Genomic DNA, 115343 nt, shown 5'->3' on the forward strand with positions numbered 1-115343 from the left:
GGAATTTCATATCCCATAACAGCATTTCCCAGTACAATGCCCATCCTTCTATCCAGAAAGGTGTTTCAAAATGACGGTATGTTTTGTACCTGTTTGTCATGAATTCCTGTAAAGCATGTCCTGCCAGCAGTTCATGGTGAACAGTTGCCCTTGAAAAGTGAGGATTGTTTCCCCGCATGCTCATCATTTTGTCGGCTTCCTCCATATCATTTGTTGGATATGAAATACTGAATTCCTCTCCACCGGTAAAGAATGGGTTCACCAGTTGTCTTTCCGGCGTCATCATGATCATGCGCCAGGTTTCTTCCGCCAGCGGGGGCAGTGTTACCAGCTTGTTTGTTTTAAGGAAACTCACTGATTCGTTATAGAGTTTCATCATTGCTTCCGGCTGATCTCCAGCAGGCACATAACTGTTCTTCACTTTTTCCATTGCTTTTTGCCAATCCTTACCAAAGCCCATTTCTTCAGAAGCCTTCAACATTTCAGCATCACAGAAAGCAAATTCTTTATTGGCAATATCTATCAGTTCTTCAGGAGAGTAAGGGATCATTTCATTCTGCAACTGCCGGACTAACTCTTCCCTACCAATAGGATGCCCCACGATGCCACTACCATCATCCTTACTTCCCGGTGCTGTCTTTATTTTCTGTTCCCATACAGCAGTATAACTTTTAAGTGTACTGTCCAGCTGTTTATAAGGAGCAGGTACCCACCAGGTATACAAGGGGTCGTATCCGTTATAGAAAGTATGTATGCTATGCAATGCTTCTGTCAGTCCTTTGGCAATAGCAGCCCCCCTGCGCAAAAGATATATATTCAGATCTGTGGTAGTGGTTAGCTGCGTTCCTTTTTCCTGCAGTGCCAGAGCCATTTCCCTGAATGTGGTTGCCAGCGCCTGTGCATCTTGTTTTGTTCCTCTTCTTCTTTCTTTTTCTGACGCATAGATTTTATCGGAGAGTGGGAACCAGGTAGTAAGTTGTCCATACTGTACGGTTTCTTCATCCAGTGTACGCAGTTGTTCCTGCAAATCGCGACGGAGTAAAACATAGTCCACCCGGGCACCTGCGGATAATGCATCGAAGTTAACGGCAGACAACTGCTGGAGGTAATCCTTATTAAACACTTTCAGCCGTTCCCGTTTTTCAGGGGAATTATCGATAGAATAAAAACGGTTCAGGCTTCCTTTGTCGGCCTCATAGTGGATTAATAAGTCTGTCATTTGTTGCGCTCCTGCCTGTCCGATGATCATTATACATAGAAGCTGTAATATCGTTCTTTTCATACCTGATATTTTTAGTCAAATCTTTCCACAAGGAAAGGTTTGAGGTCCATAGACGGTTTTATATTCTCCACCAGTTCACTCACTAGTTTACCGGTACCGGCTCCCAGGCTGATGCCAAGCATGGAGTGTCCTGTAGCGATTGTCACATTCGGATAACGCTGCATATTTCCGATATGTGGTAATCCGTCTGCACTGCAGGGGCGGTAGCCGTACCACACCTTATCTGCAGAGGGCAACGGAATATCATAAGCCGGGAAATAACGTTTTACAGATTCCAGGATCCCCTGTACCCGCTGCATACGAGGAGGTGTATTTACAGGAGTGATCTCCATTGTACCCCCAAAACGGATCTTATTACCATTCATTGACGAAATGGCTACCCTTGCTTCACTTAAAATAACAGAATGCCGTACTTTGTAGGGCGAATTTTCCAATGTAACGGAATAGCCACGGCCACCCACCATAGGAATGTTCAGTTGCAGCAGCTTTGCCAGTTCCCCGCTCCACACACCACCTGCCACCACAATGTGATCAGCTTCCAGGGTCTGGGTATCTGTCTTTATACCAGTTACTTTATTTCCTGCGATAATGAAATCCTTTACTTCCTGTTTTGTTTCAAACTGCACACCTTTAGCCTTTAAATAAGTCAGCAGGTTATTCATCAGTTGATTGGGATACAGCTGTGCATCACCGGGAAAGTAAATAGCACCCAATGCATTGATGGGTGTGTCCGGTTCCATTTTTGCCAGGGTAGTCTTATCAATAAGGCGGGCTTCTATACCCAGTGCTTTGGCATCCTTTATACTAGCCTCCGCATGATGTGCATTAGCTTCCGTATTGAACAGTTCAAGCATTCCCTGCGGATCGTAGGAAAAGTCAAACTCTTTAGTCCAGTTTTCATACAACTGCTTACTCAGCAGGGAGATATCCCGTAATGGAACGGCAGAGCGTTCCACATGTCCTTTGGTGGCACTTTTTACAAACTGCCATCCCCAGTTAATAAGGGAGCGGTTCAGTGAGGGGTGAACATAGAAGGGACTCTTTGCATTGAGCATCCATTTTAGTCCCTGCTTAACAATACCGGGAGTAGCCAGTGGCACAAAATGACTTGGACAGATGTACCCCGCATTACCGTAGGAACATCCATCTTTCAGATCTGTTCTGTCAACAACTGTTACTTCATATCCTGCTTGCCGGAGGTAAAAAGCACTGCTTAATCCAATGATACCTCCTCCAATAATAACTACTTTCATATATTCATTTAAATCACCTGTAATCCGTATGCATATGGATCGTCTTCCGGATCGATCGTAATTGTATTATAACCATAGATTCTTGCCCAGCCTTCAATGCCCGGACGAATAGCTGGTTGACCACCTACAGTGGTTTCTTCCTCTATAGTACCAATGAACTTAGACCCGATGATACTTTCATGGATAAAGGCATCACCTTTTTTCAGCTTTCCTTTGGCATACCATTGAGCCATCCGTGCAGAAGTACCGGTACCACAAGGAGAACGGTCTATCGCCTTATCACCGTAAAAAACAGCATTGCGGGCGGTAGATGAAGGGTCCATTACAGCACCAGTCCACAGCACATGGGAGCAGCCATTGATATGTGGATTATCGGGGTGTACAAATGAGTGTTTTTCATTAATACGTTTACGAATTTCCCTTGCCCAGCCAATCAATTGGGAAGCAGTATAGTGTTCCAGTCCGGGGAAGTTTTCCTGTACATCCACGATGGCATAGTAATTCCCGCCATAGGAGACATCTACGGTCAATGGCCCCAGGTCCGGGCATTCCACAATAATATCAGTTGCTGCCAGGTAGGATGCCACGTTGGTCAGTTTAACGCTTTTTACCTTTTTGCCTTCCTGTTTGTATTCGATGAGTACCAGGCCTGCGGGAGCTTCCATTCGTACGATACCAGGTACCTTGGGAGTGATAAGCCCTTCCTCTATAGCGATAGTAATGGTACCTATGGTACCATGTCCGCACATGGGCAAACATCCGCTGGTTTCTATGAATAATACGGCAACATCGTTGGCAGGGTCATGTGGGGCGTACAGGATACTGCCGCTCATCATATCATGACCACGAGGTTCAAACATCAGTCCGGTTCTGATCCAGTCATATTCCTTCAGGAAATGATTCCGTTTTTCGCTCATGTTATTTCCCACTAATACGGGGCCTCCACCGGCCACTAATCTAACAGGATTACCACAGGTATGTGCATCTATGCAAAAAAAAGTCTTCTTCATTGAAATTGGTTGCTATCTCCAAAAATACTTGTAAGCAGTGAATATAATAGTGCAGGTATTGATCAATGGTATGCAAAAATTAACATAAAAAAGTAATTTTACGGGGTAAACCCGGTTAAATTATGAACAGTACCTCAAGATTTACAGATAGAGTAGAAGATTACGTACGTTACCGTCCGCATTACCCCTCACAGGAGATTCTAAATTATCTGCAAGACAGAATTGCTTTCAACCCTTCATGGGTAGTGGCAGATATTGGTTCTGGTACCGGAATCTCTACTGAGTTATTTCTGAAGAACGGGAATAAGGTTTATGGTGTAGAACCCAATGAGGCTATGCGGCAAAAGGCAGAACAATTATTAAAGGGATATCCTGCATTTATCAGTGTTAACGGGACTGCTGAGCAAACCCAGCTGGCCACTGAAAGTGCAGATCTTGTAGTAGCCGGACAAGCTTTTCACTGGTTTAATCCACCACAGGCAAAAACAGAATTTGGCCGTATCACAAAAACAAATGGATATATTGTATTAATCTGGAATATCAGAGAAGTGAATACACCCTTTGAAAAGGATTATGAAGTGCTTTTACAGGAATTTGGGACTGATTACAAAGAAGTAGGACATAAGGATATTGCCACTGACGAAAAGTTAACTGCATTCTTTGCACCCGCAGCACTTGAAAAAGCTACTTTCGCCAATAACCAGGTGTTGGATTATGAAGGAGTAAAAGGGCGTTTGTTGTCAAGTTCTTATATACCAGCCCCGGGGGCTCCTAATTATCAGCCCATGTTGGATGTATTAGAAAAAATCTTTAATAAACATGCTGCAGATGAAAAAGTTGTATTCGGATATACGACTAAAGTTTATATGGGCAAGGCAAAATAAGCTCCACCTCACATAGCAGGAATGGAGTTTGTAGATCTGACACAGTTACCGGCATTGCATACATTAGTATAAATACGAACCTGCAAGAACAAAATGAACAAGCACAATTTTTCTTTTTGAGAATGAACAAAATGAACAACCTTATTTATTCAAAAAAATATAATCTTTGCTCCCGTTAAAAACAACACATTGTTAACCTGACTTATTTACAATGTTTGTTTAATCCATCAACTAAAATCAGTTATCCCATGCAACTATACCTACCAGGGAATTTGCAGATGAACCGTGTATTTAAAATCTATGGAATGTTACGCCCACAACCTCCTCCATGGCGGCACATTACAATATTTTAAGTACTCTTCTTTTCTCATCTTAAATTAAGTAATATCTATGGAATTTGTAAGCCATTTACAACAGGTAAACCGATTGTTTCAAAAAGACGATCGTATAGATCTTGAACACATAAGTTTATACAACACTCTTTTTACCTGGTGGTATCATCACAGTACCGGGGAAAAAGTAGCGATATCCCACAAAAAAATTATGCGGGATAGTGGTATCAAATCAAAAGTTATATATGATCATGTTTTGAAAGAGCTTGATCAATTTGGCTATATTATGTTATTCCTTCCCACTGAAAAGGAACAATCATGTTTCGTAAGGATGGTAATATTGCCGAATGAAAACGGGATGGCAGATTCATCACCTAAAAAGGAAGAGCGCATTTATATCGGAAAGTTCCGGCTTCCTGGTATTGAGGATCTGCACAAGGCAGTTAATAATGCTCCTCTTAAAAAAGTAGTGAATAATGATCCTAAACAGGATGATCTGAAAGCAGTACTGCTAAAACTTGTCAAAGAAATTTATGACAGAGTCGTATTGATGAAGGTTTATTTAGAGAAAGAAATAAAAGAGGGATAAAGAATACCGTCCCGCTTTGGGTGACTAAAGCGGGGCGGTTGTAAAGACTAACTTGTTTCATGGACAGCATCAGCGTATGCGCATCTATGCTGATGTTGTTCTGTGAAAATTGATTTCTTTGCCGGCATATAATAATCTATACTTATGTAGTTCTGATTTGACAAGTTAAGATTTGAAAAAAAGATAGTTGCCCTATCATTTTTATCCTCCCCTGCTAAAACTTGAGGTACTTATTTATTAATCATTTATTCAATTAAATGAAAGAAGAAGTTATTGACCAAAAGCAAGGTAATGGGTATGATAAGGTCATACGAGAGAATATGGATGATGCATTACCTGATATTATAAAAGATGTACTGCATTTAGATGTTGCTACCAGCGAAGCAATTCCTGATAGTATTCAGTACACAAAAGAAAGAAGACCGGATGTGCTAAAAAAAATCACAGACCGGAATAATAATGAGTATGTGCTACATCTGGAATGGCAGTCTCAAAATGATAAAAACATGGTGTATCGCATGGCAGAATATGCGGTGATGTTACATCGTAAATACCGCATACCAGTGGAACAATACGTTATTTTCATAGGTAAGGGAGGCGCTAAAATGAGCTGTGAGCTTAAACACAAAAATCTGCAGTTCAGGTATGAAATTATTGACTTTAAAAATTTTGATTACAAAGTTTTTTTGTGTTCAGAAAGTCCCGCAATAAAAGTATTTGCAATTTTAGCTAACTTCGAAGAAGATGGTGAAGATAACGCTATAGAAAATATTTATAAAGAAATCATAGCTGCTGACAAGAAGGGTTCTACGGGAAATAAGTATCTTAATCAGCTGCGTGTCTTAATGAATTTACTGACTACAAATATTAAACTTAAATTTAAAAAAATGATATCAACTAACACATTTTACACGAAAGAAACAGATGTATTTTATTTGGTAGGGAAAGATGAAGGAAAGGAAGAAGGGAGGGAAGAAGGGAGAGCAGATACACAAAAAGAAATTGCTGCAAATATGAAAAACCTCGGAATTGATATTGTATTAATATCTCAAGCCGCAGGTATGTCTATTGAAGAAATAGAGCAACTTAATTAATTAGAATTAGAGCGTAATTAACTTCGAAGAAGATGGTGAAGATAAAGTTATAGAAAATATTTGTAAAGAAATCATAGCTGCTGACAAGAAGGGTTCTACGGGAAATAAGTATCTTAATCAGCTGCGTGTCTTAATGAATTTACTGACTACAAATATTAAACTTAAATTTAAAAAAATGATATCAGCTAACACATTTTACACAAGAGAAACAGATGTATTTTATTTGGTAGGGAAAGATGAAGGAAGGGTAGAAGGAAAGGAAGAAGGGAGGGAAGAAGGGAGGGAAGAAGGGAGAGCAGATACACAAAAAGAAATTGCTGCAAATATGAAAAACCTGGGAATTGATATTGCATTAATATCTCAAGCCGCAGGTATGTCTATTGAAGAAATAGAGCAACTTAATTAATTAGAATTAGAGCGTAATTATCAAAAAAAATAAACCAATTATTCCTACTTTGCCATGTTAGGAAGAGCCCTTCTTAAGCTTCTCCAATCCTCTTTGTTCATACCTTTTCGGAGCCCTATTTTAACATGGCAAAGTAGAAGTAGTTATTTGCAATCTTATTTCTTTGTTGACATCAACATTCCGGGATATACAATTCCCTCTGCCTGTTTCAACTCTATACCCAATAATTTTGCTACAAGCGGTGCTATATCTTCCAGTCCTATTTCAGGAAATACAGTACCCATATTTAGACCGGCACCAGTTGCTACAAAACCGGTACGAATCTCTTTAAAATCCGGAAAATACCCATGTGCACCACCTTTGGCAGGCTTTAATATTGGACCATCTGCATTATTATTAAAGGAAATTCCCTGCACACCCGTTAATGCCAGTGCAGCTTCAGGATCACTGCCCATCTTATCCATCACAGAACGATCAATTATACGGAATAGTTTCTGCTGTGAATAGGGCAACTCACTCAGCATCTTCTTCACCTGCTGTAATGTTTTTTCATCCTTTGGATCTTTAAGGTGCAGAAATGCAGAACCACCGGAAGAATGAAAAGCTGCTTTCCAGTTTCCACGATCGGGAGTTACCCCTATCAATCCCTGTTGCGCCAGCCATACATTGGGAGCAAGACTGGAATGTGTATCTACAAAACCGTGATCTCCGGTAATAATAAGTGCAGTACTATCTTTGATCCCTGCTTTCAGCAGGGCTTCCATGATGTCTCCAATGGCTCTGTCGGCAGATGCAACTGCACGTCTTACCCCTTCCCCTTCACGACCTTCCATATGCTCAAATTCATCGGTACAAGGCAGATGTACTGTTACCAGGTTCGGCTTATACTTCAGGATGAGATAAGCAGTCATTCTACCCAGGTTTTCATTCATACTGAGGTAGTGCAGGTCCAGGTCATTCGCCTGCAGATGACCTGTCGCATTTTCCTGTACTTCCTCAAAGAGCCCTTTGGGAGTAGCATCCTGACTGGTGGCACCGCGACGGTCGCCCGGGGTGGTCTCTGACCATGTTTCAGGAATGTTGTAATCAATCTGGGCACCTACAGTTACCGGCCACGAAACCGACGCCGTTTTTAACCCCGCCTGGTGTGCCGCTTCCCATAATGTCTGCACCTTAATTTCTTTTGCATCTTTCACCCAACGGCCTGACAACCCTTTCATATCAAAAGGTGTATTATACACAATCCCGTGCCGGGCAGGCATAGCCCCTGTAATAATCGTAGTGTGTGATGGATATGTCACGGTAGGGAAAATGCCTCTTACCCCTTCGGCATATACTCCCCGGTCCATCATCTGCTGCATATTCGGTGCCGGCCAGGATTTATCCATGTAGAAATCCGGTCTGAATCCATCCACACTTACTATCACAACATACTTAGCCGTTTGCGCCATCAGGCCAGTAAAATAAAAGCACGTAATCAGTGCTAGTAAAAATATTTTCTTCATACCTGCTTAATTAATAAATGGGAAAATTTCTTTCGATTGCTTATTAGTCACCAACACTTTATTCATATCGTATTTCATCGTTACCACACCATTGGCTACATCATAAGTAAAGTCGTCCATTCCACGGTTCAGTGGAATAAAAGAAGGAATCTGCGCTTTGATGTCTGCATCCTTCACATTCTTATTATTCAGTTGCTCTGTCTGAGATACCGGGAATTTGATTCCCAGGTCCGTCATACGGCGGCCTTCTGCCATGAAGATTTCCTGACGCATGCGGTACAACAGGTATAACAACTGATCCTGTGTGGTAGCAGCATCAAGCTCTGTCGCTGTTACTTTAGTACCGGAAACAGTGTAAGCCTTGATTGTACCGGCCTTCCTATTGAGTACATAGTTACTGCGTGTACTATCCGCAGCATCAAATTTTACGTTCACGGCCGTGAGAGGATAGTCCGTACGATTACCACCGTTGCGTGTTTCTTTACTATCATCGAGCTGCACAACAGGGCGCAATAATACCACCTGGGATAATAAGTCTTTTAAAGTTTGACGGCCTGCATCGAGCGTATTGGCGGAGATTTCTGCTTCTGCAAGGATCAGCCAGGATTCTTCTGCTTTTACAATAGTAACGGGCTTCTGATCGGCAGCAGCTAACCCGGTATGATAATACTTGGGATCAAGGAAGTCCAGACGGGGAAGCGGCGCAAATTCATTATTGGTTGCAGAAAACAGGTACGTCTGCATATCGTTGGTCACGCTATTCGTACCATCATATTTCACCTGCCGCAAGAGGCTATTCGTAGCCTTTGCGATAGTGGCATATTTAACGGCATTGGTCACATCGCCCAAACTGTAATAAGCGCGTGCTTTCAGCAGGATATAAGCCGTTTGCTCATCGGTACCGTTTGCCAGTAATGAAATTGCCTTATCCAGATTGGTAATAGCCAGGTTCAGGTGTTCTGTGGGGGTTAATACTGCACCCCCATTGCTGCCTGGTAAGCCAACAAACAGTTCCCCACTCAGGATGTGGGCATACGCAAGACTGAAATATACTTCTGCAGAATCAGCCGCTTTTGTAGTCGCGTCTCCTGGTAATACTATATTCAAACCATATTCCGCCTTTTCACGCAGCGCCTGTATCTGGATCTGAAGATTATTCACGTCAAGGTCGTAATAATCGATCTGCGGAATATCAAATACCTTACTGCTTTCTGTACGGTTATTGTAATAATTATCAGAAACCAGTTCCGTGCTTACAACTACCTGGTTCATGGTAAGTGCCAGTTGACGGCGTAGTCCATTTACCCAGCTGGAGGTTGCTCCTGGGTTACCAATATATACATCGTCTGTAATATTCGGATTTAATACATTACAGGCGCTTGTACCCAGCAATACAGTGATGATACTATATAAAAAGATGTTCTTCATTGTTTCAGCATTTAAAAGTTTAACCTTAATGAACCCAGCCACTGGCGTGGCGATGAATAAGTGGCATATGAAATACCACCGGTAGTAGCACCACCCTGTCCCTGTGCAGCTCCACTGATAGTGGCTTCCGGATCAAAGCTGGAAGCTGCGAAGTTCAATGGATTCACGGCCATAAATCCTACTGTCATAGATTTTACCATGTTGTTTAAAATAACTCCTTTCAGGGTGTAAGAGCACCCGATTGTCCTTACTTTAAGGAAGTCTGTTTTCTCAGTAAACATATTGGTAAAGTTCAGCCAGTTGGTACGTTTGTTCTTATCGATTTCAGCCTGTGGAATACCTTCATTACCTGCGCCATAGTTGAAGCGGAACTGCCTGTCGAACGAGTTCGCATATGCTCCTTTCTGGTAATCGCCATTCGCATACAGCTCAAAGTTCTTATAGCGGAAATTGAGGCCGAAACTACCGAAGAGGTTCGGGATGGTAGTCCCCAGATTCTGTTGCGCGGTAGTGGAGGCCAACGTTCCATCAGCACCAAATACACCTTTGTTCCCTCTCAGGTAACCAATTGAATATCCTTCCTGTACCACCGTCTGAATAGTACGTGCACTAAAACCGTTGATGTTAAACGGCGCTACACCACCGGAACTGAGCACTTTATTATAGAGTGTATTAACAGAAGCATTCAGGCGAAGTGTTACATTCTTTGTTTGAATGGGTAATACAACGAAGTTGAATTCAAGTCCGCGATTGAGAATCTTACCTACATTATATAATTGTGATTGCGACTGACCGCTGGAAGGTGTGGGAGGCACATAGAATAGTGCATTGTTAGTAACAGCATGGTAATATCCCGCAGATAATAAAATCCGGTCATGCAGAAAGCCGAGGTCCAGGCCTCCTTCTGCTGTTTGTGTTTTCTCCGGTTTCAGATTGACATTACCCGGCTGACCGAAATAAGCCGCCTGCGCACTCTGGTAACCACTGAAAGCGATTGTTCGCTGGTTAGCAAAAGCAGTTGGCAAGTTACCAGCCACACCAAAGCCACCTCTGATTTTAGCAGATGATATAACATGAGCAACTGCATCGAACCACGGCTCTGCACTCGGCACATAAGAGATCCCAACTTTAGGATAATACTGGACGCCGATGTTCTTACCAAAAGCAGGGTTGCCATCTCCCCTTACTCCCATATCCAGGAACAGCTTATTTTTAAAGCCGATATTTTCCTGCAGGTACATACCATAGTTTACTACCTGGAGATAGTATTCATCACTGGTTTTAGTTGCCGCATTAGAAATGATTCTTGATCCATCCCTGATATTACTACCTACGTACAAAATTTGCTGGTCCTCATTACGGAACAGCTGTCCGCCAGCAGTAGTAACGAATGAAAAGTTGCCCACCTTTGCTTCATACTGACCGTTTAGTTCCAGCGTAATGCCGAGGTACTTGCGATCTGCATTGCTTACACTTCCCTGATCAGTAATGTTTGTATTACTGGTGAATGAAAGATATTGATTGGTAGTAATTACCTGGTTCCGCAGCACACGATAATCGATCCCTCCGGTAGCTTTAAATACCAGATTTTTTAAGGGTGTATATTTAAATACCTGTGAGGTTTGAAATCTGTTTACTGTAATGCTGTTATCCTGTAAACGCTCTGCCTGGGATACATAGGCTTTCATTTTCGCAAATGATGCGGCGGATAAAGTATCTATAACAGGACTGAACTTAGGACCTGTAATTGAAGAGGCACCACTTTCAGCAAACCATAAACCGGTATAACCGCCCTGATTACCATTACGGTTACGTTTGTAGTTATTATTCACATACGTGAAAGAGCTTTCATATACTACTTTCTTTCCAAGAGCAGCACGAAAACCGCTGGTGAAATCAATACGGCGGTTGCTGTTTTGGTCATAGATCTGTACACCCCGGCTATTCGCGTAATTGCCGGAGAAACTGTATCCGAAATTATCCTTACCGCCGTTCAATGCAAGGTGTTGTTTCTGATAGAAACCGTTTTGGAATAGAAGTTCTTTTGTACGTTTGAAATGCAGAAAATCTGCCGTAGGCGTTTCTATTCCCATTTGTGTTTCAAGGGTGATATCAGTTCTGTCGGAACCGCCCTTTTTAGTAAAGATCTGGATCACACCATTAGCTGCATCGGAGCCATACATGGTTGTAGCGGCACCACCATTGATATATTCTATTCTTTCAATGTTATCCATCGGAATATCTGCAATAGCGCTCACCGCAGCCCCCTGGGTACTACCACCTCCCAGTTTGGACGCAGTGTTCAGGTTATCCATTCTCACCCCATCCACATAAATGATAGGTGTTGAATTTACAAAAGCAGAATTCACACCTCTTGCACGGATAATAGAAGTAGCCCCTGCCTGTCCGCCGGTAAGGCGGATCTGGGCATTCGGCAGTTTGCCCTGGAGCATCTGGTCTAATCTGCCGGAGGGGGCCTGATCCAGTTCTTTAGTACCTATGCTCACTACATTCGTAGATAATCTTCTTTTGCTGATATCCAGTCCCTGACCGGTTACCACAACTTCATCCAGTCCCATACGGTCTACCAGCAAGCCTACGTTCAATGGAGTGGAAGCAGCCGCCTTTTGTATGTTGATTTCCTGTTTTTTATATCCCAGGAAGTATACCACCAGGGTCACTTCTTCTTTATCCTGTGGAAAGCGAAGGGAGAATTTACCATCCACATCTGTAGCCGTACCAGAAGAAGTCCCTTTGATACTGATGCTAACACCCGGTAATGCTTCTCCGGAAGTTTTATCGGTTACTTTACCGGTCAGGATTACCTGCTGCTGCAATAACCATTTTTCGGCATAGGTTACCTTATTGATCAGGATGTACTTATCATTCACCTGTTTAATTACTACGGGATAGATGCCTAAAAGGTCGTTTAATACCTTTTCGACAGATTTATGTTCTGCCGAATAGCTGATTCTGCTGCTATCCGGGATATTATCCTGGTTATAGCCGATAATGAAAGCCGATTGCTGCTCAATGAGGCTTAATACCTCTTTTAACGGTCTGTCCTTCACATGCAGACTCACTTTAATTTCATTCATTGATTGTCCGGCGCTGGTAGCGGCAAAGGACAAAACAGAAGAAAATAATAACAGGAAGCTGGTAATTCTCATCTTTAGCGAAAAAAGCTTTTTAAACAGGTTATAGTAACCTGAGAAAATTTTGTGCATCTTTGACATGTTTTTAATGTGTTTTGAATCCGTTAAAAATGCTGCACACTGTTATCAGTGTGCAACCCAGCCGGAAGTGCCGCAAACACTTCTGGCTTTTTTATTATCCTTTTTTGTGAATGATTACTGCATCTTTATTGATTGTATATGTAATACCTGTTAATCCGGCTAATACTTTCAACACTTTCGCCAGGGGTTCGCGTGAGAAGCTGATCTTATAATGACCATTATCTTTTCCCGTTACGATTACTGATATATTATACTGCCGTTGTAGTTCCTCCCCTATTTCAGCGAGCGTGCTATTATTAAAGTAGAAGATATTGTTACGCCATGCGCCGGTTATATTTGCCGGTAAATCATTGATGGTTGTGATATTTGTAGCAAGGTTGTATGATAATGCTTTATTGGCGATAAGTCCATCCGATAATAGTTGCCTGGATACAGTATCTGCCACTTTTACTTTTCCTGTGGCAACGGCAATCTGCCATTCTTCCTGTCCTTTATAAGCCCTGATATTAAATGAAGTACCTAGTACGGTTGTATTGACATTTCCGGTATTGATAATAAAAGGATGCCGCGGATCTGTAGCCACTTCAAAAAACGCTTCTCCCGATAAGATTAACCGTCTTTCTTTTACGCCATAATCGCCCGGGATCGTTAACTGAGTACCCGCATTCAGGTGAATTACAGAACCATCAGAGAGGGTGATTACTTTCCTGCTGCCGGGAGCGGTTGAAACTTCTTTTGCAGCTAATAACACAGGTGGCTTATGGTTATCTTTATTCATAAAAAGAAATCCTGTAGCCGTAATACAAGCAGCTGCAGCAGCTACTTTCCACCATTTGCCAGTTTTGCGATGTGTTACCGGAATCTGCTCCATAATACCAGACACAATTTGCCGGCGTAGTTCTTCCCTTTCAGCAGGATGATATGGTATTTCTTCTTCTTTGAAAGTAGCATACCATTGTTCTACCTGCTGCACTTCTTCCGGAGTAGCAATACCCTGGATATATTTGTTTAAAACAACCTTCAGGGCTGTTGATGAAAGACGTTCTTTGTCCATAACATCATCTATATCTCCTGAAGAAGAAGGTAGTACCGCTAAAGTATGTTAAGGAATTATGAAGGAAAATATGAATAGCATGCCAGTAACACCATTCTGTTCATTCATGTGGGTTCTTAAATAACGTAACGTGATGGAAATATTATTCTTTACCGTTTGTTCCGACAACGATAATCTGGTGGCTATTTCTTTATTTGTCAGATGTTGATAGCGACTTAACCGGTAAGGGAGCTGCAATCTTTCCGGCATACGGTTTAATGCCTCATGGACCTGCTGTTCCATCTCCTTTGTTTCTAATAACTCGTGAGCAGAAGCACCTGCCTGTAGCAACTCACTTAACAGTTCTTCGTTATAAATAGTAGTGTGAGAACGCCCAAAATGATCTATGATACAATAACGGGCAGCCTGAAACAGATAACCACCCATATTCCCTTTGGCGTCTATTGTAATTGTTTCCCTGTTTTTCCATACAGTGATGAAAATCTCCTGTAAGATATCTTTGGCATCTTCTTCATGGCGCAGCCTGGCGTACACGTGTTTATACATGTCTTCCCAGTATCGGTTTACCAATGCAGTAAATGCGTGATTGTTTCCCCCCTTTATCAGCTCCATCAGCCGGTTGTCTGAAAGCTTTTCCATTATAGCACAAACTTACTCTCCAGATGTAAACTCAATATTAACTTTTGAGGGGCCTACCTGAAAAAACCACTTACAGATAAAATAACATGACATTAAATGATTATTCTGGAGCATTAATGGCTTTATTTCTAATTGGCAGTCACCGGGAAGACTTCGGGGAAACTTGAGAGTAAGTTGCTAGAGTCTCCCAGGATTGGTAGATGATTGGTCGGTGGTTGATCGGTGGTTGATTGGTCATGACCGACCAACCACCGATCAACCACCGACCAAACACCTATCAATCACCTATCAAAGGTGCTACTTACTAGCAACTCTCCCCGGAGACACTCCGAAGACTCTATGAACTTAATAGCACAACACTAGAACCACTCTTCCTTTTCAATAAGAAATTATATTACTAATTGTTATTTACTATAAAGATTTACATTCCTGACTGTTATTTACGATATGTAATTTCGATGTAGCGGATAATGAAAAAAGTAGCTCATTAATCCCGGCTGATTATGCCCTGGATATATCTGCATATCCGTTCCAGCAGGCAAACAAACAATCTCCGTTACTAGGCGACAGAGATGCATTTAAATTTTTCTCTTACATCCACAGTAAAGACAAAACATACATCCTTACAAATGATATAGATGAGAATGCTGAAAGAGCCCTGAAAGGAGACCTTACTACCATTAAAGGTGTGGGAGAATGTGAGAATTTCTATTACGATATCACAGATGATAACGTACTACCCGTCCGGAAGTCTTTTTTTGGAAGGACTGAAGATGACAAGTTTTACAACATGAATCTGTCAAATGCTGCAGATTATAATGCGGAAACGAATTCGTATGTAACACTCAAATTATATATGAAAGGAAGAGATAAGCATTACAATTTAGTGTGGATGCAGCTGTAATAATAGAATTAAAAAAGGCTGACCGGAAGATATATCCAGTCAGCCTTTTTTTTATTTTGTCACTACCAGTTTCTTTGTAAAGGTTTTAGTTTTACCTGTTACCTTCAACACAAATACACCCGGTGTCAGTCCTTCAGCAGCAGTATCAATTGTCAAACTACGAGTAGCTTTTACACTTTTACGCAGGACTTCTTTTCCGTCACTGTTATAGAGGGACAATACCGCACTTTCATCAGGAAGGCTAACATTAAATGCACCTGCAGCAGGATTAGGGTATATCACCACATCCTTCTCCACATCGATGACATGCACAGCACTAAGTGCGGCAGCAGTAGTACATGCCACTGTACCACTAAACGCCATCTGTGTATCTGTAAACTGGGTATAAGTCGAATTTACATCTACATTAGAAGCATCAGTAGCTCCTTTACCATCACATTCAGCACGGCCATTATTAGAATGAGGAAATTGCAGGTATGTACCATTGGTACTGCAACTACCTATTTCAGCATCACCTCCTACTACCACACTATTGCCGAAAGTAACTCCCCATTCCATGGCATTACCTTTTACTATGGCACTGCCGGATACAGTACAATTATTCAGAATAGCATTGTCCAGGATCTGTGCATTACCGGAGTAACTACCATTCCATACGTTTGCATTTCCTTTGATAACAACATTATTTGATACAGTAGCATTTTCTACCCATGCAGTACCTTCTATACGTGCAGTACCGGAGATGTTGGATGATCCCCGTACAATTGCGGAAGGGCCAACATATGCCGTAGAAGCAACGGTTGCAGTATTCGAAACCCATCCCCCACCATTTGAATGTACGTGTCCGTTAGTCTTGTAGGTTGACCTGAAAGTACTCTGATAACCTTCGGGTACGGCATTCGCAATACGGAGTTCATAAGGATACCTTTTGATCTTTGGCCATCCTGGCTCCCATACATAGGAAGTATGGGTAGTAGGTGCGCCCATTACCACCAGGTAAAGTTTCGTTTCATTGGTGTTCATCTGGAAACTGATCTGGCTTTCGTTTGCACTGTTTAAAGCGCCATAACGGGAGATTGTTCCATCTGCATTTTCTGCTACGAAACCATACCGCCAGCCGGCAGTGGCATTCACTTCTGTGTGTCCTTTAAATTTCACAATTACATTCCGGGAACTGCAGGTGGTGTATAACGGTATGATGTTGTAGCCATAGTCCTGCGGGGCGAAAGCATCCGGCACTACATAACGGCCGGTTGTAGCGCTGATCTGAGTGAGCACGGTATGCATCCGCCAGATGTAATGAGGTTCCTGTGTTTTGAGACGGTCTCTTTCCGCACGCATGATACCGCCAAAACCATTAACGGGATAATCGTAGGTAGCTTCCCGTTTGGCATATTCATAGGCGAAATCATCCAGTTGTGCTTGTGTCCATCCTTTCAGGCGACGATAAGTGATCAGCGGATGTTCATTTGCCAGTGACTCTTTCCACAGGCGGTTTACCATGCCTATACCTTCCAACTGCTGGATGGTATACAAGAGTTTAAATGTACCATAGTGGTGACGGGTAGAACTGAAGTGAAACATTTCGGTACCAAACCAGCGGGGCAGATCATCTCCTGCAAAGCGGGGATACATTTGTGTACGCATGTAATTAGCATGTGCTTCCCAGAAAAATCCTGCGGGTTCATAGTTGATATAACCACCGCCGACGGTATTTTCCTGGATTGAGATCATACCCTGCAGGGAATGTGTGAGCTCATGACTGATTACGCCTCCGTCCCTTGTTGCATTGGGATGTACCCACATAGCACCGATGGTATTGCCGTAGGTACCACCAAAAGCCCAGCCGGAAGGTCCGTTTGTTCCCCAGGTATCGTTCATTACAATAATGATCTTATACTTACCGAGATTTTTAGTCGCAGTATCTGAACAGAATTTTATTTCTTTTACAAACTTTGTATAGATCTTTTCCAGGGTATCACAAACAGATTGTGGGTTAAACCGCAGATTCGCATCTGAATAATTGGCAGGATCAGTACCTACTATATTTCCCCAGAATACAATAAAGTTGGCCGACTGGTAAGACTTACTGTAAGACCAGGTGTTTAATGGTGCCGAGGAAAATTCCGACGGAATGAATACCGTTTTCTGCGCGGTAATACTACCCGTTAGTAACAGGCATAGCAATAGCTGTAAACATGTTTTCATAAGAGTGTGTTTTTTTTAAAGGTTTATTTTGAGATACAATAAAGGAATCGGGGAATACACGGGTTCTCACAATAAATGGTTCGCATATCTAAATTAGGTTAAAGCATTACTTAGTTAATGACAGATATTAACGGGTTTGGGCAGGATTTTAACCCGCCAGTTAAGCAGATACATTAAAATATAATACATACGTCAGATATAATACAATAACCGTATGTTAACTCTTTCTGCTAATCGTTTTATACTATTTTAACACGATTTATATCCAAAAACTTCTAATTATCATGGTAAAACATTAAATTGTCCAAGTTGCCAAAATCATTCCCTAACTTATTTAAAAAAGAAGCTTATGGACAGGCTTAAATTATTAGATCAATACAACAGTGCAGCTGATATATGGGATGAAATGTATGATAAGCAACAGATACGGGATCATTACAGCAAAGTTTTCACCTCGCTGGAGCAGTTTGATGTATCTGCCTTACAGCAGAAGGACCGCCTGGCAGGAGAACTGTTCATGAACCAGGGGATCACCTTTACCGTATACAGTGACGATGCGGGTATTGAACGCATCTTCCCTTTCGACATTATTCCCCGTATTATTACCAGTAAGGAATGGGAACATATTGAACTGGGTATCAAACAGCGGCTGAAGGCTCTGAACATGTTCCTCAAGGATATCTACAATGAACAGCAGATCCTGAAAGACAAGGTAGTTCCTGCATCACTGATAGCTTCCTGTCCGCATTACACCAGGGATGTATTCGGTATTAAAGTACCGCATGATATTTATGTGCACATTTCCGGAATAGACCTGATCCGTGGGGAAGACGGGGAATTCTATGTACTGGAAGATAACCTGCGCACCCCTTCGGGCGTGAGTTATATGCTGGAGAACAGGGAGGTGACTAAACGCATTTTCCCGGAGCTGCTGGCAGCCAATCACGTAAGAAGGGTCAGCAACTATCCGCTGCTGCTGCATGAAATACTACTGCAGATGGCCCCTACCCAGTTGTCTAACCCCACGGTGGTATTACTTACCCCGGGTATTTATAACTCTGCTTATTACGAACATACCTTCCTGGCCCGGCAAATGGGGATTACCCTGGTAGAAGGACGTGACCTTGTGGTAGACCATCATAAAGTATATATGAAAACTACTGATGGTTTGGAACAGGTACATGTTATTTACAGGCGTATAGATGATGAATTCCTGGATCCCCTGCAGTTCCGTCCGGACAGTGCATTGGGTGTACCCGGATTAATGAGTGCTTACCGCAAAGGAAATGTGGCCATAGTAAATGCAATGGGCAATGGTGTGGCAGATGATAAAGCCGTATATGCGTATGTACCGGCCATGATTAAATATTACCTGAATGAAGAACCGATCCTTCCCAATGTACCCACTTACGAACTGAATGAACCGGAAGTAAGGAAGTATGTATTTGATAATATTCAGAAGATGGTTATCAAGCAAACGAATCAATCCGGGGGATATGGGATGATTATGGGAAATAAGGTGAGTACGGAAGATTGGGAAAAGGCTAAAGTTGCGATTGAAGCAGATCCTCGCAGTTTTATTGCCCAGCCAATCATCAAATTATCGACCGTACCTTGTTTTATTGATGGAACTTTCCAGGCCCGGCATGTAGATTTACGTCCATATGCGCTCTGTGGCCCTCAAGGGGTACAGATTGTTCCGGGCGGGCTAACCCGTGTTGCCTTACGGAAAGATTCACTTATTGTTAATTCATCACAGGGTGGTGGCAGCAAAGACACCTGGGTAATAGATTGATCAACCAAACAGACACTTTTCATGCTAAGTAGGATTGCTGATTCACTTTTCTGGCTGGCCCGCTATATGGAACGGGCAGAAGGATTACTAAGAGTAACTTCCACACATTATATACTATCTCTGGATAAAGACGTTAACGGTCCCCTTACATGGAAACCGGTGCTGGAAACATTTACCAGCTGTACAGATCCAGAGATGGACGCTATTGCACACAGTACCGGGGATGCACTTAAAAAGCTGCTCACGGACAGCTCCAACAGCAACTCTTTAAAGGTGATCATCACCAAAGCCAGGGAAAATGCCCGTGGTATCCAGGATTATATTACCAAAGAAGTATGGGAGGAAGTGAATTCCTTCTATCACCTGATTCATCAGCCATCACTGGATAAACGCCTCTCTAATTATGAAGCGGCGGATATCCTGGACCTCTTTACCCGGCATAGTGTATTATATACCGGGATCACTGATATCACAATGGCAAGAGGGATTGGCTGGGGATTTATGAACCTGGGTAAATATATAGAGCGTTGCCTGGAAACAATTGTACTTACTAATAAACAATACCAGCGGATAAATTACAGGATGGATGAGATCAAGGATATCATGCTGTGGCGTCATCTCCTGATGTCTTTATCCGGTTATGAACTGCATTTAAAGACTTACCGCTCTTCTCTTTACAACCACGATGTATTGCATCAGGTATCTTTTAATGAGGATTTCCCGCATTCCATAGTATATTCAATGGGACGTATAGACCGTCATCTGCAGGATGTAACGCGTAAAAATGCTTCTGATGATATTGCGGCACTGATGCGATGTTTTGGCCGGCTTTACAGCAAGGTTAAAAACACAGACCTGGATGTATTGAATAATGATAATCTGCAGCAATACCTGGAAGATTTACGGAACGACCTGCTGTATTTTACCACCTTATTAAGTCAAAAATTTTTCTCTTACGCATAAGCTCTTGCCATATGCCCATTTTCAGAATACATCATATTACCAAATACGAATACGACAGGCCAGTTAAGGAAAGTGTAAATGAAATAAAGATATTTCCCTATCAGTGTCCTGAACAGGAAATATTGCAGCACGACCTGCTCATTACCACTCATCCGGATGTACAGGTATTTACAGACTATTGGGGAAACAAAACAGGAGAGTTCAATCTTCTGTCGCCTCATAAGGCCCTGACGATCGAAAGCAAACTGCTGGTGCGTACCATCGCTCCTACTCAATTGCAGATCAACTTTCACACTGGCTTTGAGCAGCTGAAAGTTGAAATAGCAGATCAGCTGAAAATGATCGAACTGTCAAGACCGGATTTGATCAGGACACAAGATGTGATCAATAATATCCTGACGGTGATTGCTCAGCCAGATAAAAGCATTGCAGCTATCACAGAACATTGCAGTGAATATATTTTTAAGAACTTCAAATACATAAAAGGGATCACCAATATCGAAACAACGGTAGACGAGATCCTGCAACACCGTGCGGGCGTATGCCAGGATTTTGCTCATCTGATGCTGCATATTCTGCGTTCCTCTCATATTCCCTGCCGTTACGTGAGTGGGTATATTTGTCCGAATAAAGATGGTATGCGCGGTGAAGGTGCTACCCATGCGTGGGTAGAAGTGTTTATCCCTGGTTATGGCTGGGCAGGTATTGATCCAACCAATAATGTATGGGTAACAAATAAACACGTGAAGTTATCCGTTGGCAGGCATTTCCGCGATTGCAGCCCGGTGAAGGGAAGTTTCAAAGGACCCGCCAGACAAACGCTTTCTGTGTTCGTAGCTGTAGGATATGAAGATGGAAATGTGTTTGAAGAAATGAATAATGTGCATCTGCATAAAGAAAGTGAGGAAGATCCGGAAGAAACAGAAGGAAGTTTTGCAGGGCAACAGTAATGTTATGTTTATACTTAGTTTTTAACCGGCTTTATTCTTGTAATAAAGCCGGTTTTTTATTGATCATGAATATTAGTTTTTAACTGGCTTTGTTCTTGTAATAAAGCTGGTTTTTATTGATTGTTATTGATTATAAATACACTGCGTCTGCCTGTTTTGTTTCCTGATTTAGCTTTGGAATATGATTATAGATTTGATCTTTATTATGCTTCACCGGGTCATCACGGTATACAAGGTGTATTTAGAATCAATAACAATCCCCACTTTATCAGCAGTTCCATAAACTTTACATTTAACCCGCTATTAGAAGTTGGTCTTTGAAATCACAAAGTATATAACTAGTGTCCTATCCTGATATCTTCATTAACCAGCCAGCTAATAGTATTAAGCTGTTGGTTTCTGTCTCCATACAAAATAATATACCGGGATACCGAGCAATACAATGCCTAATCCGGGCCAGGTATACAGAGGTTTATAAACCAGCAATGCCATGCAGATTATTGTTGCTGCAATAATATATAATAATGGTAAAAAAGGATAACCGAAAGCTTTGTAAGGACGAGGTAAATCAGGCCGTTTACGGCGCAGACGAAAAATTCCGGCAATCGTCAGGATATAAAAAATGAGTACAACGAAAATCACATAATCGAGCAGCTGATTGTACTTTCCACTCAGACATAATACAGATGCCCATATACACTGAATCCACAACGCTTTTCCGGGAACTGCATTCTTATTCAGTTCACCAAGCTTTTTAAAGAACAGGCCATCCTGTGCCATGGTATAACATACTCTTGCTCCTGAAAGAATGAGACCATTGTTACAACCAAAAGTGGAAACCATTAACAATCCCGCAATAATATATGTACCGTTGGGACCGAAGATCCTGATAGCAGCAGCTACTCCTACCCTGTCGTTTTCAGCAAAGGCTATTCCGTTCATGGGAAGGATACTGATATATACCAGGTTCGTAGCCACATAGATAACAGTTACCAATAAGGTGCCCAGGAAAAGACTGCGTCCGATATTACGTTCCGGATTTTTGATCTCACCTGCGATGAAGGTTACATTGTTCCAGGAATCACTGCTAAATAAACTACCCACCATACTGCCTGCAATAGCACCCAATACTGCAAATCCGGCATATGGCAGTAGTTGTCCCGGTTCCATTTTCTGCAAAGTAAAACCGGTTTGCCAGTTAGCATCCCAGATACTTTTATCTGCCGCAAATAAACCAAAGATAATGAGCGCGAGCAGTGCTGCTATCTTTGCCAGTGTAAAGCAGGTTTGAATAAGTTTACCTTCTTTTACGCCGAGAGTGTTAATGAATGTGAGCAGAACGATGAGCAGGATGGCGGTGAGCTGTGCAGCAGAGATCTGTATCCAGCCGAGGTCTGCCAGAATATTTTTCTCGCTGAGTACCGGGAAGATGTACGCGGAGAATTTAGCAAAGGCCACTCCCACTGCAGCGATAGAACCCGCCTGGATAACTGTGAAAAAGCTCCAGCCAAACAGGAAACCTGTTAAGCGGTTGAATGCTTCTTTAAGGTATACGTATTGTCCGCCTGCCTGGGGGAACATACCACTAAGTTCACCGTAACTAAGTGCAGCCGTCAGCGTAAGTACGCCGGTGATGATCCAGATGAGGATCAGCCAGCCCGCAGAACCTACATTGCGGGTAATATCGGCACTAACAAGGAATATACCCGAGCCTATCATGGAGCCCGCTACTATCATGGTAGCGTCGAGCAGTCCGAATGATCGGCGAAAAGATTTTGGTTGGTCTGACATAAGCCGAAGTCTTTTGATTGAGGTTGTATTAAAATAAATGAAGCCCCCTAAAAATCGTTTTAACGATCAAGGCTCTCCATCAGGTATCCGAATAAAACGAGGTTGTACCTCACTTTTGATACAACCTCCTGTTTTGACTATAATACATTAGCTCTGTAAATACCTTTATCTGCTAAAGCGGGTAGCCCTCTTTATCTGCTAAACTGGTTATCTACCATTCTCCATATCCCCTGTGGATTATCTTTTTTCAATGCATCCGGCAGCAGGCTATCTGGAAAATTCTGGAAACATACCGGGCGTACCCAACGTTTGATAGCACTTGTGCCAACTGACGTAAAACGCTGATCGGATGTAGCCGGGAAAGGTCCGCCATGCACCATTGCAGAGCAGACCTCCACACCGGTAGGTGGTTGGTTTAATATGATACGACCAGCCAACGTGGATTGTAATGCAATCACATCCTGCCATTGAGCAGTATCTGTTTCAGTGCCGATAACGGTTGTAGTCAGTTGTCCTTTCAGGCTTTTCAGTACGGCTATCAGTTCCGCTTTATCCTTACAGGTTACTACCAGGGAATAAGGACCAAATAGTTCTTCTTTAAGTACCTGATTCGCCAGGAATGCAGTACCCGTTGAACGAACGAGCGCAGGCCATGCCTCTTCACCTACCGGTTTTTCTGTTTCACCGACCAGTGTAACTGCCTCCTGAGATAGCATATGTGCCCTGCCTTTTACATAGGCCTGCTGAATACCTGTGTGCAGCATTTTTTGCGGTACACTCGAAGCGATAGCAGCACCCAGCAGGTGCAGGAAGTTTTCCAGCGCCTCACTTTCCAGCGCAATCAGCAATCCCGGGTTGGTACAGAATTGTCCCATACCCAAAGTGATGGAAGCTGCGAAGGTCTGTGCCAGTTGAGGAGCCTGGGATTTTAATGCATCCGGGAAGAATACCACCGGATTAATGCTGCTCATTTCAGCAAATACCGGGATAGGTGTTTCACGTTGAGATGCATATCCCATCAGTGCTTTACCACCTTGCAAAGATCCCGTAAAACCAACGCCTGTAGTTAATGGATGCAAAACCAGCTCTTTACCTAATGTTATGCCCGCGTCCGCAACATGCTGCACAGTAAACTCAGGCATATTGGTTTTGGAAATAGCTTGTTGCATAGCAGTAAATGCCAATAGAGAAGTACGCGGATGAGCAGGATGTCCCTTTATCACAACGGTAGCACCGGCTGCCAGTACACTGGCGGTATCACCACCTGCCGTTGAAAAAGCAAAAGGGAAATTGCTTGCACCGAATACGACCACTGGTCCTACCGGGAGCAGCATTCTGCGGATATCCGGTTTTGCAGGTGTACTATCCGGCTTAGCCGTATCGATCACTGCATCTACCCAGCTTCCTTCTTTGATAAGATTTGCAAACAGTTGTAACTGGGTAGTAGTACGGGTAATTTCTCCGTTTAACCGGGCAGCAGGTAAATTGGTTTCTTCACCTGCTGTTTGTACTAAGATCTCTCTTTGTTTTTCTATCTCTGCCGCAATCGCCTCCAGGAAAGCTGCCCGTTGAGCAGGTTTTACCTGTTTGTACGCTTCAAAAGCGGACGCTGATTGCTGCATGATCTGATCTATCTGCATGTAACGATTATTTTTTAAAGAAAGATGACCTGATTACTTACAGGAAAGTTGTCAGTTTGTATGCTTCGAAAAATTTACTGATTATTTATAAAGAAAGATAATCAGGTAATTTAGACCTGATTACTTCCGGAAAAATTGCCAGTTTGTATGTTTCGAAAAATATACTGATTATTTATAAAGAAAGATAATCAGGTAATTTAGGTCTGTTCGCCAGTGATGTATTGATCACTTTAAGGATTCTCTCACGCTCCTCACCTATCAGGGTAAGACGGGGAGCTCTTACCAGTTCACTACCCAGGCCGGCCTGTTGTTCTGCCAGTTTGATATACTGTACCAATTTAGCGTGCAGATCCAGTTCCAGCAATGGAAGGAACCAGCGGTAGATGTCCAGTGCTTCTTTTATTTTACCGGCTTTTGTAAGTTTGTATATAGCAACTGTTTCAGCAGGGAAAGCACAAACCAGTCCGCCTACCCAACCTACAGCGCCCAGCATTATCTCTTCCATGGCCAGTGTATCTACTCCGCAAAGGATTTTATACCGGTCGCCAAATCGATTTATCATACGGGTAACATTAGAGACATCCCGGGTAGATTCCTTTACTGCCTGGATGTTAGCAAACTCCTGCAGTTGATCGAACATCTCCAGGGTAACTTCTACTTTATAGTCAACCGGATTGTTATAGATCATGATAGGCAGATCTGTTGAAGTCGCTACGGCTTTGAAATAGGCTATAGTTTCACATTCATCGCTTTTATATCTCATAGGAGGAAGCAACATCAGCCCTTTTGCGCCCCATTGTGCAGCTAATTCAGCCTGTTTTACGGCTTCCCGGGTAGCGCCTTCAGCAATATTCATGACAACGGGCACTTTGCCGGCCACCTGCTCTACTGTAAATTTTGTAAGTTTTTCTTTCTCAGCTGTGGTCAGTACACTAGCCTCTCCAAGCGAACCGCCCAGAATTATTCCATCGATACCAGCATCCAGCTGCACTTTCAGGTTTTTTCCGAACAGTGGCAGGTCCAGTTCATCGGCAGATGTGAACTTAGTGGTAATTGCAGGAAATATCCCTTTCCATTCTATACTCATAGCATAATTATTTTCTCCAAAAATATTTCAAACATATTAAGCCGGCCTAACTGATAATAATCAATTATAAGCTAATATTAACCTGTTTTAAATGGAAGGTAGCTGACATTAACCATTTTTTCACCCATAGAATGATTTTTCTATGAAATTTGGGTTAATATTCGTAATATTGAACCACTGGAATTAATAATTGTACAATTAACACTCATTGCCGACAGCCTGGTCAACCAAGATACCTGTAAACCACATTTAAAAAACTACAATATGAAAGTGCTGCAGTTCACTATACCTGTTCCGCTGGACAAATCTATCATTGTACAGAAGGATGTACTTCCGTATTTCTATCCGCATTTGCACAGACACCAGGAGATTCAGCTTACCTGGGTACAGCAGGGCGAAGGCACGCTGGTAGCGGATAATAATATGCATTCTTTCCGCTCTAACGAGATCTACTGGCTGGGGGCTAATCAACCGCATATCTTTAAAAGTGAGTCGTCTTACTTCCAGCCTAAAAGCCGGAAAAAGATCGTTGCCCTGGTAATCTTTTTCAATCCATACGGGGAACTCTCTGCCTTTTTTAACCTGCCGGAAATCAAGTTGCTCAAAAACTTTGTACAGCAGCATCAGTCAGGCTTTAAAGTACCACCGGAACACGCCGTAGAGATATCCGGTAAAATGCTGAAAGTGACCAACAGCAGCGGGACTGAGCAACTGATCCACTTCGTGGACCTGTTAAAGCAATTGTCCTCCTACTCAGATATTACCCCACTGGCATCCGGACAAAAAACACAACTGGTAAGTGAACATGAAGGTATCCGGGTAGGTAATATCTACAACTTTATCATGCAGCATTATGATAAGCCCATTACGCTGGAAGACGCTGCCAAACAGGCCCACATGACACCACAGGCATTCTGCCGGTTCTTCAAAAAGCATACTCTGCATACATTTGTGTCCTTCTTAAATGAAGTGCGGATCAATGAGGCATGTAAAAAACTGACCGACGGGACATATGATAATATTGCTACAGTAGCTTATACGTGCGGGTTTAACAGTATTACCAACTTTAACAGGGTATTTAAAACAGTAACGTGTAAGTCGCCCAGTGAGTATATTAACAGCTATTTCCAGAGCGTGGAGCATGCATAAAAGGAAGTTCCTTAAAATAGACCATATAAGATGACACCGGATATCGACATCCAACAGATGAAACTTACTGATCTGTCAGTACTTCAAAAAATCTGTTGGGAAGCCTATAGTCAAAACTTTTACCACCATTGGAACGAAGATGGTCTGGAATTATATATCAATAAAGTATTTGGCACAGAAACCTTGAAAAGTGAATTCAACGATAATAATATTCACTATTATGTAGCTTTTACAAACCAGGAGCCTGTGGCATTTATGAAATTGAATCTATCTTCAAACCTTCCCGGCTTAGAACCGGGAAAAGGTATAGAATTAGATAAAATTTACATTTTGCCACAATTCAAAGGAATGAAAATTGGTAAAAAGCTATTTGAGCTTGCCTTTGACATTGCAAACAATCATAAAAAGGAAATATTCTGGCTTTCTGTTATTGATACAAATCAGGAAGCTGTTACGTTTTACGAAAAGGTAGGATTTAAGTTTCATAGTAAAACACGGCTTGACTATCCAAAATTCAAGGAAGAATTAAAAGGTATGTGGAGAATGTATATTGAATTGAAATAGTAGCCAATGGGTTAAAAAACACTGGGAAATATCAGTTATCAATTTTCATCTTAAATCTAAGTGTTCTCTGATAATTAAAAAGAATATCCAGATAATATAATGAATTATCGGTAACGATATATTCAAATTCATATCTATGCCCTGCAATAAACTTCATATTGCGTCTGGATTTTAAAAATTTTGATACCTATTGACAGTAGTCTATCCTTGGATTGTTCGAACTGTTACAAGGATATTTATACTTATCCTGGGAATATTTCGGTGATGGATTATCTGTTACCTCCAGGGGAGCCATCAACTGTCCATTGTAACCCGGCATAGTTATCTGTTCCGTGGAACCGTTTCCCAATGCTACTTTTTTTCCGGCGGCGCTACCATTAAAGCTATAGTCAATAAGGGCATCCAGTAAACGGTAAACCCCATAATAATCCAGTGCATCATAGGCACTACGGCTATTGGGCAGCACATGGTCAGTTACATATTTGTAACCTGTAATAGTGGATGATTTGATATAGATATAATCCTTTTCACTTGTTGCAATGTTAATATGCCTGAAGATATCAATTGCCATACGATGGTCATTGACGGTGTCTTCATCATATACCTGGGAAATCATTTTTGTATTGGACGGGAAGTTCTGTAACTGTTCCGCCGTAGTCAAACTGCTCCCCCATGGGTAGCTGTACCAGGGTGCCATGGTGAATAGAAAACGCCCGTCCTGGCCCCAACCTTTCTCTATAAAAGCCCTATAAGACAAATCTATGGTTGCTCCGCCGCCGAAAGAGTGCCCTATAAAGCCTACTTTTAGGGTGTCAATAATATTAGGATAGTCGGCCACGGCCTTCATAAAACCATTCCATAAGGTAAGATAACGATGGTCAATGCTTACGTCAATGGTGCGATAAGGGACAAATACAACAACGTAGCCCTTTTTCGCGATAAACTCAAACAGGCCCCTGTTATATTCTTTGTCTTCACCACCATAAGGATGTGAGTAAAATATAGTCGGCCTCGCAGAGGTTATACCCTGGGGATAAAAGATCGTTACATTGGTACCGGCATATTCCGGGTTAAGGAAGTCGATCTCCGCAACCTTGTATGAACCATCAGCACCATACCCGGATGAAGGCCGGGAAATAGGTCCCTCCAAGTCATCATCAATAAGAATTGATGAATCACTCTTATTTTCACTTTTTGAGCATGCTGCCAGTAATACCAATAAAATGCTGATCTTAAATAGATTAGTTCTCATTCCTGCTGTTATGATAATTAAATGTTGTCTTATTGTGAATGGTGTTTAGACTGTTCTGAAATGTTACAACTAAAATAGGCGAGGAAATTCAAGATATTTAAAAAAAGAAGGTAAACCCGTAAAACAAGAAGGTGAAGTATCTTAAATGTTCAGTCAGGCAACAGCTCTATGAGTTATGGCAATATTCGCAAAACATGTATTTGATAATTCGAAAGATATTGTGGTAACAGCTATCTGTAAGGATTTGCGTGATTATAAGAATGCGGGAAGATCCAGGTATCATCTGGCGACGGTAACGGTTGAATAATATATCAAAAATAAACGAAGGCTCTGAGATTCGTCTAAATGAATACTAGTCTAGCTCATTCATAAATAATAAGAGGCTGTCAAAACTTTTGAGAGCCTCTTATTATTTATGAATGAGGTATATTTAAATGTAATAGTTACTGTTTTAGCTGACAGCTTTGGAAATATAGTTTAGATTTCATCTTACATAATGCTGATAATTAGTATCGAAAACCAACTTTATTTTGAAAAGGTGTGGAATCTGTTTTATAATTTGGATATCGGCACTTCGCCAAGCTGCAGGGAAAGATAATCGCTGAACTTATATTCAAAGCCCATCTGTGTTGTGTCAGCCTGAACTGCAGCTGAGTAGCGATATATAACTGAGTATTTATTCTGAAGCCGGCATTTTGCCAAACTCCCGGTTATGTGCTGCCCTTCTATTCTGGCGTCTCTTGATTTTTCATTTTTGCTTTGATTCTTTCGTTCATTACTTAAAAGATGCCCGATACTCAAGTGGCGAAATATTCATTTTGCTTTTAAATAATTTACTGAATGATTGTGGATGCTCAAATCCCAACTGGTATGCAATTTCACTTACTGAGAGATTTGTAGTTGATAAAGCTTCTTTCGCTTTTTCGATTAATTTGTTATGAATATGTTGTTGAGTGCTTTGTCCTGTGATAACTCTCAACATATCACTCAAATAATTGGGCGATAGATTTAGTTTCTCAGCAAAAAACTGAACAGTTGGAAGTCCGGATTCAATTATTTTGTCGCTTTCGAAATATTCGTCAAGCAAAGTTTCCATTTTTGTCAGTAAATCACTGCTAGCTGTTTTGCGAGTAATGAATTGCCTATTGTAAAATCGGTTGGAATAATTGAGTAATAGCTCAATCTGTGAAACCATTACATCTTGGCTAAATTGGTCTATTGAATGATTGTATTCTTTTTCAATATTCTTAAAAATCTCTTCAATCATTGCTTCTTCAGATTCAGATAAATGTAGTGCTTCATTTACTGCATACGAAAAGAACCCGTAATTTTTTATATTTTTTCCAATTGAGTAGTTTCTAATAAGGTCGGGATGAAAAACCAACAGCCATCCATCTGATCGTGTATTTCCGTTTTGGGTGGTCGATGCAATTTGCCCCGGTTCCATAAATGCCAAAACCCCTCCATCAAAGTCGTAATAATTTTGACCATAGTTGAACTTGCAATCAGAGTTATGCTTTATTGAAACTGTGTAAAAATTCAATATTACTTTAACCGAATCTTCTATAACATATGAAGGAACATCGCTATAATTTATCAGACTAACTAATGGGTGTTTAGGCTTTGGGATACCCATTAATTTATGCAATTCCGAAACGGAATTTATTTTCATAAATTTATTTCCCATTGAACTCATAATTAATTTGGGCTAATTTTTCAGAAACCTTCCAAAGTTTTCCAGCTAACTCCTTATCATACGATTTGTCACTTGACTTTACCAATTCAGGATATCCACGCATTTCATTCATTTTGGTTGGTCCAAAATATTCACCACCTTTTACACTTGGATCTGTTGCTGCTCTTAAAATAGGAAGCGTACCTATTTCAACTTTTTGTGCAAGTATGTTTGTTATTATAGCTTGAACAAAAAAACCTGTATGCCTTGTAAGATTTGTTTTTGTATAGCCGGGGTGAGCAGCAACAACGGTTATGTCAATCTTGTTCGCTTTCAGTTGCCTGTCTAACTCATACGCAAATAATAGGTTTGCAAGTTTACTTTGAGAATAGGCTATAAATTTATTATATCCTTTATCAAAATTCAGGTCGTCAAAATGAATATCAGGCTTACCCATTTTTGCCTTGTGCTGTCCGCTTGACTGTATTGCTATACGAGAATTTGGGGTGCTTTTTAATAAATCCAAAAGCAAGCCGGTTAGTAAGAAATGCCCCAGATGATTCGTTCCAAACTGAACTTCAAATTTTTGCTTAGTTAGTTCTCGCTTTACCGGAAACATAACACCTGCATTATTGATGAGTACATCAAGTTGCTTATACTTCTGATGAAACTCTTGAGAAAATTTATGTATTGAAGCAAAATCGGACAAGTCTAGTTGCATTAGGTCTAACTTAGCATTAGCGTTTTCCTTTTTGATTAAGGAAATTGCTTCATTACCACTTTTCAGGTTACGAGTAGTCATAACTACGTGAGCACCTTTACCGCTCAATACCTTTGATGCTTCAAATCCAAGTCCACTGTTTGCACCTGTAATGAGAATTGTTTTTCCTTGCTGTGAAGGGATGTTGTCTGCTGTCCAATTTTGTGTTGTCATTTTTTTATGCTTTTTAATTATGGCACAAAGGTCAGAAACTTTAAAACTGTCAGAGTAGCCAATTCCCTGAATAATGTATCCTAATCAAGGTTTTTCAGTTCGTTCATAGTTGCACTGTCTATTTGTTAGGGTTGCATATAAGGCGAAAACACCAAAGCCTATAAATAATAGATTTCGGTTTTTTCGCCATTGAAATATTCTACAACAGGATTCATATTTCAGATATGTTAAAGTCCAAATTGTGATTTAATACTGCCTATAAATGTGGCATCATCATATTGTTGACGATTTGCCATAAGCATTTTAGCATCTTCTCCTGCCGTATATCTCAATTGATTTTTTTCGTCTGTTGCAGCCTCAAATATTACTTCTGCCACCACACTTGCAGGCGAAACATTTTCAACCATTTTGGGCATTGCTGCCATCAAAGAACTAACAATATTTTGATATTCAGTCATATTTTCATCATTACTAAAATCTAAAGACCTACCTGAAAAATCAGTCGCTATCATACCTGGCTCAACAATTTTTACTTGTCCGCCAAATTGCTCTACTTCATAGTTAAGCGATTCTGAAATACCTTCAACGGCAAATTTTGTTCCGTGGTACAATGAACCTAAAGGGAAAGTCATTTTGCCTCCAATTGAGGAAATGTTAATAATAATACCCTTTTTGTTTTGTCGAAAATGAGGCAGAATGGTCTTGGTAACATCTAAAAGCCCAATAACATTGGTATTGAATTGTTGTAAAATTTTCTCCCGACTAAATGACTCTAATGGTCCGTATGCACCATAGCCAGCATTATTTAGCAATACATCAATGCTGCCAAATTTTTGAACGCCTTTTATAAACGCATTTTGAATAGAATCTAAATCTAAAACATCAAGTTTGGCAACCAAAACATTTTCTAAGTGTTTTAATTCTGATTCTTTTTCTGGATTTCTCATTGTAGCGATTACATTCCAGCCTTTAGATTGAAATAACTTTGCAGTTTCTTTTCCAATGCCACTGCTTGCACCTGTAATGAGAATTGTTTTTGCTTGCTGTGAAGGGATGTTGTCTGCTGTCCAATTTTGTGTTGTCATTTTTTTATGCTTTTTAATTATGGCACAAAGGTCAGAAACTTTAAAACTGTCAGAGTAGCCAATTCCCTGAATGATGTATCCTAATCAAGGTTTTTCAGTTCGTTTATAGTCGCACTGTCGGTTAGGGTTGCACATAACTCGGGCATTTACCAATATTCAGCAAGCGTATCGCATTGAGTAGCATTAATATTAGAATGAACTATGTCCTTTAATTCCTCAATATTGGAAATAGCCATAATGTCATGTTTAAATCGGATAAACAAGTTACAATAAAAATACAAGAGTCGCCCATATCGGTGGCCGCTAACCGAAATCAATAGATATACCTGAAGCCATAAAGTATTTTACAAAAGGATCATATTGCGATTTATGAAACTTTGATACCTAGAACGTGTTTTTGAACAGTATTTGCTATTAAAATGTTCCGGTCTTCCATAATTCCCATTATCAGAATTAACACAACAAACATCAATCCAGGGAAAACTATCTTTATTAGTAAATGTTTGAGGTGTTGTTCTTTTTAATAATCCTGTATTTTCTAATATTCTTATGATCTTATCCGTAGATAATTCTTTGCTGTAATTTTCATCAGCACGAATTTCGTAATACCAGTATAAATTACTCCACATTATTTTATCATTATTATATCGAAATTACAGCATATTAAGGATCTTATTCTTTATTCCTTTCAGGAGGTTCTACTCCCAACAGGTTCCTCACAAAGAAATCACGTTTCTTCTTTCTCCCATAAGGGCCGCCATCACTGTGATCCATACCGGGAACGACTAACAGGTCAAAATCTTTATTAGCTTTTATCAATGCATCTACTACGCGATACGTTGATTCAGGTGGTACATTATGATCGTTCTCCCCTACTATCAGTAATAACTTACCCTGTAATTTCGAAGCATTGGTCACATTGGATTGTGCTTCATAATGGGGCCCAACAGGGTATCCCATCCATTGTTCATTCCACCATTGTTTATCTACCCGGTTGTCATGACAACCACAGGCTGATACAGCTGCCTTGTAAAATTCAGGATGAAAAAGCAGTGCACCAGCGGCATTTTGCCCACCGGCGGAGGTGCCGTATAGTCCAACGCGGGTAGTATCAATATAGGGGTATTTAGCTGCCAGCGCTTTAATCCACAGGATACGGTCTGGCAAACCAGCGTCGGCAAGGTTATGCCAGCACATATCATGGAAGGCTTTGGACCGGTTGGCAGTTCCCATGCCGTCTATTTGTACGACGATAAAGCCCAATTCAGCCATGCTTTGCATCTCGCCGTAGGTCATGAAGGTTTTAGGGACAAAAGCGTCCTGTGGGCCTGCATAAATGTTTTCTATGACCGGATAACGGCGGGTACTATCGAAGTTACGCGGACGGCAGACTACTCCCCAGATATCTGTTTGCCCATCTCTGGCTTTAGAATGGAATACTTCCGGGAAACGCATCCCCATCGCCAGGTAATCTTTCAGATCAGCTCTTTCTACTTCCATGAGCAGTTTACCATCTGTTGTGCGATGTAACTCGGTAACAGGAGGAAGATCCGGCCTTGAGTAAGTATCGAGGTAATATGTTTTTCCGGGTGAAAAACTAAGTGTATGCTGAGCGTTGGCTGTAGTTAGTTTTACTAAGTGAGTGCCATCGAAATTAATACGGTAATAATGGATGTTGTAAGGATCTTCTCCCGAATTCATACCACTTCCCCGAAACCATATTTCCCGCTTCTTTTCATCTACACTGTCTATTCCACGTACTACCCATGAACCAGTAGTGATTTCATTCTTAACCGTTCCTTTTAGAACATCTACAAGGTATAAACGATTCCAGCCATCCTTTTCGGAAGACCAGATCATCTCATTCGTATCGTCTAAATAATGAGTGAAAATTTGCTGCTCGTAGATAAAGGTATTCGTCTTTTCATCAATGATATTACGGGTATTGCCAGTTAATGCATCCACTTCTATTACCCGGAAACGCTGGTGTCCTCTATCTGCTTTCTCAAAAGTAAAATAACGGGGATCACTTTTACGCCAGCGCAGGTATGGCCTGCCCAGGAAATCGTAGATCTCTGTATTTACTTTCCCCATCTTTTTATCTGCCAGGTTAAATACAAACATCTCAAAACCTGTGAACGGATCGCCCGGCTGTGCGTATTCTTCTGTATCAAGTTTTGCCCTTGTTGAATTAGATAATGAAGAAAGCAGATGATATACCGGCTGAATAGTAACCGGGTTGATATGATATCCTACCAGGTATTTACTATCGGGCGACCATTTCAATGCGCCATATGGTTTTTCTTTTGTACCATCTGTAGTGAAAGAAAATTCATCATTAGTACCTGCTGCTTTTACGAAGACATTACCATCTCTGATAAAAGCGGTCCACTCTTTATTAGGCGATAAGCTATCTCCCACTGTACTATCATCATGATATTCCCAGCGACTATGCCGTATAAAACTACCATTGTCTGATGATAACAATGGTGTTGCGGCCGGTGTACAGGTATAATTCAATAAATTACAACTGTACCACTTTCCTTTTACTTCTACTAATAACGCATTTCCCTTTTTAGGAAAAACCAGATCAGTAATGGGTAATTTGTTACTATGCAAAGTGGTATCCATTACAGCGGAGAGAGCTTCTGCCATCTTTTTATGATCAAAAGCCGGTCTTTTACTAGCCTTTAATACATCTGTAAACATGAATTCCGAGGTACTATCTGCCAGGATATTTTTATACCAGAAACCAGCTTCCCCGTTCTGCCACCTGGCTTTTACGGTTGTTTTATATGCTTTGTTACGGATGGTAGAATCCAGTAGTGCAGCATTACGATAGGCCTGTTTTTCTTCTTCCTGCGAAGGCCGGTATGCCGGAAGTAGTGACTGCGCATGTAATAGTTGCATGTTTGCGAACAGGCATCCTAATAATAATAATCTTCTTCGTTTCATTAACTCCTTTTTGATTAAGCTATCTATAACAAGGGGTTATCGACCCCGAGGTATCAGGTAATTCAGGAACAAATTATTATCCCCTTCTTACACTTGTTTTCTTACTACGTTGCTCAAATGAACTGTAACTGTATATGTTCCCTGTAAAAAATATTTGATTGTAAATACAGGATTGATATTAAGATTGATATCTGTGTATTGTGCTGCAATCCGGTAATAACAAATATATCCAGTCCAGCTGGATGCGCCTATAAAACACTGGTTGAACACCGGGAATTCCGGTGCAACCGGGAATTCATAGACATAGCCTGAATCGGTCTTTACTTCCGGAAAGTAAGGGTCCCAATTGGAAAGCGTGGGACGGTCCCCTCTTTTTATAATCTCTCCTTTCGCGGCACTGAATGGCGTACCATTTTTATCTACAAACTTCAGGATAATTTTATTCGGACCAGGCTGACGATTAACATCAATAACCAGTGCAGATGCATCCATACCGGTAAATACTTCCCCGACTGGTGTAGAAGTACTCCATGCTTTGTAGGTGAGATCATATTCGGTAGCCGGATTGATAATGATATCACATGCATTCTTCAATGTTCTGCCACCCCTAATATTAAACACGTTCACATCAATGGTATACGTTCCAGCCTCTACGTATCTGGTGGCTTGAGTGAGTTCAAGTCTGCCTCCGGTATGATTGATCTTGAAGGGTTTTACCAGACTGTCTCCCAGTTTCTGATTCAGCAATGCCACTGTTGAATCTTCATAGGTAACAGCCCCCCTGTACACAGGTACATTCTGTGTTTTAGAAAAAAGGCTGTCCACTATTTCGCCTGTCGCTTTATTCCTGATCTGTAATAAGTCTGCATATAATGGATTGGTAGATCCGTCGGATTCTATGGGCTCTGAATATGTAGCAATCCCCTGCGGAACATTGAACGGATTGTTCTTGTAATAGATATTCTCTCCCAGATATCCCTCTGCCGGCTTCTTACAAGCGCAGCAAACGAATATTAGTATGTAAAACACTCCCCGTTTCATAAGCGTTTAATTTAGGTGTTGATGAATTAAAAACGTACGAAAATGTGCAGATTATTAAGCACGTGCAATACGCCTCCGCTCGATGTGAGAATGCCGGTAGTCTGGCACTGTGCGCGTCTGTCTGCATCCGGATCGTTCGGATCAGTGGTACCTGTATCCAGTGTACCTACTATCTTTGTATAATACAGCAGGTATACCGGTGTATTAGACCACTGGTTATAAATTGGGTCCGTTTGTTTAATTTTCAGGATCGCTGCCGGCGTATTGCCCAGTGTAGTATATTTCACGGAGGTTTCTGTTGCTGCTGCGACTGAAATGGCTTCACTGAACAGGTATTGTCTTACGGAATCTATCGTAATATCATTGTACATGTCATCCAGCGTATACCTGTTATTCTCATCGATTTGGCGTACTGAATCCAGTTTCATCCGGAGATAATTTGCTACAGCATAATCAGTAGGTGCGAAAAAGGTTTTGGCAGCATTCACTTCGTCTTTCAGATTATAGTGATCGATGATTGCTACAACTGTATCAAATAGCTGGAACTGTTGTTTTGCCAGGTAGTCGTATGTAGTGAGATCGGTGTGTGCATTACTAAGTCCTCCATCAGTAAGGTAAGCATCCTTCTTACAGGCAGTTGCCAGCAGCAGACAACAAACGAGTACCATATGAGTAAAGCGGATCATAAGAGAGCGATTTAAATTTTTAGCATTACAATTTTCCTTTCCAATAGGGCGTTTGCACCAGCAATGAATTTGCAGTGATCAACACAGGATCAAGGGGCCAGTAATATTTGCCCTGCTGGAACTGGCTCGCAGAGATCTTGTCATCTCCGAATTTTACTTTCCCTGTCTTTTTAGCCAGGCGCACAAGATCATAAAAACGATGTCCTTCCAGGAATAGTTCTCTACCCCGTTCATCAATAACATCCTCAAATAGATCTTCATCTGTAGCTGTTGAAGGTGATAAACCTGCTAGTGCCCGGATCTGATCCAGCAGCGTACGCGCATCTCCGTAATTACCGGTAGCAGCCAGTGCTTCAGCTCTCAGCAGGGTGATATCTGACAGCCTGAAAATGATTATATTATTGAATGCCAGCGGAGCGGTATTTCCAGTACCGGTATAAGTGATGTTACTATATTTGATACAGATTGGATCTGTAGAGCTCAGGAAGGCAAAGGCTTTGGTCCTTCTCAGGTCTGTGGTATCACTATACAGTGCTGATAAAGTGGTTATATTCAACGGAAGGTATGAAATACCCTGGTTGGTAGTCAGATACTCTGAGCGTAAAGTATAAAAAGCGATATTACCATCCGCAGCGCCTTCATTTGAAGCATTCTGTGCTATTTCAAAGATGCCTTCGGAAGATTTGCCATCGTAGATATTCAGATAATTGTTCCTGTCCACAAAACTGTAAAGACCGCTGCTGATTACAGAGTCTGCAATCGGGGCACAGTTGGTATAATCGCCTTGCCAGGCGTAGATATGCGCCAGCAATGCATAAGCAGCACCTTTATTGGCACGCACAGCTTTATCGGACGAAACACCGTTTGACCATGGCAGGAAAATGATAGCTTGTTTCACATCGGCTATTGCCTGATCAAGTACTTCTTTTTCAGTTGCCCGTCCAATATTGGCAGAAGTAGCCACATCTTCTATTGCCTGCAATACTAATGGTACACCACCCCATACACGTGCCATGTAGAAGTAACTGAAGGCCCGGGTAAAATAGGCCTCTCCCAGAAACTCCTGCTGCCTGTCTATAGCCATAGCGGGAATATGTTTGATACAGCGGTTGGATTGATCGATGGTACGATAAAAGTTCTCATACCGGCGTAATTTCATCAGTGGCTCGTAAGTATTGGCGGCAGGAATAGAGAGTGACCAGAGGCAGTTTTTAATATTGTAAAATGCGTAATCACCGCTCCCGTAGGCAGAGCTTAATTCGTCGGTAGGAAGATCCCCGTAAGCATAGTAAGCCATGCCATCGTTCAGCGCCATCCTCAGTAATCCATAACAGGCTGCCACAGCAGAATTAGCATCATCATCCGTACGCCAGATGCCACCATCATTGGCGGTACTGTAAGGTTCCTTATCCAGGAATTTACTACAGGAAACAGTCGTACAGATGACTATCATCAATAGTAAATAAGCAATATACTTTTTCATACAATATTTTTTCGTAGTGATCATAACTGTACCTGTAAGCCCAGTGTATATTTTTTAGGAAGCGGATAATCGTTCCCGCTGGAATAGCCGGTAGCATCTATCAGTTCCGGGTCCGGTACGGAAGCATTAGATAATACAAAAACATTGTCCAGCATCCCAAACAGGCGCAGGCCGCCTATCTTCAGCCGTTTAACCAATCCCGGGGAGAAACTGTATCCCAGCATGATATTTTTCATTCTGAAGAAACTGGCATCTTCCACAAAGTTGGAGTTGGCAATATTCCATTTGTCTACGTTATTGCTCAACAGTGAGCCATATTGTGCATTATCTCCTTCCTGCTGCCAGAAGGTAGCTCCTTTGAAATCTGATGCTGGTCCGGAGTTATATCCCCAGGTTGAAGCGATACTATAACTGGAGCCATTCAGTTTATCAGACAGATAACCATTCCACAATTTCCGTCCACTGATAAATGTACAAAGCACGGATACTGAAAATCCTTTGTAGGTGAAGGTATTCGTTATCCCTCCTGTAACATGCGCCTGCGGATCGCCGTAAGACACTTTATCCAGCAGATCTATTTTATAATCGCCGTTCTGATCTACAAGAATAGGATCGCCTGCAGCATAAGGATTGCCACCGTTGAAAGTTAACCGCTTGCCGGTTAAAGGATCTGCCGGTACGTCCGAATCTTTTGAATACACGCCATTCACTTTCCATACTTTGTAGGTGAACATAGGACGGCCGACTGTAAGCGTTTGCTGCATCCACGGTGGTCCTGCAATCAGATCCCGGTTATTATTTGGGAGTTGGGTAATATAGTTTTTGTTAAAGGCGATATTGAAGTTGGTATTCCATTGTAGCTTCCAGGAAGAGGGGAAGTTAGAAGTATTTAAAGTCAGTTCTATACCGGTATTGCGGAAGCTGACCAGGTTACCGGAATAGAAAGAATAACCGGTTGTTCCGCGGGCCAGTACATTATCCAGGTATACATTTTTACCATCTCGTGCGTACCAGTCGGCCGTTAATGAAATACGGTCATTCAGGAAGTTCATATCCACCCCGATATTCGTTTGCGGATAACTTTCCCAGGTAAGATTTTTGTTTGCTGCAGGAGCATTATAATCAGGATATACGATTGTAGTCCCGTTATAATTAGACATATTACCTACTACACCATTTCCCAGGGAGGAAGCGTAATAATTCGCATTGGTGGTGAGTGCCTGATACTTAGCATAATAATTAGAAGGATCATTACCGGTAACACCATAGCTGCCTCTGAATTTCAGAAAGCTTACCACTTTTTTAGCCGGTTTAAAGAAGGGTTCTTCAGAAACAATCCATCCTGCCGATGCGGAATAGAAATTGCCCCAACGGTTGTTTGTACTGTATTTGGAAGAAGCATCCCGCCGGTAGCTACCGGAAAACAGGTAGCGGTCTTTGAATTCGTAGCTCAGTCGCCCAAACCATGACAACCGGGCTCTTTCTTCTAAATGTGACTGAGCATACAGGTTATTACCGCGGGAGATTCCATCGATAGTTTGCAGACCACCAACGGTCAGATTATTTCCTTCTGCATAGGTATATTTATTCTGCTGGTTCTCTGCCCCTTGTCCTAATACTGCGCTCACACTATGTTTCCCCATGATCTTTGACCAGTTGAGATAATTCTCTATTTCCCAGCGGGCCGTCAGATTATTAAAGTTATAGGCATCATTCCGGTTGTTTGGATTAATAGATTTATCCTTGTAATAGTCGCGCCGGTTATTATTATAATTGTGGGAGAATGAGCTGGAAAACACAAGGTTTTTTGCCAGTGTATCTGTAAGCTTCACATTACTGGTAAGGTATAAGTAATTATCCTTATCCAGTGCATTCCCGTATGAACCCTGGTAAGCAGCCACTTGCTGAGGAGTTACATCCCAGAAAGAGGAAGGGAAGCTCCAGGTACTGAAGGGATAACGGCTGCCATCGCCAGTTCCATGTTTCACCTGTACAAAAGAAGGCAGGATATCTATCGCGATATTTATTTTTTTACCTGGGTTCAGGGAGAGGAACAGATGTGGAGATAAACGTTTCATGTAGTAACCCCTCATCACCCCTTCTTCCTTATATCCATTTACAGACAAGCGGTAGCTATATCCGGTTGTTGCCGCACTCACGCTTGCGTCTATATTATTTATAGAAGCATTTTGTAGGAAGATACCCTGCCAGTCTGTATTATTATTAAAAGCAGGGTTCAGACTGTCTGTCAGGAATACGCTCAGGTTCTGAAAGTTGCTGTAGCCGCTTTTATACAGCATTTCCATCTTCAGTCTTCTTTCTGCCGTACCCACCAGCATAGGTTTCATGGCCGGTTTCTGGGCAATACCGGTATAATAGGATAGCGTATATTGTGGTGTCCCTGTTTTAGGCCGTTTTGTCTTTACCAGGATTACGCCGTTGGCCGCCCTTGCGCCATAGATAGCAGCAGCCGATGCATCCTTTAATACATCGATAGATTCGATGTCGTTAGGATTCATAGCCGTCAGCGGGTTATTGTTATAGGAGCCATTATTGGCCGGCAGCATATCATTTACGTTATAGATAATTCCATCTATCACATAAAGCGGATTACTCACACCACCTAAGGTAACGCTGTTGCTACCACGAACATTTACGATTCCATTACTACCCGGCTCTCCGGAAACGCTTAACACAGAGAGGCCGGCTACACGCCCCTGCAACATCTGGTCGAAAGTAGCATAGGGGATGTTCTCAATATCCTTTCCTTTTACGGAGGATACAGCACCGGTTGTTTTTCTGCGCTGAATATCCTGGTAGCCGATTACCACCACATCATTCAGTCCTTTCACATCTTCTACCAGCTGGATGTCCAGCGATGATTTTGCTTTTAATTCCTGTGTTTGATAACCTACAAAACTGATAATGACAACCGGGTTGGCGGATTTCAATTCAAGGGTATATTGTCCTTTATCGTTGGTAGTAGTTCCCTGTTTAGTGCCTTTTTCCCGGACTACTACACCGGGTATGGGGGTTGCTGATTTTTTGTCTGTTACCGTTCCGGATATTTTCACCTGACCAAACAGTACATGCGGTAGGAGCAGCAATAGACATATGCCAATAAGAGGCACCTTCAGATAAGTAAACTGATAGCTCATTGTTGCAATTAATTAGAATGTAACGGATAATTACGGGCGCTGATAATTCTTACAATAATTGGTTGATAATCTCCTTGGAAAGCAGCTACATGCGACAGCCGGCATGTACACAAATAGGTAGCTTGTAATATTATAAATCTACTGCGTTCATCCTCTTATCCATTTGCAGATTTTAACTATTTGTTTACAAATAACAACTATCTTGGACATCCTAAATAATAGCTATTATGAGTGCTTATGTACCAGCTACCGACAGGTATGACTATATGCAATATAACCGTTGCGGAAAAAGCGGGATACGGCTTCCAGCCATTTCATTAGGACTGTGGCATAACTTCGGTTCTATAGACACTTTTGAGAATGGCAGACAAATAGTACGCCGTGCATTTGATAAAGGGATCACCCATTTTGACCTGGCCAATAATTACGGACCAGTTCCCGGATCTGCAGAAGAGAATTTCGGTACTATATTGAAAAAAGATTTTAATACGGGTACCCTTCGGGATGAACTGATCATTTCTTCAAAAGCAGGTTATTTAATGTGGCCTGGTCCTTATGGGGAATGGGGTTCCAGAAAAAACCTGATTTCCAGCCTTGATCAGAGCCTGCGCCGGTTGCAACTGGATTATGTAGATATTTTCTATTCTCACCGCCCTGATCCTGATACCCCTATTGAAGAGACAATGGGAGCACTGGACAGTATTGTAAGATCTGGCAAGGCTTTATATGTAGGATTATCCAATTATACAGCAGAACAGACAACAGCTGCACTGGCTGTACTTAAATCACTGGGTACCCCCTGCCTGATTCATCAGCCTAAGTATTCCATGTTCGAAAGATGGGTGGAAAACGGGTTACTGGATGTGCTGGAGGCAAACGGTGTGGGATGTATTCCTTTTTCCCCGCTTGCACAAGGGCTGTTAACAGACCGTTACCTGAAGGGTATTCCGGAAGGGTCACGTGCCAGTAAGCCAAGTGGTTTCCTGAAAGCCGACCATGTAACTGATGAAAAGCTGGATAAGATTACCCGTTTGAATGCTATTGCGCAACGCAGGGGGCAGTCACTCGCACAAATGGCACTTTCGTGGTTACTGAAGGATAAAAGGATTACTACAGTACTGATTGGCGCCAGTTCTGTTGCGCAGCTGGATAATAACCTTGGAGCGCTGGAGAATGTAAATTATTCGGCGGAAGAATTGAAGGAAATAGAAGGGATTTTGAGAGGATAATCTTCCATCCCGGACTGTATGATATAATAGAAAAGGCTCCGGTTTGGAGCCTTTTCTATTATATTTTTAATATCTATTGAATTAAGATCCAGTCTGAAAAAAGTCATCCTTCGTTCATCCTTCGTTAAAAGACGAAGGATGAACGAAGGATGACTTTATCTCTACTTTATCTCAGATCTTAATCGTTCAGGTAAAAGCTGAAGCTATCTCCTCTAAGACCTATACGCATTGCTTCCAGGGAGATCACTTCATTAGAAGCTATGTTTCCCAGGTTCACGTTACAGCCTACCAGTTGAAGGAAATACAATTGCTGATCTTTACGGGGAGCTTCCCAGATAATCTTTTCTACAGGAATCTGTGTAAGGATTTCCTGTACCAGTCCTTCACGCACCTCACCTGAATCACGGTAAAGACCTACATTACCCGTTTCCCGGGCTTCAGCGATGATGTATTGTGATCCGGCTTCCATTTCAGATTTCATCAGCTCTATCCACTTGTAAGGAGGCGTAATGTGTTCACGGTCCTTATCCTTGGAACCGATCTCGCTTAATACAGTACCTAATTTTGCCAGTTTTTCTATGTATCCGCATTTCTCTGCATGAGGAATAGAAAGGGAGCCATCGGAGACTTCTACATAGTTAATACCGTAATCCTTGATAATCCGCAGGTAGTCGTCGAACTGGTTACGGATGATGAATGCTTCCAGCAGCAGGCCTCCGAAGTAAACAGGAATATTATGCGACTGATATATTTTAATCTTTTCGTCCAGGTTAGGTGTTACATATGCAGTACCGAAGGCCAGCTTCACCATATCTACATAAGGAGCGGCACCAGACAGGAAATCTCTTGTATCCTGCAGGCTCAATCCTTTATCAGTAACCATTGTAATACCGTTAGAACGGGGACTTTGTGTACGTTCCGGGATTTGTTCCAGTTTAAAATTCATTTTCTATGGATTTAGCTTCCGGACAAAGGTATTCAAATTTTCATGGCTGGTGCTCACTAAAAAACGCGTTGTAAGCAGGGAAGTTGGTTAGTATATCAGAAAAACCGGGCCGACCAATGCCTTTCAAACTGTTGTCCTGCCAGGAGTTTATTAATTCCTTCCTTTTCGAACAGTTCTCCACTTGCATTCACGCTATCAGCAATACCACACCAGGGTTCTATACAAACGAAGTCAGCATCTTTTGCAGCCCATATTCCCATAAAAGGAAATCCTTCAAATTGCATTTCAATACCATGAGGTGCATAATCACTTTTCAAGGTGATAGCAGTAGAATCCATATGTTTAAATACCAGTGCATCCTGGTAGAATAATGAATGCTGTAAAGGAAGTTTGTCTGCCTGCTCCAGGTAAGGTACCGAAGTGATCTCAATCAGCCCCTCTGCAGATAAAGGCCAAAGGTTGGCATTTTCCTTTGCGTTGAAGGAAAGGTAATAATCTTCATATTTCAGCCCTTCTATAAGCGGCACTTTGAATGCCGGATGTGCCCCCACGGAAAAATACATTGTATCAGCACCTGTGTTCTCTACGAGATATGTTACGGTCAGCTGGTCGCCCAGTAAAGTATAGATCACATTAAAGCGGAAGTTAAAAGGGTATACGGGCAGGGTATGTTCAGTATCTGTAAGACTGAAAACAATGCGGGTATCTGTTTGTTCGCTTACTATAAATACATGATCTCTCGCAAAGCCATGCCTGCCAAGTGTGTAGTTTTTTCCTTTATATGAGTAAGTATTATTTTTCAGGGTTCCCACAATCGGGAATAGTACGGGGCTCTTTTTTGCCCAGAAGGCCGGATCTGCATTCCAAAGATATTCCAGCTGGAAGTCTTTACGGATAATTTGCTGCAGTTCTGCTCCCTTTTCAGAAATAACTATTCTCAGATGATCATTAGATAATTCAGGCATACAAACTTTTTGCCTGCAAAAATAGCTATTCGGATGCTGCTATTTGTTTTTTTTGTTGCTTATCAGGATCAGCGCCAGTCCTACAATCACGACCACGCCACCAGTGTATGTAGGCCAGCCAACCCATTTATTTTCTTTTTTAGTGACTTCCACAGGACCGAGGTCAACTACTTTTTTTTCTGTTTGTACAGAGAACCCCCTGATAATGATCATAGCGATACCGGCAATAAGCAGAACCAAGCCCAATGTTTTCATGTGATTATGTTTTAATTACTTATGAATGAACAATCCACATGCCAGACCCTGGATTTGGGACGGGAATTAAATTCTATACTGAGCAGGAAAACGTAGGATAATATTGTGGGGAAATAACTCCGTCAGGAGCCTTCTGAGTGAGCAGGTAGCAGATCGGAAAGAATCTGCTGGATCATTGGTTTGCCAATAGGTTTTACGAGATAACCGGCAAGGACAGGAAATTCCTTTGCTTTCAGTAAATCGCTATCATGTGTAGAACTGGAAAGGATATATATTTTAGCCATTTTACCAGGAGGGAATTCCAGTTTTACAAACTCACGCATAAACTGCCATCCATCCATATATGGCATGTTTACATCCAGCAAGATGAGCTCAGGCAAGAGATCGGGATGCTCTAAATTTGATATAATGTAAGTTAATGCCTGTTCTCCATCACTGAATTTGAGAACATTCTCCACCATTTGCAACCGTTCTAAATGCTGGCGCATTACAAACTGGAACAAATCATCATCATCCACAACGCATACATTTTTAATTTTATTCATCTTTCTTTGGTTCTGCGTAGAGCACGGTTATAACCAGCAATTTAAAAGAAAACTTCAAGTTTGCCGCCAAAAAACTGAATTTCATCTCAATGTTTTCTTCACATATGGAATTTTTTAGTTCTTTTGACCGGTTAAATTGTTTGATAAAGGAATGAATATTTCGCAAAATGATATAAAACCTGCATGGTATTCCAGGAAATGGGCCCAGGTTTTCCTGCATACTGTTATCTGGATTACCTTATTCAGCCTTCCATATCTGTTACGTCCCTCCGAACACCGGGGTCCTCAAACAGATGAAGATGAAAAAGTAATGCACATTCACTTTATCATGAATGCCATATTTCTGACCATCTTTTTTTATCTGAATGCTGGAGTACTAATACCCAAACTTATCTACCGGAAAAAATATCTGGAATTTACCACAGTGATATTAGTGCTTTTTGCAGCGCTGGTTGCTTCAAGATGGGTATTTACCGAATTTTTTATGCCCTTTAAGGATTTTGAGCTGAAGCCCACCATCATGTTCAGCTTCTTCCCGCTGACATTCATGCTTGCATGTAGTACTGCCTGGAGGATGATCCGCGATAAAATGAATAGTGATAAACTTGCGAGTGAGCGGGAAAATGAGAATCTTAAAACAGAACTTTCGTTGTTAAGATCGCAGGTAAGCCCTCATTTTATGTTCAATGTATTGAATAATATGGTGGCTCTTGCCAGGAAGCAGTCCGACCAGCTGGAGCCTTCCCTTATTAACCTATCCTCACTCATGCGGTATATGCTGTATGAAACGGATGAAGATAAGGTACCGCTGGATAAGGAAATTGATTACCTGCAAAGTTATATCGATCTCCAACAGCAGCGTTTTGGCACCAAAGTACAGGTAAATGTATCTATGCAACTACCGGAAAGCGCGTATGATATAGAGCCCATGCTGCTGATTCCTTTTGTGGAAAATGCCTTTAAACATGGTACGGGGTTGATACAGGATGCCCGTATAGATATAGAACTCCGGGCAAAACAGGGATTATTACAGTTTTCCGTAATGAACAAATACAATGCTGAATATGAAGAAGTGAAAGATAAAACTTCCGGTATTGGGTTAACAAACGTAAAACGCCGGTTAAACCTGTTGTACAAGGACAACTATCAGCTGCTGATCAGTAAAAAAGAAGGCTGGTTCGTGGTGTCTTTACAGTTACATTTGCATTAATCTGTTATTTTATGAGCCTACGTTGTATAGCCGTTGACGATGAACCACTGGCACTTGATCTGCTGGAAGATAATATCCGCCAGGTACCTTACCTGGAACTGGTAGCCAAGTGTACAGATGCCTTTGAGGCTATAAAAGTATTACAGGAAACATCAGTCGACCTTATTTTCCTTGATATCCAGATGCCGGGATTAACGGGGTTACAGTTTATACAGAGCATGGCACAAAAGCCCATGATCATCCTCATTACTGCCTATGAAAAATATGCATTGGCTGGTTTTGAGCTGGATGTAATAGATTACCTTTTAAAGCCGGTATCATTACCTCGGTTTATCAAGTCGTGCAATAAGGCCAGGGAGCTGTACCAGCTCCGGCAGAGCAGTACGACCTCCACCCCTGCTGCCACACCAGAGTTTTTCTTTGTAAATGCCGACTACAGCCTCCTGAAGATTACTATTGCCGACATCATCTGGATAGAAGCGCTGAAAGATTATATCCGCATCCATCTGACCGGAGATGCCAAGCCCGTAGTGACCCGTATGCCCCTGAAACAGGTGGAAGAACAGCTGGCACCGGCCAAATTCATCCGGATCCATAAATCTTATATAATCGCAGTTGCCCACATTACCGCCATCAGGAAAAGTAGCGTATTTATCGGTACTATGGAGTTGCCAGTAGGAGATAATTACCGGGAAGCAGTAGCTGCCCTTACCGGATCCGGGACCAAATAAAATCTCATCCTTGATCTGCGCCTTTCGTCGCATTATTTTAAATAATCGCCTCATTTCATTATGTATAATGGAAATACGCAATTAGTTTTGTGTAATCTGAAAAGGAATTTTATGCAAAAAATTATATGGCTTCTCGCCTTGTTGACCTGTTCAATTACTGTGAATGCACAAATGCCCGGAGGTGGAATGCCTGGAGGTGGAATGCCCGGGGGCCAAGCCGGTGCCAGACCTGCCAACATTGGCCATCTTTACGGGAAAATATTGGATAGTGACGGAAAACCAATGCCTTACACCTCTGTAATCGTTTTTCAAAACCGCCTGGATTCCGCTACCGGAACTAGAAAAGATGTACTCGTAAAAGGTGTTATGACACAGAATAACGGGGACTTCAGTCTGGAAGAGCTACCGATATTCGGCCCATTACAGTTGAAAATATCCGCTACCGGTTATAAACCATATACCCAGACAATCGCCTTCCTTACCAAGAAGCCAGCACCGGGTACTATCCCATCGTTCGATAAGGACCTGGGAAATATCAAACTTACCGCCAGCATCAGTCAGCTACAGGGTGTTACCGTAACCGGTGCCAAACCACTGATGAAAATGGATATGGATAAGAAGGTATTCAACGTGGAACAAAACATTACCAGCACCGGTGGTACCGCTCTTGATGTGATGAAAAATGTGCCTTCTGTAAATGTGGATATTGATGGTAATGTGACAATGCGTAATGCAGCCCCCCAGTTATTCATAGATGGGCGTCCTACCACACTTACCCTGGAACAGATTCCGGCAGATGCGATAGAAAGCGTGGAAGTGATCACCGCCCCCAGTGCTAAATACGACGCTTCCGGCGGTGGAGCAGGAATACTGAACATCGTACTTAAAAAGAACCGCAAAACAGGTTATAATGGTAATATTCGTGCAGGCGTTGATAAACGCGGCGCGATAAATGGCGGGATAGATTTTAACCTGCGCCAGGATAAAGTGAACATCACTGCCAGCGGAATGATTAACCAGAATAAAGGCCGTACTACCGGGTTGACCGACCGTACAAGCCTTAATACAGATCCATTAACGCATATCGTGCAGGATAATGAATCCAGGAATGGAGGAGGTTTTGCATTCGCCCGCCTGGGACTGGATTATTTCGCTAACAACCGTACTACATTATCGGTATCCGGTGTGAAGGTACATGGTAGTATGAAACCTACCAGCACACTTGATATTGATGCTGATACCACATATACCAATGGCAGGTCAATACATTCTTACGGGCGGCGCCTTACCAATAGTAACCGCGTTTTTAACGGTACAGGTCTGGTACTGGGAATGAAACACCTGTTTCCCCATGAAGGCGAAGAACTGACGGTTGATGCAAACTATTTTGGAGGAGCTTTTGATAACAACTCTACTTATAATACAAACTATTATACTTCCAGAGGAGGCACCTTAACCGGCAATGAATTGCAGAAGATTGAAGGTAACGGTAAGATGCGGAACATTACCATCCAGACGGATTATGTGAAACCTTTCAATGCAACTACCAAATTAGAGGCGGGATTAAGAGCCGGGATCAGGCATACAGAAAATAATAACTACAATTATCTCTATGATAATTCTAAAGAGGTATATAATCTGATTCCCAATGTGAGCAGTAATTATGAGAACAACGAAAACGTATATGCGGGCTATGCCACTTTCAGCAGCAGCATTAATAATTTCAGCTACAAACTGGGATTGAGGGCTGAAAGTTCTAATTACGACGGTAAACTAACGCAGACCAATGAGAAGTTCAGTAATAGTTACCCGGTGAGCCTGTTCCCAACTGTATTCCTCAGTCAAAAATTGAAGAACAGCCAGGAACTGCAACTGAGTTATAATCGCCGGATTAACCGTCCTAATTTCTTCCAGCTGATTCCGTTTGCAGATTCTACGGATAAACTGAACATTACGAAAGGTAATCCAAACCTGGTACCGGAGTTTACACAGTCGCTCGAGTTTTCTTACATGAAAACATTCAAGGGTAATCATACCTTGCTTGCATCTGCATATTATAAATATACCGATCATCTGATTACCAGTTATACCAGCCAGGAAACAGATGAAGCTACCGGCAGCACAGCGCTGATCAATACCTACATCAATGCCAACAGCAGTCATACTACTGGTGCAGAGATTACAGTACAGAATTACCTTACCAAATGGTGGGATATTTCTACCAACCTTAACATCTATAATTCGAAGATCAATACCGGCGACTCAGCAGCTGTTGAACAGGATGCTTTATGGAGTTTATATGGTAAGTTCAATAGTAATTTCAAGCTACCGGCTTCATTTGATATTCAATTGACCGCTACTTATCAGTCTAAAACGAATTTACCGGTTAATAACCAGAAACAATTCGGTGGCGGGCCTCCGGATATGGTGGCGCAGAGCTCTTCACAGGGTTATATCCGTCCTTTTTACGGAATAGATATCGCTATCAAAAAGAGTTTCCTGAAGAGCAAAGCTGCGAGCGTAACATTGAGTGTAAGTGATATTTTCAGAAGCCGCAAAACTGATCAGTATTCTTCCAGTATTTACTTTGTACAGAATTATAACCGTCTGCGCGATCCTCAAATGATAAAGTTGAATTTTGCTTATCGTTTCGGGAAAGTGGATGTTTCTCTGTTCAAGCGTAAGAGTCAGGGAGCGAATGGTGCAAATATGATGGACGGAATGCAATAATTTTAAACTAATAGCTCCTGACGGAGTCTAATACGAATCTGGATGATTGTGCAGAATGGCTTTATATTACGGATGGCAAGCAACAATTATAACTGAAAAGTGAAGAGATTAAATGCGAATGATCAGCTGATCATTCGCATTTGTGTTTTATAGATCTTCAGAATCATATACAATCACCTTCTTCCATACAGAAGAACATTCTTTGATAAAATTAAGATGGGCAGGATCTGTCTGATAAATATCCTGCTCTGCTTTATTTTTGAAGAACAGCAACCATGATACCGCGTAAGAACGATCAATTACATCACGGTTGGTGGTAGAAGGTAAACCGATATGATGCTGCTGGATAGTTTTAGCGGTCACAGCCAGCTTTTGCAAACCGGCAATCAGTTTTGCTTTATCTTCCTGGCTGTCAGGGTTATTGAGCCAGAAATAAACATGATGCACAAATACTTTAGGTACCGGCTTCGCTGCCATTGCTGTAGCCCCTGTGAGTGTGGCAATGCCGGTAACAGCAGCCGTTTTCCCTGCGGCCGCAATGAACTGGCGTCTGGATTGTTTTGACATGGGTTATTTTTTATAGGAGTAAAATAGGAAAAATATCAGTAACAACACAACTGCTCCCCCGGCAATCCACCAGTAAACAGGTGTAGGAGCAGTCAGTGAGATCGTTTGCGGAATACCCATATACACCCATCCGGACCAGTAATAAGGCAGCTGTAATACAGGACTGGTCTGCTGCTGTAACCACTGTATTTTAGCGGTATGCAATGCCATACCTACCTCCTGTCCTTCGCGGAGGTTTGCATAAAAATGAGGCATAAAAGTAGCAGCCCCTGCATCATTCACATTCCATAAACCCGCCACCACACCGGGGATTCCTGCAGCTGCAAATCCCCAGGACAAACTTTGTACCCCCTCTCCCTGCATGAGCCAGCCATCAGCTGTTCTGCATGCACTTAATACTACCAGTTGAGGTGCGTGTAACCGTGCTGTGAGGGAAGACAATGCAAAATTACCATCAGTCAGTTCCAGTACGGGCTCATGATGCACTCCGTATAAACCTGCGTGGGTACTGATATGCAGGACCCCTGTTTGTTGTAATGCCTGTTCCAGCGACTGTAAAGTAGCGGCCTTGTTTTCCTTATATTTGCCGCTTATAATTTCTTTCAGCTGGCGTTGTTCTTCCACTACTGCCGGGATGGCCCTGCTGCTACTATCGTGGGTAATAAAAAAACCGGTGAAGCTTTTAGTACCGGTGTCTTTTCTTTTTCTGAGCTGCTGCCAGCTTAATAGCGAATAAGCATAACTGATGGATGCCTGCTTTACGAGAAAAGGCCATGCTCCAATATCCGCGCGATACAATGAATCTGTTACCAATGCATCGAATGGCACGTAACCTAATACATCATCTGTTAAAAACAGGTATTGACGGGTTGGTTGCCATTGTTTATTCTTTAATAATGTGGTGTATAATTTATAAGCATCTTTATAATAAGTATGGGGATCATTGATCATAGCACCCGGTCCTTCTTTGAAATAGTGCTGTACAAAATACCTGCATTGCGCTTGCAAATCAGTGATGCTGTCTATGATCCGGATCACCTTCACTCCTTGCCTGTCGGCTTCCAGCAGGAACCATTGTTTTTCTCCTGCGAAGCAGGTTATCACTTCTGTATTTTCCGGCAGGTCGTTTAGTTGTGTACTAGTGACCCGGTTACTTTGTAAGAGTGCGGGATAACGTTGTTGTAATTTCCGTTGCAGACCACTCATTTCATATTCCATGGAAGAGATGATATCTGCATTGTTAAGCGCTTCCCTTTTAGAGTAGGCGATTGCCTGTTCCAGTTGCTGCATCCTATGGAACAAAGAATCTTTGTCGTGCATGGCCGCATAACCGACATTACGCCTGATTTCTTCCAGCAACCATTGAGCTTTCCCCTGTTCTGCATATTGCAGCATACGGTTAGCATACAGTATTTGTCCGCTGGTTTTATAAAGGCTGTATGCAATTCTCATTGCCAGTTCCACGCGGCGGCGGTTCTCCTGTTGTTGTAAGCGGCGGGAGTCCATACCAGCAAATTCATTCCGTAGTTTTGCTGCAGCAGCAAAGCAAAGATCTATTACTGACAATGCCCGTTGAGAGTTGCCAAGCAGATGATAAGTTCTTGCCAGTCCCTCCAGGGCATCCTGCAAAATATATTCGCCGTAGAGCCAGTGTTCAAGAGGTAGTTGGGTGGTGTTACGATAACGAGGCAAAAGAATTTTCAGTGCCTGGAGGTATTGTTGTTCCGCCAGTTCCGGTTTATTCTGTTCCAATAGTGCACGCCCCATCAGCACATAAACGTTTGCGGTTTCCCGTTGCCGTCCTCCTTTGAAATGATGTTCTATAACCTGTAACGCCAGCTGATATTGCTGTATAGCAGCCCTGTTATTATCTGTAGCAGCTGCCAACTGGCCTGCCTGCACGTAAGCACTTTCCAGCCAGTAGGCAACATCAGGGTTAGTACTCCTTAATAGTTTTATAGCGGCAATATTTAATTGGCGGGCGCTATCATAACTGCCCCTTGCCGTAGCCAGATCGGCCAGTGTATTCAGGAGAAGTCCTCTTACGGGTGCTTTATCACCTGCATATTGTAAACCCAGTTTTGCAAGTGCAGTTGCATTGATCCATTCTCCCTGTGAGCGTCTTAATACCGCCATATTTGCATATGCCGCGGCGATTAAAGAATTATCTTTTTTATGGAGTGCCAGAGAGAGCATTTGTTCCTGGATATAGAGAGCACTTTCATAATCGCCCAGGCGGGTATAGTTATTCCCGAGAGGTTTGAGGATATGATCTTCTACATCGTAGGGATCGGGTAATACCTGTTTATAAAAAGAATAAGCCTGTTCGTAACACTGGATGGACTGTAAGATATTGCCAAGGTATAGCTGATAGTATCCCTGGTTCACCAGGAGATCCAGCCAGGCAAGGTAATCTTCATCGGTACGGATAACACGCCATGCGTCTTTTTTACAATCCATTAATACGGCGATACGTGCCACAGGATCGGCTGCAACATATTCCATGCGGGCGTATAACCAGCCGGACAGATCATCTGCCCTTTGCATCTGCAGTAATCGTCTTTGCAGCGAATCAGGCAGGGCAAAGGAGTTTACTGCCAGGAAGCAGCACAATACCGTAATATAGATTTTCTGTTTGATCGTTGAAGATACAAACCTTTTTTACTTTACAAACGCCAGGTAGCATACACATATAAACGTTGCTGTGCAGGATTCAGATAATACTGATAACGGATGCCCGCTGCTGGTCCTGTGCGTACCCTGCCCAGCTGGATATCGCCAAAAACTCCGGGGTTTAAGCCGGTGAACCATGACTGATTATCATCCAGGTTTCCTGTCAGCGTTTGCAATCCCAGGTTTGCATTTTCCGCATAGGTATTTAGAACGTGTTTAGTTTGTTTGCTGATATTCAGTGCCGCCATCATCCCCACCCCGGCTCCCAGCCAGCTATTCACATTATAGCGTAGTTGTACCGGTACAGCCTCCAGTGTTACCACATTCACCCGTTCATATTTATCGCGGTAGCGCACTTTGTAATCCCTGTTATTAATAACAGTATCACCTCCTTCACGACGTCCCTGATACAATTCGTATTCATTGAATGCACTGGCATATAACTCTATTTGCAGGTACTGATGATGCGGGGCATAAGGCGACAAACTGGCTCCCAATGTAAAGCTCTTATTACCCATTTTCCAGCTTCCTTTATCTCCCATCTGGCTGGTATATCCCATGATTATACCCGGAGAAATACCTGGTATAAAACGGCCCGTAGAATGGTTGGTGATTACCGGTTCATTCTGATCAAATACAATAGCAGCTCTGCTGGTGAAAGATTTTTTAGCGGGTCTTTTTCCGAAGTGGATGGTATATTTGATAAACCCTTTGGTAGAGTCTTCATCATGTACGCCTTCCTGCTGTATACCGGGGAGATAAATATTTCTTAAAATAAAATGGATACTATCTTTCGAATGTACCGTATCTACACAGCTTTGTTTCTCGTAGGCTGTAGCACAGGGAATACATTTAGGCTGCATGTCTGCCAGTTCTACGGAACCGCCGTCCAGCATATCCGGAATACGAATTCCCAGATCCACTTTTGAGGCGGGGCCTTTTCCTGTATTCTGAAATTGTACTTTATAGGTGAGTGTTCTTTTTTTTCCGGTAAAACGGTAGTTCATCCGGCGGTTGCGCATAATCATGCGGTTGGGATCGTGAGAGGCTACAACCGGCAGTTCCAGTACATATTGTTCCGGTTCTGCGGAAGGATCGTCCGGGATGAATAAAGCACTGATGCTTACTACGGCATTTGTATCCTTAACCATTTCAGGTGTGGTTTGCAGGGATACGAACATGAACTGTTCGGCTCCTGGTTGTACTTTTTCCATCCGCCATATATGGCTTTTACGAAACAGGTACATCTGCTCCATGACCATTGCTTTTACCTGTTGATTAGTTGTTATGTACTCATCTTCTGCTGGTCCGTTCTTAGCCATCATTGGCGGCATTGCTACCGTTTGTTCCTGCATATAGGCCCATAAAGAATCTGCGGGGAGATCCTTTTCCTGATGGTGTGTACGCACTTCCTGCCATGTGAAATTATCCTGTTTGAACTGTTTCTCATTATACATTAATAACAGCGAGCCCCCCGTTACTGTAATTGCTGACTGGCGATAACCTATCAGTAGCACCATTTCTTCGCCTGGGCGGGGCATGCGATTCACTTTCATTTCGATAGCCCCTCCTCCTTTAAAAAAACCTGATGGTCCGTTGATATCTGCAATCGATTTATTTTTAATCCTTACTGGACGGGGACGGGTAGGCGGTGGTTTTCCATCGTCATAATTATTAGTTGCATATAATCTTACTTCATAACTTCCTGTATCCCGGTAGATATGTTGCGGTGTTTTTTCGAAGCTGAAAGTACCATCTCCGAACTCCCAGAAGTAAGAATAAAATGGAGATGGAGCTCCTGCTACACCTCTTAGTGGGCGAAGATCTGCCGAAAAATTTATTCTATTATCGGTTTCCTGCGTGTTTACCTGAGCAGGGATACTATCAACCGTTTGTCCATTACTTTGTTTACAAATAAAGATGATACAAAACAGAAGGACACAGTTTTTCATGGTGCTACACATTTAGAAATGGAATCTACATTCACAACCCGCTCATAGGTAAAGACGGTCACACAAGATAATATAAATCCGCTGACTATTTTATTGATTATAAATATGATGTTTAGTATGAATGATCGATGATTATTGATCATAAATATGGTGTTTAGTATGAATGATGGATGGTTATTGATCATAAATACACTGCGTCTGCCTGTTTAGTTTATTAATTTAACTTTGGAATATGATTTTAGATTAGATCTCTACTAAACTTCACCTAATCATCACGGCAGACAAGGTGTATTTATTGATCAATAACCATCCCACTACATCATTTTTTTACACTTATTTTAGTCAATCCACATTTTTAGCCTCTATTTTTATTGTATTTTTTGCCTGGTGATATTTTTAGTCTATTCGTATTTGAGAAGACTAAACCGAATGAAAAAGAGGATGCTCCATGCGGAGCACCCTTTTTGGGGTTATGCGAATCACTGATCTATTGTACCGAATCGAGAAATGCTGTTACGGTAGCTTCTGTTGACCGCGCAATAGGAATATCGATGTGCATATCAGCAGCGATAGTGATATGTTGAGTACCAAATTCGATGTAGCCATTTTCATCTTTACCAATGATTACCAGTTCACCTTCCTTACCTACTGGCAGAGAGTTCAGATATGACTGGAACTGCAACAACTGATAGTTAAATGGTAATGTGATAACAGTTGTGATATCTGAGAATACAATCATCACCTGTAAACCTGTTAAGGAATCGCTATCCTGGAAATCAGGAGATACGGTGATAGTTGTTTTAGGAGCAGGATCCTGGTAGAAGCGGTCACAGTTTACCCATGTAAATGCAGGCAGATTAAAAACGTATGAATTGTCGCCCATACCGAAAGGAGCATAAGGAGCTGGCACCCATGTATTTGGATAATCTACAGGTACGCCACCATTGTTATCTACTTTGCGTGGAGCCTGTACGAACAAATTCATATCCCCCGCTCTCATCACCTGAGGCACTTTTACTTCTATTGCAGAATCACCTGGTACGAGCGCCCTGCCATCTGCAGTAGCTCTTACATTAATCTCACCACCGGAGATTAATAATTGTCCGTTTGCTTCGGTCATAGGACCAGATAATAAGATGTCTTTTTTGCTCAGTACTTCTGTTAGTTTGATGGTTACTGTTCCCGTTACTAATGCTCCTGTCAGAGAATCTTTAAAGGAATTAGGGCGGAAAGTAATTTTAGTTCCCTTTTCACCTGTTACAACAAATCCTGTTGCTGCACTACCGGTAAAAGTTTGCGCTTTCACCTGATATTTAGCCATGAATGCATCGGATTTTATTTGTCCGAATGAAGTATCGGGTGTTTGTTTGTCTTTGCTACAAGCAACTGCCATTATTATTAAAGCAGTCATAATTGAACCATGTAATAAGAACTTTTTCATGTTTGTTATTTTTTGAAGTGAGTTAATAATTTAATTTTTGCAGGAGTGTATAAGTGTTACAATCAGTATAGTCTACAGCAAGAGTGTATTTTTGATAAGAGGTTTTGCAGGCGTGCATAAGTGTTACAATCAGTATAGTCTACAGCAAGAGTGTATTTTTGATAAGAGGTTTTGCAGGCGTGCATAAGTGTTACAATCAGTATAGTCACCAGCAGCAAGAGTGTGTCTTTGATAAGAGGTTTTACATTCATCGTTACCTGGATTATAATTGATGCTTACTCGTTTCAGGCTTTTCAGCTACCGCCTTTCTACAGGTATATCAACTGGTAATTCCTTTTGTTACCCCTTTCCTGAAAAAAATATTTATGGTTTAAATATCATATATTAGCAGACCCACATAGAAATGATAATGAGTACCGTTACGCATACTGACCAACATTATATAGAAGGCCTTTTGCAGAATGACAGCCGGGTTATCCGTCAGATCTACGAGCAGTTTGCCGATAAGATTAAAGGCTACATCATAAATAATAGTGGTACCGGACAGGATGCTGCTGATATTTTCCAGGAGGCCCTTACTGCTATTTACCAACAGGCGAAGTACAAGCAATTGCAACTAACTTGTCCTTTTGAGCCTTTCTTATTATTAGTATGTAAGCGGAAATGGCTGAATGAATTAAAAAAAAGGTCGAATGACCCGGTAACAAATCACCCTGCGGATGTATATGATCATATAGGGGAAGATGTTTTTGCCATGTCTGAGCAAATAGCACAGCAGGAAAGCCAGACCAGGCTGTTCATGCATGCTTTCAGACAGTTGGGCGAAAAATGCAGGGAGATCATTCAGCGCAGTTTACAGGACGAACACCAGGAGAAAATAGCGGAGTCTCTTGGAGTTACTTATGGTTACCTGCGCAAGAAGAAGTCCGAATGCATGGCTACCCTCTTAAAAATTATCCGTTCACAACAATAGATTAATCGTATGCACTCATATACTGAAGAAGAGATAGCGCTGTATGTTAACGGTGATATGACCGGAGAGGATCAGCAACAGTTTGAACAGGTGTTACAAACAGACAAGACCCTGCGGGAGAATGTGCAGGAATACCGTGAGGTAAAAGCATCGCTCAGCGCCAGACTGGCACCGGATGCGCAGGACAAAGCCCTTAAACATACCTTGCAATCGCTGAACGAAGAGTATTTTGGACGCACAGAAGCTAAAATAAGACCAGTTGGAGTTTACATCAAATGGGCCTGCGCTGCTGCTGCTATAGCCATTATACTGGTAATCAACCTGTTCCATCCATGGCGACAAAATGACCTCTATAAAGAATATTCCTCACTCCAAATGGTTACTACCGCAGAAAGGGGCGACCGTACGGATACTTTGCTACAGCAGGCAGCTACAGCATTCAACAACCAGGAGTTTGGCATAGCACAAAAAGATCTGCATGCCTTATACCAGCAGGAGCCGGATAATGCGCTGGTGCAATTCTATTATGCCGTATCGCTGGTGGAAACGGGTGATCATCATACCGGTCAACCAATCCTGGAGCATATTTACCAAGGCAGTTCTATCTTTAAATATGATGCTGCTTATTTCCTGGCGCTCAGTTACCTGAAAATCAATAATTATGAGGCTTGTCGCCAGTGGTTGCAAAAGGTTCCGGCAGGAACAGGCAAATATGCCCAGGCACAGTCATTAATGAGCCAGTTGCCAAAGTAATCTGAGTTGTATTTTATGGGGCAGTATGGTATTCCATCCTATAGCAGGCAAACAAATTTTATAAAAGGAGGTTGTATCAAAGGTATGGTACAACCTTTTTTCATTCGGATACCTGATGGAGAGCCATGCATTTAAGAAAACATATTGTGTAGCGCCTTCGTTCATCTCAACAACATAACCATTCCTTTTTTACATTCTTTACCGCAGGTTGTTTTAGCGGTGATGGAATACATGTAAGTACCCACTGGCTGTGGCATTCCTTTATAATTACCATCCCAGCATACATAGGGAGAATTAGTAGAGAAGAGCAGTTGACCGGAGCGGTTAAAGATGTTGAATTCTAATCCGGGCACCCGTTCCCAATATTTCAGCCCAAAGCAATCATTTTTCCCATCGCCATTAGGAGTAAAAGCTGAGGGCATCGGGTACTGGCTTAGTGAAGACCCAAAGTCTACATTCATAGTCATTGCCTCCAGGTTTGAACAGCCATGTTCATCGGTTATTGTCACCTGGTAAGTGGTTGTCTTTATTGGTTTTACAACAGGATTGGCGATATTCATATCGCTAAGTCCCTCCGCCGTTTCCCATTTATATTTAATACCACCGGTTGCCAGCAACTTTGCCTCATGATGGGTACAATCAAGGTTATTGGACCTTGTTAATGAAGTGACAGGAATTTTGTACACTTTCACAGGCACCTGGAAGCTATCTGTGTAGTGACAGGTGTTATTGGTAATCTTAAGTTTATATAAAGTATCTGTAGTCGGCGCAATTGTCAGAGCATCACTAATCGATATCAGCGAATCATTATTTACATACCATGCATATTCATCGCCACCACTGGCTTTGACCAGAACATGCTGCCCGATACAGAGGACGGGAGTATCCGGCCGGATTATAAATTCGGGCGCTGGGTTTACTGTGAGATTGATGGATGTTTTGCTAATGCATCTGAATGTAGTCGTTGCCGTTACTGTGTAGCTTGTATTTTTTACAGGAGATGCCAACGGATTTGCACTGTAAGGATTATCCAGTCCTGTTGCCGGCGACCAGCTGTAAGTAGCCGGGTAGTTGGTTCCTATGGATAACTGGATATGATCTCCCACACAGATAGAGGTATCATTATTTTTAGTGATTACTGGCAGCGGGTTCACCCTGATCGTCACAGTAGCTGTTCCCGAGCAGCCGATGGCATTATATGCCGTTACGGTGTAAGTGGTAGTTGTGTCCGGACGGGCGACAGGATTAGCGATACTATCGTTGGATAATCCCGCAGCAGGACTCCAGCTATATTTCACACCGCCAGTTGCATCCATCTGGATAGACGAACCCTGACACATAAAAGCGTCTGGAATAGTGGTTACCGTTATACCACAGGGTGTATGTTGTGCAACTCCTTTAAAATTAGAGAGTAATAACACCAGGATTACCGGATAGAATTTTGGCATATAAGGTATAGATATGGTATAGGATATTTCTTAATTTATGAGTATGGCAGGCTAACTACCTCATTATCATTTCATCCGCAGAATGAGTACTATCGGCGCTTAATACCGAACTCAAGACTAATTTACATTAAAAAATGATATAATTTGAATTAAAACAAAATGGTGTTGGGAATTCTTAAAATAAAACGATATGGCTTTAATAAGATAGGTTAACTACCAGGACATTTATGGTTTAATGTATGTTACGGGGGAAGACACGGGGTTTACTATCGGAAACATTTCAAATGTGATGACGTCATCTTAATATAGTATAGGGAAGACACAGGATTGACCATCGAAAACATTTCAAATGTGATAACATCGTCTTAAAATAGTACGGCGGAAGACATAATGGGAATACGGGAAGGGCAAGTATGTTTACAAGATTCTGAAAAGGTATCATTTTTTTAAAATAAAAAAAACCGCTACGAGAGCGGTTTCCATGCAACAGACCAAGATCTCCTGCTATTAATATATTTTATACATTACCTTCTTCCAGAATCTCAATTGACAGGATTTTATCTCCCACACGAATATCGTCAACCACATCCACATTTTCAATCACTTTACCAAAGCAGGTATGATTGCGATCTAAATGCGCTGTATTTTTACGGCTATGGCAGATAAAAAACTGAGAGCTTCCGGTATCCCGACCAGCATGTGCCATTGATAATACGCCGCGATCATGGTATTGATTTTCGCCAGTCAGTTCGCATTTAATACGCGTACCAGAACCTCCACCACCAGTTCCGGTAGGATCACCTCCCTGCACCACAAAGTCAGGGATTACACGATGAAAAGTAACGTTATTGTAAAACCCTTCTTTAGCCAACTTTAAAAAATTGGCAACCGTGTTAGGGGCATCTTTATCAAAGAATTGCACGGTCATATCACCTTTTTCAGTCTTTATAATCGCTTTACTCATGTTTGCTTGTTTTGGAATGCTGCAAAAGTAAGCATTTTTTAGTGCCAGTTTAAATTTCAATAAAAAGAGGTTGTACCACACTTTTGAATACAACCCCCTTCTTCTATATCACACCTCTCTAATTCAGTTCAAGAAAAATCCATCCAATTCATGCTCAGTTTTTCCCTTTTTTAATGGGTACAGATTTTCTTACAGATTCCATTATATAAATTGTGCTATTTCTGTGCTGTCTTTCATAGCTGTGGTAGATCCTTTACCATTCTGTACTGCATTCTGAACAGCATCAAAATAGCCGGTTCCCACAAAGCTCTGGTGTTTTACGGCCCTAAAGCCTTTACTCTGCAATTCAAACTCACGTTCCTGTAGTTCAGAAAAGCCGGCCATCCCTTTGTTTCTATACGCCATAGCCAGTTCAAACATAGAAGTATTCAATGCGTGGAAGCCTGCCAGGGTGATAAACTGGAAGCGGTAACCCAATGCAGCCAGCTCCTCACGAAAGTTTTCCATTTGTGGTTCACTGAGATGTTTTTTCCAGTTAAAGGACGGTGAACAATTATAAGCTAACAGTTTCCCTGGATATTTTTCATGTATAGCCTCTGCAAATTCGCGGGCTATTGTGAGGTCAGGTTTTGACGTCTCCATCCAAAGCATATCAGCATAAGGCGCATAAGACAATCCACGGCTGATACATTGTTCCAGGCCATTACGTACACAATAAAAGCCTTCTGTAGTGCGCTCTCCCAGGATAAAGTCTCTATCGCGATCGTCCACATCCGAAGTGATCAGGTTAGCAGCTTCGGCATCTGTACGTGCAATTAACACAGTAGGCACTCCCATTACATCGGCAGCAAGACGGGCAGCAACCAGTTTATCTATAGCCTCTTTTGTAGGCACCAGTACTTTGCCTCCGAGGTGTCCGCATTTTTTCGCAGAAGAAAGCTGGTCTTCATAATGTACACCTGCCGCACCAGCTTCTATCATGTTTTTCATCAGTTCAAAAGCATTCAGGTTACCACCAAATCCTGCTTCTGCATCAGCTACGATAGGCGCCATCCAATCTTTGCTGTTATCTCCTGACACTGAATCTATTTGTTCGCAACGCAACAGGGCGTTATTAATACGTTTTACTACATCAGGAACAGAGTTCGATGGATATAAAGATTGATCGGGATACATTTGTCCGCCATTATTGGCATCAGCAGCAACCTGCCAGCCACTCAGGTAAATAGCCTGCAGCCCTGCAGTCACTTCCTGTACAGCCTGATTACCTGTAAGTGCCCCCAATGCTGTAGTGCAGGGTTGTGTATTCAGGTAATGCCATAGTTTTTGAGCGCCTTGCCGGGCAATGCTGTATTCTACGCATACTTTGCTTCTCAGCCGCAAAACATCTTCAGCTGTATAAGGCCGCAGCACACCTTTCCAACGGTGATTTTCTACCCAATCTTTTTGTAATTCGCTTGCTTTTTGTGGAGTACTCATCACAATGATTTTTTTTAAGTTAAAAAATTACTTAACGCGGATGCAGACGTAAGGAAAGTCCTTAGATGTTGCTTTATATTATGTTATTATAAGCATTGAGGGTAAAGAATTCCTCAAATTTCTCCTGTACCACCAGGCGGTTAAAGATTTGTATAGCGGTATGAAATTTACCTAGCTGGTATGCAGCGGAGCCGATCGTTTGCCTGATATTATCAATTTCTTCGTCCCTTATTGTTTCATATAATTCCTGATTAACTTCTCTCCCATCATCCATTACAGCTTTATAATGCAACCATTGCCACACCTGGGTACGGGATATTTCAGCAGTCGCAGCATCTTCCATGAGGTTGTAAATAGCCGCCGCCCCGTTCCCTCTCAACCAACTTTCGATATAGAGGATACCAATATTTATGTTTGTGCGCAAACCATTTTCCGTAATAGTGCCCTCCGGCAACGCAAGTAATCTGGTTTCATTAGTTACGAAATCACGTCTTTTGTTATCAATCTGGTTTGGCTGAGGCATAAATTCATTAAATACATCCATTGCCACTGGCACCAGTCCCGGATGTGCCACCCAGGTACCATCATGACCATCTTTTACTTCTCTTACTTTATCAGCTTTTACTTTATCCAGGGCATTTTTATTAGCCTCTTCATTGTTCCTGATAGGAATCTGTGCAGCCATACCCCCAATAGCATGGGCTTTGCGCCGGTGGCAGGTTTGTATAACCAGTTGTGTATAGTCCCGCATACAAGGAACCGTCATGGTAATCTGTGAGCGGTCCGGGAAAATATAACCAGGTATGTTTTTGAATTTTTTGATGAAGGAGAAGATATAATCCCAGCGGCCACAGTTAAGTCCGGCGGAGTGCGTACGCAATTCGTAGAGGATTTCATTCAATTGAAATACCGCCATAATTGTTTCGATTAATACAGTCGCTTTAATTGATTCCGGAGGAACAGACATATACTCTTCCGCAAAATCAAAGACTTCATTCCACAAGCGGGCTTCTTTATAGCTTTCAATTTTGGGCAGGTAAAAAAATGGACCACTTCCGTTCTGGAGCAGTACTTCCGCATTGTGAAAGAAATAAACTCCGAAATCAAAGAGGCTGGCGCTTACAGGCTCTCCATTAATGGTAAGGTGTTTCTCTTCCATATGCCAGCCGCGGGGCCTTATCAATAAGGTGGCAACATCATCATTCAGCTCGTAGTTTTTTTCAGGAGTAACGAGGCTGATAGTTTTGCGTACAGCTTCTTTCAGATTTATCTGGCCCTGGATGATGTTTGTCCAACTAGGGGTATTACTATCTTCAAAGTCGGCCATAAACATTTTAGCACCTGAGTTAAGTGCATTGATGATCATTTTACGTTCCACTGGTCCGGTAATTTCCACACGACGATCCTGAAGAGCCGGAGGTACGGGGCTAATTTCCCAGTTTTCGTTTCTGATAGTCAGCGTTTCCGGCAGGAATCCTGGTAGTTCACCTTCATCTATTTTTTGCTGGGCAACATCTCTTTCCTTCAGAAGTTCCTTTCGGGTATTATTAAACCGAAGGTGTAATGCTTTAACGAAATTAACAGCGGAGGTCGTTAATATTTCTTCCAGGCCACGAATGGCTTGGCCTTCTATTACCACTTGCGCGGGAGCGGGGGGAATTATAACGGTTGATGCCATGGTATATTTTTTAGTAAAAGTACTAAAACTATTCGATTAGCGAATTTTTCGCTAATTTATTTTTATTCTCTTTTTGTTAATTTTGTTAAATTGCCAGACGTAATGACTTAAAAGTGCCAATCATAGGTAAACAGGAAGCATGATCACAGAAAACGAAAGTGTACGGTTGATTTTTGGCCTGAAGGTGCGTAACCTCAGGCAGCAACGTAACTTATCCTACCAACAACTATCGGATGCCACAAAAATCACAGTCTCTTATTTGCACGATATAGAGAATGGTAAAAAGTACCCTAAAACAGATAAGATTCTCGCACTGGGAAAGGCGCTGGGTACTGATTATGATTACCTGGTATCGTTGACGGGCGACAAAAAGTTACAGCCGCTGATTGATCTTATTAGTTCAGATTTTATTAATGTGATACCCTGGGAGCATTTCGGGATAGCACCGGCAAGTTTACTTGAATTATTTACGAATACACCTGATAAAGTAACCGCTTTCATCAGTACACTGGTGAAAATTTCAAGGGCTTATCATCTGACACGGGAAAATTTCTACACCACAGCATTACGATCTTACCAGGATATACATAATAATTATTTTGAGGATCTGGAAATAGCTTCCCGTAAGTTAAGAGAAGATCTTAATATAACAGAAACACTGCCGGTACACGTTTCTACACTGGAACAGGCACTGAAAGAAAACTACGGTATAATTACAGACCGTAAGAAGATGGGCAATATCAGCATCCTCGGAAATATCCGTTCTTATTATAGTCAGGAAAAGAAAGTATTATATATTAACAAGCAATTTTCTTCCGGGCAGGAAGCTTTTTTACTAGCCAGGGAGCTCGCCTTTCAGTTTCTCGATATTACTTTACGTCCATTTGAAACTATTGTACAGCAACCATCTTCTTTTGATCAGTTATTAAATAATTTCAGGGCGTCTTATTTTGCTGCGGCCTTGTTGATACCAGAAGATTATTTCGTAGAGGATATTAAAAATGTTTCAGGAAACGATAAATGGGATGCAGGTTCCTGGCTCCAGCTCGTGGATAAGTACAATGTATCTGCAGAGATGCTCCTTCAAAGGCTTACCAATATACTACCGCATCATTTTGGAATAGATCAGCTGTTTTTCCTTCGTATGTCGGGGAATGAAAAAGAAGGGTATGAAATCAACAAGGAACTGCATTTGTCGCAATTACATAATCCGCATGCCAATCTGGTAAATGAACACTACTGCCGCAGATGGCTGTCTGTAAGATTAATGCAGGAAGTGGAGCGACTACCGGAAAGGAAGAAAAAAGCGGGAGCGCTTATAGATGTTCAGATTTCACATTATTGGCAGACGCATAACCGCTATTTATGCATCACAATGGCTAAACCTCAAAACAAGAACAGCCATGAAATGGTAAGTGTAACTTTAGGACTTCTGCTGGACAGTTCTCTTATGCGGCTGATGCGTTTTGTAAATGATGAAAAGATAATTACCAGAACAGTTCATACTACCTGTGAAAGATGTTCGATTGAGGGCTGCAAAGAACGCGTTATGCCAGCAACCTATATTGAAGAAAAAAGGAATGAGCATGAAGTGAGAATTGCTTTGGAAGGGCTTTAATACCAAAGGGCAGGATAATTGCTTAAACAACTGCAGATCTCCATCAGAGAGCTGAATTAAAATAGCCTGTATCGGACTTCCGATACAGGCTATTTTAATTTTCAGTATAATCGGGGATATGTAAATCTTAAAGGTGAATATTAAGATTTCATACCGGTTCAGTTATATTATTGTGGATAAAGGATCTGAGTAGCCAATACATCACCTGCTGTAAATCCATTCCAGTTTAATACAAATGAGTTCATAACAGAATTAGCATCTACAGAAGGAGTACCTGGTATTAATGTACCGGAGGTCTGATTGGTATGATGAAAACCAATAGTATGACCTAATTCATGCGTAATAGCAAAGAGCTTCTGACTAGCCGCCAGGCTGTTGAAATTACTGTTGATCTCTACACTTACGCCAGGCCGGCCATTCGATGTTGGCAGGTAAGCACGTGCAATCCAGTTGGCACTTTCAAAACCCATAAATATCCTGGTATTTGACGCGGACAGGGTTGTGACGATAGACATACCTAATCTGGTACCGTTTACTGCATTCCAGTTAGCTACTGCACCCTGTACAGCAGTCTTCCATGCAGCGGGTACATCTGGCTCAATGTAAAGCTTTACATTGGTGTTGTAGGTATTACTGATAATGTAAGTGTTTCTCCGTTGTTCTGTTTGCGGAGTGCCAGAGTTACTTTCATTTTTCATCCGTGCTGCAACTTCCTCGCTGGTGATTACAATGTCCTTTTCTATTGTAAATTTCCCATCTTTAAATACGATGTCTTCAGCTTTAAATCCTTTACCAGTAAGATAATCAGTAAGAGATGCAATACTTCCATCTGCCTGTGGTTGTGTACTGGCTTCTTCTTTTTTACAGGAGAACATGAAGATAGAAATGAATAATACAATAGCTAATACGGGGTTTGCACTCGACAAGTGCAGGGTTTTCGTTCGCATAAATGGAGTTTTAATTTTGAGGGTATATATATCGGGTACAATTGACTAAAAACAGGTGAATTACATCACCTTAATATTAACTGGTATTGGCAATATTTTAACCCATTACGTGAGGATTTGAAATGTTATCCTCTCTATTTTGTCCTCTTTATTTCGAAAATATTTTATCATCAATTCTACTTTTCTGTCTGAGGTGATGCCTCATATGCATTTCAGCAAACCGGAGCCATTCTAAAGCATTAAAAAAGAGCAAGCCGGGATGTTCGGTTTTCCCATTTGAATTTGAAAAATCCGATATAGAATATAACTTATTTACTTCATCCTTTATGAGTACCAGGCTTTGCAATAATTCGTCTTTGCTTTGCGGCATTCGTAAGTTTGGGTTATTAGAAGGATTATCAAGCAACATATCGGGGAACTCATTATTCTCAAACATAACTTTAGCATTTCTGTGCATTTCTTTTTCACTATTAGCATTATCAAATAATAAAGAAGCCTTCATTTGTTCAATAAAATATTCTGTATCTTCTACAATATGCACATACACCTGACCTAATGACCAGGAATTAATCTGAGGTTTTTGGCAAAGCATTTCTAAAGTATAATCATCCAGGTAAGTGATCCATTTTTCAATGGTTTCATTGAATTGCCTGAGGTAAGTATTGGCCTTGTTTATTTCCATATATATCTATTCTTTCTTTGTTAGCCGTAGATAATAAATATTTCCCACTTTTTCAACTAATTTGGTTAGCTTCACTTTAATCGTATTTTCAGCATATTCTCTCCAGGTATTTCATTTTATGAAATTAGTATTTTATATCACATGTGATTGTTCTTTAAAAATTACTCCAAAAAAATAATCTGTCAGGAAATTCTGTCTTTATTCAGTTCCAAATTTAATACTTAATACAATTTTTACCGTAGCTAAGTACATCCTGCTTTATCTGTACCTATAATATCAATCATCATTAAACTACTCCAAATGAAAACATTTGTTCTTTTGACATGCACTATTCTCTTTGCTATTGCCTGTAAAAATCCCAATAGCAAATCTGAAAATCCATCTTCTGACAGCGCCAAAACAGTTGGCACAACAATGGAAGAATTGAATTATCCCTATACGCTTAGCAAGCCCTACAAAGACTGGCAGCCAGGTGACAAGAAAAATGCCTTAATGGTTATGCAAATGATAAAAGCATGGGAAACAAAAAACATTCCGGAATGTGCCTCATATTTCGCAGACAGCGTGGACTTTCAGTTAGATTACTTTCATAAAGTAATACAACATGATAGTATTCCTAAGTTGATTGAATGGTCATGGGCAGACTATGCCAGTGTAAATATAAAAATGGATGATTGGGAATCTGTAATTTCCAGCGATAAAAAAGACGAATGGGTAACATTATGGTATAAACAAAACTGGATAGATAAAAAAGGAAAAGCGGATTCCCTGAATATAGTTAACGATGTAAAAATTTTAAACGGTAAGATTGTAGTGTTTGACGAAAAGATCCAGCATTTCCCTACAACAAAAAAGTAAAAGGTTATGCTTTTGTTTGGGATTCAGGTGGGATTGCCCACCTGAATCCTCCAAATAGTACTATTCAAATATAAGCCAGGAACCTATAATGCCATCAGGTTACATGCCAATGCAACATTTTGTACCCTAATTATTAATGTTCTATGCCCATGCTCTAATTGTTCGTGTATTATCTTTGGTTCGAACAATGACCACAATATGAAAAAACTATTTCTACCCACACAAGGCATAGCTATGTGCCGTTTAATTCGTTGCTTTTTATCTTTAAACTTATTTATTGCCACCTTAAATTGTATTACAGTCAGTTCCGTAAAAGCACAAAGCTATGGCAATGTTGCTATGGGTGGGGGCGGTTTCGTTTCCGGTATTATTACCAGTAAAATAGATCCCAATCTCATTTATGCCCGTACCGATGTAGGTGGCGCCTACCGGTGGGACAATACAAACAGTAAATGGATACCCTTGCTGGACTGGGCGTCTTCAAGCGAAACCGGTTACCTGGGCGTGGAATCTCTTGCCACCGATCCCGTCGATGCCAACAACCTGTATATGCTGGTGGGCATTTCTTATTTTAACAGTGGGAAAACTGCCATCCTCAGATCACAGGACAAAGGCAATACTTTTTCTATAACAGATGTTACATCGCAATTTAAAACGGATGGTAATGGGATGGGCCGTCAAAACGGTGAAAAATTGCAGGTAGACCCCAATAACAATACCATATTATACTGTGGTACCCGTGCAAATGGTTTATTTAAGAGTACCAATTCGGGAGTTAGCTGGAACAGGCTGTCGGGTTTAAATATAACCACTACCAGCAATGGTGCAGGTCTTAGCTTTGTACTATTGGATAAAACGCTCGCTTCGGGAGGGGCAACACAAAGAATCTTTGCGGGAGTGTCTCAAACCGGCACAAATTTCTATATAAGTACAAACGGGGGAACTTCATTTACTGCAGTATCCGGAGGGCCAACTACGCTTATGCCACAACGCGCAGCTTTAGCCAGCGATGGGAATCTATACATTACGTATGCAGATCATGAAGGGCCCTGGAACCCTACTATAGGACAAGTATGGAAATACAATGTATCATCAGGTGCCTGGACAAATGTTACACCTGCAGGGATAACCTTTCCTTTTAGTGGAATAAGTGTTGATCCATATAATCCAACACATTTGATGCTTTCCACCATAAATATCTATTACTCACAGGGAGGTGCCTGGGGCGACCAGTTCTATATCAGCTATAATGGCGGCTCCAGTTGGACAAATGTAGTGGCAAGAGGGTTTACCATGAACAACCAGGGTGTACCGTGGCTTACCAGCAGCCAATCCATTCACTGGGCAGGTTGCATTGAATTTGATCCTTTTAGCACCGGCAAAGTTTGGGTTACTTCAGGCAACGGGATTTTCAGAAATGATTCCATTGAAACATCCAATACCTGGAAGGCAATGGTGAAAGGAATTGAAGAAACTGTTCCACAGGATATGGTAAGCATACCAGGAGGTCCCATATTTTCTGCCATCTCGGATTACGACGGGTTTAAGCAAACAGCCCCCGCCACTTATGGCACACAACATACTCCCACTATGGGCAGCAATTCCGGGATTGCTTATGCATCCAAAAGTACCAGCAAATTAGCCCGTGCAGGTTCACTCATATATTACACCACCAACCAGGGCACAAGCTGGACACAAACATCTGCTGTGCCACCTGCCAATGGCAGTACAGCAAGTGATTTTGGTTATCTGGCGCTGTCATCCAGCGGTGGAAGAATTTTGTATTCTCCGGCAAATGGCAATAGTACTACTATGTATTATTCCACCAATAATGGTAGTAAATGGACCACAGTAAATGGAATCAGCTTCAATACGAGACCGGTTTCCGATTACGAAACCGATAACAGGTTTTTTGCCTATAATACGGCAGACGGTTACCTGTATTATTCAACAAACGGCACCTCCTTTTCAAAAGGAGCCTATACCGGTGCTTCTTACGGGTCATTTCATATCAGGACAGTACCCGGTAATTCCCAACATGTGTGGGTAGCCCTGTATGGAAACGGGTTAGCTTACACGACTAATGGTACCAGTTCTTCAGTTGCATTCACAAAAATCACTAACGTTACAGCCTGTTCTGCAGTTGGTTTCGGAGCAACCGCTTCCGGCGCAAGCTACCCAACTATCTATATCTGGGGTACGGTAGGTGGTGTAGAAGGTCTTTACCGTTCTACGAACAAAGGAGTATCCTGGACACGTATCAACGATAATCTTCACGAATGGGGAGGTGTAGGAAACGGCCAGTTTGTAATAGGAGATATGAATACCTATGGTCGTGTTTATATGAGCACTGCCGGAAGAGGGATTGCTTATATTGAATCATCATCTGTTGCAAGGATGAGTAATACTGAGGAAATAACATCAAAGGATACTTCAATTCTCAAAGTATCTGCCTATCCCAACCCTGTTGCCGGTGAACTTAAAGTACGGTTAACTGAGGATTTGAAAGGGAGTACAATTTATTTGTTTAATTCCAGCGGGCAGTTAGTATTTGCAGGAAAAGCAAATAGTACATTGATAACTATTGACATGTCCGGATTTTCCTCCGATATTTATTTACTTAAAGTTGATAACGGGGTAAAATCTTCTGTTATAAAGATTGTAAAGAGATAACACAGGTAGGTAGATAAAGGGCTTGAGAGGTGCTTAAGTTTACCTGGAACCTGAATTAAAAAAGGGGCTGTATTCCATGTGATACAGCTCCTTTTTTTTGTTGCCAGGGAATAATTCCTCATTGTAAATACTTCGTATCATTGAAATGATTTCCTTCCCCTTAAACTTTATCCTAAACTTTTATAATCTTCCCGCACCGGTTGAAATATATCGAAGAGTTTACAGTCTGTGAGGGCTACACCTCCATGTTCAACATATGGAGGAATAACGGCCACCATACCCTTTGTGTAGACTTTTGTTTCTCCGTTTATAGTCAACTGAAATTCACCTTCCTCTACCTGTGAAACCTGTTCGTGCAGATGTTTGTGATTTGGTAAAACAGCACCTTTCTCGACCTCCCAATAACCAAGGGTCATTGATGAGGTGTGTATAAATCTTGCTTTATAGCCTTCGATAACTTTTATAAAGGGGATCTTTGATAAGTCAATCATAATAAAGTATTTTGTACCCGTAAAATTAATAAAACAATACTGCAACCTTTAATTATGGTCAAAATACTTATGTAACGTATGAGACTTGATACCAGCTTGATCAAACACAAAACATTTGAACACGGGCAACACATTCAAACGAATTTTCATTAGTTTCTAGTCTAAGGCTTTCTAATAGGTTTGTTCTACTGATCATCCATCCTGTTTCACAATTTGGGGAAATTAAATCCCAACATTCAGCTTAATCTGCTCATAAAAATGTTTAATGAAAATTTTCAGATGCCTTATAATTTATTGTATTTTAATTTCTTATAAGTTTTTCTATCTAAGTGGCCTACTGTTCGATATATTCTTTTTTGTTCTAAAAAATATAGCCATGACCAGGAAAATTCTCATAACCGAAAACGATACCGATGTGAAGTTCCTTCTGTCATCTATACTGAAAAATCGCTACAGCTTGTCATTTATAAGTTCGGGAAAACAGGTTCTTCATGGATTGTACGAGATACCCGATCTATTTATTTTAAACAGCAAATTGCCGGATGTTAATATTCTGGAAGTGTATAATGAATTAAAGTCCAATGAACGAACAAAAGATATTCCTATTCTAATTATTTCTGCTTCTGCGGATATTGAGGAACTGATGGAGGAATGTCCAGGAAATGATTTCCTTATTAAACCTTTCAATGGAGCAGATTTACAAAAAAAAATTGATGAAAACCTCGCTGAAAAAAAATAACAACGTAAACCTGAAATTCATACAAGTACAAAAGAATTGGTAAATAACTGAATTGATATGAATAAGGAATAAAAAGACAGACTTCCAAAACTGGAAGCCTGTCAAGAACAGTTGAACCAGGCAGGAATCGAAGTTGCGTATACTATACAATCATTGCCAGTGTGCTCGTCAGGTTAGCTGCCTGTACGGGTAGAAATGCAGGAAAATCGCCGCTTCACTGGTGAATTGAATCTGCATTAACTATATAGTGCGCTGCCTTTTAGCTACCTGTTCATGTATTATTAGAACTACGGGAAGATACTAGCTGTAAGGATAGGTGTAACCCATCTAAAGAATCCCTGATTTACGTTTGCAGGAAGCCAGAACCCCGGGTATTGCTATATAACAATAATACTATGCGGTTTGGTTCACTTTTGAGATAAAAAATGAGCGTATTAAAGAGTTTGCTGTAACGATTATGTGCATACGGGGCCTCAGGTAATAATGATGATGTTTGTTTTCATATCCGGAATTTAAAAATAAAGGATAGCACACGCTATCCTTTATTAGAGGCTATCTTAGTGATAGCCGATATCATTCATGCAAATATTAATAGGCAAACTCCTGCACGCTGTTCAAGGCTTTAGGCCATGCAGTTTCTTTTGTTTCTTCTCTAAAGGTTCCTTCCACACGGAAAACAGTGATGTCTGTCATACCGAGAAAACCAAGGGCTGCCCTTAAAAAAGATTCTGTGAAATCATAGTCCTTCATTGGACCTTCTGAATAAACACCACCAGAAGCAATGGCCAGGTAGACCTTTTTATTCTTTACCAATCCTTCCGGGTAGCCTTTATCATAACTAAAGGTCTTTCCTCTCCTGGCTATATGATCGACCCAGGACTTTAATGTGGAAGGAATACCGAAATTGTACATGGGCACGCCAATAATCACGATATCAGCATCCATCAATTCGCTGATGGCCTCATCAGAATTTTTAACCGCCTCCTTATGTTCTTCCGTACGTACCTCTTCAGGCGTATAGAAAGCATTGAAATTCGATTCTTCTAAATGCGGGAAAGGGTTTTGCGTAAGATCGCGGGTACGTACATCGCTTCCTGGATAAACTGTTTGCAGTTTATCAATAATTGAGTTAGATAATTTTCTGCTAAAAGATTCATCTCTCTTAACGCTTGAAATAATGTTCAGGATCTTCTTCATTTTATATTTTTTGTGCGTTGTCCTTATTTTTTGTTTAGGAACACAAAGCTATCTATATTTGCTATACATTAGTAAGTACTATACCAGAGTATAGCACTATACATTATTATAGTAAATAAAATGACTACAGACAGAACAAAAGAAGGTAGAACCCAGAGTACATGTATGGGCAAGTTACTACCAGTAGCGGATGCCATGGAAGTGTTAAGTGGAAAATGGAGGATGCCAATTATGATTTCATTATCATTTGGCAATAAAAGATTTAGTGAGATGGCTAAGGAGATCCCGAAGATCACAGACAGGATGTTATCAAAAGAATTGCGTGAGCTGGAAGCTCATCAACTGATAAAAAGAACTGTGTATGATGCGGTACCTGTGATAGTAGAATATTCACTTACAGCATATGGTACTTCTCTGGATAGTGTGATTCTTGAATTATATAAATGGGGTAGCCAACACCGGAAGAGAATCATGGGCAAAACAAAGGACAATGTTAAATAGGTTGTAACCAGGAACAATTCAAGGTAGGTGTTTGTTATAACATATAAACACCTGTTATGAAATCTATTCTTTTTTCCCGTCTCTACCGGACACAGTTGTTAGCCTGCAGTTTTGTGGCAATAACTGCGCTGCTGGCCTCTTGTAGTAAAAGCGACGGGTATGGAGGTGGAGGTACCACCACAAATTATAACCTTAGTGCCTCTCTTAACAGCGGAAATGAGGTACCATCGAACCCTACAAGCGGAACCGGCACACTTTCAGGCACTTACAACCCATCCACATATAAAGTTACTTATACACTTACATGGACCGGTCTTACCGATGTGCCTATTGCTATGCACTTTCATGGCCCTGCCCTTGCCGGGGTAAATGCTGGTGTGGAAGTACCTATAACCGGATTTGCTTCAACCGCGAGTGGCACCCTTTCGAGTTCTGCAACATTTAGTGTTAGTCAGGGTACTGAGTTAACAGATGGAAAAATGTATGTAAATATTCATACTACAGCATATCCGAATGGTGAAATAAGGGGACAGATATCAGCTGTGAAGTGAAAAATTCAGTATTAAATTCCTGCTGACTTTATTAGGTCCCTGGCGAAAAGATTCCAATAGTTAGTACTGGAATCTTAGCCGGAGATATTTCAGTATACCCTTATGTCCTCTCATATAGATAATTTGAAATATCATTAAAAAGGCTCATAAGTGATACGAAATCAGTAATTTCGTAGTTCATAGACGTATTTATGTTAAAAGTATCATCATTTCAAATAGCAGATAGTATCGACATTAAAACGTTTAAGACTGTCTTTACTGCAGAGCTTTTACACAGTGATTCGGATGAACTGTTTTACAGGACGGATTCGGAAGGATTTATTTATGTATTTAAATTCGGCATTATAGCTTTTTTCAATTTCAATGAAATACAGATCGCGAGTTTTATGGAGGTTATTAACCCCTATTGCAAAAATAAACTGGATACCAGGCTCAGCGAAGAGTTTGAAATAGAAATAAATGCGCCCCGGATGAAACTGGGATTTAATAAAATCGAGTTGACCAGCATTGATTCCAACGTATTAAGGCTGATTATGCTGAATGTTTCCCAATCTGTAGCCCTGGATCATTATTCACAACTCACCAATATATTACTTGAAGAAACCAATTATCACACACAAATCCTTGAGCGGAAAGGAAGAATGGAGCTTTCGGGCGTAAATCTTAAGAAATATATAGGCCGTACGCTGAATATTAAAAACCGTATTACTGCCAACCTCTATATTTTCGACTCCCCTGAAGAAACATGGGAGGATGAAAGCCTAAATAAGCTCGATTTAGGGCTTAAAAAGACGTTTGACCTACAGGACCGGTTCCAGACAATCCAGGAAGGATTAGCCATCGTAAAAGAGAACCTGGAGCTATTTAAGGACCTTCTACAATACAGAAACAGTACCCAGCTTGAGTGGGTAATAATCATCCTTATCCTGGTAGAGGTAGTGAATATTTTCGTTGAAAGGATCTGGTAGAGATAATGTGGCTATTTACTACCTTTTGTCCCTACTATCTTCAGAGAAATCCACCAGGTAGCACATTTGTCTTATACGGCTGCGGAGTCTGCATATGATGTTCCATATAGTGATCGTACCTGAGAAGTAGGATCTCTGCCATTATGTTACAGCAGTGATGTAATTTACAGTTCCAACTCTTTTCCGAAGCTTGCGTTGGTGATTGAGAATATAATCCTTCAAATCAGGACTTAAAAAGAGTTACTAGTTCGAATCTAGTCGTCCGACATAACATTAAAAGCCTTTAGATCATAAGATGTAGAGGTTTTTTTGTTTTGCTCAATAGCACGCAAACACAGGGCTGCATCCCTGCGGGAATAAAACATTAGAAAGCAATTCAGCATTGATCCACAAATTTAAATTCAATTTTTAATGGGCTTTTTGCTCTACAATTTGCCGATCAACTATTATGTTTGCAAAGTATGCGTATACAATCATATGATATTATCCCTGCTCTGCAGCCGTATATAAAATTGATATGCACCATGGAGTGTGACGATGATACCGACACAAGTTATATTCGTGTGCTGCCCGATGCTTGTGTAGAACTGTTTTTAAACTATACAAGTACACCTGTGGCCATCATTAGTGATGAATTACATAAACGCAGTATCGTTACTTTTCGGATGAGCCGGCCTATGGATGTGCAAATGCGGAAGGGGGCCGGAGTTGTTGCCATTTGTTTCCACCCTGGCATGGCATATAAGTTTATTCAAGTCCCGATGCATATACTATCCGACACGACTACCGCCCTTGATGATATATGGGATTGTATGGCGGCAGAGATAGAAGATAAATTGGCAGGATCCAGCAATAATGAAATGCGTGTAAGCCTGGCACAACAGTACCTGTTTAAGGAACTTGCCAATGGTAAAGATGATTTGCAAATAGCACATTGTTTAAGGCAGGTGCGATTGTCAGGGGGACTGATTACTGTGGGAAGGCTCGTCAGTGATACCGGGTTCAGCCAGCGTCATTTTTCAAGAAAGTTTCAGGAGTATGTCGGCTTGTCACCTAAAGAATATCTGCGTGTTTCAAGGTTTATACTTTCACTTGATCATCTGAAAAAATATCCTGTAATTTCCCTTACTGAAGTTGCCTACAATAGTGGTTATTACGACCAAGCCCACTTTATCCGCGATTACAAAGATTATACAGGTTACACACCTGGTGAGGTAGTGCGGGCCCGGCATATTTTATATTGATGTCTGTTTTGTACAATTAATTGTAATTGAATCCACGCATTTTTGCAATATAAATATTGACATTATGCGAAAACTAATATTGGGATTGGCCATAACATTGGATGGATATATTGAAGGACCTAATGGCGAGTATGACTGGTGCTTTACAGACCAGGACTACGGATTAAACGATTTTTTTGAGCGCATTGATGCGATCTTCATTGGCCGTAAGAGTTATGAAATGGTACAACAGCAGAGTGACAACAGTAATGGAGAGGCTATATCGGGGATGCCAGCGTTGACAGAATACGTATTTTCTAAAACGTTGACATCGGTAAAAGAAGGTGCCGTACTGATATCGGGAGATAGTATCGCTGAAGTACGAAGAATAAAAAATCAACCAGGTAAAGACATCTGGCTATTTGGCGGTGCTTTGCTATATAATGCCTTGATGAAGGAAGGGTTGGTGGATGAATTGTGGATGTCTGTGCACCCGATATTGCTTGGCAACGGTAAGCCTCTTTTCCGTGAACAGGATGGCAGAACCAGGCTCAGGCTCCTGGAAAGTAAAACATATGAGACCGGGCTGGTGTCAATTCGTTATAGCATCGAAAATACTCTAATGCACGATTGAAAAACAGCAAGGTATTTTCTTTCCATGAAATTTGGTTTGGTGCTCATTACGATCTCAATTTATTCATTCCTTTTTATTGGCGACCACTACCGCTACTCTTGAATCTGCGCAGCCATAATAGAGAAACCATTTATTTCTGAACAGCACAAGTCCTTCTACAAACACAGTACCGGCAGGATATTGTCCGCTCTTTTCAAAGGCATCCTGTGGTACGAGGAAAGGCTGGTCAAGACGTGCCAACACCTTTTCAGGATCATTATTATCAAACAATACCTGTCCGGCGCAGTAAGCAGCGGGAGGATAACGTTTATCTCCCCCGGACACGTCATTTTTACCGTTATACAATAATAAAATCCCTTTATCTGTCTTCACAGCCGGAGGACCGCATTCCGTCAGCCGGCTGTCGAAGTATCCTTTCCGCGGCGACATTAACTCCTTCAGTTTTCCATCTGGAGTTGTCAGTGGAGTCCAGTCTGTCAGGTTATCGGAAGTTGCAGCGTATACATGGTATTCTCCCCAGTACATCCAGTATCTGCCTTTTACTTTAGCGATTACAAGTTTCCCGTTGTCGACTTCGGTAACAATCGATGCTGACTTAGTAGCAATGTCTCTGAATTTATCCTTAAAAACCGGTCCATACTTTTTCCAGTGGATAAGATCAGTAGACAATGCAGCTCCCAGTCTTGGTACCTTATTATTCCATTGCGTGTATAATATCACGTAAGTGCCGTCGCTTGTCATGGCCACACGGGGATCTTCACAGCCTCCCTTCCATTCAAACTCCTGTTGTGCATCTGTATCGGGATACAACACCGGTACCGGGGAACGATGTTGAATATGTATGCCATCATCGCTGGTAGCAAGCCCTATCCGGGAGGTACGCATTCCTATGCCTTTCCCGGAACGGTCTTCTGCCCGGTAAAGTATACAGATTTTCCCATCCTTTACCACAGCCGCCGGGTTAAAGGTGTCATTGGATTCCCATGCTACTATGGTTTTAGTCATAGGATCGTTGAACTGTGTGGTGGTATCAGGCCGGATAACCGGGTTAACACCTGCCGGCCTGTTGAAAGGACCCAGCGTCCAATCGGGCAGCTGTGCATACAGGCTACCGGAAGAGAGGCTTATAATGAGGATAATATTGAATAATAAATGCTTCATTTAATTGAATTTTAGTTTTATAAACCGGGGCCGGTATAAATGGGGATGCTTTTGCAAATCATTGAGAAATTCTATTGAATTCACATTATAGCTGATCAGCAGCTCTCCCGGTGCAGAAAGTCCGGGATGTGCCTTGGCGTTATACATAACATAGGTTTTCTCTTCCGCGTCACTACTACAATCCCAGAGAGGGATAACAGGTCCGAAAGGTCCCGTGGGACTGGCACCTATCCGCATACCAATAGTAGTGCCCATCCCTCCTTCCTGGAAGATCAGTGCATAACCTCCATCGGGCAGCGGAGACAGGCTCAGTTCATTGGATACTTTACTGGTAACATCTGCCACCTTGTTCATGTCTTTATTCCAGTCCGTACCATCCCAGAAACGCCACTGGTCAAAATGATCAAAGACAGCTGGTTTTACTCTTGCCACTACCATCTGTTTATCCATCCCATGTACACCGTACACGTAAACATAACCATCTGGCGCAGGAGCGCCAGCTTTAACGGTATTGACAAAGATACCGGCACCAAAAGAACCAATATGCCCTCCTTTATCTGTAAAAAAGAAAGGTGTATCCATCTGCTCATATCCGGTAAAAGGAGGCGGTGTGCCTGCCGGAATTTTGATCAGCGTATTCCCTACCTCCCTGAAACCAAAAGCTTCTTCAGATACATTCCGTACACGATAACCAAATATATAAAGGGTATTATGCTGTTCCTGATTGACGAACCCATCGCCCAGCCAGTAGTAATCTGTTTTTTCAGTACGCGGGGTATGTGGTTCAAAAACAGAGAGGGCTTCGTCTTGTTCATTATGTCCCCATGCAAAATTTATATTTTTCCCTTTCATGATGGCAACACTATTATGCACCATAAGGGAACCCGGCTGCAATGAGTCGTTTATGATAGTACCGATCATGGAATCGCTGAATATGAAAAGCAGACTGTCTGTGGGCTTATTCTCCACACCATTACACGGAATTGTATAAATGCCATCACCTCCAAACCAACCATTGTTCCTTATGAAAAGTGCAGACCATTCAGGCGCTTCTTCCACTTTAAAATGCAGCTGTGTAAGGTCCTGCGCCTGCATGTAACAAAAAAGAAATATTCCGGAGACAGTAAGAATCATTCTTTTCATAACCTGAAATTTACATTATTTTCAGAAGTCGGGAACATATCTGATATTTTAAAGGCTTACCTGCAAACCCACATTCAGCACACGCTGATTGATATAAGCAATGCGGCGTCACACGATCTGTTGAACCCATTGACTTCTCCAGGCCGGTGCCTCGAAGGGGTCTGCGAAATACTGTGTCTCATGCACGACCTTACCGTTGCGAAACTGCATAATGCTCACTGTGTATGCTCGTCGCCCCAGGTAGGTGATTATGTATTCTGTGATCCAGAGATCCCCTTTCCCGAGAATTCGCTTGACATCGAAGCCTGACGGCTTACCCGGATGATGACTCCGCAAGGACTGCAAATTGCTTCGTCCGAGGATTCGCTCGCCTGACTGGGGATAATCACAGATGGCATCGTCATCGTAAATATCATGTTCCGCGTTTGCATCGCCGACTGCCGACGCGTGCCAGTGCGCATTCAGGGCTTCGCGTATTTGTTCTTCATTATTTGTTGTCTGCATATCTTATTTTTCGTGTTATTTCAGGCACCATACAGGAATGACGGCGATCGAGCACAGTAACAAAATGATGCAAATACGGTTTTTTTATTTTACATTAGAGAAAACCCTTGAACTATGCAAGCCCAAACCCATCAAATTCCCGTTGCTCAAATTATGAAAAAACTGATAGCCATTTTGTTAAGCTGTTTTCCCTTGTTCGCCATTGCCCAACATCACCAGCTTGAAAAGATATGGCAAACGGATACCATTGTGGCCGTTCCAGAGTCTGTATTACCCGATTTTAAGAAAGGCATTCTGTATATTTCATTGATTGATGGTGGAGGATGGGATGCCGACGGCAAAGGCGGTGTAGGCAAGCTGGACATGGATGGAAAAAACTATACCGGCAATTGGGTGTCTGGCCTGAATGCTCCCAAAGGGCTTGGCAGATATGGGAACAGGTTGTATGTTGCCGATATTACAAATGTGGTGATAATAGACATTGCAACAGGAAATGTAGCAAAAAAAATTATGGTGGATAGTGCAACTGCTCTTAATGACATCACTGTCACTGATAAGGGTATCGTATTTGTTTCCGATTCCAGGCAAGGGCGGATATGGCGCATTGAAAACGATGTCCCTTCTCTTTACCTCGATAAAGTAAAAGGTGCCAATGGATTAAAAGCAAGGGGACAGGATCTTATTTATGCAGAAGGCAAGCTGCTGAAAAAAGCAAATGCGCAGAAACAAATCATTCAAATAGCAGAAGTGCCACAAGGTATTGATGGTATAGAGCCAGTGGGTAACGGGGATTATATAGTTACCGCCTGGGCAGGTTATATTTTTTATGTTACCGCCAATGGACAGGTTGAAACCTTGCTGGACAGTCATACAGAAAAGATGAACACTGCCGATATCGGGTTTGACCCTATCCGGCGGATAGTGTTCGTACCTACTTTCAATGCTAAAAAAATAGTGGCGTATAGATTAAAATAAATGAAAAGAGGCTGTCAAAAGTAAGGGAAAGCTACTTAACATTATTCTTTTTGGAAAGCAGGTTCAAAAGAAGATCCTTCCATTTTTGCACAGTATGTTGCCAGTTTTTCAGCCAGATCCTGGATCCTGTGTAATAAATCAATACCCATTTCTTCTGGTATCGGAGATTGTCCGTTATTCAAAAAACGACACGCAAATAAGCAACTTTTTTCGTTTAGTTTATTAAATACAAATTCGTAGACCAAAGAAAGATCCATCTCCGGAATCCTGCAACTTTCGGCATAGAAGATTACCTCGTCAGACATCGTCATTCGTAGTGGAGATACAATGGCTTGATAATCCTGAAATGTGCAGTAGTGAACGCTTCCTATAAATACTGCAGGTATATCCTGCTCCACTTTACGCAATCCCGGCACCCAGTCAACCCGGCCCGGAATATTCATCACCACCATATACACGTCACGAAAATTCCCAGGGATTGACATTTTCAGGTAACAGGTGTTATCAATGCAATAATCGTTTTGCAACCCTGGTAGTTCCGGCACTTTTTCCCGGGCATCGTTAAGCAACGCGAAGCGATAATTAACTTTACCAATAGAGGTATATTCTTCTGACGAACTAACCCATTCCAGTTCATCCTGTACAGGCACGCCGGCCTCCTCTTCGAAAAGTTTTTCTGTGATCAGCAGGTATTCGTTGCTGTTAATACTATTTTTCAGTAAGCGATGCGCGATGATCATTTCCGGACCTGATTGCTTTACAAAACGTCCGACCGTTATTTCTGCAACAGGTCCGTGATGCACTACAAACTTCAATGTAAGATTAATAATAGCCTGACAGGCTCCACAGGCACAAACCATATGTTGCTGCATCCATTTCCGCTGGTAGTGAAAAGCATTAAAGATGTTCAGGCAGGTATTTAATATTTCTTTCAGGGTAGGTGCAGATCCTTTTCTGATCAGCAAGACAGCATCTCCTTCGATCTCTGCTACCTCATATTCGTCGCCCACAGCTTTTACCATCGCATCAATTAGCATATTAATGGCAAGTGTGCTATGATTGAGTTCAGTGGTTGTCATGAACTCAGTAAACCCGCTGATATCCGGGATCAGGATCGTTGCGTTGATCGTTGCCATGATTTGGGGTGAATGAGTTATAAAGTTAAGAAAGATTGAGGTTATGAGCCTTTAATAGTTTTGCCAGGTAGGTGACTTGCGCCCAAACTGAGGAAAGAAGCCAATCTGTGCCTTGTTGTGGAGTGCAGCCTGTGTACAGGTTTATTTAGCCTTAGGCGTCTTTTCCGTTTTCCATTTAATAACATGGTACACAGCTTTAGTAGTACCCACATTTTTAATACCATGCAATTGATTAGATGCCTGGAAAATGACGGAGCCTGGGCCAATACGTTTAGTAATGCCGTTTACGGTCGATTCAACCATCCCCTCTTTTATAATGATCAGTTCTTCGTCGGGGTGTTGATGCGGTGGATGTGGTGCCTCTCCGGGATTCAACGTGGTTACATGCAGTTCCAATTCGTCTAGTGTAGGCGTGGGGGACTGAAGGAACTGGCGCTTTTCTCCTGTTTTAGTCTGCTCTACTTTGATGTTGTTCCAGTCGTATATAGTAGACGATAAAGGAGGCTGCTGATCCTTATGTGCAATAATAGCCATTGGGATACACATTATCAGGGCAGTGATGCAAATAAAAGATATTTCTCGTTTTGTCATTGTATTGGGTTTAGGTAAAATTAATTTACGACATATTGGTCATAATAACCCAACTTAACATTGGTTTCCCTTCCTTTGGTATCTATATAACCATCTGCATTAATAAGTTGATACTGGCCCGGTAATAATGGATTATTGATCCGGGTATAAAAGAAAAGCTGGTTGATACTCAGACCTATCTTATGAAACATAATTTATATCAAAATTGGCTCCGTACAACTTTTCCAGTTTATTAGAATCCAAAGAAGTTATCTGTATATACATTCTACCAGATACATGGGCCAGCCTATGTGAAGTATGCAGTTACGTTGGGATTGATCAGGGATTAACCAGGAATTACCTCCTTTTAGAAAATGAACTTCTTCCTTAGGAAAGCAGTTTTTCTTCATTTTAGAATATTTAGCGTGTTTTTACATGTTCAAACAGTTAAAAGCTCAATTTTAAGAATTAAATTCACTTATTAATATTTATACCGAATATAATTCAAAATTACCATAATATTGCAGTATGATTAACGAAAACGAAATCATACTGGATAAAACGGACCTCCAAATACTCCGATTGATGCAGGATAATGCACGGATCTCAAATGCGGATCTTGCCCGTGAGTTAGGAATGGCTCCATCGGGGATGCTGGAAAGGGTGAAGAAGCTGGAACAGAAGAATGTTATTCTACAGTATACAACCCGCCTCAACCCTGATGCTCTGCAACAAAAGCTGCTAGCCTTTATTTTTATGAAGGCTGCTGATGGTCCCGGCTGGGATGAAACGGCCAAAGAACTGGCTAAAATCCCTGAAGTACAGGAAGTACATCATATAGCAGGTGACGACTGTTACCTCGTGAAGGTCAGGACTTATGATTCAGCGTCCCTGATGCAGCTCATGCGCAACACTTTTGCTATTATTCCCAACCTGTTAACTACCCGCACTACGATTGTGCTGGAAACGGTGAAAGAACAACAACAATTGGTTATACCCGGAAAATTATAATCCTATGTCACTGAGTCAGCAAAAAAATGCTCCTCCCCTATTAGTTATCATTGCATTTGCTACTATATATATTGTATGGGGTTCTACCTACTTCTTTATTGGCAAGGCTGTACAAGGAGGCTTACCTCCTTTCCTGCTGGCCTTCATGCGCTATTTTACAGCAGGACTGTTACTAATGCTCTGGTGTATTATTAGAGGTGAAAAGATATTTATCTGGAAAAATATTATTCATGCCACAGTCAGCGGAATACTATTACTGTTTATTGCAAATGGTACTGTTACGTGGAGTGAACAAATCCTGCCAAGCGCGATGGTAGCAATTATAGTATCCTGTCCGCCTCTATGGATCGTATTACTTGACTACAAAAACTGGAAAATAAATTTAAGGAATAAGTCGACCGTTACCGGGCTTATTATTGGGTTCATTGGTGTGTTGTTATTATTCGGCGAACAGGTAGGAAATATATTTTCAACTGGCGGTGATCAATCCAGACTACCATGGATGTTATTACTGCTTTTTGGTACACTAGGCTTTGCGTCAGGCTCTTTATATTTTAAATATAACGTTACTACCGGATCAGCGGCGGTTAATACATCCTGGCAAATGCTTACCACCGGAATTTTATTTATACCTGCCAGCTTCATACACCAGGAGTTTAATGGGCTGGATCTGAAAAGTATACCAGGCAGTAGCTGGTTTAGCTTATTATACCTGATCTTTTTGGGGTCTATTGCTGCTTTCAGCGCTTATGTATGGTTATTACAGGTACGTCCGGCAACGCAGGTAAGCACATATGCATATGTAAATCCTGTTCTTGCAGTTATACTAGGCGTTTTGTTTGCACATGAACATATTTCATGGATGCAGATATCCGGGTTATTCGTCATACTAGGCAGTGTATTACTGATTAACTTATCAAAATACAGGAAGGAAAAACAGCCGAAAGTAGTGAAGAGCGAAGAACTGGAATTAATAAGCTAATCCTGTCATAAAGTACAAAACCCGCTATAATAGCGGGTTTTGTACTTTATGAAAAGAGATGAAGACTAAACCGTTTGCTTTCTTACATATTTGGTAAGGATCACGATTACCTGTCCTTCTATTTTACCTTCAATCTGTTCTGTATTATTTTCCACCAGCCGAATATTTTTCACAACTGTACCCAGCTTTGCATTGAGGGTGGTCCCCTTTACATCCAGCGATTTTGTGAGCACAACAGTATCACCGCTTTGCAATACCGTACCATTGCTATCTTTGTGCAAATCAACAGCATCATCGTTATCGTGATCTCCGGTTGATTTGGCCCAGGCCAATGTTTCATCACTCAGGTACATCATATCCAGGCTTTCCATCGCCCAGCTTTCCTGCTTTAAACGATTCAACATACGCCAGGAAACTACCTGCATACCGGGCACTTCACTCCACATAGTATCAGATAAAAAACGCCAGTGTTTGCTATCTAATTCTGCTTTTTTATCGATCTGAGCCCGGCAGGTATCGCAGATTAAAATACTATCATCTGCATCACTGGTGGGTCCCGGAGGTACTTCATATACCTTTAAAGCATCGCCAGACTGGCATAATTCGCATTTGTTATCACTCCTTTTCTGTAGTTGTTCTTCCAGTTTTGTCATACTATTATTAGAAATATGGGGCGAATGTAATACTTTTTTCTTCGGATTTTAACCTGGACACTATTCCTCTGTCTGCTCTTTCAGACTTTCTAAATAATCTTTTCTGAGTGATAATATTATTTCCAATTCTTCTTTCCAGAATCCACGGCCCGTTAATGCCAGTTCATCAATTTCGATCATCTGTTTTTTTAAGATCTCAAATTGAGCATCTGTGAAATAACAATTCCGTATTCCCTCTTCTCCATACTCCCTCATAATATCATCTTCAAAATCTCTGTAAATAATTAAAAAGTTTGCCAGATGATTGATAGAGGTATTGAAGAATACCGATTGAAAGTTATTCTTATGTTCCAATTGTTCTATCTGGTCATTACTACTTGTATTAACAACAATAGGATCGCCATCCCGGCATAACCCGATGTTGATATACTTTTCATATTCTGCCTGCAGGTTTCCAAAATTGAATTGTTCTGTCAGTTTGTTAATTCCGTCTATGATACTTGTTGAATCATCAGCAAAAGATAAAAACGGTGATGCATATACTGGTAGTCCTGATATTGTCAGGAACTCATTTGTAAAAGGGAGTATATTAAAACGAATGAGCCGTTCGGGCGATATCGGGGAAAGAGGTTGATCCGTGTTTCTCCAGTCACATTTAAATTGCTGAGGTGTCATGTTAATATAAGCTAGCATCAAAGATAATCAATATATTGGAGTGGTGCTATAGGTGAAATTTTCAAGGTTCAGGCTGCTTCTGATAGATCCATTTAAATAGTGTGAAGGTTGCACAATAAAAAACTTCCGACTAATGAATCATTTGCCGGAAGTTTTTTAATTATACATAAACGAGCCTTATATTGTCAGATCTTTGAGGGACCAACACCATACATCTTTTTAAAAGCAAAGGAGAAATGAGAAAGGTCCTCAAATCCCAGATCCAGATAAACATCTGACGGTGCTTTGCCTTTTTCTTTAATGAGATAATGCGCCTCCTGTAACCTTCTTTGCTGTAGCCAACGGCTGGGTGTACTATGAAAGATCTTTTCAAAATCGCGTTTAAAAGTAGTGAGACTCCTTCCGGTTAAATAAGCAAACCTTTTCAGTTCCACATTGAAGTGATAGTTCTGCTGCATGAAGCCTTCCAGATCTATTTTATCAGGCTCTGAAAAATCGAACAGCACATCTTTCAAATCCGGTCTTGTATGTAGCAGCAGCAAAATGGCTTCTTTTAATTTCAGCGCCACCAGGTTTTCATTGCCCGCCCGCGTAATCTGGTCGTATGGTTTCAGCGAATCAAGATATCCTTTATAAAGTGGATCTGGCTGTAGACTGATAATACTCTCCGCTCCTGTCCACTTCTCCGCCTTGTAGCCATATTCCATACTGAAATTACGCAGGGTTTGCTGATCAAGATAAATGGAGAGGGATTTGTACTCACCATTTACCTGTGGTTGCTTGGCGAATTTAACCAGGTGATTTTTCCTCAGGAACCTGAAATCACCTTCTCCGAAAATGTATTCTTTATTACCATCATTCATTATCAGAGTGCCTGCTATGTGATAGCTGAATACGTGATCCTTAACAAACTGTTCTCCCTCTCTACTCCTGGAAACATAACAGGAGTAGAGTATCGGCGTAAGGCTTTTGTCATCTTGCGATTTCGTCATAACCATCCAAATTTACAAAACGGCTATGACTTCACATAAGTCTGGCCAAGTTTCGTTTCCAGGAAATTCTCTGCACTGTCATGGTCTGTAGAAAGTGTTACCGGCATCCATTTTTCGAATTCTTCCTGTCTTGCTTTATCAGCCATCTTTAATAATCCTGCTGCTTCGCTACCTAATACAAGGTGTACCGGAGGTGCCGGTTCATTTACCACGTTGATCATGGCTTTCGCAGCTTTTTCAGGATCTCCCATTGGAACGAATTTTCCGCTTTTAAAATAGTCGACCCTGGCACCCACTGTTGCTTCATATCCTTCTATTGCAGGTGCATAACTCATAGATGCTCCTGCCCAATCTGTGCGAAAACCACCCGGTTCTACACATGTTACATAAATACCCAGGGGAGCCACTTCTTTAGCCAATGCTTCACTGAAACCACCTAATCCGAATTTAGCAGCCTGGTACATAGTAAGACCCGCATTCCCTACACGGCCACCAACAGAACTGATTTGCAGGATCCGTCCGGAGCGCTGCTTACGCATATAAGGCAATACAATGCGCGTTATCTCTATTGGCGCGTATAGGTTTGTTTCCAGTTGACTACGAACCTGTTCATCTGTAAAAGCCTCAGCAGCACCAATGATCCCAAAACCAGCATTGTTTACCAATACATCTATCCGTCCGAAATGTTTTACGGTATCGGCTACAGCTGTTGCAATCTGCCAGTTATCCGTTACGTCCAGCTTAACGGGATAAATCTGATCCGGATATTTTTCTATGAGATCTTTCAACTGTTCAGGGTTACGGGCAGTTGCTGCCACTTTATCTCCATTAGCAAGTACAGCTTCTGTAAGATTTCTTCCCAGTCCGCGGGAACTTCCTGTTATAAACCAAATCTTTGTCATTGTTGTTAATTTTCAACAAAGGTAGGAGCTATACATTGCGGCTGCTTTGTTGAAACGTCCTAATTGGTTTGCTAAAAGGGTCATTAAGACAAAAAAAGACATACGGCGATCCGTACATCTTTTTCGCTATTGGAAACTATTATGTGTAGTCAAGGGATTAACTCACATCATCTTTGCTTTAGTAATGTAAAAATACCCCGGCCGTTGTAGCGAAAAAATGACGGGAGTCAATGAGAGAACTGATTGAAATGTTCATATTCAGTTAACATTCAATCCTTATATTGTGAATCTACCACTTTAAGACGCATGAAATATTCCTTCTTTTTTTTCCTGATGATGTTGCCGGCCTGCAGCAATAAACAAAAAGCGATCAAAATGAAAGGTTCTGATACAGAAGTAAACCTTGCGGTAGTATTAGCTGAACATTTTTATAAAGTAAACAACGACCATAGCCTTGCTATTTCCGGTGGTGGTTCAGGGCTGGGTATTGCTTCGCTGCTCAATGGGCAGGCAGATATCGCCAACTCCAGCAGACCTCTTACCGGAGAAGAAAAAACACTTTTTAAAGTAAGAAACATTGACCTGAAGACGATTGTATTTGCAGAAGATGCCACTGCCTTTATTGTACATAACAACTTTCCGGTTGACTCTATAGACGTGCATACCCTGGCAACCATATTAAGTGGTGCCTGTAAAACCTGGCAGCCGGTAACTGGCCTGCCGGTGCCTGTAAACATTTACGGCAGACAAAGCAATTCAGGAACGCATTCATTTGTACGCAATAAACTAGCCATCCAGTTTAGCCGGGAGGCAAAAGAAATGAATGGTAATGCACAGATTATGGAGGGCATTAAGGCCGATGAATCAGGAATCGGTTATGTAGGCGCAGGATATATCATACATGATAGTAAAGGCAAACAAGCAGTAAAAGTATTGCGGATAACTGAGCGTATTGGTAAGCAGGCTGTATCTCCTCTTGATGAAAAAGCCATTAATGAACAACGTTATTTCTTTCAGCGTCCATTATATCAGTTTGTACGCAGCACTTCATGGAATAAAGTAGTGCCATTCATCAACTTTGAAAAAAGCTCTGCAGGACAGGATATTATACGGGCATCAGGATATTACATCATTCAATAAGGGATTGAACTTTATGAAATTAGCCGCTAGAGAAGCTATAGACAGGTTTGTAAAGATACTGTTCCGGACCACAGGCTTACTGGTAATAGGAATACTGGGAGGCATTTTTATCATGCTTTTATGGAATACAGTATCTTTTTTTCTGCACATTAAACCGCTTGATTTCTTTACAGCAAATCAATGGAACCCGGGAGGGCATCATGCCAGTTATGGAATTCTGCCACTGATGGTAAGTACTTCGCTTGTAACACTGGGTGCCATGTTGATCGCTATCCCCCTTGGTATAGGTACTGCCGCGTTCATGTCCGAATATGCGAGTAAACGCCTCCGGAATATTTTAAAACCAATGATAGAAATGCTGGCAGCTGTACCCTCTGTCGCTATTGGTTTTTTAGGCATTGTAATAGTGGGACCTGAAATAGCAAAACTCACTCATCAGGCTAACGGATTAAACGCATTGAATGGCGCAGTACTGCTGGCGATTATGGCATTGCCGACTATTATAACAGTGACAGAAGATGCCTTGCAGGCATTACCATCCACCTACCGGGAAGCGAGTTACAGTGTAGGGGCAAACAGGTGGCAAACATTGCGTAAAGTGATCATCCCGTCTGCCGCACCAGGGATTATAGCAGCCATAATGTTAGGCGTGGGGCGCGCTATCGGAGAAACCATGACTGTACTGATGGCTACAGGTAATGCATCTGCTTTTCCTAAAGGATTCTTTCATTCAGTAAGGACAATCACGGCTACCATTGCCATCGAAATGGGAGAAGTCCCATATCAGACTACACACTATTACGCATTATTTGCCATTGCGGCGGTATTGTTCATCATTACCCTGCTGGTAAATCTTGCCGGTGAATATTTTGTAAACCGTTACAGAAAATATCAGGCAGCATGATGAAGAAATTTTCGCCGGTTATAGAGTGGTTTACCCTGCTTTTCTGCACGGGTACCGTATTATTATTCCTCATAGCCATATTATGGGATTTAATAAGCAGAGGCTGGTCTTCCTTATCCTGGGAATTTATTACAGCCCTGCCTTCTGATGGAATGACCAAAGGAGGAATCCTGCCTGCTATTACAGGCACCGTAATTTTAACACTACTCACCGCCCTACTGGCGGTACCGTTAGGCATCAGCTGTGCCATCTATTTGAACGAATATGCAAAGGATGGCTGGTTGACACGGTTAATCAGGGCTTCTATCCGTAACCTGTCTGGCGTGCCATCTATCATATATGGTTTGTTTGGACTGGCGCTGTTTGTACAAGGGTTCCGCATGGGCACATCTATGCTGGCTGCCGGCTTCACCCTTGGTCTTTTATCCCTTCCTTATATCATTTCTACTACCGAAGAGGCTTTAAGAAGAATCCCTGCCAGTACAAGAGAAGCTGCACTGGGAGTGGGTGCCACACAGTTCGAATCCATCCGTGATGTGGTGCTGCCATCGGCTCTGCCAGGCATCCTTACTGGTATAGTATTAACCCTATCAAGAGCAGCAGGTGAAACGGCTCCTATTCTCTTTACCGGGGTAGCCTTTTATATCAATGGCTCATCCGGTTATCTGAACCAGGAATTCATGGCACTCCCCTATCACCTGTATATGTTATCTACCCAGCACCAGGCTATTGAGCAGGTAAGACCGCTGGCTTACGGCACAGCGCTCGTATTGGTGATGGTGGTATTCCTGCTGAATTTAACTGCATTTTATATCCGTTACAAGTATAGAAATAATGAGTGAAGAAATTATAAAGTTATCGGCACAGGGCATAAATCTCTGGTTTGGAAATAAGCAGGTACTGAAAAATGTTTCGGTTACATTTCCAGAGAGAAAGGTGACAGCGCTTATTGGTCCGTCGGGATGTGGAAAAAGCACATTGCTGCGTTGTTTTAACCGTATGCATGATCTTTCACCTGATGCGCGGATTGAAGGAAAATTTATGCTCGAAAATCAGGATCTGTACGATAAAAAGGTTTCTGTAACGCAGGTACGTAAACGGGTAGGCATGGTATTTCAGAAAGCGAACCCTTTTCCCAAGGGCATCTATGAAAACATTAACTACGGTTTAAAGATCAATGATGTTCCTTCAAAGGAAAGACCTGGAATTATTGAACAGGCACTGAAAGAAAGTTATTTATGGGAAGAGGTGAAAGATGATCTGAAGAAGCCGGCCACCCGTATGTCTGGCGGGCAGCAGCAAAGACTCTGCATAGCCCGGACAGTAGCTTTGCGGCCGGAAGTGATATTGATGGATGAACCCTGTTCTGCACTTGACCCTATCAGTACCCGGAAGGTTGAAGAATTAATTGTGCAGTTGAAAGAACAATATACCATTGTGATTGTAACACACAATATGCAGCAGGCACAAAGAGTGGCAGATAAAACTATTTTTATGTATCTGGGAGAAGTGGTAGAGGAAGGTAATACAAATGACATTTTCAATAATCCTGTGAAAGAACTGACTAAAAATTATGTAAGCGGACATTTTGGATAACATCCAAGTGAAAACATGTTGCTGCTCAATGGCTAAAGGTAATTGAATAATTTCTTGGGTATGAACCGGGATTTTTATTAATTTTAATCAAATTTACTTTATTTTTAAATCCCAACTTTATACATAACATTCATAACCACCCCATAACCCGAGCCAATGGATAAATCATTCCGCATTATCATCATAATATTGCTTGCCCTTGCAATTATCAATATAGTACTGATTTTTACTGAAAAGAGTAACCTTAAAGAAGTACAAAGGAACCTTGAAAAGTCTCAACGAAATATTGACTCTGCCATTATCAATCTGAATTATTCTAAATCCAGACTGGACTCAATACAGTCAAGCATGGAGACGTTCAAATATTATATCAAGAATATTCAGACGAACGTTGCCATCATCAATACAACAAAAGAAATTGAAGAAGCAAAGGGAAGCGCAAAGATGAAGATCAAGCTGGACTCTTTACGAGATAAGGTTTCCGAGCTTAAGGCAGACTTGAAAGAGACAGATAGCCTTCCTGATATCCAAATAAAATCCTTATGAAAAAGTCATTCTTACTCTTTGTGGCAGCTATGTTTTCTGTCACATTGCAATGTATGTCGCAAGACGTAAAAAAGGAATTCAAAGATTGTAGCACTATCAATGTATATACTGCTTTACAGGGTGATACCATCCTTATAAAATGTGATACTTCTTTCCTTTTGAACAAGCCGACTTTCAATCTCTATCAGAAATATTATAAGAAGGTAAAATCGGGCAGTAGTTCTGTGAAAGAGATCCTTGATAATTATGATAATATTATAGTAATGAAGGACAGTATGCTCACTCAGAAGGAGTTTTATTACCAGGAATTAAAACTGCGGTTTGATTCCCTGTCAGATAATTCACTGACGTTTATAAACAAGACGAGTGATAGCTTACATGCAGTATCCACAGCATTGGATAGTGCGACCAATAAACTTGTTGACACTCAGAACTTATTAAAAGATTCGCAAAAGCTGTTGACCCAGGAACGTAAAAAAGCCACCTGGAAAACATTGAAGTTTGGAATAGGTGGTGTAGTGGTAGGCGTTTTAGTAGCATTATTGTTATCTAATTAATCCAATAATCAACATCCAATATCTGCTATCTGATGGCAGATATTGGATGTTGATCGGATTTACTCCTCAATTTCCAGACTGTCCATTTTATCTAATCTGGCTATTATCCCCCAGCCATAAAAGTCATTGGCGACTCCTATCAGCAATTCATTATTACCCACATTTAAGGGTATATTAAACGAAGTATTTTCTAACGAGCAACGGCCCTCTGGTTGTTTCATAATTGGTGAGCCAAACATGTTTTTATCTACGTATAAATATTTACCGTTGATAAGTACTGATACGTCGTCACTGAATCCCAGGTTTAATTTTCTGATTTGTGCTATAGATGAATGGATGTTTGTTTTCAGCCATACAAACCTCCGTTCTTTGGTGCCTCCAAATAACCTTGTAAGGTTAATCAATCCCCTGCGTTCTGCAATGATTGTATCCCATGGTGTTTCTTTTACGGGTAAAGGTCCGGTTTCTTCACCGGGAGCATTGATCACCTTCCCGATTTGCCATTTTCTCAGGTAGCGTGGGTCATTATCAGTCAGATCGATCCCCTCAACAGGAGAAAGTCTTTCGGTCTCCCCGGGCTTAACAACGAGATTCGAAATGATCACCTGTCCCTCGAATGCAATGGTACCGTGCTGACTATCAGCTTCCAGGTTGGGAATTTCAAGCGCTGTTTCGTTGTTAACATAAGCCAGCATTTGCTTACCAGATATTACCAGCTTCACATGATTCCATTTTTTTCTTTCGAAAGCAGCATTGGACTGATATTCAGGCAGCATATCCCACAGGTTCACACCTTTTAAAATGGGAGCGTACTGAATGGCCTGCGAGGCAAATCTGTTGCCCGCATTAGCTGTTCTGAAATAGAAACATTCACTTTCCTTTTCGCTGCTACGCCTGAAATACATCAACGTAAAACCCGAATCTACAGGGTCCATGTCATATTCAATGGTACCATTAGAAAAGTCCAGGTCTTTTAATACAACCTGCCCCCTGCTTAGTATCTTCATTGCAGGAACGTCTTTGTAGGTTGAAAATTCTACCATATTCGGCTTAAAATCCCAGTTCCCGGCTTTCAATGGGATTTTTTGAGCATTGGCCAGAGTGGCAAAAAGAATGGGAAATAATGCGGCTAGTTTGTGGGTCATATTCTGATTTTTAATTCAGCCACGAATATGAATTATCATTAAATTTATAGTGATTCATCTCTGAGCCAAGTTTATACAAGTTGGTTCAAGCTCATAATCATCTATCAACAAATGGATTATAACGCCGAAAATATCTATATACAAAAGTGTCTTGTGCTGATTGAAGCCAGGTTTAACCGGGGGCAAAGTACTGACTGGACAAGTTATGACTTTGAAAAACTGAGTGATGCCATCCAGGAAACGACGGGTGTAACCCTCAGTATAACCACTTTAAAACGGATTTGGGGTAAGCTGCCATACAATAATATTCCGGCAACCACTACCCTGAACACCTTAGCATTGTTTTCAGGGTTCAGGGACTGGCGGGAATTCAAGCAACAGTATACACCTACACCTGTAACTGAATATAAAGCGGCACCAAAGAAGATCAGCTTAAAATGGTTGTACTTGTCATTATTGTGTTTGCCCGTAATAGGATATCTTTTATTGCATGGGAAAGCCGTTAATCCGGCAGCCTACTCATTCAGCAGTAATAAGGTGGTTACAGAAGGCGTTCCCAATTCTGTAATTTTCAAATATGACGCCAGTGCCGCCGGAACAGATTCCGTATTCATCGCACAAACATGGGATACAAGGCGTAAAATTGGCGTATCTAAGGACCGTAAGGAATATTCTGCCATCTATTATTATCCCGGCTATTTCAGGGCAAAACTGATGATTGGGAAACAGATTGTTAAAGAGCATGATCTCCTGATCACTTCCAATGGCTGGGTGGTGCTGATAGATGATAATACTGTGCCCGTTTATCTGAAAAAAGAAGAATTCCAGAAGGGGAAAACGATTGAGGTAGATGAGCCTACTATCCGGTCTTACAACCTTACCTTGCAACCACAGGCCCCTATGCTCCGGTTTATTAATGTGCTGGATCTTGGTGGTATACGAGATGATAATTTCACACTTGAGACTTCTGTGAAAAGTGATTTCCGGCAGGGCTCTGCTGTTTGTCAGCGGGTGGATATTCTTATATTATGCAAGGCCGATGTAATTAGTATTCCTCTCTGTGCCAAAGCCTGCGTTGGTGATTTATCACTGCATGCTGCTGGTAAATCGGTGCAAAGTAAAGATGCTGATCTCTCAAAATTTGGCTGTGATCTCAGTCAGTGGGTGAACCTTAGGGTTGAAACAAAAGACAGGCACATGCGCTTCATCGTGAATGGAGAAGAAGCGTATGCACTGGACTTCCCCAATCTCCCAACGGATATAGTGGGACTTCAATACCGTTTCAATGGCATTGGAGCTGTAAAGGATACCCGCTTTATAAAAGGAGCGCGTGTCATTTCTCTTTAGCTTTCTTTTTGAAGAAACCTCTTAATAAGAAGTTGTGTTGAGCCGCCTCCAGGTCTTCATCCAGTTTCTGGCTGCTGGTTTCCAGATTCTTTATGATGATTTTCAGCGAGTTTGCCGCAGCTGAATCATTCAATAATACACCAACAGCATTACTCTTCTCGTTTAGCCTGTCGCTCATTGTTTTGAGATTGGCGGTGAATCTGGAAATAGAACCAGATGCCATCTGCAGTTCAGATAATGTTCCGCTGATATCACCATACATGGTGGTGTCTGTCACCAGCTTATTGATTGAGCTTCCTGGTCTATTCAGTTTACCTGAGAAGTTTCTAAAATCAGATAGTACGGTTTTGCTGGTAGCAGATGTAACCTTGAAATTATCGGAAATATCCTGCAGATTATTGATGGTTGCAGTCAACTTCCCAGCCATGGCAGGGTCGTTTAATATAGTTGCCAATGCACCGTTTCCACTATCGATCTTTTTGGCAATACTTTTAAAGCTGGTGGTAATCTCCGCCAGGTTTTTATTATTGATCTGCAGGGTAGCCAGCATATCATCTGTGGTGAGTGCTTTTTCCACTTTTAAGAAACTATTTTTTTCTGCCACCGGAGCTGTAGCTGTTCCACCATAAATAATTACAATTTTATTTCCGATTAAACCATCGGAACCGATCTTTGCCATTGCATCTTTATGGATGTGGGCTTCTGCTTTTTTTTCAATGCTCATTGTTACCAATACTTCTCTGTCACCATAAAAACTGATGTCTTTTACAGTTCCTACTTTTACACCGGAAAACCAGACATTGCCACCTTGCAGCAAACCTCCCACATCATCAAAAACAGCATTGATGGTAATAGATTTTACGAAAGTTTTTTTCTGGTTTCCTAAAGTAAATATAGTAATCACTAAAATCACTAAACCCAGGAATACAAAGATTCCCAATATAACAGGACGGTTATTTTTAAACATGCTCATTTGGCGTTAATAAAATTGTAATCATAAAATGTTCTCACATTTTCATTGTCTGTATTAAAGACTTCTTCAAAACTTCCCTGCATCAGGAATTTACCGTCCAGCAACATAGCTACTCTATCGGCCGTTTCCTTTGCGCAAACAAGATCGTGGGTAATGATAATAGCCGTGGTATTGTATTGCTCGCGTACCTGAACAATCAGTTTATTGATTTCAATACTGGTGATCGGATCAAGACCTGAAGTAGGTTCATCATATAGCATAATTTCCGGTTTCAGGATTAAAGTACGTGCAATACCGATACGTTTCTTTTGTCCGCCAGACAATTCCGAAGGCATCTGGTTAATCGTCTGTGATAAGCCTACATCACTCAGCACTTCTTCAATAGCGGCATTCACTTCTTTACGGCTTAAATTCCGCAGGTTTCTTACCAGTGGAAATTCAAGGTTCTGTTTTACACTCATGCTATCATATAAAGCACTGCTCTGGAAAGAAAATCCTATTTTCAATCTTAATTTCTGCAATTCAGCATCGCTGATCTTATCGACCTCCCTTCCCAGCACCTTCACTGTTCCACTGTCTGGTTTCAGCAGGCCGGAGATTATTTTGATCAGAACAGATTTTCCACTGCCGGAACGACCGAGAACTGCAATGTTTTCTCCTTTTTCTATTTCAATGTCAATTCCATTTAGTACTGAAAGAGTCCCAAAAGATTTTTTCAGATTTTTTATGGAGATTATCACATCATTTATATCCATTAATTTTTGTTTTCAATTTTATAATTTTACCTGAATTCATTTATCACCTGAACGATCAACATTTCTTCAATAAAGATCATAAACATAGCAAGCACTACAGCCATATTTGCGGCCCGTCCCACACCCTGGGTACCATTCTGTGCATTATATCCCTGGTAACATCCAGCCACTCCAATAGTGAAACCATAAACAACGGATTTTAAAAGAGATGAAAAAATATCCAGGAATGTAATGGTACTGAAGGCACTTTTAAAAAAAGCAGTTATGCTTGTTTGCTCATTCTGATGTACATTCAGGTAGGAGCCCATCATTCCAACAAAACCTGTATATGTTACTAATACCGGTAACATAAGTGTAGTAGCCAGAATACGGGTTGAAACAAGGAATTTAAATGGATTTGTTGCAGATACCTCCATAGCATCAATTTGTTCGGTTACCTTCATAGAACCTAATTCTGCTCCCATATTAGAACCTACCTTACCAGCAGCTATCAAAGCTGTTACCAATGGAGCCAGCGCCCGGATAATAGCGATTGATATAAGGGAAGGCAGCCACGAACTTGCTCCGAAGGTCGATAAGGATGGACGTGATTGTTTAGTAAAAACAAAACCTGTAATAAAACCCGTTAATGATATAAGCCCCAGAGATCTGTATCCAACCTGGTAACATTGATTGATGATTTCTTTAAACTCAAATGGAGGGGAAAAAGCTACTTTAAAAAAACGTATAATGAACTTATGAACATTATATAAAGTCAGAAAAAACAGATCTGTTTTTTCTGAAATGAAATATTTTATCCCTGGTAAACCTTCTGATTTTTCTGGATCAACTTTCATCTTATTATACGTTAGGGTTAATTAATATAAAACCTTATGTAAGACAATATCGGCCATTTTTTTATCATCATGGGAACGAGCTGGCTTTTATGTACATTTACAACAATCCTACCTTCCTTATACAATTACTTTGCCTGAAACGAATTAATATAAAACAATATGACTCCCAAGAGAACAGGTATCTATATGGACCATTCAAATGCCCATCTGATCGAGTTCCCAATCGCCCCCATGGAAGAGCTGATCACATCAAAATTCACACATGAGGAAAAAGTATTCAGTGTGAGTAAAAGTGAGAACCTGATGCATAATAAGGAACAGCATGAACAATCAGCTTATTACAAAAAAATCGGGGAAGCGATTAAAAACCACAGTGAAGTGTTGCTTTTTGGCCCCACCGAAGCCAAATCCGAACTGCTGAACCTGTTAAAAAACGATCATCATTTCAAAGATATAAAGATAAGTATAGAAGATACTGACAAGCTTACCGAACAACAGCAACAAGACTTTACAATAGCATTCTTTTCAAAAAAATAACGCAGTAACGATAATGATTAAGATGCAAATATGCTGGCTTTTTATATTAGCCATACCTATTGCCTGTGTGGCATGGACTGTTACCCATGAGGAAGTATTCCGTGAACCAAGAGAATATTTCACAAAACGTAGCGAATTGGGGAAATCATTACTGGAAAGGAAGTTCTTCTACATTTTCACTTGTGAATATTGTTTCAGCCATTATATAACTATTTTAGCGTTGGTCCTTACAGGGTATAAGTTGTTACTGGATGACTGGAGAGGATATTTAATTGCAGGGTTTGCACTGGTATGGATAGCCAATGTCTATATGAATCTGTTTGGGATGATCCGGCTGGGAATGAAAAAAGACAGAACAGAGATAAAAAAGATGGAGGAGGAATAGAACATCCTCCTTACTTACGCGATAAAACCTCCATCGCGCTAACCAGATACACCAATGGTGCATTCCAGTTAATCGCTATTTCATTGGATGCATAAGCTCCATCCTGATCGGTATAAGATGTTTCAGGTTCCTTATGCTCGTAATTAACCTTATCCTGGCGGCCTTCATTTGGCCCTCCTACCAGTAATCCCGGAACCGGTTCATTGATACCATCAGCTATAGAAGGACGATGATGCGGGTGCATAGGTGATTTACAGCCAATACCTGTTACAAAACAATATCCTGTTGCATTACGGCCCAACAGATAATCTATATTCGTTAATGCCCATTCCAGGTATTTTTTATCTGCCGCAACCAGGTATGCATTCATTAACAGGATTCCCTGATTAGCTGCTACACTATTGCTTCCCCATATAAAGTCTTTTTTGGTATTACCCATTACCGTATGAAAAGTATTAGCAGGCATATAATTATCAGCCAGAGTTAAAAGCCGGTTTTTCATGATGCGGATCATAACCTTTGCATATTCGGGCATTTGATTTTCATGACGCAATAAGGTGTAATAACCCAGCATCCCTACAGAACTCCAGGATGGCACTCTAATGTCCTCACGCATTTGCGCTAAAACCTTCTCAAAATACATTTTGCTACCAGTAGTAGTAAAAAGTTCTGCAGCTGCCCATAACCATTCATCTCCAAAATTCTTATCTCCATATCCGCCAGTCGTAATTTGAGGTAACTTTTCCTTATTCATCTCATCCTGATTGTAAGGCATATCAGGATTCTTCAAGGCCCAGCTCCAGGCTCTTTCCGCGGCAGACTGGCAACTATCAGCCAGACCAGGAAACTGGTTCCCGTATTTTCTGAAAATCCGGGCTCCCTGCGCCATTACAGCCACCAGGTTCAGGGCAGCAGCTGTACCTTTCTGTACAACATAACGTGGAGCAATAGCCTTATCCGGCATAATCATACCATCAAAGTTAGCATTGGTACATTTGTTATATACACCGCCATCCTGCGGGTCCTGCATGCTCAACATCCAGCGCATATTGTACAAGGCTTCATCCAGTATATCGGGTACTCTGTTTCTGCTTTCAGGAATGTTTGTATTCAGGGAATCGAAGTAACGTGGAAAATCTTCATAAGCAGACAGCAAAGTAGCAGTGCTGATGCCACTATTTACCACATATTTGTTATAATCACCGGCATCATACCATCCACCAGGAGTGGCAATTGCTGATCCTGTTGCCCGCTTTTTAAAAGCTGCGGAAGAGTGAATTAATACAGTCGTATCAGGATGTCCTTCTTTACGGCTCCATTTACCTGCAAATGCCGGTAACAAGGGCATGGATGCCCGTTGATAATAAAATGCTTTAAGTGAGGCAATAGCCACTTCCCTAAACACATGATGCTGAATCTTGAAATTACATGAACGGCCCACTCCCTTTATGTCCAGGTAAAAAGACCCGGTATCATGCAACTGGCTAAAGTTAGCTTCACATGTTTTCAGAGAGGAATAAGCAGATAGAACGGGATGCTCCAATACCCCATTAAAAACAACGTTGCCAGTACTGCCGGCAATGATCCGGAATGGCTTACCGGCTGCATCTGCGATCATTACAACGGCTACTTTAGGTTCATTCGGATAAAACCCAACCTGGTTGATCTTTATATCGTCTGAAATTCCCTGAGCATTTGCGGCTGCAGTATTCAGGCTCATAAGAAAAATCAATCCGGTTTTATAAATATTGCGCATAAGCTATCCTTCTTCATTGAAGTTAAATATATTTAACTTTTTTGACTTAGATAGATGAAATAAAAAAGCCCCGGCTTAGTTAGCCAGGGCTTTTCAAATAGCTTCCCTCTTTATTTCAATACATCCAGTATCGGGTGTTTAATACCCCGTAATTCCTTCATCTCCGGCTTAAGCAATTCCATCACAGCAATACTATTCCTTCCTTTTTTCAGCCATTCTGCCGGAACGTAGATTGTCTGTTGAGGACCCACTTCCCAGTATCTGCCTAAGTGATGCCCGTTAATCCATACAGCACCTTTCCCCCAATTACTCAGATCAAGATAAGTATCTCCCACTTCAGTCAATACAAAGCTGCCCTGTTTCAGCGCAGGAGCATTATTAACAGGAGTAGTCTTTACAGTATTAGCTGGTAATTGATCAAACGGAAATTTAAACAACTGCCAGTTTTTTAATTCTTTATGATCAAAGATTACTTTTTCAGTAATGCCTTTTTTATTTGATAATAAATAAGGACCAAAGTTGATCCTGCCAAGGTTTTCTACCAGCAGATCCAGCTTCACCTTTCCTGCGGGCAATTGTAACAGCAGGCTATCCTGTGCCTTTCTCCTGTCCAGCACTCCTACCCTTTTACCGTTGACCATAACGATACAGTAATCGCGTAGTTCTTTCAGTTGCAGCCATCCTGATTTATTGCCATCAAGCGTGGTGCTGTACAATACCCATCCATATGCCTGACCCAAATCTTCGAAGGTCAATGGTTTGTCACTGCTAACGGGTATTGGACGTAAACTGAATATGCTGGTTGACTGTGTAAGTTTGATTGCCGGAATTTCAATGACAGGCCTTGCGGCAGGTACTTCCGGCAGGGATTGTCCTGCGGGTAAATGCTTCGCGATCACTTTGCGGAATTGCATGAATTTCTCCGTAGCATTACCTGCTTCATCGAGTGGAGCATCATAATCATAACTGCTGATCTGTGGCTCGTAGGGAGTGTGGTCATTACCGTTTGCCCCGTTCATGAATCCCCGGGTAGTACCCCCATGAAACATATACATGTTGATAGAAATCCCGGCAGACAGTACACTATCTAATGGCCCTAAATATTTCTGATAAGATACAGTATGGTGTTTTGTACCCCACCAGTCGAACCATGCAGGATACCATTCTGCTATGTAATAAGGTCCTTTCCCATCATGATTCTCGTTGATCAGTTTTTTTACTTTCGCCGGATCATCTATGCCATTTATAGCTGGTAATAACCCTGGCAGATGTCCATCTTTGATAGCTGCTTCCGGATCACAGGTGTAGAGCAATCCGTCAAAACCTGCGTCTACGAACATTTTACGATTCACTTCCAGATAATCTTTATCATTGGAATAAGAACCATACTCGTTTTCTATCTGTACCATCAGGATGTTACCACCGTGATTCACCTGTAATGGCGCAAGTTGTTTACCTACAGCCTTTATATAATTGCGGTACGCCTCAAGATATTGGGGTTCTTTACTACGTACTTCCAATCCTTTTACTTCCTGCAGCCAGTAAGGATAACCGCCGAATTCCCATTCCGCACATACGTATGGACTGGGTCTTAATACTACCCACAATCCTTCTTCCTGTGCTATTTTTACAAATTCAGCAATATCATTGTTACCTGAAAAATCATAGCGCCCTTTTTCAGGTTCATGTAAGTTCCAGAATACATAGGTGCCAATGGTGTTTAATCCCATTGCCTTTGCCATCTTCATTCTTGCCCTCCAGGCTTCACGGGGCACACGTGGATAATGCATTTCTCCTGAAATCATCTGGAAGGGTTTACCATCCAGTAAAAAAGCAGTTTCACCCAACGCAAAGGTGTGTTGACTTATGCTCTGTGCCGATACCTGCAGATAACAGGTTATTATAAATACGATAACTGCGCCTAATCTTTTCATCCTCCGTTTTTTTATTGGTTAATACTTCCTGTCACGATTATAATCGAACAGAATATTGCTTTTAACAATGGTAATATTTCCTGTTAATTATAATAGAACATTACTTAATATTCCCTGTTATGGTTACTACAGAACGGGCAGGAATATTAATATTGTTATCTACAGCAATGGGTTCAAGATTGCCGGTATCAGAGGTGATATAAGAACGTAGTTTTTTAATCTTCCCTTTCTTATAATCCAGTGAAATATTCATCACATCTTTACTGCTGTTAACAGCTACAATGGTAATTGTACGATCTGTATTTTGATATGTTGAGACCAATAAAGTATCATTATCGCTAACCGTTGTTTTAATTCTTTTGGCACCCGGTCTTACAAAACGGCTGTAGTTGCCTAATGCCCACATCATTTTACTATCCCGGTACTGTCCATCCTTTGTATTTTTATCGATGTATATTAATCCATCTTTATAATCATAGGGAGAAACAGCCAGCCAGTATTGCCATGCAGCAGCATTTGCAACAGCCAGATCATAATATATTACACGTGCCAGGTATAGGGCCGCATCCATTCCGTAATCCCTTTTTTCACCATTAATCTCGCCGGCATTATCACCTAATATACAATATTCAGATTGCCAGAATGTGAGATTTTTAACAGCGGCAATATTTTTTGACAGATCGTTTCTTATTCGGATGGCAGCCGGTGCCGGTGAAGTGGTGAAATAACTATGTCCTGATATAGTATGCCTGATATTTGGCAGGTTATCCAGGTAATCAGGGGAACCGTTATTGAAAAAAGCAGTGATCTGTTCTCCCTTTGCAGGTTTATCTGCTTTGGCATACAGGTAATCGAGCTTACCTGCTTCCCCGATTATTATTTTTGTTGACAGCTTTCTTTCTATAAATGTTTCACTAATGCTTTTTGTTACACCACTGATTTGCTCATTGTTGTAAGGGCATCCTTCCTGTCCTCCATCGCTCCACTCCCACTGAGGTTCATTTACAGGACTGATGTAGTCAAACAGGATACCGGTCTTTTTATGGATACCGGTTATTACATCGGCTGTATAGTTGGCTAACGCATCATATTTCTCCGGACTAATATTACAATTCCCTTTATTGGCAAATCCTTTACCATTGATGGTCAGATTTACAGGAGGACTATTCAGAAATGCAAGGAACTGTTTTACCTTTCTTTGTTTTGCTGCCTGCAGAAACCATAACTGACCGGATTGACTTTGCCAGTTATAGGTACGTCTCCATTCATCCCTGATGGCGCTGCTATCTCCTTGTTCTGCTGTTCCTGCACCAATGTTATAGCGCCACATAGATAACCCGATACCCATTGGCTGACCGGTGGCAGTAGTATCTGTACTGAACAGCCAGTCTGCTATGGCATTCTTCTTTTGCTCCGGCCAGTTGCCTACGAACTGGCAAGACCATGCATCAGAAGCTCCGAAATTATCTATCGTCTGATAGGTGGTATCCGTATCGATATGGACAATCGTTTGTCCCGTAGCAGTGATACTACAAAAGAGTAATAGTGGCACTATTATTTTCCTCATAGTTGTGAGATTGGATATTTTCTTTCTCATAACTCCTCCATTGGAAAGAAAATATCTATTGTTAGTTAATGAAGCTGGCCATTAAGGCCAGCTTCATTAATGGTATTGGAATAGAGGGTAGTGGCTCTTTTATTTATTAAAAGGTATTAATACCCGACCGTTTGTAGCAACTGATTATTAGATGCCTGGATCTCCGTTCTTGGAATAGGCAGCCAGTAATTTTTCTCGTTGAATAAACGGCCTGTCAGGGCAACTTTCTGTGTGTATACAGGTGCACCATTCACTAATGTCACATCTACCCCGTAGGCAGGTGTGTTTTCAGTTGTAGAAGCAATTCTCCAGCGACGAACATCATAAAAGCGGTGCTCTTCAAAAGCCAGTTCTACCTGCCGTTCTCTCATGATCGCAGTACGCATTTCTGATTGTGACAGTCCTGCAACAAGCGCAGGTTGGTTTACGCTAGCGCGCTGACGTATAAGGTTTATAGCTGCATATACGGTCGCATCCGGCCCTACCGCTTCGTTCTGTGCCTCTGCATAGTTCAGCAGCACTTCTGCATAGCGGAGATAGATCCAGGGCTGTAATCCGGCAACATTCCATGGATTGTCGATCGGATTATTATCGTCCATAAACTTACGCAAATAATAACCCGTTTTAGTGGAATTCCAGTTGGAAGGACCATCAATACCATCTTTTCCGCCGGGTCTATAAGTTTTAATAGTATCGCCCCTATAAAGAGCACCGTTATATAATATAGTAGCATAAAAACGCGCATCCCTGTTGGCATAAGGCTTTGCCGGATCAAATGTAGAAGCGGGATCAGTAATCGTTTTCCCGTTATTCATTTCATAAGCATCCACCAGGTTTTGCAGCGGCGTATTACCTGCCCAGCCACCATAACCGTTAGCACCATTCGAAATTTCCAGACAAACGTGACGGGCACCGATCGCGTACTGACGGCTGAAGATGATCTCACTACTGCTGGCACTTGCATTAATGAACAGTTTACTATAATCTGCTGCCAGGGCATACTGGTTCATATCCATTACTACCTTAGCCGCAGCCGCAGCATCTGCCCATGTACCAACATTATATAATGGACTTGCAGCATATAGTAGTAAGCGGGACTTCAATGCCAGCGCAGCACCTTTAGTAGCCCTACCCTGCTGCCAGTTACCATCATTTACCTGTGGCAGGAAATAAGCAGCAGAATCCAATTCGGCCACTGCGTATTTAATACAATCTGCCAGGGATGATTTGACAAATAAGGAAGGATCTGTCAGATTATTTTCAAGGGCATATACTGTATCTTTCACCAATACTACTCCTCCATAATTACGGATCAGGTCCTGGTAACGGTATGCACGGATAAAATGCAATTCACCTCTTAGTCTGTTCTTCAACTGGTCACTCATCTGCACCTTTCCGATGATACTTAATCCATAATTACATTCACGGATACTGCGATAACTTCTTCCCCAGATGGTACCGGCGATACCTGTGTTTTCAGGTGCCAGCAGACCCTTTTGTATGAGCCAGGTATTATCATCATTGTTGTAGATAGATTCGTCGGTAACAGAACTCCACATAGCATATTCAAAACCTCTTCCGAAGCCGGGGTTAGTACCTTCTCCTTCTTTATCCTGTAGCTTAATACTCATGTAACGGTTGAGCACATAGTCCTGGAATAAAGCAGAATCTGCCGCTACGGCCACATCGGGTACCCTGTCTGTCGGTACGATATCAAGGTAATTCTTTTTACACGAGGTAAAGGTTCCTGCAGCTGCAAGCGCCAGAAAGTATATAATATTTTTAGTTTTCATTGCTGGAATTTTTACGGTATTAAAACTTAACATTCACGCCCACATTTACAATACGCTGTTGCGGATAAAACTGTCCGGTAGTGCTGTACTGTCCACTGTTGCTGCTACCTTCCGGATCATAATCTTTCACCTTTGTAACGGTAAACAGGTTAAAAGCGTTGGCATATACCCGTAGTCCGGCTATTTTAGCCCTTGATAAGATATCCGCGTTGATCGTGTATCCCAGTTCCACGTTCTTGAGGCGCAGGAAAGAAGCATTATTGAGCCAGAAACTATTGGTATATAGTCCACCGTTGATGGAAGAAGAAGCCCTGTCATCTACCCTTGGGTAGCTGCCATTAACATTGGTAGGGCTCCAGCGGTTATTCGCCCAGCTGCTGTAGAAATTACCGATGGTACCGGATTCGGGGAGCACATACTGGCTCACGCGTGTTTGTCCGGAAAATACGATTGACAGGTCAATTCCTTTATAATCTGCTCCCATCACAATACCATACATGATTTCAGGGATGTTGCCATATTTTGTCCTTGTCTGATCATCAGCGGTAATTTTGCCATCTTTGTTATAATCCTCGTAGATCAGGTCTCCCAGTTGTGCACCTGTTACATGTGGATATTTAGCTAAATCCTCTGCTGTTCTGAAGATACCAATTGCATTATACAACAGGTAAGAATTGAGTGGTTTGCCGGTTTTTGCCTGGTAAGACAATGTACCTGCCGCTTCATCTATGAAAACGACTTTGCTTTTAGCATAAGTAATGTTACCATTGATATTATAGTGAATGCCGTTGCTGGTAGTATTGTTATAACCCAGCGTAGCTTCTATCCCGTTGCTGTTTACCTTTCCGATATTTTCTGAAGGTACAAGCGGATCGCTACCATTTGGATTTACGATACCGGACACCTGTGGAATGGAGGCATTCCGTTGTGTAAGGATATCAGTACGTTTCTGCTGGAAGTAAATAAACTCTGCAGTGAAATGCTGTAAAAACTGCATGTTCATCCCCAGATCTAATTTCTTCGATCTTTCCCAGGTAATATTAGGATTACCAAGTTTGGTAAGATCGATACCAGGATGTACTGCAGAACCGATGACATACTGATTATTGAAAGAATAATTGTCGAAGTACTGGAACAGGCCTACATTATCATTCCCCAGGGAACCATAAGAACCTCTCAGTTTCAGGTCATTAATAAAGGTGACAGATTTGAACCATTCTTCCTGGGAAATACGCCAGCCCACAGATACAGATGGGAAGAAGCCATATTGTTTCCCTGAGGGGAAGGTAGATGATCCATCAATACGTGCCTGCGCTTCCAACAGGTATTTTTCCTGGTAGTTGTATGCCAACCGGCCGAAATAACTCTTTCTGGTAAAGTTGTAACTGTTACCTGAATTATTTTTATCAGTAGCCGCTGCACCTCCCTGTGATAATTCCGGTGTTTGTACAGAAGGGAAATTCATCCTGTAAGCACCTAAACTATCCTGGGTAGTTTTGCTCTGTTCGTATGCGATAAAAGCATTGATGTTATGTTTGCCAAACTGGCGCGCATAATTCAGTTTGATATTGGAGGTAAGTAAAGCCCTGTTGAGCTGACCTTCCGACAGGGTAGCCGCACCATTAGAACCGCCCACCACTACTTTATTATAAGTATTGGACGACTGATCAAAATTATATACAGAATAAGGTTTGCCAAATGATTTAGCAAAGCTCCATGATTTATCAATAGAGAAGAATCCATCGAGGAACAGTCCTTCAATTGCAGGGATCTCATAACGACCTTTCAGGATGCCATTAAATACCTGGGTAGGGTTGCGGTTATAACCACCTATATCAGTTACCTGCATTACTGGATTGTTATTCTCGATACCGGAAGTAGGCAATCCATTCGGATAACGTGCAGCCACCGTTGGGTAAGCACGGTAGATACCGCGGAAGATATCACCTGCACTTGTTTGAGAATAAAGACGGTCTTCCTGGCGGCCTGACAAATAAAGGCCTACTTTTAAACGTTTGGTAACATCAGCATCGATATTTGACCGGAAATTGTATTGATGATAATCGGTCACCCCATGCTTGTACAAACCATCCTGTGATATCATCCCCAGGGATACGAAATATTTTACTGCTTCGTTACCACCATTTACAGAAAGACTGTGCTGATTCTGGAGTGCAACTTTTTTCAAAGTTTCCTTTTCCCAGTTTGTGTTCGGATAGTGCAAGGGATCAGAACCGTCTTTGAATTTCTGGATCTGATCGGCAGTATAGAACTGGTTCAAGCCACCAGCAGGTTTATCATAATACTGGATTTCGTTCATGATGGTAGCATAAGTAGCTGCATCCGCCATGTGAGGTAACCTGGTGGGAGAAGAAAATCCCTGGTTAAAGCTATAGTTGATGGAAGGCTTGCCCGTTTTACCCCGTTTGGTGGTTACGAGTATTACCCCATTAGCTGCACGACTACCATAAACTGCCGCTGATGCATCTTTCAGCACGCTGATACTTTCAATATCATTAGGATCAAGCCTTTCCAAACCACCTATTTGTCCTGGCACTCCATCCACTACGACCAATACATCATTGTTGCCGGTAGTTGCCAATCCGCGAATAGAAATAGTGGAACCATCATATCCCGGTTCACCTGAGCGGTTATTAGCGATCACCCCGGAGAAACGGCCAGACAGTGCATTGGAAACATTCGCCTGAGGACTTTTTACCAGATCAGCACCTTTTACCACAGAAATAGACCCTGTAAGGGTAGCTTTTTTCTGAGTGCCATATCCCACTACCACTACTTCGTTCACATTCTGGCTAACAGAAGTCATCGACACACTAACCGGAGAGGCGCTTTTAACAGCTATTTCCTGTGCAGTGTAAGAGATGTGGTTGAAGATCAGGGTATCACCAATAGCCGCCGAAACGGTAAATTTCCCTTCACCATTAGTTAATGTACCCTGATTGGTTCCTTTTACCCTGACACTCACGCCGGGTACGGCCTCTTTCCCTTCGGTCACTTTACCGGTAATATTTAATTTTTGTGCCTGCAATCCGAGTACTGGGAGCAGGAAGAGAAGAATCATTAGCAATGATTGTCGCCGTGATATTAAACACACGGCCGCTGATAAGCTCTTTTTCATAACGGGCATTCCTTTTAAATTGATAACAAGTTGGTTACGCTACATTTACGTGGTAATCTGGCTGTAAATTAGGGGGATAAAAACGACCTGGAGAGGGGGTAAATCATTTAAATGAGGGGGTAAAATCATATTTCACCCCTTATTACATTCAAATCCTGATTAAAAGAATGTCGGTATTTTTTTACATAATCCGACGGATTCATTCCGAACAGTTTAAAGAATTGTTCCCTGAAGTATTTGACATCCCCTATGCCCACTTCAAATGCTGCCTGATTGATGGTATAATTTCCCTTTAGCATTAGTACAGCCGCTCTCCTTAACCGGATAAAGCGGATAAAGGCATTAACAGTTTGCCCCGATATGGATTTCACCTTCTTATATAAACTGGAATGGCTCATGCCTATAGCCTGCGTAAATGTTTTAATGGAGAAATCCTCATTTCCAAGATTAGCCTCTACAATATCTATACATTGTTTTAGGAAATGCTGGTATTCAGCCGGTACCTTTACATAACTTTGCTTCAGAGTGATGCTTTCCAGGAAGTATTGCCGGAGCAGATTCCTGTTTTTTATTATGGTTTGTACTTTTACCAACAGCAGGTCACGGTCAAAAGGTTTGGTAATGTAGTCATCCGCTCCCCCTTCAATTCCTTTTAACCGGGTATCGGCAGAAGATGCCGATGTAAGCAGGATCACAGGAATATGACTGATGGCCTCCGTCTGTTTGATCTTCGTGCATAACTCAACCCCATCCATACCCTCCATCTGGATATCGCTGATTACCAGGTCCGGCATATATTGTTGTACCGCAGCAAAGCCCTCCGTGCCGTTATCAGCCTCATAAACAATGTATTTATCTATAAACAGCTGCTGCAGGTAGTGTCTGATCTCAGCATTATCGTCAATTAACAGGATGGAGCGCTTTTCTGTAATCAGCTCAACAGGAGGTAATGATTCTACCGGTTTACTGTAAACATCTTCTATCAGCTCCTCCAGCAAACCGGACTTACTCCCGGGATCTACTGTTAGCAATGCAGGATCCAGGTGCTCCGTCCCTGTTTTTAACCGGATCAGGAAAGTAGTGCCCTCGTTTATCTGGCTGGACCAGGTAACGGTGCCTTCATGCTTTTCAACGAAATGTTTCACCAGGTAAAGGCCTATCCCGAATCCGGACTTATTACTATCGGCCTGCTGGAACTTTTCAAAAATCTTATCTCCCATATTAGCCTGAATACCCGAGCCACTGTCTTTAAGCATAATCTCCACTTCACTATTAATATGGCGGATCTTACAAAGGATCTCTCCCCCGTCCGGAGTAAACTTGAAGGCATTTGAGAGCAGATTGAAAAGTGCTATCTCAATTTTTTCATAATCGGCATAAATGTCTATATGCTCATTCTCATATATGAACTGATAATTAATATGTCTTGTAGCAGCCTGCTGGGTGAAACAAAGGAACACTTCATTACATAAGGCTACCAGGTCCAGCTTTGTAATTTTAAGCCGGTCCCCCTCACTATCAGCTTTACGGAAAAGCAGTAGTTGATCTACCAGGCTAAGTAGCCTCCGGGCATTCCGGTATACCACACCAAGATTTTCATTATCCTTTAACTCTTTGAGCGGGTTTATAATTAATGTCAATGGTGTTCTGAACTCATGTGAGATATTGGTAAAGAAAGACAGCTTTCTTTCATTGATCTCTTTCTCTTTTTCATTTTCCAGGTGCGCAAGCTTAATTTCATATTTCAGCCTTTCCTGCCGGGACCGGTATTGAGTAAAGAGATAAATACCGAGCAATACAAAGGCCACATATAACCCGTAAGCCCACCATGTTCTGTACCAGGGTGGCAGGATAATGATCCTCAGCAACCGGATCTCTTCCCCCCATTGCCCATCCGGATTGGTGGCTTTTATTTTAAAGGTATAATCCCCTTCCTGCAGACGGGTATAATTGGCCGTCCGGGCTTCTCCCGAATAGTTCCACATCTTATCCCAACCATCCAGCAGGTATGCATAACTAATCTTATCGGGCGAAGAGTATTCAAGGGCTACAAAATCCAGGGAAACGGCTGCTTTATTATAAGGAATCCTTAATTCATGTACATTTTCCAGGGATCTTTCAGAAACGTAGGTATCGTTTTGTTCTACTGGTATATTATTGATCCGGATACCTGTCAGGAAAACCGGGGAAAATCTATTCCGTTCATAAATACTATCCGGATAAAAGATGTTGAATCCTTTGATGCCTCCGAACATAAATTCGCCCGATGTCAGCTTTAAGGCAGCATTAAAAGCGAATTGATTACTTTGGAGTCCGTCGGATTGGGAAAAGTTTCTGCTGGTGCGATGAACTGGATCAAACCTGGCCAGCCCGTTAAAGGTACTCAGCCATAGGTAGCCCTTATTGTCTTCCAGTAAGCGGAGAATGGAATTACCAGGTAGGCCGTCTGCATCCGTAAAACGGATAAATTTACCGGACTGTGTATTGAACAGAAGTAATCCGCCTTCTGTACCCACCCATAGATTTCCCCGTTGATCTTCATGAATGGTACGAACAGTATAACCAATGGGATAAATCCGGTGTTTCTTATTAACTCGGTCAATCTTCACCAGGGAAGAATAATTACCTCCCCATATATTCCCTTTACGATCTTCTGCCAGGCATTGAATATTAACCAGGCTTTTATCGAACAGCTCAAACTTATCTGTATTCCGGTTAAACAGGTACAACGTACCATTGTTGGTAGTACTAGCCCAGATATTTTTCTGAGCATCTTCATAAATGATCCAGAGATTATTTTCTTCAGCATTCGTGAATGGATTGAAACACCTGAAATGATCAAATCCATCGGTCTGTTTGTTGTACCGGTTGATTCCCCCAAACCAGGTAGCTACCCAAAGATCACCGTGGGAATCGTGCAGAATACCGGTAATAAAATTACTGCTGATAGAATTTTTCACCGCAGGATTTAAAGTATAATCCTTTACAGTATTGGTTTCCCGGTTCCAGAGTTTCAGCCCGCCGCCATCTGTACCAATCCAGATATTCTTCCCTTCTCCCTCACAGAAAGAAAGGATAAAATTATTGACGCCACCATTGTTAAAAGCATGTTGTTCGAATAAGTTCTGCCTGGGTTCAATAATGTTCACCCCACCCCTAAGCGTACCGATCCATTTCCGGCCTTCCCTGTCCTCATAAATAGAGTACACAGAATTACTACTCAGTGGTTGTTTGTTGTGAACCGCCTTATTATTATTCACCAGGAAGATGCCGTTGCCATCCGATGCCACCCAGATCTCTCCCTGTTTGTCTACGCAGAGGTTAACAATTTTACAACTTTGCTCCAGGTAGTTGGGGGAGAAAGTATGATCGAATTTGAAAAGTCCCTGGTCTGTCCCCAGCCACAGATGACCATTTCTATCGAATTTCAGGCAGTTGGCCCACTTTATTTCTGTGTTGATAATGGTAATAGTCCGGGTGCGACAATCATACCTGCACAGTCCTATATCCTGGGCAAATATCCAGGCAGCAGTACTATCTATATCATAGTCAATAGCAGTAACCTCGTAATTTGTGCTTTTCCCAATCGGGATCTTCCGGCCGGTATTGGGATTCCCTTCAAAAAGCAACAGTCCGTTGTTTTCTGACCCTACCAGGATGATCCCACCTTTCCCAGCCTTAATAATATGGATATTGCCTTCAACGGTTTTACCGGTAGCAGCATACCTGGCGGGAGAGAAATGTTCATTCAGGGGATTAAAAATGCTCAATCCCTTGCGTCCACCTATCCATAGCCGGTAATTGGCATCACCTTCAATTGTATAAATTCCGTTATCTAAAAGAGAAGTGGTATCCCCTATCTTATTCCTGTATATTTTACATTTGTACCCATCGTAACGGTTGAGCCCATCATAGGTACCGAACCACATAAAGCCTTTATAGTCCTGATATACATTGACAACCGCATTATTAGACAACCCGTCTTCTATGCCCAGATACCTCACAGGATACCCGGTAGCAAAAAGACCATTTGTAATAATGATCAATAATGCAAGCATTGTTCCTGTTCCCTTTATCCCCATACTCTCCATTTGAAAGGCGAAATATAGTAACTTTTTTTTTGTTGAATAATATTCCGGGCACAAATTCTGCTGCACCTTAATATCTACAACACTTAACATAATTTATACATTGACAACCGGGCAGATCATGGATAGTTTTGTATCCTCTTAAATTAGATATATGAACATTCCAAAGATTGCACTGCTAATTTTCTCATTATTATTCACCTTTCAAAACCCAGAAACCATGGCACAAGCCCTCGATTATGCAACTGACCCACATTTGGTTAAAGCTGTAAAAGATTTTTTAAAGCCGTTAAACGGAGGAGGCCCTCCGGTAGAAAGTATGGATAAAGTTGCCGCTCGCAACGTACTTACAGGCGCCCAACAAGCATTTAAAGTAGATCTTTCCGGTATTGAAGAATCAGAAAAGACCATTACTTCTGAAGGTTATACTGTGAAGCTGAATATTGTTCGTCCACAGGGCGCTAAAGGTAAATTACCCGTATTCATCTTTATTCATGGCGGTGGCTGGATACTGGGCGATTTCCCTACACATAAAAGGATGGTGCGCGACCTGGTAGTATTATCTGGTTATGCAGCCGTATTTGTTAACTACACGCCTTCTCCGGAAGCACATTACCCACAGGCCATTAATGAAATCTATGCTGCTACAAAATGGGTAGCTGCTCATGGAGATGAGATTAATGTAGATGGCAAAAACCTGGCGGTAGTAGGCAACAGCGTAGGTGGTAACATGACAGCCGTAACTGGTTTAATGGCGAAAGACAAGAAAGGTCCTGAAATCAAATTACTGATTATGATGTGGCCGATTGTAGATGCCAACTTTGACACTGAATCTTACAAGTTGTATGGTGCACAACGTTTCCTCACTACTCCATTAATGAAATGGATGTATGATCAGTATACTACCGATCCTAAACAACGAAAAGAAATTTATGCATCACCATTACAGGCTACAACAGAACAGTTAAAAGGATTACCACCTGTATTAATTCAGGTTGCTGAAAATGACATTCTGCGGGATGAAGGAGAAGCATTCGGCCGTAAGCTCGACGAAGCAGGTGTTACTGTAACCACAGTACGTTATAACGGTGTGATCCACGATTTTGGATTGTTGAACGGATTAGCGGAACTACCGGCAACAAGGTCGTTGTTTGTACAAGCAGCAGCAGAGTTGAGGAAGTATCTTAAATAATTGGGTGACCAAAAGGTTTAGTTTGAATGGGGCGACTAAAAAGTGAGAGATCCTTTTTAGTTCGCCTCTTTTTTTTGATTAGTACCAGAGATACCAATAATCAGCCCGACAGGAAAATCTTGCAATAAAAAAGCCTATTTATTAGGAACGGGCTTTCAATAAAATTGAATCGCTTACTCCGGTTCAAAACTTCTCCTTAATGCAGCCATACAAGCATCAGCCTGTTCTTTTGTTCTAACCATCAGGCCTAGTGCCGATCTGTTTCGTGCCTTTACTCTTATTATTTCCGGTTTACCCGTTATCCGGGCTTTTTCAGTCAAGGCATTAATTTTTTCGTCTATTTTTTCTCTTACATCTATCATAATTGTGAATTTAATGTTTTATAGAATTTAGATTACTCCAAATCAAAACTTCTCCTTAAGTCGGCCATAAAAGCATCTGCCTGTTCTTTTGTTTTAATGATCTGGGCCAGTGATGATCTGTTACACGCCTTTACTCTTTTTTTTCTGGTATTCCGCATGTCCGGGCTTGTTCAATCAAGGCATTAGCCCTTTCTCGTACTTTTGGATCTATCATAATTGTAAACTTAATGTTACATCGAATTTAGATTACTTCGAATCAAAACATCTCTTTAACGCAGCCATACAATCATCCGCCTGTTCTTTTGTTCTAATGATCTGACCTAGTACTGATCTGTTTCGTGCCTTTACTCTTATTATTTCTGGTTTACCCGTTATCCGGGCTTTTTCAGTCAAGGCATTAATTT

The 115343-nt window shown here is 41.6% G+C and carries 97 protein-coding genes (1 of these 97 running past the window's edge); 38 read left to right on the top strand and 59 right to left on the bottom strand.

Going from position 1 to position 115343, the window contains the following annotated elements; all coding sequences use genetic code 11:
* The 3 genes in view from BM176_RS10535 to BM176_RS10545 are tightly spaced (at most 11 nt apart) and all read right to left on the bottom strand, a layout consistent with a single transcriptional unit that may run on beyond the window.
* Window positions 1–1282 carry the 5' portion of a DUF885 family protein gene (locus BM176_RS10535; RefSeq protein ID WP_090102588.1) on the bottom strand. The gene continues 404 nt to the left of window position 1, outside the view, so the window shows 1282 of its 1686 coding nt (coding positions 1–1282); its start codon is at window positions 1280–1282; its stop codon lies off the left edge, out of view.
* Between the two features lie 11 nt (window positions 1283–1293).
* The gene (locus BM176_RS10540) at window positions 1294–2535 is read right to left on the bottom strand and encodes an NAD(P)/FAD-dependent oxidoreductase (RefSeq protein WP_090102590.1); all 1242 of its coding nucleotides are present in this window, start codon (window positions 2533–2535) and stop codon (window positions 1294–1296) included.
* An 8-nt stretch (window positions 2536–2543) separates the two neighbouring features.
* Window positions 2544–3545: a 4-hydroxyproline epimerase gene (locus BM176_RS10545; RefSeq protein ID WP_090102592.1), complete on the bottom strand. Its 1002-nt coding sequence runs from the start codon at window positions 3543–3545 to the stop codon at window positions 2544–2546.
* Between the two features lie 122 nt (window positions 3546–3667).
* On the opposite strand from BM176_RS10545, the gene BM176_RS10550 reads away from it, so the two are divergent.
* From BM176_RS10550 to BM176_RS10565, 4 genes are all read left to right on the top strand, one after another.
* Window positions 3668–4429, top strand: a complete 762-nt coding sequence (locus BM176_RS10550; protein WP_090102593.1) for a class I SAM-dependent methyltransferase — start codon at window positions 3668–3670, stop codon at window positions 4427–4429.
* A gap of 390 nt (window positions 4430–4819) precedes the next feature.
* Window positions 4820–5350, top strand: a complete 531-nt coding sequence (locus tag BM176_RS10555; RefSeq protein ID WP_090102595.1) for a hypothetical protein — start codon at window positions 4820–4822, stop codon at window positions 5348–5350.
* 257 nt (window positions 5351–5607) lie between these two features.
* Window positions 5608–6444 (top strand): RpnC/YadD family protein, encoded by an 837-nt coding sequence (locus BM176_RS10560; protein ID WP_090102597.1) that lies wholly within the window; start codon window positions 5608–5610, stop codon window positions 6442–6444.
* Between the two features lie 133 nt (window positions 6445–6577).
* Window positions 6578–6850: a hypothetical protein gene (locus BM176_RS10565; RefSeq protein ID WP_090102599.1), complete on the top strand. Its 273-nt coding sequence runs from the start codon at window positions 6578–6580 to the stop codon at window positions 6848–6850.
* 155 nt (window positions 6851–7005) lie between these two features.
* Here the strand turns inward: BM176_RS10565 and BM176_RS10570 are convergent, their stop codons facing one another.
* The 6 genes from BM176_RS10570 to BM176_RS10595 form a co-directional block, all read right to left on the bottom strand.
* Window positions 7006–8355 (bottom strand): alkaline phosphatase family protein, encoded by a 1350-nt coding sequence (locus BM176_RS10570; RefSeq protein ID WP_090102601.1) that lies wholly within the window; start codon window positions 8353–8355, stop codon window positions 7006–7008.
* 6 nt (window positions 8356–8361) lie between these two features.
* Window positions 8362–9783: a RagB/SusD family nutrient uptake outer membrane protein gene (locus BM176_RS10575; RefSeq protein WP_090103355.1), complete on the bottom strand. Its 1422-nt coding sequence runs from the start codon at window positions 9781–9783 to the stop codon at window positions 8362–8364.
* Window positions 9784–9794: 11 nt separating this feature from the next.
* Window positions 9795–13010, bottom strand: coding sequence for a TonB-dependent receptor domain-containing protein (locus BM176_RS10580; RefSeq protein ID WP_218162178.1), 3216 nt, complete (start codon window positions 13008–13010; stop codon window positions 9795–9797).
* A gap of 103 nt (window positions 13011–13113) precedes the next feature.
* Window positions 13114–14073 carry a FecR family protein gene (locus BM176_RS10585; protein WP_090102610.1) on the bottom strand — a complete coding sequence of 320 codons (960 nt, stop codon included), beginning with the start codon at window positions 14071–14073 and terminating at the stop codon, window positions 13114–13116.
* A 48-nt stretch (window positions 14074–14121) separates the two neighbouring features.
* On the bottom strand, window positions 14122–14712 hold the full coding sequence (locus BM176_RS10590) for an RNA polymerase sigma factor (protein ID WP_090102612.1): 591 nt from the start codon (window positions 14710–14712) through the stop codon (window positions 14122–14124).
* A gap of 955 nt (window positions 14713–15667) precedes the next feature.
* The gene (locus BM176_RS10595; protein WP_090102614.1) at window positions 15668–17824 is read right to left on the bottom strand and encodes a DUF6055 domain-containing protein; all 2157 of its coding nucleotides are present in this window, start codon (window positions 17822–17824) and stop codon (window positions 15668–15670) included.
* Window positions 17825–18173: 349 nt separating this feature from the next.
* Between BM176_RS10595 and BM176_RS10600 the strand changes: the two genes are divergently transcribed.
* Genes BM176_RS10600 through BM176_RS10610 form a run of 3 tightly spaced genes read left to right on the top strand, consistent with a single transcriptional unit; the run spans window position 18174 to window position 21532 of the window.
* A complete protein-coding gene (locus tag BM176_RS10600) occupies window positions 18174–19619 on the top strand; it encodes a circularly permuted type 2 ATP-grasp protein (RefSeq protein WP_090102616.1) in 1446 nt (481 codons plus the stop codon).
* 21 nt (window positions 19620–19640) lie between these two features.
* Entirely contained in the window at window positions 19641–20582 is a 942-nt protein-coding gene (locus tag BM176_RS10605; protein ID WP_090102618.1) for an alpha-E domain-containing protein, read from the top strand.
* A gap of 11 nt (window positions 20583–20593) precedes the next feature.
* Entirely contained in the window at window positions 20594–21532 is a 939-nt protein-coding gene (locus BM176_RS10610) for a transglutaminase family protein (RefSeq protein ID WP_090102620.1), read from the top strand.
* A gap of 384 nt (window positions 21533–21916) precedes the next feature.
* Here BM176_RS10610 and BM176_RS10620 read toward each other — a convergent pair whose 3' ends face one another.
* The 3 genes from BM176_RS10620 to BM176_RS10630 form a co-directional block, all read right to left on the bottom strand.
* Entirely contained in the window at window positions 21917–23323 is a 1407-nt protein-coding gene (locus BM176_RS10620; protein ID WP_090102624.1) for an APC family permease, read from the bottom strand.
* A 191-nt stretch (window positions 23324–23514) separates the two neighbouring features.
* The gene (locus BM176_RS10625) at window positions 23515–24963 is read right to left on the bottom strand and encodes an aldehyde dehydrogenase (NADP(+)) (RefSeq protein WP_090102626.1); all 1449 of its coding nucleotides are present in this window, start codon (window positions 24961–24963) and stop codon (window positions 23515–23517) included.
* 172 nt (window positions 24964–25135) lie between these two features.
* Window positions 25136–26050: a dihydrodipicolinate synthase family protein gene (locus BM176_RS10630; protein ID WP_090102628.1), complete on the bottom strand. Its 915-nt coding sequence runs from the start codon at window positions 26048–26050 to the stop codon at window positions 25136–25138.
* A 264-nt stretch (window positions 26051–26314) separates the two neighbouring features.
* Between BM176_RS10630 and BM176_RS10635 the strand changes: the two genes are divergently transcribed.
* Together BM176_RS10635 and BM176_RS10640 are read left to right on the top strand one after the other, a co-directional pair.
* Window positions 26315–27199, top strand: coding sequence for an AraC family transcriptional regulator (locus BM176_RS10635; protein WP_090102630.1), 885 nt, complete (start codon window positions 26315–26317; stop codon window positions 27197–27199).
* Window positions 27200–27229: 30 nt separating this feature from the next.
* A complete protein-coding gene (locus BM176_RS10640; RefSeq protein ID WP_090102632.1) occupies window positions 27230–27763 on the top strand; it encodes a GNAT family N-acetyltransferase in 534 nt (177 codons plus the stop codon).
* Window positions 27764–27950: 187 nt separating this feature from the next.
* Here the strand turns inward: BM176_RS10640 and BM176_RS10645 are convergent, their stop codons facing one another.
* Window positions 27951–29015 carry an alpha/beta hydrolase gene (locus tag BM176_RS10645; protein WP_090102634.1) on the bottom strand — a complete coding sequence of 355 codons (1065 nt, stop codon included), beginning with the start codon at window positions 29013–29015 and terminating at the stop codon, window positions 27951–27953.
* Window positions 29016–29190: 175 nt separating this feature from the next.
* On the opposite strand from BM176_RS10645, the gene BM176_RS32890 reads away from it, so the two are divergent.
* A complete protein-coding gene (locus BM176_RS32890; RefSeq protein ID WP_255373488.1) occupies window positions 29191–29322 on the top strand; it encodes a hypothetical protein in 132 nt (43 codons plus the stop codon).
* A 468-nt stretch (window positions 29323–29790) separates the two neighbouring features.
* On the opposite strand, the gene BM176_RS10650 is transcribed toward BM176_RS32890, so the two are convergent.
* The 8 genes from BM176_RS10650 to BM176_RS10690 form a co-directional block, all read right to left on the bottom strand.
* A complete protein-coding gene (locus tag BM176_RS10650) occupies window positions 29791–30702 on the bottom strand; it encodes a helix-turn-helix domain-containing protein (RefSeq protein ID WP_090102636.1) in 912 nt (303 codons plus the stop codon).
* Window positions 30692–31624, bottom strand: coding sequence for an oxidoreductase (locus tag BM176_RS10655; protein ID WP_090102638.1), 933 nt, complete (start codon window positions 31622–31624; stop codon window positions 30692–30694). Before BM176_RS10655 ends, BM176_RS10650 begins: the two co-directional genes overlap by 11 nt.
* Before the next feature lie 227 nt (window positions 31625–31851).
* The gene (locus tag BM176_RS10660) at window positions 31852–32709 is read right to left on the bottom strand and encodes an SDR family oxidoreductase (RefSeq protein WP_090102640.1); all 858 of its coding nucleotides are present in this window, start codon (window positions 32707–32709) and stop codon (window positions 31852–31854) included.
* 672 nt (window positions 32710–33381) lie between these two features.
* Window positions 33382–35664 (bottom strand): S9 family peptidase, encoded by a 2283-nt coding sequence (locus BM176_RS10670; protein WP_090102644.1) that lies wholly within the window; start codon window positions 35662–35664, stop codon window positions 33382–33384.
* Between the two features lie 87 nt (window positions 35665–35751).
* A complete protein-coding gene (locus BM176_RS10675; protein ID WP_090102645.1) occupies window positions 35752–36705 on the bottom strand; it encodes a hypothetical protein in 954 nt (317 codons plus the stop codon).
* A 26-nt stretch (window positions 36706–36731) separates the two neighbouring features.
* Entirely contained in the window at window positions 36732–37391 is a 660-nt protein-coding gene (locus BM176_RS10680; RefSeq protein WP_090102647.1) for a hypothetical protein, read from the bottom strand.
* Between the two features lie 25 nt (window positions 37392–37416).
* Window positions 37417–38874 carry a RagB/SusD family nutrient uptake outer membrane protein gene (locus BM176_RS10685; RefSeq protein WP_177230364.1) on the bottom strand — a complete coding sequence of 486 codons (1458 nt, stop codon included), beginning with the start codon at window positions 38872–38874 and terminating at the stop codon, window positions 37417–37419.
* A gap of 20 nt (window positions 38875–38894) precedes the next feature.
* A complete protein-coding gene (locus tag BM176_RS10690) occupies window positions 38895–42032 on the bottom strand; it encodes a SusC/RagA family TonB-linked outer membrane protein (RefSeq protein WP_090102652.1) in 3138 nt (1045 codons plus the stop codon).
* A 227-nt stretch (window positions 42033–42259) separates the two neighbouring features.
* Here BM176_RS10690 and mgrA point away from each other — a divergent pair, with 227 nt between their 5' ends.
* Complete coding sequence (gene mgrA, locus BM176_RS10695; RefSeq protein WP_090102653.1) at window positions 42260–43261, top strand: L-glyceraldehyde 3-phosphate reductase; 1002 nt, start codon at window positions 42260–42262, stop codon at window positions 43259–43261.
* 178 nt (window positions 43262–43439) lie between these two features.
* Here mgrA and BM176_RS10700 read toward each other — a convergent pair whose 3' ends face one another.
* The 4 genes from BM176_RS10700 to BM176_RS10715 all read right to left on the bottom strand — a co-directional run bounded on the left by BM176_RS10700 (window position 43440) and on the right by BM176_RS10715 (window position 45972).
* On the bottom strand, window positions 43440–44207 hold the full coding sequence (locus BM176_RS10700) for a phosphosulfolactate synthase (RefSeq protein ID WP_090102655.1): 768 nt from the start codon (window positions 44205–44207) through the stop codon (window positions 43440–43442).
* A 95-nt stretch (window positions 44208–44302) separates the two neighbouring features.
* Entirely contained in the window at window positions 44303–45172 is an 870-nt protein-coding gene (locus BM176_RS10705) for an aldose 1-epimerase family protein (RefSeq protein WP_090102657.1), read from the bottom strand.
* Window positions 45173–45211: 39 nt separating this feature from the next.
* Window positions 45212–45427 (bottom strand): hypothetical protein, encoded by a 216-nt coding sequence (locus BM176_RS10710; RefSeq protein ID WP_090102659.1) that lies wholly within the window; start codon window positions 45425–45427, stop codon window positions 45212–45214.
* Between the two features lie 122 nt (window positions 45428–45549).
* The gene (locus BM176_RS10715) at window positions 45550–45972 is read right to left on the bottom strand and encodes a response regulator (RefSeq protein WP_090102661.1); all 423 of its coding nucleotides are present in this window, start codon (window positions 45970–45972) and stop codon (window positions 45550–45552) included.
* A 151-nt stretch (window positions 45973–46123) separates the two neighbouring features.
* On the opposite strand from BM176_RS10715, the gene BM176_RS10720 reads away from it, so the two are divergent.
* From BM176_RS10720 to BM176_RS10730, 3 genes are all read left to right on the top strand, one after another.
* Window positions 46124–47182, top strand: coding sequence for a sensor histidine kinase (locus BM176_RS10720; RefSeq protein WP_090102663.1), 1059 nt, complete (start codon window positions 46124–46126; stop codon window positions 47180–47182).
* A gap of 11 nt (window positions 47183–47193) precedes the next feature.
* Window positions 47194–47913 carry a LytR/AlgR family response regulator transcription factor gene (locus BM176_RS10725; protein WP_090102665.1) on the top strand — a complete coding sequence of 240 codons (720 nt, stop codon included), beginning with the start codon at window positions 47194–47196 and terminating at the stop codon, window positions 47911–47913.
* A 111-nt stretch (window positions 47914–48024) separates the two neighbouring features.
* Complete coding sequence (locus BM176_RS10730) at window positions 48025–50643, top strand: TonB-dependent receptor (protein ID WP_090103359.1); 2619 nt, start codon at window positions 48025–48027, stop codon at window positions 50641–50643.
* 147 nt (window positions 50644–50790) lie between these two features.
* Here BM176_RS10730 and BM176_RS10735 read toward each other — a convergent pair whose 3' ends face one another.
* From BM176_RS10735 to BM176_RS10750, 4 genes are all read right to left on the bottom strand, one after another.
* The gene (locus BM176_RS10735; RefSeq protein WP_090102667.1) at window positions 50791–51210 is read right to left on the bottom strand and encodes a Dabb family protein; all 420 of its coding nucleotides are present in this window, start codon (window positions 51208–51210) and stop codon (window positions 50791–50793) included.
* 3 nt (window positions 51211–51213) lie between these two features.
* Window positions 51214–53757: a CHAT domain-containing protein gene (locus tag BM176_RS10740; RefSeq protein ID WP_090102668.1), complete on the bottom strand. Its 2544-nt coding sequence runs from the start codon at window positions 53755–53757 to the stop codon at window positions 51214–51216.
* Window positions 53758–53876: 119 nt separating this feature from the next.
* Window positions 53877–55835 (bottom strand): PKD domain-containing protein, encoded by a 1959-nt coding sequence (locus BM176_RS10745; RefSeq protein WP_218162179.1) that lies wholly within the window; start codon window positions 55833–55835, stop codon window positions 53877–53879.
* Window positions 55836–56322: 487 nt separating this feature from the next.
* On the bottom strand, window positions 56323–57276 hold the full coding sequence (locus BM176_RS10750; protein ID WP_143097780.1) for a hypothetical protein: 954 nt from the start codon (window positions 57274–57276) through the stop codon (window positions 56323–56325).
* A 409-nt stretch (window positions 57277–57685) separates the two neighbouring features.
* Between BM176_RS10750 and BM176_RS10755 the strand changes: the two genes are divergently transcribed.
* Window positions 57686–58249, top strand: a complete 564-nt coding sequence (locus tag BM176_RS10755) for an RNA polymerase sigma factor (protein ID WP_090102674.1) — start codon at window positions 57686–57688, stop codon at window positions 58247–58249.
* A gap of 9 nt (window positions 58250–58258) precedes the next feature.
* Entirely contained in the window at window positions 58259–59002 is a 744-nt protein-coding gene (locus BM176_RS10760) for a tetratricopeptide repeat protein (RefSeq protein WP_090102675.1), read from the top strand.
* Window positions 59003–59163: 161 nt separating this feature from the next.
* Here BM176_RS10760 and BM176_RS10765 read toward each other — a convergent pair whose 3' ends face one another.
* The 4 genes from BM176_RS10765 to aceB form a co-directional block, all read right to left on the bottom strand.
* Window positions 59164–60450, bottom strand: coding sequence for a gliding motility-associated C-terminal domain-containing protein (locus tag BM176_RS10765; RefSeq protein WP_090102678.1), 1287 nt, complete (start codon window positions 60448–60450; stop codon window positions 59164–59166).
* 517 nt (window positions 60451–60967) lie between these two features.
* Window positions 60968–61414 (bottom strand): peptidylprolyl isomerase, encoded by a 447-nt coding sequence (locus tag BM176_RS10770; protein WP_090102680.1) that lies wholly within the window; start codon window positions 61412–61414, stop codon window positions 60968–60970.
* 201 nt (window positions 61415–61615) lie between these two features.
* On the bottom strand, window positions 61616–62899 hold the full coding sequence (gene aceA, locus BM176_RS10775; protein WP_369823738.1) for an isocitrate lyase: 1284 nt from the start codon (window positions 62897–62899) through the stop codon (window positions 61616–61618).
* A 67-nt stretch (window positions 62900–62966) separates the two neighbouring features.
* Entirely contained in the window at window positions 62967–64571 is a 1605-nt protein-coding gene (gene aceB / locus BM176_RS10780; protein WP_090102684.1) for a malate synthase A, read from the bottom strand.
* Between the two features lie 139 nt (window positions 64572–64710).
* Between aceB and BM176_RS10785 the strand changes: the two genes are divergently transcribed.
* Window positions 64711–66189, top strand: a complete 1479-nt coding sequence (locus BM176_RS10785) for an XRE family transcriptional regulator (protein ID WP_090102687.1) — start codon at window positions 64711–64713, stop codon at window positions 66187–66189.
* A 167-nt stretch (window positions 66190–66356) separates the two neighbouring features.
* On the opposite strand, the gene BM176_RS10790 is transcribed toward BM176_RS10785, so the two are convergent.
* Window positions 66357–67136, bottom strand: coding sequence for a M57 family metalloprotease (locus tag BM176_RS10790; RefSeq protein ID WP_090102688.1), 780 nt, complete (start codon window positions 67134–67136; stop codon window positions 66357–66359).
* 148 nt (window positions 67137–67284) lie between these two features.
* Complete coding sequence (locus BM176_RS10795; protein ID WP_090102690.1) at window positions 67285–67818, bottom strand: DinB family protein; 534 nt, start codon at window positions 67816–67818, stop codon at window positions 67285–67287.
* Window positions 67819–68118: 300 nt separating this feature from the next.
* Here BM176_RS10795 and BM176_RS10800 point away from each other — a divergent pair, with 300 nt between their 5' ends.
* Both BM176_RS10800 and BM176_RS10805 read left to right on the top strand, forming a co-directional pair.
* Window positions 68119–68676 carry a hypothetical protein gene (locus BM176_RS10800; RefSeq protein WP_090102692.1) on the top strand — a complete coding sequence of 186 codons (558 nt, stop codon included), beginning with the start codon at window positions 68119–68121 and terminating at the stop codon, window positions 68674–68676.
* 198 nt (window positions 68677–68874) lie between these two features.
* Entirely contained in the window at window positions 68875–71349 is a 2475-nt protein-coding gene (locus tag BM176_RS10805) for a T9SS type A sorting domain-containing protein (RefSeq protein ID WP_090102694.1), read from the top strand.
* A 167-nt stretch (window positions 71350–71516) separates the two neighbouring features.
* Here the strand turns inward: BM176_RS10805 and BM176_RS10810 are convergent, their stop codons facing one another.
* Window positions 71517–71840, bottom strand: coding sequence for a cupin domain-containing protein (locus tag BM176_RS10810; protein WP_090102706.1), 324 nt, complete (start codon window positions 71838–71840; stop codon window positions 71517–71519).
* A 376-nt stretch (window positions 71841–72216) separates the two neighbouring features.
* Here BM176_RS10810 and BM176_RS10815 point away from each other — a divergent pair, with 376 nt between their 5' ends.
* Window positions 72217–72579: a response regulator gene (locus tag BM176_RS10815; RefSeq protein ID WP_177230365.1), complete on the top strand. Its 363-nt coding sequence runs from the start codon at window positions 72217–72219 to the stop codon at window positions 72577–72579.
* A gap of 588 nt (window positions 72580–73167) precedes the next feature.
* Here BM176_RS10815 and BM176_RS10820 read toward each other — a convergent pair.
* A complete protein-coding gene (locus BM176_RS10820) occupies window positions 73168–73776 on the bottom strand; it encodes an FMN-dependent NADH-azoreductase (RefSeq protein WP_090102709.1) in 609 nt (202 codons plus the stop codon).
* 120 nt (window positions 73777–73896) lie between these two features.
* Between BM176_RS10820 and BM176_RS10825 the strand changes: the two genes are divergently transcribed.
* From BM176_RS10825 to BM176_RS10845, 5 genes are all read left to right on the top strand, one after another.
* Complete coding sequence (locus tag BM176_RS10825; protein WP_177230366.1) at window positions 73897–74277, top strand: winged helix-turn-helix transcriptional regulator; 381 nt, start codon at window positions 73897–73899, stop codon at window positions 74275–74277.
* Window positions 74278–74333: 56 nt separating this feature from the next.
* The gene (locus tag BM176_RS10830; RefSeq protein ID WP_090102711.1) at window positions 74334–74828 is read left to right on the top strand and encodes a CHRD domain-containing protein; all 495 of its coding nucleotides are present in this window, start codon (window positions 74334–74336) and stop codon (window positions 74826–74828) included.
* A 191-nt stretch (window positions 74829–75019) separates the two neighbouring features.
* Window positions 75020–75796 (top strand): RMD1 family protein, encoded by a 777-nt coding sequence (locus tag BM176_RS10835; RefSeq protein ID WP_090102712.1) that lies wholly within the window; start codon window positions 75020–75022, stop codon window positions 75794–75796.
* A 461-nt stretch (window positions 75797–76257) separates the two neighbouring features.
* The gene (locus BM176_RS10840) at window positions 76258–77040 is read left to right on the top strand and encodes an AraC family transcriptional regulator (protein WP_090102714.1); all 783 of its coding nucleotides are present in this window, start codon (window positions 76258–76260) and stop codon (window positions 77038–77040) included.
* A 64-nt stretch (window positions 77041–77104) separates the two neighbouring features.
* Entirely contained in the window at window positions 77105–77653 is a 549-nt protein-coding gene (locus tag BM176_RS10845; protein ID WP_090102715.1) for a dihydrofolate reductase family protein, read from the top strand.
* Between the two features lie 63 nt (window positions 77654–77716).
* Here BM176_RS10845 and BM176_RS10850 read toward each other — a convergent pair whose 3' ends face one another.
* The 3 genes from BM176_RS10850 to BM176_RS10860 all read right to left on the bottom strand — a co-directional run bounded on the left by BM176_RS10850 (window position 77717) and on the right by BM176_RS10860 (window position 80461).
* Entirely contained in the window at window positions 77717–78814 is a 1098-nt protein-coding gene (locus BM176_RS10850) for a glycoside hydrolase family 130 protein (protein ID WP_090102717.1), read from the bottom strand.
* A complete protein-coding gene (locus tag BM176_RS10855; RefSeq protein WP_090102719.1) occupies window positions 78815–79957 on the bottom strand; it encodes a DUF4185 domain-containing protein in 1143 nt (380 codons plus the stop codon).
* Between the two features lie 108 nt (window positions 79958–80065).
* Window positions 80066–80461: a nuclear transport factor 2-like protein gene (locus tag BM176_RS10860; RefSeq protein WP_090102721.1), complete on the bottom strand. Its 396-nt coding sequence runs from the start codon at window positions 80459–80461 to the stop codon at window positions 80066–80068.
* A 153-nt stretch (window positions 80462–80614) separates the two neighbouring features.
* On the opposite strand from BM176_RS10860, the gene BM176_RS10865 reads away from it, so the two are divergent.
* A complete protein-coding gene (locus BM176_RS10865) occupies window positions 80615–81436 on the top strand; it encodes an SMP-30/gluconolactonase/LRE family protein (protein ID WP_090103363.1) in 822 nt (273 codons plus the stop codon).
* Window positions 81437–81477: 41 nt separating this feature from the next.
* Here the strand turns inward: BM176_RS10865 and BM176_RS10870 are convergent, their stop codons facing one another.
* The 3 genes from BM176_RS10870 to BM176_RS10880 form a co-directional block, all read right to left on the bottom strand.
* Window positions 81478–82572: a DUF2652 domain-containing protein gene (locus BM176_RS10870; protein WP_090102723.1), complete on the bottom strand. Its 1095-nt coding sequence runs from the start codon at window positions 82570–82572 to the stop codon at window positions 81478–81480.
* Window positions 82573–82713: 141 nt separating this feature from the next.
* Window positions 82714–83163: a cupin domain-containing protein gene (locus BM176_RS10875; protein WP_090102724.1), complete on the bottom strand. Its 450-nt coding sequence runs from the start codon at window positions 83161–83163 to the stop codon at window positions 82714–82716.
* 20 nt (window positions 83164–83183) lie between these two features.
* Complete coding sequence (locus tag BM176_RS10880; RefSeq protein ID WP_177230367.1) at window positions 83184–83354, bottom strand: hypothetical protein; 171 nt, start codon at window positions 83352–83354, stop codon at window positions 83184–83186.
* Window positions 83355–83670: 316 nt separating this feature from the next.
* Between BM176_RS10880 and BM176_RS10885 the strand changes: the two genes are divergently transcribed.
* Both BM176_RS10885 and BM176_RS10890 read left to right on the top strand, forming a co-directional pair.
* Complete coding sequence (locus BM176_RS10885) at window positions 83671–84153, top strand: Lrp/AsnC family transcriptional regulator (protein ID WP_090102727.1); 483 nt, start codon at window positions 83671–83673, stop codon at window positions 84151–84153.
* A 4-nt stretch (window positions 84154–84157) separates the two neighbouring features.
* Window positions 84158–85135 (top strand): EamA family transporter, encoded by a 978-nt coding sequence (locus tag BM176_RS10890; RefSeq protein ID WP_090102729.1) that lies wholly within the window; start codon window positions 84158–84160, stop codon window positions 85133–85135.
* 65 nt (window positions 85136–85200) lie between these two features.
* Here the strand turns inward: BM176_RS10890 and BM176_RS10895 are convergent, their stop codons facing one another.
* The 4 genes from BM176_RS10895 to BM176_RS10910 form a co-directional block, all read right to left on the bottom strand.
* Window positions 85201–85788, bottom strand: a complete 588-nt coding sequence (locus BM176_RS10895; RefSeq protein ID WP_090102730.1) for a PhnA domain-containing protein — start codon at window positions 85786–85788, stop codon at window positions 85201–85203.
* 60 nt (window positions 85789–85848) lie between these two features.
* On the bottom strand, window positions 85849–86463 hold the full coding sequence (locus tag BM176_RS10900) for an SUKH-4 family immunity protein (RefSeq protein WP_090102732.1): 615 nt from the start codon (window positions 86461–86463) through the stop codon (window positions 85849–85851).
* 185 nt (window positions 86464–86648) lie between these two features.
* Complete coding sequence (locus tag BM176_RS10905; RefSeq protein ID WP_090102734.1) at window positions 86649–87455, bottom strand: helix-turn-helix domain-containing protein; 807 nt, start codon at window positions 87453–87455, stop codon at window positions 86649–86651.
* A 23-nt stretch (window positions 87456–87478) separates the two neighbouring features.
* A complete protein-coding gene (locus tag BM176_RS10910) occupies window positions 87479–88357 on the bottom strand; it encodes an oxidoreductase (RefSeq protein ID WP_090102744.1) in 879 nt (292 codons plus the stop codon).
* Window positions 88358–88663: 306 nt separating this feature from the next.
* Between BM176_RS10910 and BM176_RS10915 the strand changes: the two genes are divergently transcribed.
* From BM176_RS10915 to BM176_RS10940, 6 genes are all read left to right on the top strand, one after another.
* Window positions 88664–89497, top strand: coding sequence for a substrate-binding domain-containing protein (locus tag BM176_RS10915; RefSeq protein ID WP_090102746.1), 834 nt, complete (start codon window positions 88664–88666; stop codon window positions 89495–89497).
* 13 nt (window positions 89498–89510) lie between these two features.
* Entirely contained in the window at window positions 89511–90401 is an 891-nt protein-coding gene (gene pstC / locus BM176_RS10920; RefSeq protein WP_090102748.1) for a phosphate ABC transporter permease subunit PstC, read from the top strand.
* Window positions 90398–91243 (top strand): phosphate ABC transporter permease PstA, encoded by an 846-nt coding sequence (gene pstA / locus BM176_RS10925; protein WP_090102750.1) that lies wholly within the window; start codon window positions 90398–90400, stop codon window positions 91241–91243. Before pstC ends, pstA begins: the two co-directional genes overlap by 4 nt.
* Window positions 91236–91997, top strand: a complete 762-nt coding sequence (pstB, locus tag BM176_RS10930) for a phosphate ABC transporter ATP-binding protein PstB (RefSeq protein WP_090102752.1) — start codon at window positions 91236–91238, stop codon at window positions 91995–91997. The genes pstA and pstB overlap by 8 nt, the downstream gene beginning before the upstream one ends.
* A 156-nt stretch (window positions 91998–92153) precedes the next feature.
* On the top strand, window positions 92154–92543 hold the full coding sequence (locus tag BM176_RS10935; protein WP_090102754.1) for a hypothetical protein: 390 nt from the start codon (window positions 92154–92156) through the stop codon (window positions 92541–92543).
* Window positions 92540–93100 carry a hypothetical protein gene (locus BM176_RS10940; RefSeq protein WP_143097781.1) on the top strand — a complete coding sequence of 187 codons (561 nt, stop codon included), beginning with the start codon at window positions 92540–92542 and terminating at the stop codon, window positions 93098–93100. The genes BM176_RS10935 and BM176_RS10940 overlap by 4 nt, the downstream gene beginning before the upstream one ends.
* 59 nt (window positions 93101–93159) lie before the next feature.
* Here BM176_RS10940 and BM176_RS10945 read toward each other — a convergent pair whose 3' ends face one another.
* Complete coding sequence (locus BM176_RS10945; protein ID WP_090102768.1) at window positions 93160–94245, bottom strand: hypothetical protein; 1086 nt, start codon at window positions 94243–94245, stop codon at window positions 93160–93162.
* A 111-nt stretch (window positions 94246–94356) separates the two neighbouring features.
* On the opposite strand from BM176_RS10945, the gene BM176_RS10950 reads away from it, so the two are divergent.
* Complete coding sequence (locus tag BM176_RS10950; protein WP_090102771.1) at window positions 94357–95592, top strand: hypothetical protein; 1236 nt, start codon at window positions 94357–94359, stop codon at window positions 95590–95592.
* On the opposite strand, the gene BM176_RS10955 is transcribed toward BM176_RS10950, so the two are convergent.
* Genes BM176_RS10955 through BM176_RS10965 form a run of 3 tightly spaced genes read right to left on the bottom strand, consistent with a single transcriptional unit; the run spans window position 95579 to window position 98156 of the window.
* A complete protein-coding gene (locus tag BM176_RS10955; protein WP_090102773.1) occupies window positions 95579–96565 on the bottom strand; it encodes an MlaD family protein in 987 nt (328 codons plus the stop codon). The two genes, BM176_RS10950 and BM176_RS10955, sit on opposite strands and share 14 nt — an antisense overlap.
* Window positions 96562–97320 (bottom strand): ABC transporter ATP-binding protein, encoded by a 759-nt coding sequence (locus tag BM176_RS10960; protein WP_090102775.1) that lies wholly within the window; start codon window positions 97318–97320, stop codon window positions 96562–96564. Before BM176_RS10960 ends, BM176_RS10955 begins: the two co-directional genes overlap by 4 nt.
* 26 nt (window positions 97321–97346) lie before the next feature.
* Window positions 97347–98156 (bottom strand): MlaE family ABC transporter permease, encoded by an 810-nt coding sequence (locus BM176_RS10965; protein ID WP_090102776.1) that lies wholly within the window; start codon window positions 98154–98156, stop codon window positions 97347–97349.
* Between the two features lie 159 nt (window positions 98157–98315).
* On the opposite strand from BM176_RS10965, the gene BM176_RS10970 reads away from it, so the two are divergent.
* Together BM176_RS10970 and BM176_RS10975 are read left to right on the top strand one after the other, a co-directional pair.
* The gene (locus BM176_RS10970; RefSeq protein ID WP_218162180.1) at window positions 98316–98693 is read left to right on the top strand and encodes a hypothetical protein; all 378 of its coding nucleotides are present in this window, start codon (window positions 98316–98318) and stop codon (window positions 98691–98693) included.
* Between the two features lie 13 nt (window positions 98694–98706).
* The gene (locus tag BM176_RS10975) at window positions 98707–99078 is read left to right on the top strand and encodes a hypothetical protein (RefSeq protein WP_218162181.1); all 372 of its coding nucleotides are present in this window, start codon (window positions 98707–98709) and stop codon (window positions 99076–99078) included.
* A 10-nt stretch (window positions 99079–99088) separates the two neighbouring features.
* Here BM176_RS10975 and BM176_RS10980 read toward each other — a convergent pair whose 3' ends face one another.
* From BM176_RS10980 to BM176_RS11005, 6 genes are all read right to left on the bottom strand, one after another.
* Window positions 99089–100798: a glycoside hydrolase family 9 protein gene (locus BM176_RS10980; RefSeq protein WP_218162182.1), complete on the bottom strand. Its 1710-nt coding sequence runs from the start codon at window positions 100796–100798 to the stop codon at window positions 99089–99091.
* A 146-nt stretch (window positions 100799–100944) separates the two neighbouring features.
* Complete coding sequence (locus BM176_RS10985) at window positions 100945–102768, bottom strand: glycoside hydrolase family 35 protein (protein WP_090102782.1); 1824 nt, start codon at window positions 102766–102768, stop codon at window positions 100945–100947.
* Between the two features lie 100 nt (window positions 102769–102868).
* Entirely contained in the window at window positions 102869–104365 is a 1497-nt protein-coding gene (locus BM176_RS10990; RefSeq protein WP_255373490.1) for a glycoside hydrolase family 30 protein, read from the bottom strand.
* Window positions 104366–104481: 116 nt separating this feature from the next.
* A complete protein-coding gene (locus tag BM176_RS10995; RefSeq protein ID WP_090103371.1) occupies window positions 104482–106158 on the bottom strand; it encodes a RagB/SusD family nutrient uptake outer membrane protein in 1677 nt (558 codons plus the stop codon).
* A 19-nt stretch (window positions 106159–106177) separates the two neighbouring features.
* Window positions 106178–109297, bottom strand: coding sequence for a SusC/RagA family TonB-linked outer membrane protein (locus BM176_RS11000; RefSeq protein ID WP_090103369.1), 3120 nt, complete (start codon window positions 109295–109297; stop codon window positions 106178–106180).
* A 125-nt stretch (window positions 109298–109422) separates the two neighbouring features.
* Window positions 109423–113379: a two-component regulator propeller domain-containing protein gene (locus tag BM176_RS11005; protein WP_090103373.1), complete on the bottom strand. Its 3957-nt coding sequence runs from the start codon at window positions 113377–113379 to the stop codon at window positions 109423–109425.
* 226 nt (window positions 113380–113605) lie between these two features.
* Here BM176_RS11005 and BM176_RS11010 point away from each other — a divergent pair, with 226 nt between their 5' ends.
* Window positions 113606–114577, top strand: a complete 972-nt coding sequence (locus tag BM176_RS11010; RefSeq protein WP_090103375.1) for an alpha/beta hydrolase — start codon at window positions 113606–113608, stop codon at window positions 114575–114577.
* A gap of 173 nt (window positions 114578–114750) precedes the next feature.
* Here BM176_RS11010 and BM176_RS11015 read toward each other — a convergent pair whose 3' ends face one another.
* Both BM176_RS11015 and BM176_RS32895 read right to left on the bottom strand, forming a co-directional pair.
* Window positions 114751–114939, bottom strand: coding sequence for a hypothetical protein (locus BM176_RS11015; protein WP_090102784.1), 189 nt, complete (start codon window positions 114937–114939; stop codon window positions 114751–114753).
* A gap of 32 nt (window positions 114940–114971) precedes the next feature.
* Window positions 114972–115097: a hypothetical protein gene (locus tag BM176_RS32895; protein WP_255373491.1), complete on the bottom strand. Its 126-nt coding sequence runs from the start codon at window positions 115095–115097 to the stop codon at window positions 114972–114974.
* Window positions 115098–115343: the final 246 nt, after the last annotated feature.

The organism is Chitinophaga sp. CF118, from assembly GCF_900112615.1.
Taxonomy (GTDB): domain Bacteria; phylum Bacteroidota; class Bacteroidia; order Chitinophagales; family Chitinophagaceae; genus Chitinophaga.

Excerpts from the sequence above, each read along its gene's own strand:
- BM176_RS10540 (WP_090102590.1), bottom strand. The coding sequence starts at position 2,535 with ATGAAAGTAGTTATTATTGGAGGAGGTATCATTGGATTAAGCAGTGCT.
- BM176_RS10545 (WP_090102592.1), bottom strand. The coding sequence starts at position 3,545 with ATGAAGAAGACTTTTTTTTGCATAGATGCACATACCTGTGGTAATCCT.
- BM176_RS10550 (WP_090102593.1), top strand. The coding sequence starts at position 3,668 with ATGAACAGTACCTCAAGATTTACAGATAGAGTAGAAGATTACGTACGT.
- BM176_RS10555 (WP_090102595.1), top strand. The coding sequence starts at position 4,820 with ATGGAATTTGTAAGCCATTTACAACAGGTAAACCGATTGTTTCAAAAA.
- BM176_RS10560 (WP_090102597.1), top strand. The coding sequence starts at position 5,608 with ATGAAAGAAGAAGTTATTGACCAAAAGCAAGGTAATGGGTATGATAAG.
- BM176_RS10565 (WP_090102599.1), top strand. The coding sequence starts at position 6,578 with ATGAATTTACTGACTACAAATATTAAACTTAAATTTAAAAAAATGATA.
- BM176_RS10570 (WP_090102601.1), bottom strand. The coding sequence starts at position 8,355 with ATGAAGAAAATATTTTTACTAGCACTGATTACGTGCTTTTATTTTACT.
- BM176_RS10575 (WP_090103355.1), bottom strand. The coding sequence starts at position 9,783 with ATGAAGAACATCTTTTTATATAGTATCATCACTGTATTGCTGGGTACA.
- BM176_RS10580 (WP_218162178.1), bottom strand. The coding sequence starts at position 13,010 with ATGCACAAAATTTTCTCAGGTTACTATAACCTGTTTAAAAAGCTTTTT.
- BM176_RS10585 (WP_090102610.1), bottom strand. The coding sequence starts at position 14,073 with ATGGACAAAGAACGTCTTTCATCAACAGCCCTGAAGGTTGTTTTAAAC.
- BM176_RS10590 (WP_090102612.1), bottom strand. The coding sequence starts at position 14,712 with ATGGAAAAGCTTTCAGACAACCGGCTGATGGAGCTGATAAAGGGGGGA.
- BM176_RS10595 (WP_090102614.1), bottom strand. The coding sequence starts at position 17,824 with ATGAAAACATGTTTACAGCTATTGCTATGCCTGTTACTAACGGGTAGT.
- BM176_RS10600 (WP_090102616.1), top strand. The coding sequence starts at position 18,174 with ATGGACAGGCTTAAATTATTAGATCAATACAACAGTGCAGCTGATATA.
- BM176_RS10605 (WP_090102618.1), top strand. The coding sequence starts at position 19,641 with ATGCTAAGTAGGATTGCTGATTCACTTTTCTGGCTGGCCCGCTATATG.
- BM176_RS10610 (WP_090102620.1), top strand. The coding sequence starts at position 20,594 with ATGCCCATTTTCAGAATACATCATATTACCAAATACGAATACGACAGG.
- BM176_RS10620 (WP_090102624.1), bottom strand. The coding sequence starts at position 23,323 with ATGTCAGACCAACCAAAATCTTTTCGCCGATCATTCGGACTGCTCGAC.
- BM176_RS10625 (WP_090102626.1), bottom strand. The coding sequence starts at position 24,963 with ATGCAGATAGATCAGATCATGCAGCAATCAGCGTCCGCTTTTGAAGCG.
- BM176_RS10630 (WP_090102628.1), bottom strand. The coding sequence starts at position 26,050 with ATGAGTATAGAATGGAAAGGGATATTTCCTGCAATTACCACTAAGTTC.
- BM176_RS10635 (WP_090102630.1), top strand. The coding sequence starts at position 26,315 with ATGAAAGTGCTGCAGTTCACTATACCTGTTCCGCTGGACAAATCTATC.
- BM176_RS10640 (WP_090102632.1), top strand. The coding sequence starts at position 27,230 with ATGACACCGGATATCGACATCCAACAGATGAAACTTACTGATCTGTCA.
- BM176_RS10645 (WP_090102634.1), bottom strand. The coding sequence starts at position 29,015 with ATGAGAACTAATCTATTTAAGATCAGCATTTTATTGGTATTACTGGCA.
- BM176_RS32890 (WP_255373488.1), top strand. The coding sequence starts at position 29,191 with ATGGCAATATTCGCAAAACATGTATTTGATAATTCGAAAGATATTGTG.
- BM176_RS10650 (WP_090102636.1), bottom strand. The coding sequence starts at position 30,702 with ATGGGAAATAAATTTATGAAAATAAATTCCGTTTCGGAATTGCATAAA.
- BM176_RS10655 (WP_090102638.1), bottom strand. The coding sequence starts at position 31,624 with ATGACAACACAAAATTGGACAGCAGACAACATCCCTTCACAGCAAGGA.
- BM176_RS10660 (WP_090102640.1), bottom strand. The coding sequence starts at position 32,709 with ATGACAACACAAAATTGGACAGCAGACAACATCCCTTCACAGCAAGCA.
- BM176_RS10670 (WP_090102644.1), bottom strand. The coding sequence starts at position 35,664 with ATGAAACGAAGAAGATTATTATTATTAGGATGCCTGTTCGCAAACATG.
- BM176_RS10675 (WP_090102645.1), bottom strand. The coding sequence starts at position 36,705 with ATGAAACGGGGAGTGTTTTACATACTAATATTCGTTTGCTGCGCTTGT.
- BM176_RS10680 (WP_090102647.1), bottom strand. The coding sequence starts at position 37,391 with ATGATCCGCTTTACTCATATGGTACTCGTTTGTTGTCTGCTGCTGGCA.
- BM176_RS10685 (WP_177230364.1), bottom strand. The coding sequence starts at position 38,874 with ATGAAAAAGTATATTGCTTATTTACTATTGATGATAGTCATCTGTACG.
- BM176_RS10690 (WP_090102652.1), bottom strand. The coding sequence starts at position 42,032 with ATGAGCTATCAGTTTACTTATCTGAAGGTGCCTCTTATTGGCATATGT.
- mgrA (WP_090102653.1), top strand. The coding sequence starts at position 42,260 with ATGAGTGCTTATGTACCAGCTACCGACAGGTATGACTATATGCAATAT.
- BM176_RS10700 (WP_090102655.1), bottom strand. The coding sequence starts at position 44,207 with ATGAATTTTAAACTGGAACAAATCCCGGAACGTACACAAAGTCCCCGT.
- BM176_RS10705 (WP_090102657.1), bottom strand. The coding sequence starts at position 45,172 with ATGCCTGAATTATCTAATGATCATCTGAGAATAGTTATTTCTGAAAAG.
- BM176_RS10710 (WP_090102659.1), bottom strand. The coding sequence starts at position 45,427 with ATGAAAACATTGGGCTTGGTTCTGCTTATTGCCGGTATCGCTATGATC.
- BM176_RS10715 (WP_090102661.1), bottom strand. The coding sequence starts at position 45,972 with ATGAATAAAATTAAAAATGTATGCGTTGTGGATGATGATGATTTGTTC.
- BM176_RS10720 (WP_090102663.1), top strand. The coding sequence starts at position 46,124 with ATGAATATTTCGCAAAATGATATAAAACCTGCATGGTATTCCAGGAAA.
- BM176_RS10725 (WP_090102665.1), top strand. The coding sequence starts at position 47,194 with ATGAGCCTACGTTGTATAGCCGTTGACGATGAACCACTGGCACTTGAT.
- BM176_RS10730 (WP_090103359.1), top strand. The coding sequence starts at position 48,025 with ATGCAAAAAATTATATGGCTTCTCGCCTTGTTGACCTGTTCAATTACT.
- BM176_RS10735 (WP_090102667.1), bottom strand. The coding sequence starts at position 51,210 with ATGTCAAAACAATCCAGACGCCAGTTCATTGCGGCCGCAGGGAAAACG.
- BM176_RS10740 (WP_090102668.1), bottom strand. The coding sequence starts at position 53,757 with ATGCAAAGGGCAGATGATCTGTCCGGCTGGTTATACGCCCGCATGGAA.
- BM176_RS10745 (WP_218162179.1), bottom strand. The coding sequence starts at position 55,835 with ATGAAAAACTGTGTCCTTCTGTTTTGTATCATCTTTATTTGTAAACAA.
- BM176_RS10750 (WP_143097780.1), bottom strand. The coding sequence starts at position 57,276 with ATGAAAAAGTTCTTATTACATGGTTCAATTATGACTGCTTTAATAATA.
- BM176_RS10755 (WP_090102674.1), top strand. The coding sequence starts at position 57,686 with ATGAGTACCGTTACGCATACTGACCAACATTATATAGAAGGCCTTTTG.
- BM176_RS10760 (WP_090102675.1), top strand. The coding sequence starts at position 58,259 with ATGCACTCATATACTGAAGAAGAGATAGCGCTGTATGTTAACGGTGAT.
- BM176_RS10765 (WP_090102678.1), bottom strand. The coding sequence starts at position 60,450 with ATGCCAAAATTCTATCCGGTAATCCTGGTGTTATTACTCTCTAATTTT.
- BM176_RS10770 (WP_090102680.1), bottom strand. The coding sequence starts at position 61,414 with ATGAGTAAAGCGATTATAAAGACTGAAAAAGGTGATATGACCGTGCAA.
- aceB (WP_090102684.1), bottom strand. The coding sequence starts at position 64,571 with ATGGCATCAACCGTTATAATTCCCCCCGCTCCCGCGCAAGTGGTAATA.
- BM176_RS10785 (WP_090102687.1), top strand. The coding sequence starts at position 64,711 with ATGATCACAGAAAACGAAAGTGTACGGTTGATTTTTGGCCTGAAGGTG.
- BM176_RS10790 (WP_090102688.1), bottom strand. The coding sequence starts at position 67,136 with ATGCGAACGAAAACCCTGCACTTGTCGAGTGCAAACCCCGTATTAGCT.
- BM176_RS10795 (WP_090102690.1), bottom strand. The coding sequence starts at position 67,818 with ATGGAAATAAACAAGGCCAATACTTACCTCAGGCAATTCAATGAAACC.
- BM176_RS10800 (WP_090102692.1), top strand. The coding sequence starts at position 68,119 with ATGAAAACATTTGTTCTTTTGACATGCACTATTCTCTTTGCTATTGCC.
- BM176_RS10805 (WP_090102694.1), top strand. The coding sequence starts at position 68,875 with ATGAAAAAACTATTTCTACCCACACAAGGCATAGCTATGTGCCGTTTA.
- BM176_RS10810 (WP_090102706.1), bottom strand. The coding sequence starts at position 71,840 with ATGATTGACTTATCAAAGATCCCCTTTATAAAAGTTATCGAAGGCTAT.
- BM176_RS10815 (WP_177230365.1), top strand. The coding sequence starts at position 72,217 with ATGACCAGGAAAATTCTCATAACCGAAAACGATACCGATGTGAAGTTC.
- BM176_RS10820 (WP_090102709.1), bottom strand. The coding sequence starts at position 73,776 with ATGAAGAAGATCCTGAACATTATTTCAAGCGTTAAGAGAGATGAATCT.
- BM176_RS10825 (WP_177230366.1), top strand. The coding sequence starts at position 73,897 with ATGACTACAGACAGAACAAAAGAAGGTAGAACCCAGAGTACATGTATG.
- BM176_RS10830 (WP_090102711.1), top strand. The coding sequence starts at position 74,334 with ATGAAATCTATTCTTTTTTCCCGTCTCTACCGGACACAGTTGTTAGCC.
- BM176_RS10835 (WP_090102712.1), top strand. The coding sequence starts at position 75,020 with ATGTTAAAAGTATCATCATTTCAAATAGCAGATAGTATCGACATTAAA.
- BM176_RS10840 (WP_090102714.1), top strand. The coding sequence starts at position 76,258 with ATGCGTATACAATCATATGATATTATCCCTGCTCTGCAGCCGTATATA.
- BM176_RS10845 (WP_090102715.1), top strand. The coding sequence starts at position 77,105 with ATGCGAAAACTAATATTGGGATTGGCCATAACATTGGATGGATATATT.
- BM176_RS10850 (WP_090102717.1), bottom strand. The coding sequence starts at position 78,814 with ATGAAGCATTTATTATTCAATATTATCCTCATTATAAGCCTCTCTTCC.
- BM176_RS10855 (WP_090102719.1), bottom strand. The coding sequence starts at position 79,957 with ATGAAAAGAATGATTCTTACTGTCTCCGGAATATTTCTTTTTTGTTAC.
- BM176_RS10860 (WP_090102721.1), bottom strand. The coding sequence starts at position 80,461 with ATGCAGACAACAAATAATGAAGAACAAATACGCGAAGCCCTGAATGCG.
- BM176_RS10865 (WP_090103363.1), top strand. The coding sequence starts at position 80,615 with ATGAAAAAACTGATAGCCATTTTGTTAAGCTGTTTTCCCTTGTTCGCC.
- BM176_RS10870 (WP_090102723.1), bottom strand. The coding sequence starts at position 82,572 with ATGGCAACGATCAACGCAACGATCCTGATCCCGGATATCAGCGGGTTT.
- BM176_RS10875 (WP_090102724.1), bottom strand. The coding sequence starts at position 83,163 with ATGACAAAACGAGAAATATCTTTTATTTGCATCACTGCCCTGATAATG.
- BM176_RS10880 (WP_177230367.1), bottom strand. The coding sequence starts at position 83,354 with ATGTTTCATAAGATAGGTCTGAGTATCAACCAGCTTTTCTTTTATACC.
- BM176_RS10885 (WP_090102727.1), top strand. The coding sequence starts at position 83,671 with ATGATTAACGAAAACGAAATCATACTGGATAAAACGGACCTCCAAATA.
- BM176_RS10890 (WP_090102729.1), top strand. The coding sequence starts at position 84,158 with ATGTCACTGAGTCAGCAAAAAAATGCTCCTCCCCTATTAGTTATCATT.
- BM176_RS10895 (WP_090102730.1), bottom strand. The coding sequence starts at position 85,788 with ATGACAAAACTGGAAGAACAACTACAGAAAAGGAGTGATAACAAATGC.
- BM176_RS10900 (WP_090102732.1), bottom strand. The coding sequence starts at position 86,463 with ATGACACCTCAGCAATTTAAATGTGACTGGAGAAACACGGATCAACCT.
- BM176_RS10905 (WP_090102734.1), bottom strand. The coding sequence starts at position 87,455 with ATGACGAAATCGCAAGATGACAAAAGCCTTACGCCGATACTCTACTCC.
- BM176_RS10910 (WP_090102744.1), bottom strand. The coding sequence starts at position 88,357 with ATGACAAAGATTTGGTTTATAACAGGAAGTTCCCGCGGACTGGGAAGA.
- BM176_RS10915 (WP_090102746.1), top strand. The coding sequence starts at position 88,664 with ATGAAATATTCCTTCTTTTTTTTCCTGATGATGTTGCCGGCCTGCAGC.
- pstC (WP_090102748.1), top strand. The coding sequence starts at position 89,511 with ATGAAATTAGCCGCTAGAGAAGCTATAGACAGGTTTGTAAAGATACTG.
- pstA (WP_090102750.1), top strand. The coding sequence starts at position 90,398 with ATGATGAAGAAATTTTCGCCGGTTATAGAGTGGTTTACCCTGCTTTTC.
- pstB (WP_090102752.1), top strand. The coding sequence starts at position 91,236 with ATGAGTGAAGAAATTATAAAGTTATCGGCACAGGGCATAAATCTCTGG.
- BM176_RS10935 (WP_090102754.1), top strand. The coding sequence starts at position 92,154 with ATGGATAAATCATTCCGCATTATCATCATAATATTGCTTGCCCTTGCA.
- BM176_RS10940 (WP_143097781.1), top strand. The coding sequence starts at position 92,540 with ATGAAAAAGTCATTCTTACTCTTTGTGGCAGCTATGTTTTCTGTCACA.
- BM176_RS10945 (WP_090102768.1), bottom strand. The coding sequence starts at position 94,245 with ATGACCCACAAACTAGCCGCATTATTTCCCATTCTTTTTGCCACTCTG.
- BM176_RS10950 (WP_090102771.1), top strand. The coding sequence starts at position 94,357 with ATGGATTATAACGCCGAAAATATCTATATACAAAAGTGTCTTGTGCTG.
- BM176_RS10955 (WP_090102773.1), bottom strand. The coding sequence starts at position 96,565 with ATGAGCATGTTTAAAAATAACCGTCCTGTTATATTGGGAATCTTTGTA.
- BM176_RS10960 (WP_090102775.1), bottom strand. The coding sequence starts at position 97,320 with ATGGATATAAATGATGTGATAATCTCCATAAAAAATCTGAAAAAATCT.
- BM176_RS10965 (WP_090102776.1), bottom strand. The coding sequence starts at position 98,156 with ATGAAAGTTGATCCAGAAAAATCAGAAGGTTTACCAGGGATAAAATAT.
- BM176_RS10970 (WP_218162180.1), top strand. The coding sequence starts at position 98,316 with ATGACTCCCAAGAGAACAGGTATCTATATGGACCATTCAAATGCCCAT.
- BM176_RS10975 (WP_218162181.1), top strand. The coding sequence starts at position 98,707 with ATGATTAAGATGCAAATATGCTGGCTTTTTATATTAGCCATACCTATT.
- BM176_RS10980 (WP_218162182.1), bottom strand. The coding sequence starts at position 100,798 with ATGAGCCTGAATACTGCAGCCGCAAATGCTCAGGGAATTTCAGACGAT.
- BM176_RS10985 (WP_090102782.1), bottom strand. The coding sequence starts at position 102,768 with ATGAAAAGATTAGGCGCAGTTATCGTATTTATAATAACCTGTTATCTG.
- BM176_RS10990 (WP_255373490.1), bottom strand. The coding sequence starts at position 104,365 with ATGAGAAAGAAAATATCCAATCTCACAACTATGAGGAAAATAATAGTG.
- BM176_RS10995 (WP_090103371.1), bottom strand. The coding sequence starts at position 106,158 with ATGAAAACTAAAAATATTATATACTTTCTGGCGCTTGCAGCTGCAGGA.
- BM176_RS11000 (WP_090103369.1), bottom strand. The coding sequence starts at position 109,297 with ATGAAAAAGAGCTTATCAGCGGCCGTGTGTTTAATATCACGGCGACAA.
- BM176_RS11005 (WP_090103373.1), bottom strand. The coding sequence starts at position 113,379 with ATGGGGATAAAGGGAACAGGAACAATGCTTGCATTATTGATCATTATT.
- BM176_RS11010 (WP_090103375.1), top strand. The coding sequence starts at position 113,606 with ATGGCACAAGCCCTCGATTATGCAACTGACCCACATTTGGTTAAAGCT.
- BM176_RS11015 (WP_090102784.1), bottom strand. The coding sequence starts at position 114,939 with ATGATAGATGTAAGAGAAAAAATAGACGAAAAAATTAATGCCTTGACT.
- BM176_RS32895 (WP_255373491.1), bottom strand. The coding sequence starts at position 115,097 with ATGCGGAATACCAGAAAAAAAAGAGTAAAGGCGTGTAACAGATCATCA.